This is a genomic window from Bradyrhizobium sp. dw_411, assembly GCF_018449695.1.
Taxonomy (GTDB): Bacteria; Pseudomonadota; Alphaproteobacteria; order Rhizobiales; family Xanthobacteraceae; genus Bradyrhizobium.
In genome coordinates, this window is sequence record NZ_JAAVUY010000022.1 from 1 (window position 1) to 113,178 (window position 113,178).

113 protein-coding genes, 2 tRNA genes and 1 pseudogene (1 of these 116 only partly in view) are annotated in these 113,178 nt (G+C 61.4%); 29 read left to right on the forward strand and 87 right to left on the reverse strand.

All coding sequences use genetic code 11. From position 1 onward, the window contains the following. Positions 1–145: 145 nt before the first annotated feature. Positions 146–520, reverse strand: coding sequence for a hypothetical protein (locus tag HB676_RS28975; protein WP_213741915.1), 375 nt, complete (start codon positions 518–520; stop codon positions 146–148). Positions 521–1,136: 616 nt separating this feature from the next. Next, entirely contained in the window at positions 1,137–2,894 is a 1,758-nt protein-coding gene (locus HB676_RS28980) for an alkaline phosphatase family protein (RefSeq protein WP_213741916.1), read from the reverse strand. A 463-nt stretch (positions 2,895–3,357) separates the two neighbouring features. Between HB676_RS28980 and HB676_RS28985 the strand changes: the two genes are divergently transcribed. Continuing rightward, a complete protein-coding gene (locus HB676_RS28985) occupies positions 3,358–4,077 on the forward strand; it encodes an LOG family protein (protein ID WP_213741917.1) in 720 nt (239 codons plus the stop codon). Positions 4,078–4,105: 28 nt separating this feature from the next. Here the strand turns inward: HB676_RS28985 and HB676_RS28990 are convergent, their stop codons facing one another. After that, entirely contained in the window at positions 4,106–4,990 is an 885-nt protein-coding gene (locus HB676_RS28990) for an SDR family NAD(P)-dependent oxidoreductase (protein ID WP_213741918.1), read from the reverse strand. A 128-nt stretch (positions 4,991–5,118) separates the two neighbouring features. Here HB676_RS28990 and HB676_RS28995 point away from each other — a divergent pair, with 128 nt between their 5' ends. From HB676_RS28995 to HB676_RS29010, 4 genes are all read left to right on the forward strand, one after another. Then, positions 5,119–5,679, forward strand: a complete 561-nt coding sequence (locus HB676_RS28995; RefSeq protein WP_213741919.1) for a nitroreductase — start codon at positions 5,119–5,121, stop codon at positions 5,677–5,679. 26 nt (positions 5,680–5,705) lie between these two features. After that, the gene (locus HB676_RS29000) at positions 5,706–6,302 is read left to right on the forward strand and encodes an NAD(P)H-dependent oxidoreductase (RefSeq protein ID WP_213741920.1); all 597 of its coding nucleotides are present in this window, start codon (positions 5,706–5,708) and stop codon (positions 6,300–6,302) included. A 65-nt stretch (positions 6,303–6,367) separates the two neighbouring features. Then, on the forward strand, positions 6,368–7,222 hold the full coding sequence (locus tag HB676_RS29005; protein ID WP_213741921.1) for an oxidoreductase: 855 nt from the start codon (positions 6,368–6,370) through the stop codon (positions 7,220–7,222). A gap of 375 nt (positions 7,223–7,597) precedes the next feature. Continuing rightward, positions 7,598–7,957, forward strand: a complete 360-nt coding sequence (locus tag HB676_RS29010) for a hypothetical protein (protein ID WP_213741922.1) — start codon at positions 7,598–7,600, stop codon at positions 7,955–7,957. Positions 7,958–7,983: 26 nt separating this feature from the next. On the opposite strand, the gene HB676_RS29015 is transcribed toward HB676_RS29010, so the two are convergent. Then, positions 7,984–8,068, reverse strand: a tRNA-Leu gene (locus HB676_RS29015). 131 nt (positions 8,069–8,199) lie between these two features. Then, on the reverse strand, positions 8,200–8,442 hold the full coding sequence (locus tag HB676_RS29020; protein ID WP_213741923.1) for a FliM/FliN family flagellar motor switch protein: 243 nt from the start codon (positions 8,440–8,442) through the stop codon (positions 8,200–8,202). 67 nt (positions 8,443–8,509) lie between these two features. On the opposite strand from HB676_RS29020, the gene lipB reads away from it, so the two are divergent. Next, entirely contained in the window at positions 8,510–9,235 is a 726-nt protein-coding gene (gene lipB, locus HB676_RS29025; protein ID WP_213741924.1) for a lipoyl(octanoyl) transferase LipB, read from the forward strand. Between the two features lie 91 nt (positions 9,236–9,326). Here the strand turns inward: lipB and HB676_RS29030 are convergent, their stop codons facing one another. The 6 genes from HB676_RS29030 to HB676_RS29055 form a co-directional block, all read right to left on the reverse strand. Continuing rightward, positions 9,327–9,638, reverse strand: a complete 312-nt coding sequence (locus HB676_RS29030) for a hypothetical protein (RefSeq protein WP_213741925.1) — start codon at positions 9,636–9,638, stop codon at positions 9,327–9,329. 142 nt (positions 9,639–9,780) lie between these two features. Further along, entirely contained in the window at positions 9,781–10,596 is an 816-nt protein-coding gene (locus HB676_RS29035) for a class II aldolase/adducin family protein (protein ID WP_218625886.1), read from the reverse strand. A 29-nt stretch (positions 10,597–10,625) separates the two neighbouring features. Then, positions 10,626–10,925, reverse strand: a complete 300-nt coding sequence (locus HB676_RS29040) for an acylphosphatase (protein ID WP_213741926.1) — start codon at positions 10,923–10,925, stop codon at positions 10,626–10,628. Between the two features lie 6 nt (positions 10,926–10,931). After that, a complete protein-coding gene (locus HB676_RS29045; RefSeq protein WP_213741927.1) occupies positions 10,932–11,792 on the reverse strand; it encodes an isocitrate lyase/PEP mutase family protein in 861 nt (286 codons plus the stop codon). 134 nt (positions 11,793–11,926) lie between these two features. Continuing rightward, positions 11,927–13,942, reverse strand: coding sequence for an acetyl/propionyl/methylcrotonyl-CoA carboxylase subunit alpha (locus HB676_RS29050; protein ID WP_213741928.1), 2,016 nt, complete (start codon positions 13,940–13,942; stop codon positions 11,927–11,929). Positions 13,943–14,153: 211 nt separating this feature from the next. Then, positions 14,154–14,789, reverse strand: coding sequence for an HAD family hydrolase (locus HB676_RS29055; protein WP_213741929.1), 636 nt, complete (start codon positions 14,787–14,789; stop codon positions 14,154–14,156). A gap of 163 nt (positions 14,790–14,952) precedes the next feature. On the opposite strand from HB676_RS29055, the gene HB676_RS29060 reads away from it, so the two are divergent. The 3 genes from HB676_RS29060 to HB676_RS29070 all read left to right on the forward strand — a co-directional run bounded on the left by HB676_RS29060 (position 14,953) and on the right by HB676_RS29070 (position 18,475). Next, positions 14,953–15,657 (forward strand): MgtC/SapB family protein, encoded by a 705-nt coding sequence (locus HB676_RS29060; protein WP_213741930.1) that lies wholly within the window; start codon positions 14,953–14,955, stop codon positions 15,655–15,657. A gap of 168 nt (positions 15,658–15,825) precedes the next feature. Continuing rightward, a complete protein-coding gene (locus tag HB676_RS29065; RefSeq protein ID WP_249780526.1) occupies positions 15,826–16,551 on the forward strand; it encodes a thermonuclease family protein in 726 nt (241 codons plus the stop codon). Between the two features lie 76 nt (positions 16,552–16,627). Next, positions 16,628–18,475 (forward strand): alkaline phosphatase family protein, encoded by a 1,848-nt coding sequence (locus HB676_RS29070; RefSeq protein WP_213741932.1) that lies wholly within the window; start codon positions 16,628–16,630, stop codon positions 18,473–18,475. Between the two features lie 9 nt (positions 18,476–18,484). Here the strand turns inward: HB676_RS29070 and HB676_RS29075 are convergent, their stop codons facing one another. From HB676_RS29075 to HB676_RS29085, 3 genes are read right to left on the reverse strand one after another with little or no spacing between them, the layout of a single operon-like run. Continuing rightward, positions 18,485–18,856: a helix-turn-helix domain-containing protein gene (locus HB676_RS29075; RefSeq protein ID WP_213741933.1), complete on the reverse strand. Its 372-nt coding sequence runs from the start codon at positions 18,854–18,856 to the stop codon at positions 18,485–18,487. A gap of 10 nt (positions 18,857–18,866) precedes the next feature. Continuing rightward, positions 18,867–19,253, reverse strand: a complete 387-nt coding sequence (locus HB676_RS29080; RefSeq protein WP_346347446.1) for a type II toxin-antitoxin system HigB family toxin — start codon at positions 19,251–19,253, stop codon at positions 18,867–18,869. Positions 19,254–19,270: 17 nt separating this feature from the next. After that, positions 19,271–19,852, reverse strand: coding sequence for a hypothetical protein (locus tag HB676_RS29085; RefSeq protein ID WP_213741934.1), 582 nt, complete (start codon positions 19,850–19,852; stop codon positions 19,271–19,273). Between the two features lie 394 nt (positions 19,853–20,246). Here HB676_RS29085 and HB676_RS29090 point away from each other — a divergent pair, with 394 nt between their 5' ends. Continuing rightward, positions 20,247–20,906 (forward strand): peroxiredoxin, encoded by a 660-nt coding sequence (locus tag HB676_RS29090; protein WP_213741935.1) that lies wholly within the window; start codon positions 20,247–20,249, stop codon positions 20,904–20,906. Positions 20,907–21,025: 119 nt separating this feature from the next. On the opposite strand, the gene HB676_RS29095 is transcribed toward HB676_RS29090, so the two are convergent. Beyond that, complete coding sequence (locus HB676_RS29095; protein WP_213741936.1) at positions 21,026–21,427, reverse strand: DUF2177 family protein; 402 nt, start codon at positions 21,425–21,427, stop codon at positions 21,026–21,028. 114 nt (positions 21,428–21,541) lie between these two features. Between HB676_RS29095 and HB676_RS29100 the strand changes: the two genes are divergently transcribed. After that, the gene (locus HB676_RS29100; protein WP_213741937.1) at positions 21,542–23,017 is read left to right on the forward strand and encodes a deoxyribodipyrimidine photo-lyase; all 1,476 of its coding nucleotides are present in this window, start codon (positions 21,542–21,544) and stop codon (positions 23,015–23,017) included. A 73-nt stretch (positions 23,018–23,090) separates the two neighbouring features. Continuing rightward, positions 23,091–23,393 (forward strand): hypothetical protein, encoded by a 303-nt coding sequence (locus HB676_RS29105; RefSeq protein WP_213741938.1) that lies wholly within the window; start codon positions 23,091–23,093, stop codon positions 23,391–23,393. A gap of 87 nt (positions 23,394–23,480) precedes the next feature. Here HB676_RS29105 and HB676_RS29110 read toward each other — a convergent pair whose 3' ends face one another. The 3 genes from HB676_RS29110 to HB676_RS29120 all read right to left on the reverse strand — a co-directional run bounded on the left by HB676_RS29110 (position 23,481) and on the right by HB676_RS29120 (position 25,549). Then, positions 23,481–24,353, reverse strand: coding sequence for a DMT family transporter (locus HB676_RS29110; protein ID WP_213741939.1), 873 nt, complete (start codon positions 24,351–24,353; stop codon positions 23,481–23,483). A 208-nt stretch (positions 24,354–24,561) separates the two neighbouring features. Beyond that, positions 24,562–24,981 (reverse strand): hypothetical protein, encoded by a 420-nt coding sequence (locus HB676_RS29115; RefSeq protein WP_213741940.1) that lies wholly within the window; start codon positions 24,979–24,981, stop codon positions 24,562–24,564. Positions 24,982–25,102: 121 nt separating this feature from the next. Further along, positions 25,103–25,549, reverse strand: coding sequence for a hypothetical protein (locus HB676_RS29120; protein WP_213741941.1), 447 nt, complete (start codon positions 25,547–25,549; stop codon positions 25,103–25,105). 256 nt (positions 25,550–25,805) lie between these two features. On the opposite strand from HB676_RS29120, the gene HB676_RS29125 reads away from it, so the two are divergent. The 4 genes from HB676_RS29125 to HB676_RS29140 all read left to right on the forward strand — a co-directional run bounded on the left by HB676_RS29125 (position 25,806) and on the right by HB676_RS29140 (position 28,319). Beyond that, a complete protein-coding gene (locus tag HB676_RS29125; protein WP_213741942.1) occupies positions 25,806–26,063 on the forward strand; it encodes a hypothetical protein in 258 nt (85 codons plus the stop codon). 89 nt (positions 26,064–26,152) lie between these two features. After that, positions 26,153–26,229 (forward strand) — tRNA-Arg (locus HB676_RS29130). 692 nt (positions 26,230–26,921) lie between these two features. Next, positions 26,922–27,128, forward strand: coding sequence for a hypothetical protein (locus tag HB676_RS29135; RefSeq protein WP_213741943.1), 207 nt, complete (start codon positions 26,922–26,924; stop codon positions 27,126–27,128). A gap of 12 nt (positions 27,129–27,140) precedes the next feature. Continuing rightward, positions 27,141–28,319 (forward strand): cobalamin-independent methionine synthase II family protein, encoded by a 1,179-nt coding sequence (locus HB676_RS29140; protein ID WP_213741944.1) that lies wholly within the window; start codon positions 27,141–27,143, stop codon positions 28,317–28,319. A gap of 141 nt (positions 28,320–28,460) precedes the next feature. Here HB676_RS29140 and HB676_RS29145 read toward each other — a convergent pair whose 3' ends face one another. Continuing rightward, the gene (locus HB676_RS29145) at positions 28,461–28,907 is read right to left on the reverse strand and encodes a DMT family transporter (RefSeq protein ID WP_213741945.1); all 447 of its coding nucleotides are present in this window, start codon (positions 28,905–28,907) and stop codon (positions 28,461–28,463) included. Positions 28,908–29,172: 265 nt separating this feature from the next. Further along, positions 29,173–30,162 (reverse strand): alpha/beta hydrolase, encoded by a 990-nt coding sequence (locus tag HB676_RS29150; RefSeq protein ID WP_249780525.1) that lies wholly within the window; start codon positions 30,160–30,162, stop codon positions 29,173–29,175. Positions 30,163–31,013: 851 nt separating this feature from the next. Here HB676_RS29150 and HB676_RS34300 point away from each other — a divergent pair. Both HB676_RS34300 and HB676_RS29160 read left to right on the forward strand, forming a co-directional pair. After that, positions 31,014–33,272 carry a transcriptional regulator gene (locus HB676_RS34300; protein ID WP_346347447.1) on the forward strand — a complete coding sequence of 753 codons (2,259 nt, stop codon included), beginning with the start codon at positions 31,014–31,016 and terminating at the stop codon, positions 33,270–33,272. Positions 33,273–33,503: 231 nt separating this feature from the next. After that, positions 33,504–34,433: a transporter gene (locus HB676_RS29160; protein WP_213741948.1), complete on the forward strand. Its 930-nt coding sequence runs from the start codon at positions 33,504–33,506 to the stop codon at positions 34,431–34,433. 654 nt (positions 34,434–35,087) lie between these two features. Here HB676_RS29160 and HB676_RS34155 read toward each other — a convergent pair. The 3 genes from HB676_RS34155 to HB676_RS29170 form a co-directional block, all read right to left on the reverse strand. After that, positions 35,088–35,216 (reverse strand): hypothetical protein, encoded by a 129-nt coding sequence (locus HB676_RS34155; RefSeq protein WP_275944980.1) that lies wholly within the window; start codon positions 35,214–35,216, stop codon positions 35,088–35,090. Positions 35,217–35,258: 42 nt separating this feature from the next. Continuing rightward, a complete protein-coding gene (locus tag HB676_RS29165; protein ID WP_213741949.1) occupies positions 35,259–35,738 on the reverse strand; it encodes a hypothetical protein in 480 nt (159 codons plus the stop codon). Between the two features lie 148 nt (positions 35,739–35,886). Then, on the reverse strand, positions 35,887–36,483 hold the full coding sequence (locus HB676_RS29170) for a hypothetical protein (protein ID WP_213742023.1): 597 nt from the start codon (positions 36,481–36,483) through the stop codon (positions 35,887–35,889). Between the two features lie 346 nt (positions 36,484–36,829). Here HB676_RS29170 and HB676_RS29175 point away from each other — a divergent pair, with 346 nt between their 5' ends. Together HB676_RS29175 and HB676_RS29180 are read left to right on the forward strand one after the other, a co-directional pair. After that, on the forward strand, positions 36,830–37,213 hold the full coding sequence (locus HB676_RS29175; RefSeq protein WP_213741950.1) for a VOC family protein: 384 nt from the start codon (positions 36,830–36,832) through the stop codon (positions 37,211–37,213). A 232-nt stretch (positions 37,214–37,445) separates the two neighbouring features. Continuing rightward, positions 37,446–37,793 (forward strand): GrlR family regulatory protein, encoded by a 348-nt coding sequence (locus HB676_RS29180; protein WP_213741951.1) that lies wholly within the window; start codon positions 37,446–37,448, stop codon positions 37,791–37,793. A 33-nt stretch (positions 37,794–37,826) separates the two neighbouring features. On the opposite strand, the gene HB676_RS29185 is transcribed toward HB676_RS29180, so the two are convergent. The 10 genes from HB676_RS29185 to HB676_RS29230 form a co-directional block, all read right to left on the reverse strand. Further along, positions 37,827–40,502 (reverse strand): PAS domain S-box protein, encoded by a 2,676-nt coding sequence (locus HB676_RS29185; protein ID WP_213741952.1) that lies wholly within the window; start codon positions 40,500–40,502, stop codon positions 37,827–37,829. Between the two features lie 184 nt (positions 40,503–40,686). Further along, entirely contained in the window at positions 40,687–41,679 is a 993-nt protein-coding gene (locus tag HB676_RS29190) for a tripartite tricarboxylate transporter substrate-binding protein (protein ID WP_213741953.1), read from the reverse strand. Between the two features lie 103 nt (positions 41,680–41,782). Continuing rightward, on the reverse strand, positions 41,783–42,580 hold the full coding sequence (locus HB676_RS29195; protein ID WP_213741954.1) for an NUDIX hydrolase: 798 nt from the start codon (positions 42,578–42,580) through the stop codon (positions 41,783–41,785). A gap of 119 nt (positions 42,581–42,699) precedes the next feature. Next, positions 42,700–43,656 (reverse strand): dihydrodipicolinate synthase family protein, encoded by a 957-nt coding sequence (locus tag HB676_RS29200; RefSeq protein WP_213741955.1) that lies wholly within the window; start codon positions 43,654–43,656, stop codon positions 42,700–42,702. Between the two features lie 108 nt (positions 43,657–43,764). Further along, a complete protein-coding gene (locus HB676_RS29205) occupies positions 43,765–44,643 on the reverse strand; it encodes an SDR family oxidoreductase (protein ID WP_213741956.1) in 879 nt (292 codons plus the stop codon). Between the two features lie 146 nt (positions 44,644–44,789). Further along, complete coding sequence (locus HB676_RS29210) at positions 44,790–45,650, reverse strand: MaoC/PaaZ C-terminal domain-containing protein (RefSeq protein WP_213741957.1); 861 nt, start codon at positions 45,648–45,650, stop codon at positions 44,790–44,792. 205 nt (positions 45,651–45,855) lie between these two features. Next, complete coding sequence (locus tag HB676_RS29215; protein ID WP_213741958.1) at positions 45,856–46,245, reverse strand: OB-fold domain-containing protein; 390 nt, start codon at positions 46,243–46,245, stop codon at positions 45,856–45,858. Then, entirely contained in the window at positions 46,245–47,393 is a 1,149-nt protein-coding gene (locus tag HB676_RS29220) for a thiolase domain-containing protein (protein ID WP_213741959.1), read from the reverse strand. Before HB676_RS29220 ends, HB676_RS29215 begins: the two co-directional genes overlap by 1 nt. 125 nt (positions 47,394–47,518) lie before the next feature. Continuing rightward, complete coding sequence (locus tag HB676_RS29225; protein WP_249780529.1) at positions 47,519–49,828, reverse strand: mechanosensitive ion channel domain-containing protein; 2,310 nt, start codon at positions 49,826–49,828, stop codon at positions 47,519–47,521. 672 nt (positions 49,829–50,500) lie between these two features. Next, complete coding sequence (locus tag HB676_RS29230; protein ID WP_213741960.1) at positions 50,501–53,992, reverse strand: indolepyruvate ferredoxin oxidoreductase family protein; 3,492 nt, start codon at positions 53,990–53,992, stop codon at positions 50,501–50,503. A gap of 266 nt (positions 53,993–54,258) precedes the next feature. Between HB676_RS29230 and HB676_RS29235 the strand changes: the two genes are divergently transcribed. Beyond that, positions 54,259–55,461, forward strand: coding sequence for a cytochrome c (locus HB676_RS29235; protein WP_213741961.1), 1,203 nt, complete (start codon positions 54,259–54,261; stop codon positions 55,459–55,461). Positions 55,462–55,581: 120 nt separating this feature from the next. Here the strand turns inward: HB676_RS29235 and HB676_RS29240 are convergent, their stop codons facing one another. Beyond that, entirely contained in the window at positions 55,582–56,223 is a 642-nt protein-coding gene (locus tag HB676_RS29240) for a trimeric intracellular cation channel family protein (protein ID WP_213741962.1), read from the reverse strand. A gap of 181 nt (positions 56,224–56,404) precedes the next feature. Here HB676_RS29240 and HB676_RS29245 point away from each other — a divergent pair, with 181 nt between their 5' ends. Beyond that, positions 56,405–56,854 (forward strand): hypothetical protein, encoded by a 450-nt coding sequence (locus HB676_RS29245; protein ID WP_213741963.1) that lies wholly within the window; start codon positions 56,405–56,407, stop codon positions 56,852–56,854. 79 nt (positions 56,855–56,933) lie between these two features. Here the strand turns inward: HB676_RS29245 and HB676_RS29250 are convergent, their stop codons facing one another. Both HB676_RS29250 and HB676_RS29255 read right to left on the reverse strand, forming a co-directional pair. Then, entirely contained in the window at positions 56,934–57,749 is an 816-nt protein-coding gene (locus HB676_RS29250) for an isocitrate lyase/phosphoenolpyruvate mutase family protein (protein WP_213741964.1), read from the reverse strand. Between the two features lie 109 nt (positions 57,750–57,858). Next, complete coding sequence (locus HB676_RS29255; RefSeq protein WP_213741965.1) at positions 57,859–58,167, reverse strand: NIPSNAP family protein; 309 nt, start codon at positions 58,165–58,167, stop codon at positions 57,859–57,861. A 177-nt stretch (positions 58,168–58,344) separates the two neighbouring features. Here HB676_RS29255 and HB676_RS29260 point away from each other — a divergent pair, with 177 nt between their 5' ends. Continuing rightward, on the forward strand, positions 58,345–59,040 hold the full coding sequence (locus tag HB676_RS29260; RefSeq protein WP_213741966.1) for a winged helix-turn-helix domain-containing protein: 696 nt from the start codon (positions 58,345–58,347) through the stop codon (positions 59,038–59,040). A gap of 21 nt (positions 59,041–59,061) precedes the next feature. On the opposite strand, the gene HB676_RS34160 is transcribed toward HB676_RS29260, so the two are convergent. Continuing rightward, positions 59,062–59,184 (reverse strand): hypothetical protein, encoded by a 123-nt coding sequence (locus HB676_RS34160; RefSeq protein WP_275944981.1) that lies wholly within the window; start codon positions 59,182–59,184, stop codon positions 59,062–59,064. A gap of 25 nt (positions 59,185–59,209) precedes the next feature. On the opposite strand from HB676_RS34160, the gene HB676_RS29265 reads away from it, so the two are divergent. Beyond that, positions 59,210–60,211: an alpha/beta hydrolase gene (locus tag HB676_RS29265; protein ID WP_213741967.1), complete on the forward strand. Its 1,002-nt coding sequence runs from the start codon at positions 59,210–59,212 to the stop codon at positions 60,209–60,211. A gap of 194 nt (positions 60,212–60,405) precedes the next feature. On the opposite strand, the gene HB676_RS29270 is transcribed toward HB676_RS29265, so the two are convergent. From HB676_RS29270 to HB676_RS29280, 3 genes are all read right to left on the reverse strand, one after another. Beyond that, entirely contained in the window at positions 60,406–60,690 is a 285-nt protein-coding gene (locus HB676_RS29270; RefSeq protein ID WP_213741968.1) for a twin-arginine translocation signal domain-containing protein, read from the reverse strand. Between the two features lie 259 nt (positions 60,691–60,949). Next, positions 60,950–61,396: a DUF2214 family protein gene (locus HB676_RS29275; protein WP_213741969.1), complete on the reverse strand. Its 447-nt coding sequence runs from the start codon at positions 61,394–61,396 to the stop codon at positions 60,950–60,952. Positions 61,397–61,556: 160 nt separating this feature from the next. Further along, on the reverse strand, positions 61,557–63,089 hold the full coding sequence (locus HB676_RS29280; protein WP_213741970.1) for an acyl-CoA carboxylase subunit beta: 1,533 nt from the start codon (positions 63,087–63,089) through the stop codon (positions 61,557–61,559). 129 nt (positions 63,090–63,218) lie between these two features. Here HB676_RS29280 and HB676_RS29285 point away from each other — a divergent pair, with 129 nt between their 5' ends. Together HB676_RS29285 and HB676_RS29290 are read left to right on the forward strand one after the other, a co-directional pair. Further along, complete coding sequence (locus HB676_RS29285; protein ID WP_213741971.1) at positions 63,219–63,632, forward strand: DUF4260 domain-containing protein; 414 nt, start codon at positions 63,219–63,221, stop codon at positions 63,630–63,632. Between the two features lie 213 nt (positions 63,633–63,845). Continuing rightward, positions 63,846–64,823, forward strand: coding sequence for a dienelactone hydrolase family protein (locus HB676_RS29290; RefSeq protein WP_213742025.1), 978 nt, complete (start codon positions 63,846–63,848; stop codon positions 64,821–64,823). A gap of 149 nt (positions 64,824–64,972) precedes the next feature. On the opposite strand, the gene HB676_RS29295 is transcribed toward HB676_RS29290, so the two are convergent. The 5 genes from HB676_RS29295 to HB676_RS29315 all read right to left on the reverse strand — a co-directional run bounded on the left by HB676_RS29295 (position 64,973) and on the right by HB676_RS29315 (position 69,733). Further along, the gene (locus HB676_RS29295; RefSeq protein ID WP_213741972.1) at positions 64,973–65,626 is read right to left on the reverse strand and encodes a carboxymuconolactone decarboxylase family protein; all 654 of its coding nucleotides are present in this window, start codon (positions 65,624–65,626) and stop codon (positions 64,973–64,975) included. An 80-nt stretch (positions 65,627–65,706) separates the two neighbouring features. Beyond that, positions 65,707–66,525: a class D beta-lactamase gene (gene blaOXA / locus HB676_RS29300; protein ID WP_213742026.1), complete on the reverse strand. Its 819-nt coding sequence runs from the start codon at positions 66,523–66,525 to the stop codon at positions 65,707–65,709. A gap of 210 nt (positions 66,526–66,735) precedes the next feature. Further along, positions 66,736–67,002, reverse strand: a complete 267-nt coding sequence (locus HB676_RS29305) for an EscU/YscU/HrcU family type III secretion system export apparatus switch protein (RefSeq protein ID WP_213741973.1) — start codon at positions 67,000–67,002, stop codon at positions 66,736–66,738. Then, complete coding sequence (locus HB676_RS29310; protein ID WP_213741974.1) at positions 66,999–68,879, reverse strand: flagellar hook-length control protein FliK; 1,881 nt, start codon at positions 68,877–68,879, stop codon at positions 66,999–67,001. Before HB676_RS29310 ends, HB676_RS29305 begins: the two co-directional genes overlap by 4 nt. A gap of 68 nt (positions 68,880–68,947) precedes the next feature. Further along, entirely contained in the window at positions 68,948–69,733 is a 786-nt protein-coding gene (locus HB676_RS29315; RefSeq protein WP_213741975.1) for an ATP12 family protein, read from the reverse strand. A 90-nt stretch (positions 69,734–69,823) separates the two neighbouring features. Between HB676_RS29315 and HB676_RS29320 the strand changes: the two are divergent. Then, a pseudogene (locus HB676_RS29320) lies at positions 69,824–70,264 on the forward strand (hypothetical protein). Positions 70,265–70,271: 7 nt separating this feature from the next. On the opposite strand, the gene HB676_RS29325 reads toward HB676_RS29320, so the two are convergent. The 4 genes from HB676_RS29325 to HB676_RS29340 form a co-directional block, all read right to left on the reverse strand. Continuing rightward, a complete protein-coding gene (locus tag HB676_RS29325) occupies positions 70,272–71,477 on the reverse strand; it encodes an amidohydrolase family protein (RefSeq protein WP_213741976.1) in 1,206 nt (401 codons plus the stop codon). 145 nt (positions 71,478–71,622) lie between these two features. Further along, entirely contained in the window at positions 71,623–72,825 is a 1,203-nt protein-coding gene (locus HB676_RS29330) for an RluA family pseudouridine synthase (protein ID WP_213741977.1), read from the reverse strand. Positions 72,826–72,910: 85 nt separating this feature from the next. Further along, positions 72,911–74,245: a replication-associated recombination protein A gene (locus tag HB676_RS29335; RefSeq protein WP_213741978.1), complete on the reverse strand. Its 1,335-nt coding sequence runs from the start codon at positions 74,243–74,245 to the stop codon at positions 72,911–72,913. Beyond that, entirely contained in the window at positions 74,242–75,639 is a 1,398-nt protein-coding gene (locus tag HB676_RS29340; RefSeq protein WP_213741979.1) for a DegQ family serine endoprotease, read from the reverse strand. The genes HB676_RS29335 and HB676_RS29340 overlap by 4 nt, the downstream gene beginning before the upstream one ends. Before the next feature lie 181 nt (positions 75,640–75,820). Between HB676_RS29340 and HB676_RS29345 the strand changes: the two genes are divergently transcribed. Next, a complete protein-coding gene (locus tag HB676_RS29345) occupies positions 75,821–76,834 on the forward strand; it encodes a zinc-binding alcohol dehydrogenase family protein (protein ID WP_213741980.1) in 1,014 nt (337 codons plus the stop codon). A 109-nt stretch (positions 76,835–76,943) separates the two neighbouring features. Here the strand turns inward: HB676_RS29345 and HB676_RS29350 are convergent, their stop codons facing one another. From HB676_RS29350 to rpsL, 32 genes are all read right to left on the reverse strand, one after another. After that, positions 76,944–77,738 carry an SDR family oxidoreductase gene (locus tag HB676_RS29350; RefSeq protein ID WP_213741981.1) on the reverse strand — a complete coding sequence of 265 codons (795 nt, stop codon included), beginning with the start codon at positions 77,736–77,738 and terminating at the stop codon, positions 76,944–76,946. Between the two features lie 262 nt (positions 77,739–78,000). After that, positions 78,001–78,417 carry a 50S ribosomal protein L17 gene (gene rplQ, locus HB676_RS29355; protein WP_213741982.1) on the reverse strand — a complete coding sequence of 139 codons (417 nt, stop codon included), beginning with the start codon at positions 78,415–78,417 and terminating at the stop codon, positions 78,001–78,003. A 160-nt stretch (positions 78,418–78,577) separates the two neighbouring features. Continuing rightward, positions 78,578–79,606, reverse strand: a complete 1,029-nt coding sequence (locus tag HB676_RS29360; RefSeq protein WP_213741983.1) for a DNA-directed RNA polymerase subunit alpha — start codon at positions 79,604–79,606, stop codon at positions 78,578–78,580. 114 nt (positions 79,607–79,720) lie between these two features. Beyond that, entirely contained in the window at positions 79,721–80,110 is a 390-nt protein-coding gene (rpsK, locus tag HB676_RS29365) for a 30S ribosomal protein S11 (protein WP_006021048.1), read from the reverse strand. Positions 80,111–80,232: 122 nt separating this feature from the next. Further along, positions 80,233–80,601 (reverse strand): 30S ribosomal protein S13, encoded by a 369-nt coding sequence (rpsM, locus tag HB676_RS29370; RefSeq protein WP_213741984.1) that lies wholly within the window; start codon positions 80,599–80,601, stop codon positions 80,233–80,235. A gap of 184 nt (positions 80,602–80,785) precedes the next feature. Continuing rightward, on the reverse strand, positions 80,786–81,661 hold the full coding sequence (locus tag HB676_RS29375) for an adenylate kinase (protein ID WP_213741985.1): 876 nt from the start codon (positions 81,659–81,661) through the stop codon (positions 80,786–80,788). 121 nt (positions 81,662–81,782) lie between these two features. Beyond that, on the reverse strand, positions 81,783–83,114 hold the full coding sequence (secY, locus tag HB676_RS29380; protein ID WP_213741986.1) for a preprotein translocase subunit SecY: 1,332 nt from the start codon (positions 83,112–83,114) through the stop codon (positions 81,783–81,785). Positions 83,115–83,264: 150 nt separating this feature from the next. Beyond that, positions 83,265–83,750 carry a 50S ribosomal protein L15 gene (rplO, locus tag HB676_RS29385; protein WP_213741987.1) on the reverse strand — a complete coding sequence of 162 codons (486 nt, stop codon included), beginning with the start codon at positions 83,748–83,750 and terminating at the stop codon, positions 83,265–83,267. A gap of 74 nt (positions 83,751–83,824) precedes the next feature. After that, on the reverse strand, positions 83,825–84,019 hold the full coding sequence (gene rpmD / locus HB676_RS29390) for a 50S ribosomal protein L30 (protein ID WP_213741988.1): 195 nt from the start codon (positions 84,017–84,019) through the stop codon (positions 83,825–83,827). A 35-nt stretch (positions 84,020–84,054) separates the two neighbouring features. Beyond that, entirely contained in the window at positions 84,055–84,630 is a 576-nt protein-coding gene (gene rpsE, locus HB676_RS29395) for a 30S ribosomal protein S5 (protein ID WP_213741989.1), read from the reverse strand. A gap of 61 nt (positions 84,631–84,691) precedes the next feature. After that, positions 84,692–85,054: a 50S ribosomal protein L18 gene (gene rplR, locus HB676_RS29400; protein WP_213741990.1), complete on the reverse strand. Its 363-nt coding sequence runs from the start codon at positions 85,052–85,054 to the stop codon at positions 84,692–84,694. Positions 85,055–85,065: 11 nt separating this feature from the next. Then, the gene (rplF, locus tag HB676_RS29405; RefSeq protein ID WP_213741991.1) at positions 85,066–85,599 is read right to left on the reverse strand and encodes a 50S ribosomal protein L6; all 534 of its coding nucleotides are present in this window, start codon (positions 85,597–85,599) and stop codon (positions 85,066–85,068) included. Between the two features lie 13 nt (positions 85,600–85,612). Continuing rightward, the gene (gene rpsH / locus HB676_RS29410; RefSeq protein WP_213741992.1) at positions 85,613–86,011 is read right to left on the reverse strand and encodes a 30S ribosomal protein S8; all 399 of its coding nucleotides are present in this window, start codon (positions 86,009–86,011) and stop codon (positions 85,613–85,615) included. 12 nt (positions 86,012–86,023) lie between these two features. Further along, on the reverse strand, positions 86,024–86,329 hold the full coding sequence (gene rpsN, locus HB676_RS29415) for a 30S ribosomal protein S14 (RefSeq protein WP_213741993.1): 306 nt from the start codon (positions 86,327–86,329) through the stop codon (positions 86,024–86,026). Positions 86,330–86,375: 46 nt separating this feature from the next. Next, a complete protein-coding gene (gene rplE, locus HB676_RS29420; protein ID WP_213741994.1) occupies positions 86,376–86,933 on the reverse strand; it encodes a 50S ribosomal protein L5 in 558 nt (185 codons plus the stop codon). Continuing rightward, a complete protein-coding gene (gene rplX / locus HB676_RS29425) occupies positions 86,926–87,240 on the reverse strand; it encodes a 50S ribosomal protein L24 (RefSeq protein ID WP_213741995.1) in 315 nt (104 codons plus the stop codon). Before rplX ends, rplE begins: the two co-directional genes overlap by 8 nt. Further along, positions 87,240–87,608, reverse strand: coding sequence for a 50S ribosomal protein L14 (gene rplN, locus HB676_RS29430; protein WP_011473865.1), 369 nt, complete (start codon positions 87,606–87,608; stop codon positions 87,240–87,242). The genes rplX and rplN overlap by 1 nt, the downstream gene beginning before the upstream one ends. Before the next feature lie 80 nt (positions 87,609–87,688). Next, complete coding sequence (gene rpsQ, locus HB676_RS29435) at positions 87,689–87,937, reverse strand: 30S ribosomal protein S17 (protein ID WP_079571012.1); 249 nt, start codon at positions 87,935–87,937, stop codon at positions 87,689–87,691. A 9-nt stretch (positions 87,938–87,946) separates the two neighbouring features. Further along, on the reverse strand, positions 87,947–88,153 hold the full coding sequence (gene rpmC / locus HB676_RS29440) for a 50S ribosomal protein L29 (RefSeq protein ID WP_079571014.1): 207 nt from the start codon (positions 88,151–88,153) through the stop codon (positions 87,947–87,949). 9 nt (positions 88,154–88,162) lie between these two features. Then, complete coding sequence (gene rplP, locus HB676_RS29445; RefSeq protein ID WP_213741996.1) at positions 88,163–88,576, reverse strand: 50S ribosomal protein L16; 414 nt, start codon at positions 88,574–88,576, stop codon at positions 88,163–88,165. Positions 88,577–88,607: 31 nt separating this feature from the next. Then, the gene (gene rpsC / locus HB676_RS29450; RefSeq protein ID WP_213741997.1) at positions 88,608–89,306 is read right to left on the reverse strand and encodes a 30S ribosomal protein S3; all 699 of its coding nucleotides are present in this window, start codon (positions 89,304–89,306) and stop codon (positions 88,608–88,610) included. Between the two features lie 18 nt (positions 89,307–89,324). After that, the gene (rplV, locus tag HB676_RS29455) at positions 89,325–89,711 is read right to left on the reverse strand and encodes a 50S ribosomal protein L22 (protein WP_213741998.1); all 387 of its coding nucleotides are present in this window, start codon (positions 89,709–89,711) and stop codon (positions 89,325–89,327) included. Between the two features lie 10 nt (positions 89,712–89,721). After that, positions 89,722–90,000 (reverse strand): 30S ribosomal protein S19, encoded by a 279-nt coding sequence (gene rpsS, locus HB676_RS29460; RefSeq protein WP_213741999.1) that lies wholly within the window; start codon positions 89,998–90,000, stop codon positions 89,722–89,724. A gap of 13 nt (positions 90,001–90,013) precedes the next feature. Then, positions 90,014–90,847, reverse strand: a complete 834-nt coding sequence (gene rplB, locus HB676_RS29465) for a 50S ribosomal protein L2 (RefSeq protein ID WP_213742000.1) — start codon at positions 90,845–90,847, stop codon at positions 90,014–90,016. Positions 90,848–90,859: 12 nt separating this feature from the next. Next, on the reverse strand, positions 90,860–91,159 hold the full coding sequence (locus HB676_RS29470) for a 50S ribosomal protein L23 (RefSeq protein WP_213742001.1): 300 nt from the start codon (positions 91,157–91,159) through the stop codon (positions 90,860–90,862). Further along, positions 91,156–91,776 (reverse strand): 50S ribosomal protein L4, encoded by a 621-nt coding sequence (gene rplD / locus HB676_RS29475; RefSeq protein ID WP_213742002.1) that lies wholly within the window; start codon positions 91,774–91,776, stop codon positions 91,156–91,158. Before rplD ends, HB676_RS29470 begins: the two co-directional genes overlap by 4 nt. A 1-nt stretch (position 91,777) precedes the next feature. Continuing rightward, on the reverse strand, positions 91,778–92,503 hold the full coding sequence (rplC, locus tag HB676_RS29480; RefSeq protein ID WP_213742003.1) for a 50S ribosomal protein L3: 726 nt from the start codon (positions 92,501–92,503) through the stop codon (positions 91,778–91,780). Between the two features lie 52 nt (positions 92,504–92,555). After that, positions 92,556–92,864, reverse strand: coding sequence for a 30S ribosomal protein S10 (gene rpsJ, locus HB676_RS29485; protein WP_013166261.1), 309 nt, complete (start codon positions 92,862–92,864; stop codon positions 92,556–92,558). A 91-nt stretch (positions 92,865–92,955) separates the two neighbouring features. Then, positions 92,956–94,146, reverse strand: coding sequence for an elongation factor Tu (tuf, locus tag HB676_RS29490; protein ID WP_213742004.1), 1,191 nt, complete (start codon positions 94,144–94,146; stop codon positions 92,956–92,958). A gap of 39 nt (positions 94,147–94,185) precedes the next feature. Next, the gene (gene fusA / locus HB676_RS29495) at positions 94,186–96,258 is read right to left on the reverse strand and encodes an elongation factor G (protein ID WP_213742005.1); all 2,073 of its coding nucleotides are present in this window, start codon (positions 96,256–96,258) and stop codon (positions 94,186–94,188) included. Between the two features lie 31 nt (positions 96,259–96,289). After that, the gene (gene rpsG / locus HB676_RS29500) at positions 96,290–96,760 is read right to left on the reverse strand and encodes a 30S ribosomal protein S7 (RefSeq protein ID WP_213742006.1); all 471 of its coding nucleotides are present in this window, start codon (positions 96,758–96,760) and stop codon (positions 96,290–96,292) included. A gap of 14 nt (positions 96,761–96,774) precedes the next feature. Beyond that, positions 96,775–97,146, reverse strand: coding sequence for a 30S ribosomal protein S12 (gene rpsL / locus HB676_RS29505; protein WP_213742007.1), 372 nt, complete (start codon positions 97,144–97,146; stop codon positions 96,775–96,777). 744 nt (positions 97,147–97,890) lie between these two features. On the opposite strand from rpsL, the gene HB676_RS29510 reads away from it, so the two are divergent. Further along, a complete protein-coding gene (locus tag HB676_RS29510; RefSeq protein ID WP_213742008.1) occupies positions 97,891–99,099 on the forward strand; it encodes an NAD(P)/FAD-dependent oxidoreductase in 1,209 nt (402 codons plus the stop codon). On the opposite strand, the gene HB676_RS29515 is transcribed toward HB676_RS29510, so the two are convergent. The 6 genes from HB676_RS29515 to rplJ all read right to left on the reverse strand — a co-directional run. Further along, a complete protein-coding gene (locus HB676_RS29515) occupies positions 99,051–101,081 on the reverse strand; it encodes an ABC transporter ATP-binding protein (RefSeq protein ID WP_213742009.1) in 2,031 nt (676 codons plus the stop codon). The genes HB676_RS29510 and HB676_RS29515 overlap by 49 nt on opposite strands. 130 nt (positions 101,082–101,211) lie before the next feature. Beyond that, positions 101,212–103,275, reverse strand: a complete 2,064-nt coding sequence (locus HB676_RS29520; protein ID WP_213742010.1) for an FAD-dependent oxidoreductase — start codon at positions 103,273–103,275, stop codon at positions 101,212–101,214. Between the two features lie 197 nt (positions 103,276–103,472). Next, positions 103,473–107,672 carry a DNA-directed RNA polymerase subunit beta' gene (rpoC, locus tag HB676_RS29525; RefSeq protein WP_213742011.1) on the reverse strand — a complete coding sequence of 1,400 codons (4,200 nt, stop codon included), beginning with the start codon at positions 107,670–107,672 and terminating at the stop codon, positions 103,473–103,475. 152 nt (positions 107,673–107,824) lie between these two features. Next, positions 107,825–111,946, reverse strand: a complete 4,122-nt coding sequence (gene rpoB, locus HB676_RS29530; protein WP_213742012.1) for a DNA-directed RNA polymerase subunit beta — start codon at positions 111,944–111,946, stop codon at positions 107,825–107,827. 473 nt (positions 111,947–112,419) lie between these two features. Then, on the reverse strand, positions 112,420–112,797 hold the full coding sequence (gene rplL / locus HB676_RS29535; protein ID WP_213742013.1) for a 50S ribosomal protein L7/L12: 378 nt from the start codon (positions 112,795–112,797) through the stop codon (positions 112,420–112,422). Positions 112,798–112,851: 54 nt separating this feature from the next. Beyond that, positions 112,852–113,178, reverse strand: partial view of a 50S ribosomal protein L10 gene (gene rplJ, locus HB676_RS29540; protein ID WP_213742014.1) — the 3' portion only. Its footprint extends 192 nt past the window's final position; only the last 327 of its 519 coding nucleotides appear in the window; its start codon lies beyond the right edge, outside the window; the stop codon is at positions 112,852–112,854.

A 113,178-nucleotide genomic window follows, 5' to 3' on the forward strand; every position in this document is an offset into this window, starting at 1 on the left:
ATCGGCCGCACGGAGGCATAAAATCCCAAACACCAATCAGCAGACTCGGCCAGTCCGAGGACAACCTGTTGAGGCTCCACAATTAGAGCCTTATTTTGACGCGTTTTCTTCACGCGAACCGGTATCCACTTCGCTCGAAAACGCTTCAGTTCGTCACGATCTTGGTGATGCACAACAGCACGACCATCGCGAGGAACAGCAGGTCGATATAGGACTTCATTTCACCGGCCGAACGCAGTCCCGAGACCTCGGTCACGATGGCCCTGCGCTGGGATGCCGCGGCGGGCCCCTCCCCCGCAAGGCCCGACAAACGCCGAGCCTCCACTTCAAGCCGCTCGATGCGCTGGAAGAAATAAAACGAACGCAGCGCCGACGCGGCACGCATCCCGGCATAGACCAGCACGAGAATCGCAACGACCGCGCGTTGCTGATATCTCTCCATGACGTTGAGGGCATAATAGACCAGCGCCAGGAACACGAAGTTGGAGAAGAAACGATAGAGGTAGCTCAGAAACTTCATGCGTGTGTCCCCACATCCACTGTAAGCTTGAAAATCTTGGTCGAACGCAACCCCGGAAACCCAATGGGATCGCTGCCATCAAACCGGGCTGGCCGGCCTCATTCCCAGATCGGTCGATACACCTGCGCTGTTACAGCGCGGCAACGATTGCCCGTTTCGCATCGAATGCCGATTGCCGCCAACGGAAATTGCACCACGCCGGCCACGGCGTTGCTATTGCACGCACGCCGCCCCCTGGCGAGGCCTCTTCTAGCTTTAAGCGATTTGGGAATTCAACCTGCAACATCGAATCTTTGCCAGGACGACGGGGCATCCACTGCACCACAACCCGGCATTCGTCAGAGCAGGGATAGAATCCGCCAGAGAATTGTGAAGGATTTGGCAGCCAACCGTAACTTGGGGGCTTCGGGCTGCAGGCGGTTATTTCCAAGGCAGCGCAGCACTCCGAAGAATTTCAACAGGTTACGCTGTCGCAAAGGTGCTTTTCAAGCAATTTCTGAAGGCCACTGAACTCACAGCCGACAGGCAAACCTTCGGTCCGGCAGCAAGACGGCGCCGGCCAAAAGGCCGGCGCCGATGAAGCACACGAATGTGCGGCGGTTCACGTCACTCGCTTTTAGGACTTCGATTTCGACTTGGTATCGACAGTACCGAAGGTCGGATCGAGGATGAGCGTCTTCGTGTTCGCCTTGTTGAAGTTGAACATGTCGATGATCGAGCCGGTGGTAGCATCGAAGGAGCCACCGCCGAGACGCTTGCCGTTCAGCCAGTTGTCCTCAATGAACTGCGGGATCGAGGACTGGGAGATCTGGACGTGGCCGACGTAGTTCGATTTGGCGTAGGGCGAGATCACCAGGAAGGGTATACGTGTGCCCGGACCGCAGCGACCAGCGACAGGCAGACCATTGACGCCGGTGGGTTCAGTAGTGCCGATGACGCCGCACGTATTCGGGCCGTTCAATGCATCGGACGTCGAGAACGAGGGATGCGTCGTCGGGGCGAAGGCGTGGTCGTACCAGCCGTCCGAGTCGTCATAGCTGATGATCACCGCAGTCGAATCCCAGTCCGGCTGCTGCTGAAGGAAGTTGATCAGATTGACAACTCCCGTCTGTTCATCGAGCGGGTCGGAGTTGCCAGGGTGAGCGTCCTGGAAGGTCGCCATCTTGATGAGGGAAACCGCCGGGAAGTTACCCTGTCCAACCGCCGCCTCGAACTGGTTCAGATCGTAGGCATGGTTGGCCGGGTCGACCTTGTTCTTGCCTGGGATATTGGTCAGGCCGATCGAAGCGACGGAATCCGGAGGGAGATGGTTCGGGTTGGAGGTCGACTGGTAGTACTGGAACCAGATGTGATGCGGGACGTAGTCGGGGATGGCGACGCCAAGCCCGCCAATCACCTGGCTGGCCGAGGTGCGGCCTAAAGTGCCGGGCGCCGGCTGGAGTTGGCTATTCACGCCGACACACCCGGTCGAGCCGTTATTGTTCACGGTTTGCAGGTTGAAACCGCCGACGAACGAACCCCACGGAATGTTCGCCTCGTTCAGCAGGTCGCCGATGTTCAGGGAGGTCATCTGGACCCGCGACGTCGTGCTGGAGCACACGTCAAAGGCGGGATCGGTATCGCCGTTCTGCGTTCGGCCGCCCTGGCCGTCCGCGAGGCCGCTCGCGCCGAAGCCCGGAGGAGCCACCGCGCCATTGGTCTGGCCCGAGAACATGTGGAGCGCTCCCGGCGTCGACGGACCGAAAGTATCGGTCCAGGCGTTGTCGCTCATTGCGTAATTCTGGGCGTAATTCCAGAACGCGGTGACGGTGTTGCCGTCGAAATAGCCCATCACCTGAGCCTTGGTGCCGAAGGCGCTGGCGCCGCCGGCGCTGCCCGAGCCTACATCGAGCGGGAAGAGATCGTTCTTGCCGCCGTCATATGCCTTTTGCTCGGACCCATAGCTGTGGCTCTGGTCGGCGGTGTTGGCCTGGGTGCGGTCAAGACGGAACGGGTTCGAAGCGACTGAAGCGAGGGAGCTTGAGGTGGCCGCTACGTTGTTGAGCGGGTTCAGGTTGGGATTGTTGGTTAGCAGCGTCGTATTCGACAGAAAATTGTTGATGTCCCGCTGCGTATTCTTGGCCGGCTCGAAAACCGGCTCGCCTTCGGGATTCAAGGCGTTCGGATAGGTTCCGAAATAATGGTCAAAGGACCGGTTCTCGTTGAAGATGACGACGAGGTGCTTGATCGGCGTCTTCGTCGGCAACGCGTTGACGGCGTCGGTGACGGTGTTGTTCTTGTCTTTAGCGACGGCGACCGGACCGGTCACAGCGATCGTAGCTCCGACAACGAGGATCGCCGCCGTGGACAGCAAAACAGTTTTAAATTTTGTCATCTTTTCCCCAGAGAGAGAGAGTGTGTGTGGTCGTGCGCAGGGACAGATAGGTAGTGTCAATGACGGGCATGTGTCGGTTTGAATTCAACTCGGCCTAAGTCGCCACCATTCGCGAGAGGGCGCGACGAACTCTCATGAAGGTGATGCGCCGCGTGACGCGGGAGATGTGGGAGCTCGATGCCATGGCGCTCGGACGAACCGAAATATCCCACCAGGCAAACAATCGGCGCGCATGGGAGCGGATTCGCACGGCACGGGGATGATCGATGTCGCCGATATTGAAGCGAAGGCTCGCAGAATGCGTAACAGCATCGTTCGCCAGTAAGGCTTCGGACAATAAAGCTTCGAATCAGCGAGGGTGCAGACCAAGACTCGTAATGATCAGGTTTTCGATAATGCCACGGCCCTGCCCCGCCAATATGAGGAAGAAATCCGACAGCCTCGACCTCAATGATCGGGAGCCATGATCCGCCGCCGTCGAAGAATTTTCTGGCCGGCAATCAACACGCATTTCGTCGCGCGCGATGGCGGCGCGCGCGTGCCCGCTCCGGAGCAAGCTGCCGCCGCCATCGAAGCCGCGAATAGCGAATCCGAAAAGGCCTTGGCTGGGAAACTGCGGCAGCGGTCCGAGTTTTACCGGATTGCGCGCGAGTTCGGCCGCATTGCTTCACAGCATGGCGGCGCCTTCGCTCCCAAGAACCGATGGCGCGACAATGTGATTGCCACAGGCGGCGGCCCCGGCATCATGGAGGCAGCCAACCGCGGCGCTTTCGATGTTGGTGCGCCGAGTATCGGCTTCAACATCACCCTACCGCATGAACAAGTGCCAAACCCCTACATCACACCAGAACTCAGCTTTCGCTTCCACTACTTCGCGATGCGAAAGATGCACCTCGCCATGCGCGCGAATGCTTTGGCTATTTTCCCTGGCGGTTTCGGCACCCTGGACGAGATGTTTGAACTGCTGACGCTGCAGCAGACACATAAGGCGCCGCCAGCACCCATTGTGTTGTTCGGCGAGAGCTACTGGCGCAGGATCATCAACTTCGGGGCTCTCGTCGAGGAAGGCATGATTACGGCAGACGACCTTCATCTCTTCGAGTTCGCCGAGACCGCGGAGGACGGATGGGCCTCGCTAGTCCGTCGCGGTTTGCAGGCTCACGGCACGAATCCCGTCGGCTGACTTATGCCCGCCACCGACAAGCCTGCGATTATGGAACGAGAACTGGCGGCGCGCGATAGACGTCCTTGCCATGGAGCCCGTCATGCGAATGCTTCAGGTTGAGCACGCCCTTCGGCTCGCGCCGCAACGCATCGGGCACCCGGGTGCCAATATCGTTCTTGGCTGGGGTGATGCCACCATCGGCCAGCCATAACGCGCCGGTCACATAACTTGCTTCGTCGGAGGCAAGAAACGCGAAGATATTGGCAATCTCCTCCGGCGTGCCGCGACGACCGAGCGGAATCATGGCGCCAATCGTCGCCTGCGCCGCCGGATCGATCGGACTGTCGGTGCCTCTGGTCCAGGCTGTGTCGATGGCGCCGGGGCAGACGCAATTGGCGCGCACGCCATAGGGCGCCTGTTCCAAGGCGACGCCTTTCATGAAGGCATGAAGGAACGCCTTGCTCCCGCCATAAGGCGTAAACATCGGTGAACCATTCATCCCGGCCTCTGAGCCGGTGTAGACGATGTTCCCCCGGCTCTTGCGAAGGTGCGGCAGGGCGAACTTGGTCATCAGGAACGCCGTGCGAATGTTGTTCCTGATGGTGCGGTCGAAATCCTCGATACGATAGGCGTCTGTCTCCGCACTGGCGATGAAGATGCCGGCGTTGCTCACAAGCACATCGAGCGAGCCGAAATTGTCCAAAGCGAGTTCGACGCAGGCACGCGCATGCTGCTCCTCGGCAAGATCGCCGAGATAAGGCACCGCCTGTCCTCCTGCGCCTTTGATGGCTTCGGTCACATCGCGGACAGGATCGGCGGGAAGTCCGCTCAGGACCAGCCGCGCACCTTCACGCGCGAACTTGTGCGCAATGGCTTCGCCGATGCCGGTGCCCGCTCCGGTAATGATGGCAACCTTACCCTGCAAGCGCATGTCCCTCTCCCGCATTTCATTTGAGAGAGCAGATCATGATCGACAATCTTCGGCTTGATCGGGATCAACGCGCGCTATTGATCGGAAGTCTATTTTTCCAGAGATAGCAACCTCTGGAAAGCACGGCCATGGAGATCGACGAAGCAATCAGCGGCCGTCGTGCGGTGCGTGACTATACGTCCAAGGCTGTTGACGAACAATTGATCCGTAACGTGATCGACGCCGCGATTCTTGCGCCAAGCGCCTTCAATCAGCAGCCATGGACATTCACGGTCGTCCGTAACCGGGACAAGCTGGACCGGATCGCACGCGAAGCCAAGTCGCACATGCTTGCGACAATGGCATCAGATTCTCACGCCGAACATGCCAGATCCATGCTTGGCGATCCGGACTTCCATATCTTCTATCACGCCCCCACACTGATCCTGATCTCAGCCAAAGAACCGGGGCCCTGGATCGCCGAAGACTGTGCGCTGGCTGCCGAAAATCTGATGCTCACAGCCTACGCCGCCGGACTCGGTACCTGCTGGGTCGGTTTTGCGCAGAGCTTTTTGAATACACCGGAAGGAAAGGCCCTGCTCGGCCTGCCGGTCACCTCGGTTGCAATTGCGCCGATCATCGTCGGCTATGCGAAGGCCCAGCCGCCTCCTGTTCCGCGCCGCGAACCTGAAATCCGCTGGATTGGCTGAAACCCGTCAATAGGAGAGTTTGTCCCATGAAGCATCTCATTGTCGTTGCCCATCCCGCCAAAGACAGCTTCACGATGGGACTGGCGCGCAGCTACGCTGCGGAACTGGAGCGGCTCGGGCACAGCCAGCAGACATACGATCTGTACCGCATGGGATTTGATCCGGTCCTGCCAGCCCGCGAACTGTGGCCCGTCGATGCGGATCATCCTGTCAGCACGGATGTGGCACAGGCGCAGGACGCCATTCGCGCGGCAGATGTTTTGACCCTCATCTATCCGCTGTGGTGGCTATCGATGCCTGCAATGATGAAAGGCTATATCGACCGCGTCTTCGCGCGCGGCTTCGCCTACGAATCTCACGACGGCAACGTGCGTGGGCTTCTCGGCGGAAAGAAAGCTGTTCTTATCACGATCTCGGGAGCCCCGTTGCCACTTCTGGTCAAAAGCGGCAACTGGAACGCCGTTCAGGTCTTGCAGGATACGCACATTCTTCGTGCGGCAGGGTTCGAACTGATGGAGCATCTGCATTTCGATCAGGTGGCGCCCCAACTTGCGAAGGAAATCGTCGAGCAACACATGGCGCGCGTGCGATCCTGTGCGCGCCAGCATTTTCCCGGAAATTAAACCAGTCGTGACGGCTTCGAGCGCGTTCCGTTCGATAGCCGTCCCACATCGAAGGAGATCGATCCATGGCAACGACCACCAATGACTCGCCGGTCTGGTTTGTGACCGGCTGCTCGACCGGCTTCGGCCGTGAATTCGCCCGTGCCGCGCTGGCACACGGGTTTCGGGTCGTCGCAACAGCTCGCGATCCAAACAAGCTGAGCGATATAATCGCCGGACATGAAGACAGAGCGATCGCGATCGCATTGGATGTGACGAACGCGGACCAGATCAAGCAGGCCGTCAGCGAGGCCAAACGCGCGTTCGGCCGTATCGACGTGCTCGTCAACAATGCCGGCTATGGCTATCTCGCCGCCGTCGAGGAAGGTGAGGATAAGGACATCCGCGCCATGTTCGAAACCAACTTCTTTGGCCTTGCCGCGATGGTGCGCGCAGTTCTGCCGGGAATGCGGGCGCGACGCCATGGACAGATCATCAACATCGCATCCGTCGGCGGAATCGTCGGCTTTGCAGGCTCCGGCTATTATGCCGCGACGAAATTCGCGGTCGAAGGTCTGTCGCAGTCGCTTGCCAGGGAAGTAGAGCCACTCGGAATCCGCGTGCTGGTTGTCGAGCCCGGCCCGTTCCGAACCGATTGGGCCGGCCGATCTCTCAAACAGTCGGCCAACTTCATCGGCGATTACGAGCAGACAGCCGGCTCACGGCGCAGAGAAACCGCGGGATACAGCGGCCAGCAGGCGGGCGATCCGGTGCGCGCCGCCGAGGCTGTCATCGAAGCGGTGCAATCACCCGCGCCTCCATCGCATCTGGTGCTCGGCCGCGCGGGTTTGGAAAATGTTGAAGCCCAACTGCGCTCGATGATTCAGGAGGTCGAACTCTGGAGGGCAACCAGCCTGAACGCAGACTTTCCTGCCACGTAACAAAACAGATGACCGAACGCCGAAGTCAACCAACGTCTCATAGCAGGCCAGCAGCCGCTATTCTTGAGGTTCAGTGAGAAGTGCAGGTTGAGCGGTTGCAGCATCTCCAGCGGTGGCACTTCGCCGACGTTGCAGCGCGTGAGGATGGTATGCAAATCGGCGGCCGCCTGCGGATCCTTCCACGGCGTACGCTGCACGGAGCATCAGGCGCAGCATTTCTCGGGGCAGCGATACTGCGTTGATCCATGATTGGCTGGATTCTGCAATCACGGCTTCAGAAAAATGTATGTGTCGAATGAACCGCCCGTTTCGCGCCTTGTCCGCACGCGCTAGCTGCGGTGCACCTAATGACTGAGTTTTTGTTTCTCTTCCTCGGTGAGCAAGAAGTCCTGGGCGGCGAAATTCAAGAAGTACGCTGTTCTGGCCGGTGTCAACGAGACCAAGAAAAGCTGCCATGGGGTCCGCAAGGCGCGCGCCGAGGTCGCCGCTTACGCTGACTGCACCGAGAGTCAGATGAGGGCGATGTTCGGCTGGACCGACCCGAAGATGCCGGCGCATTACATCGCGCAGGCGAACCGGGAAAAGCTTGGCGCCAGCGGCATGGACAAGATCGTGACGTTCGATCAGAGCCAGAATATGAGTGATGTTCTGCCCCTGCCCGATGCGAACAAAGTCGCAACGAATGGTGAGAACAGAGTAGTAACTTTGCGTAGTAATTTTGGGAAAAAATCTTAGCGATTTCAGTGCCAAAGCTGGGTTTATGGTGCGCTCGGAGGGACTCGAACCCCCACGATTTTACTCACTGCCACCTCAAGGCAGCGCGTCTACCAATTCCGCCACGAGCGCTAGAGAGATCGGCACCGGGATTGCCGCCGGACCGGATCAACGGCGCCGATGTAACAAATCAGGGATGGGGGGACAAGGCCCGCGAGCACAGTGTTTCGGGGATAGAACAAGGCCGCATCCGGGGCATGGATCTAGCGGCTGCCCGGCGATTTTGGCAGCATTTGCTTGACTTCGACCGCGATCCGGTTGCGATCGACCAGCACCACGCCGCTGGCGATCGGCAGGTTGTTGGCGAGGATCTTGACCTCGTCCGCCTCGGTGGCATCCAGTTCGATGATGGCGCCCCGGCTCAGACGCATTACCTGATGAATCGGCATCGTCGTGGTCCCGAGGACCACCATGAGGTTCACGCTGACTTTATCGAGGGTTGGCACTGGGGACCCGAACTGACAGACAACCGCAAAATTGCGTGGTCAGACATCACCACGTTATGGTTAGCCAATGGTTAATGACCGAGAAAGCCTTGATTTGACGACCTTTGCGGCCCCTCCGGGCGGCGCTCCTGTCGAGTGGCTGATCGCCGACGCCCCCTTGCCCTATCTGGAGGCCGTCGCGGCCATGGAGGCACGCGTTGCCGATATCGCGGCCGGCCGGGCGCCTGAACTGGTCTGGCTGCTGGAGCACCCCCCGCTCTATACCTCCGGCACCAGCGGCAAAGCCCAGGACCTGCTCGACCCCCGCTTCCCGATCTTCGACACTGGCCGCGGCGGCCAGCTCACCTATCACGGGCCGGGCCAGCGCGTGGCCTATGTCATGCTCGACCTCAAACGAAGACGGCCCGATGTGCGGGCCTATGTCGCCGGCCTTGAGCAATGGATCATTCAGACATTGGCGGCGTTCAATGTACGGGGCGAACGCCGCGAGGATCGCGTCGGGGTCTGGGTCGCGAGGCCGGACAAGGGGCAAGGTTTCGAGGACAAGATCGCTGCAATCGGGGTGCGGCTGCGGCGCTGGGTCTCCTTCCACGGCATCGCGATCAATGTGGAACCGGATCTCAGCCATTTCGACGCGATCGTGCCCTGCGGCGTCGCAGACCCCCGCTACGGCGTCACCAGCCTTGTCGATCTCGGCCATCCCGTCACCACAGCAGATGTGGACGTGGCGCTCCGCCGGGCTTTCGAGGATGTGTTTGGCGCGGTGAAGCAGCCCGTGCCGGAAACGATCTGAAGCTTACGCGCCGCACCACCAAGTCTCTCCAGACCGCCATACAAAAAGCCCCGCGCGAAGGCGGGGCTTTTCGTTATTGCTGACGCGTCGCTTATTTGCTGAGGCCGGAACCTGGGCCGGTCGGGGTCAACGTCGATCCGCTGGGAGAGCCGCTCGGCTGCAGCGTATTACCGGACGGATTAACATTTGTGTTGGAACCCGTGGTACGGCCGACCGTCGAGCCGGGTGCGTTGCCCATCGAACTTCCAGTCGTGGATGAACCGGTGCTCGGCGCCACTGAACTGCCTGCGCCGGATGTCCCGCCGGACACACCGCCGCCCGCCGCCCCGCCGCTGCTCTGGGCCAGTGCGAAGGTGCTCGAGAGTGCCAGCGCTCCCGCCAATGCAATCGTTGAAAGTTTCATGGTCGTTTCCTTTGTTGATGACGAGAAGGAAACCCACACGGTCCATCGATGTTCCCCGAGAACACGCAGACGTCAGCATTGCGCCATCAGCAGAGCTGACTGCGAATCGTCCCCTTCGCAACCACAACGAAATCCGCTGGAGCTATTTCGAAAGCGTCGGCAGAACGCGCATCTTCCACACGCCCCAGATGCGGTCGATCACGATGAAATTGGTCTTGTCGGCCTTCACGCCTTCGCCTGGCGTCAGATAATTGACCTCGCCGCCGAGCGCCATCGCCTGGGCCTGCAGCTTGGCGTTGACGTCGGTATAATAGGCGCGGAACACGGCCATCTTGACCGACGGCCCGACGGTCACGTCGCCATGGCCGCGCATCAAAACCACCGGCTTGTCACCGAGCGTCTCAGCGAGCGATTTGCCGAGCGCGGCATCGCTGACCAGCATGCTGGTTTCGCCGAAATCCTTGCGAATATCCCACACCGGCACGCCAACTGCGAGGAAGGACGGATTATGAAACATTGCCTTCAACGGGACTTTGGTTACCGAGAAAGGAATGACGCCGGCGGAATGGGTGTGAACCACAGACATCACGTCCGGCCGCGCCTTGTAGATTTCGCTGTGAATGAAACGTTCCAGAAAGACAGAGCGCCCCCGCGCGTCCACGGCATTGCCGTCGAGATCGAATTCCATGATGTCGTCGGCGGTGACCAGTGCGGGCGCCAGCGACCGCGCCATCAGAAAATGATTGGGATTGGTCGGATGGCGCGCGCTGACATGGCCGAAACCGTCGAGCACGCCGAAGTCTGCCAGCACGCGGCTACCGATCACGATATCTTCGAGCAACGCAGGATCGACGCCGGGAAGCGAAGCAGATGGCATTTGCGCCGATATCGGCGAAGCGCCCGATAACAGCGCGAACGCGACCGCCGCGCCCGTCAATATCCCTCTGAACGTCGCCATGACAGTCGCCTCCCGTTGTACTTTTGAATTTATATCGTCGACAGCACCGAAAATCGTTCGCCCGGGTACCGCAAGCCCAGCGTATCGGCGCCCGCAGTCTCTTCGATCACGTCATCCACCCGCGCCGATGACGGCCCATGCCGGCATGACGTGACCAAGTCAGCGACAACATCCTCCGGTCCACAAAACAGCGCTTCGACACTGCCGTCCCGCCGGTTACGCACCCATCCCTCAACGCCGTGCTTCCTCGCCTGATGCTCGACCCAGGCGCGGTAACCGACGCCTTGCACCCTGCCCCGGATCTCGACCCGACGGATCGTGCCGCTCATCTCAAGTCAAAGCCCGAGAAGCTGCGCAAGCCGCGCTTTCACTTCAGCCTCGCGTGTGACCTTGTTGGTCAGTTCCGATGACGCCAGACCTTTAAGCTCCTTTGGCGGCAATCCCTCACGCAGCGCTTTGAGCGTCTCGTAGACCGCCTGCGTCGCCGCAGCGATCGGCGCATGCCCCTGCAACGCGATCCGCACGCGCAAACCCCTGAGATAATCCGGGTCGTTCATCGCTTCAGGTGCGCCACCAAGTACGATCGGCAGCGTCGTGGCGGCAGCAATCGCCTCCAATTCGCTTTTCGCTTTAATGCCAGTGAAGAACAATGCATCGACGCCCGTGGCCTCATAGGCTTTCGCCCGCACGATGGTGTCCTCGAGCGAAGTGATCGACGCAGCCCCGGTGCGCGCCACGATCACCAGCGACGGATCGCCGCGTCCGTCGAGCGCGCCCTTCATCTTGCCGACACCTTCTTCCAGCGAGATCAGTTGCGGTTTCGCCTGTCCGTAAGCCTGCGGCAGCAGCGTGTCCTCGATGGTGAGGCCGGCGGCGCCCGCGGTCTCCAGCTCCTGCACGGTGCGGCGGACATTCATTGCATTGCCATAGCCATGGTCGGCATCGACCAGTACCGGCAAGGCGGCCGCGCGCGACATCCGGCGCATTTGCTCGGCCAGTTCCGTCAGCGTGATCAGCGCAATATCGGGATCGCCGAGCACCGCCAGCGACGCCACCGATCCCCCGAACATGCCTACTTCGAAGCCGATATCCTCGGCGATGCGGATCGAAATCGCGTCATAGACCGAGCCTGGACGTATGCAGACTGCCCCGGAGAGGGTCGAACGCAGGGCTTCGCGGCGTTTTTGGAATGTCATGGGGTAAATCTCTTCAAGGGTTCTTCAGTCATTCCGGGGCGATGCGTCAGCATCGAGCTACGATGTGCAATTGCACATCGGAGAATCTCGAGATTCCGGGTCTGGTCCTTCGGACCATCCCGGAATGACGGAGCTTAAGCAAATTCAAGTATCAGCGCGTCCACCGCCAGCGTCGCGCCGGCGGTCGCGTGAATTTTCTTGACCGTGCCGTCGCGTTCGGCGCGCAGCACGTTCTGCATCTTCATCGCCTCGATCACCGCGAGCGTTTCGCCGGCCTTGACCTCCTGGCCTTCGCTGACCGCGATCGACACCACGAGCCCCGGCATCGGGCACAGCAATTTCTTACCGGTGTCGGCCGCCGTCGTGACCGGCATCAGGCGCGCGGCCGCGGCCTCGACGTCGGTAAAGACGTGAACGGCGACCTCATATCCCTGATGCGCGAGCCGAAAACCGTTGGCGATCGGGCGCACCTGCATGGCCACCGGATGACCATCGAGGGTGCCCTGCCAGACCGCGTCGCCGGGCGCCCATGGTGAGACCAGGGTGTGCGGATGACCCTGCTTTCCGTCAGCGTCGATGAAATGCACCACGATGCCATCGGCCTCGCGCGCGATATCGAGCGCGATCTCGTTGCGCTCCAGCCACACCGCGCGGCGCTGCTCGCGCTTTACCGGACGGCCGATCATCTGGCCGGAAATCTGCCGCTTGCGCTCGCCCAGCACATGGTCGATCGCCGCGGCCACCGCCGCCAGCCGCCGCGCGATCTCGCCTTCCGGCACGCGAACGGCAAATCCACCTGGAAATTCCTCGGCGATAAAGCCGGTGGACAAATTGCCCTCGCGCCAGCGCGGATGATCCATCAGCGCCGAGAGAAACGGAATGTTGTGGCGGATGCCGTCGATGTAGAAGGAATCGAGCGCGGTCGATTGCGCCTCGATCGCCGCGGCGCGCGACGGCGCATGGGTCACGAGCTTGGCGATCATCGGATCGTAATAGATCGAGATCTCGCCGCCCTCCTGCACGCCGGTGTCGTTGCGCACGGTGATGCCGTCGACGCGGCTCTCGACCGGCGGACGGTATTTCACCAACCGCCCGATCGAAGGCAGGAAGTTGCGGAACGGGTCTTCGGCATAGACCCGCGATTCCACCGCCCATCCGGTCAGCGTGACGTCCTTCTGCGCCAGCTTGAGCTTCTCGCCGGCCGCGACCCGGATCATCTGTTCGACCAGATCGATACCGGTGATCAATTCGGTCACGGGATGCTCGACCTGCAGCCGCGTATTCATCTCCAGGAAGTAGAAGCTCTTGTCCTGGCCGGCGACGAATTCGACGGTGCCGGCGGAATCGTAGTTCACGGCTTTCGCGAGCGCGACCGCCTGCTCACCCATCTTGCGCCGCGTGGTCTCGTCAAGCAGCGGCGACGGTGCTTCCTCGATCACCTTCTGATTGCGGCGCTGGATCGAACATTCGCGTTCGCCGAGATAGATGACATTGCCGTGCTTGTCGCCGAGCACCTGAATTTCGATGTGGCGGGGATCGACAATGAATTTCTCGATGAAGACCCGATCGTCGCCGAATGACGATTTGGCTTCGGCCTTGGCCAGCGAAAATCCTTCGGCGACTTCGGAGGTCGAATGCGCGATCCGCATGCCCTTGCCACCGCCACCGGCGGAAGCCTTGATCATCACGGGATAGCCGATTTCGTCGGCGATCTTGACAGCGTGCTTGTCGTCTTCGATGACGCCGAGATGCCCCGGCACGGTCGAGACCTTGGCGTTGGCGGCGGCCTTCTTGGATTCGATCTTGTCGCCCATCGCGGCGATCGCGCCGGGATTGGGCCCGATGAAGACGATATCAGCCTCGGCCAGCGCGCGCGGAAAGGCTTCACGCTCGCTGAGAAACCCGTAGCCGGGATGCACCGCTTCGGCGCCGGTCTTGCGGCAGGCCTCGATGATCTTGTCGATCAACAAATAGCTCTCGGCCGCGGCCGGCGGTCCGATCAGAACCGCATGGTCGGCCATTTCGACATGGAGCGCATCGCGGTCGGCTTCGGAATAGACCGCGACCGTCTCGATCCCCATGCGGCGGGCAGTCTTGATGATCCGGCAGGCGATCTCGCCGCGATTTGCGATCAGAATTCGTTTGAACATGGGCTGGCTTGCTTACCGACTTTACAGCGACCTAAAGGGGCGGGATCCGCCCCCGCAATCTGGCATGCGGGGCCGGAGGTAACAATTGCGTCGTACAGCAAAAACAGCTGATGGCAACGGCCTGTTTTGAGCAAAATCCGCGTTTCCAAGTCGTTTCCAGGTTATTGCATCCCTGACCGGCTTTGGCATCGGGTGTGCCAGCGCGCCAACTCTAAGATGCGTGGTCAAGCAATCCCCGCGGTGCAGCACAAACATGCTGAGCGCCTCCGGCCAGCAATTCATCTTTTGTGCCGTAACCGTAGAGCACGCCAACCGCGGTCATGCCGTTGTTTCTGGCTCCGATCATGTCGAATTTTCTGTCACCGATCATCATGGCTTGCGTGGGATCGACGCCCGTGGTCTTGAGCGCATAGCCCAGCAAATCGGTCTTGTCGGCCCGCGTGCCGTCGAGTTCAGAACCAAAGACGCGCTCGAAATACCCGCGCAATTTGAAATGATCGATAATGCGCTCGGCATAGACAACGGCCTTGCTGGTCGCCACGAACATGCGCCGGCCCGATTTGGCGAGCACCGACAACGTCTCTTCGATGCCGGGATAGACTTCATTTTCGTACAGGCCGATGTCGCCGAACCGTTCCCGGTACAGCAACAGCGCCGCGTCCGCCAATTCGTCGGTCCCGACCAGCTCTTTCAGGCTGGCGCGCAGCGGCGGCCCGATGCACCAGGTCAATTCATCCTCGGTTGGAACGGCGCGACCGAGCTTGCCGAGCGCATACTGGATCGAGCGGGTAATTCCGGGTTTCGGATCCGTCAGCGTTCCATCGAGGTCGAAATAGATTGTGTTCATCCTGATCCTGCCCGTTGCGTGGCCCCTCATACAGGATTTTGCGTCGCAAAAGGACGGTGCGGATCGGGATTATCCCATGCGATCTTGCAGCAGGCCGTGCGGCAGTGGAACATATCTTGACGCCACGATTGAGTATGGGGTCATGTTTGGGGTGCCGGAGGCAATGATGTCCAATACGGAGATGCTCATTCGACTGGTCGTCGCGGCCGCGCTTGGCAGCCTGATCGGGTTCGAGCGCGAGCGCCTGCTATGGGCCGCCGGGATCAGGACGCATATGCTGGTATGCGTCGGATCGTGCCTGATCATGATCGTCTCGCAATACGGATTCTCCAACATCCTGACCCAGCAGAATGTCGTTCTCGATCCCTCGCGAATTGCAGCCCAGGTGGTCTCCGGCATTGGATTCCTCGGCGCCGGCGCGATCCTCGCCCGCGGCGAGATCGTCAAGGGTCTGACCACGGCCGCCAGCATCTGGACGGTTGCCGCGGTCGGGTTGGCGGTCGGAGGCGGGCTCTATCTCGCCGCCAGCTCGTCCACCGTGATCATCCTGATCATTCTCGCCGGCATCAAGCCGCTGGAAGAAGCCTATCGCGCCCGCAATCAAAGCTGCATGCTCAAAATCGAAGTCGACAATGGGAGCCTGACGCCAGAATTGCTGCGAAGCGCGCTCGATCTTCGAATCGGCCAGGTCAAACGCTTCCTGGTCGAAAGCCGAAATCCTGAAGGGACCGACGATCTGGTGATCCTGCTGAGCAAGGTCTCGTCGCAGGATATCGCAAGCTATCCGGCGAAATTGAAGGAGCTCGATGGCGTCCGCGAGGTTACCATCATGAAGCGCCCCAACGATAATGGCGCGAACTCAACGTGATTTTTCTGCGGCGGGCGGCCTGCAAAGGACAATAATGCTGGAAGCATTTGCCCGATATCTGATAGGCAATAAAGACGGTCACGCTTCTCTTTTCTCACAAGAACAGCACCATCGATGATGCGTCGGTCTATCCTGATCCGGGCAGTTCTCTCCGCCGTTTTACTGGCGATGTTCCCGGTCAGCCCGGGCTCGGCTGCGAGCCCGACCGTGCGGGACGGCGGCTCGCTTGATCTGGCGGGCGTAACCTACCGGCTCGATGGCGTCGACGCGCCGGCCTTCGATCAGCTCTGCATCGATGACCATGCCGACAGTTGGACCTGCGGCGTCGAAGCGCGCGATCAACTGGCCAAGCTGATCGGCGGGCGCGAGGTCCATTGTGAGGATCTCGGTGTGGACGCCACCTACAAGAAGCGGCATGTCGGCCTTTGCACCGTCGAGGGTGAAACCGTCAGCCTGAACCAGTCGATTGTCCGCCAGGGCTTCGCGCTGGACCTGGAGCCCTCCGCAAAGGGCCGCTTCAAGGACGACGAAACTGGCGCCAAAGATAATCGCCGGGGCCTCTGGAAGGGCTGCTTTGTCGCGCCGCACGAATTCCGAGGTGGACGAAAGGACGGTGCGCTGCTGGGCGGATCGTGCCGTGCCGACAAGGACCGTGAAATCCGCGGGGTGCTATTCCCCGAGGAGACCGCAATGCCCTCAGGCTGCAACATCAAGGGCAAATTTGCCGTGCGTGCCCGCTTCACCGGCAATGTCGGCATCTATCACCTGCAGGCTTGCCGCTCCTATCCGGCAATCACGAAGCCGGATCGCTGGTTTTGCTCGGAAGACGACGCCCATGCCGCCGGCTTCCGCAAGGCCTATAACTGTCGCGCACCCGTGCATCCGCGGATGTAACAATTCTGTCATGCGGCAAAACTAAAGAGACGGCACGGCTGTCACGCCGACCATCCGATTCCTGGGGGAGATTCATATGCGCCGTTCGGTTGTGATGCTGTCCGCTGGCCTCGTCCTGCTGTCCGCCGGCGCAGCATTCGCGCAAAATACGCCGCATAATCTGATTCTGTTCGTGCCGGACGGACTGCGCGGGAAGATCGTGACCAATGAGACCGCACCTGCAATGGCCGAGGTCCGCGACAAGGGCGTCAATTTCCGCAATTCACACTCGCTGTTTCCGACCTTCACCACCGCCAATGCGTCGGCGCTAGCCACCGGTCATTATCTCGGCGACACCGGCGATTTCTCCAACACCATCTATACGGGATATCCGGTGGGACCCGCCGACGGCTCTGTCACGCCGTTCCTTGAGGTCGATCCGGTCATTTTGGATGCCGATGAACATTTCGGCGGCGACTATCTGAACGAGGAAACCGTACTGAAAATGGCGCGCGCCAAGGGTTACAGCACCGCGGCACTTGGCAAGCTTGGGCCCACCCTGATTTTCGACCATACCGATAAGATCGGCGCCGAAGGCCTGCACTCGATCGTGATCGACGATGCCACCGGCACCAAGAATGGCATGCCGTTGTCAGAAGAAATAAAAGCCGCCCTGACCAAGGCCGGTTTGCCGCTCGCCACACCGCCGCGCGGCGACAACAGCAAGGCCGGCGACGCCAAGACGCCGGGCACCCTGACGCCCAATACAGCCCAGCAAGCATGGTTCACCGACGTGACCACCAAGGTGGTGCTGCCGATGTTCAAGGCGCGCAACAAGCCGTTCGTGCTGGTGTTCTGGTCGCGCGATCCCGACGGCAGCCAGCACAATACCGGCGATAGCCTCAACACGATCACGCCTGGAATCAATGGCCCGACTTCGCTGGCCGGCATCAAGAACGCCGACAACAATCTGGCACAACTGCGCAAGGCGCTCGACGATCTCGGCCTCACCGCCTCGACCAACATCATCATCTCCTCGGATCACGGCTTCTCGACCATCTCGAAAGAGAGCAAGACCAGCCCTTCGGCGAAGGCCGCCTATGACGACACCCCGAAGGATTTCCTCCCGATGGGTTTCCTGGCGCTGGATCTGGCGAAGGCGCTCGACCTGCCGCTGTTCGACCCCAATGACAAGAACGCGCCGGTGCCGGCGAACGCCCACCCCAAGGCCGGCAACGGCCTCTTGGGCAAAGACCCCGCAAAGCCTGATCTCGTGGTCGCCACCAACGGCGGATCGGACCTGATCTATCTGCCCAACCGCGACAAGAAATTGGCGGATCGCACCATCAAGGCGCTCCTGGAACAGGATTACGTCAGCGGCTTGTTTGTCGATGACAGGTTCGGGCGCTTTCCGGGCACACTGCCGATGTCGCAGATCGGCCTCAAGGGCAAAGCCGTGACGCCGAACCCGACCATCGTGGTCAATTTCCGCTCCTATGTGTCCGGCTGCGACGAACCGACCAACTGTTCGGTCGAGATCGCCGATACGGTGCTGCGTCAGGGCCAGGGCATGCATGGCAGTTTCGGGCGTGGCGACACCCTGAATTTCACGGCGGCCATCGGCCCGGACTTCAAGGCCGGATACGCCGATCCCCTGCCCGTCAACAATGCCGATGTCGGCATGACCATCGCTGAACTGATGGGCCTGCATCCCGCTAACGCTGGCGGACTGACCGGGCGCGTGATGTCGGAAGCCCTGCCCAACGGCATCATCCCAAAATCCGCCGACGCCACCATCGTCTCCAAGCCCGCGGCCAACGGTCTGCGCACCGTCGTGAAGTACCAGCGCGTGCTGTCGCAACGCTATTTCGACGTCGCGGGTTTTCCGGGCCGGACCGTCGGACTCGATGCCGAGACCGGCAAACAAAAAACGGCGGGGCAATAGCTCCGCCGCTCAGGCCGCAACCCGGCTAGGCTTCACCAGAAGATCAGCCGGAATCTTCCAGGCTTCGCTGATCTTGTGAATCATCTCGACCGTCAGAGGACGCCGCCGGTTCAGCAGTTCCGACGCGCGCGACCGCGAGCCGAGCAGTTCGGCGAGTTCGGCTTGCGAGTGTCCGAGTTCTTCGATCGCATAATTCAGCAAGTCGATCGGATCTGAGATGTCGATATTCGGCCAGCGGCGGTCTTCGTATTTTTCGACAAGCGTTGCGAGGATGTCGAGCTTGTCGCCGTCTTCTGTACCTGCGATAGCCCCCCAAAGCGTTTCGATTTCCCGAATGGCTGCGGCGTGATCATCGTCGTTTCTAATCGGGTGAATTTCCATGGTGCGTTCCCTAAAATAACGCGACGGTCAAAGCGTCGATCCTGTCGTATTCGGCGTGCGTTCCGATGAATTTGACAAAGGCGATTTCCCTGCCGAAATCGAACGCAACGATCATCCGAAAATTACCGCCCGCGACTTCAAACCTCGCGCGCTCCCCATTCAGAATTTTCGCATTCGGAGCAGAGAGGCGCACGTCCTCCATTGAATTCCATTTGGCGTTTTTGACCAATGTTCGCCACCGCTGGAGCGGGACCTTCGTCTCCGGATGCCTTTCGGCATACGAAGAGAGCACACTCCATGCGATAATTCTCATGCTTGATATTATGTTCCCAAAACGGGAACATTGCAAGCGAACAAACAAAAACGGCGGGGCAATAACCCCGCCGTCCTGATACACGCCCGCTCGGGCTGAATTTACATTCCGATGTCGAATACGTTCGGCAGCGTGGTCAGCGGCAGCGCGGCGACGCCGACGATGGTAGCGACCAGCGACATAAGGGTACGGTTGCTGCGGCGCTTGCCGCGCATCTGGCTCGCGATCCAGTTCAACACTTCGGTATCGACCCCGGCCGACTTCGCAGGCGCCCAGCTTTCGATCGCGGTTTCCGGCGACAGCGCAACGGTGCGGGACGGCACCGGCAGGCCGGACACGGACGCGGCGTGATGCACCACGGCCTTGGCCAGGAGGTCATCGAACCGTCCATTATCGCTGCGCTCGGCGGCAGCATCGTTGATCTCAAACAGCGCCTCGGCTTCCGCCCGGCTGACCGGCTGATGCTCGACGGCGGTCGCGGTCAGGATACGCGCGCACCAGGCGGCGTCATCGGCATCCAGTTCGCGGGAGAAATGAACGCGGCCCTTGGTGGTGGGGCCCTCGCCGGTGATCACGCCGTCGCGGACGACGGTCAGCGCAAGCGCTGCGGTATCACGGCAGGAGATTTTCGAAGGTTCCAACGCGGCAATCGGTTCGGCAACGGTAGCAAGCGGGGCGGACATTAGTCGGTACTCTTTTCAGTTTTTTGTTCTGGGCCAGCATTTGCCTGCAGGCGTAAACGAGTGGTTAACGATTCGAAACTTGGATCGCGAGATTTTTAGATGGTGGCTGATTTGTCGCTGTGACCTACGTCACGGTTCAAGGTGGCGTCAACCCGGACCGGAGGCTATGGGCGGGACAAGTGGCAACATCGGGGCACTTCCGTTCACGAAATAGCGCGGCTTTTTTGCCGCACCCTCCCCAATCAATGCCAAGAACATGCCAAGAATTGATGGCATCGGGGAAAGATCATCCTTATGGAGGTTTCTTTTGAGCCCCCTGTTCACTTAAACGGGTTCTCCCCCTATAGTTCGGACGACGAATTTACCTGTAACTAGAATGACATGAGGACGACACATGGCTCTCCAGATTGGCGCAGTGGCCCCGGACTTCGAGGCCGAAACTACCGAAGGCAAAATCAAGTTCCACGACTGGATCGGCAATAGCTGGGCGCTCCTGTTCTCGCATCCGAAGGACTTCACCCCGGTCTGCACCACCGAGCTCGGCGCGCTGGCCAGGCTGAAACCGGAGTTCGACAAGCGCGGGGTCAAACTGATGGGGCTGAGCGTCGATCCCGTCGACAAGCACGCCAAATGGTCCGAGGACATCCGGGAGACCCAGGGCACGGCTCCGAATTATCCGATGATCGGCGACACCGATTTCAACGTGTCGAAGCTGTACGACATGCTGCCGGCCGCAACCTCCGGCGACGCCGGCGCCCGCACCGCCGCCGACAACCAGACCGTCCGCAACGTCTTCATCATCGGGCCGGACAAGAAGATCAAGCTGGTGCTGGTCTATCCGATGACGACGGGCCGCAATTTCCAGGAAATCCTGCGCGTGATCGATTCCCTGCAGATGACCGCCAAGCACCGCGTCGCCACCCCCGCCGACTGGAAGCAGGGCGACGACGTGATCATCGCGGGCTCCGTCAGCGACGATGAAGCCAAGACCATCTATCCCGCCGGCTGGAAAGCGCCGAAGCCGTATCTGCGGATCGTGCCGCAGCCGAAGTAAACTACCGAGACTGTCATTCCGGGGCGATGCGCAGCATCGAACCCGGAATCTCGAGATTCCCCGATGCGCAATTGCGCATCTGGGGTCTGGTGCTAGCGCACCATCCCGTAATGACTCCCTCAAATCTTGCGCACGATCGCATTGGCGACCAACAGCCCGATCGTAGACGACACCGCCGTCACGAACGTGCCCCAGCTCACATCGACCATGACCACCGGCCAGGTCCAGTGTTTCAGCAGCGACAGCGATGTGAGCTCAAACGTCGCGTAGCAGAAAAATCCGAACAGTCCGCCGTAGAGCAATGTCGACTGCCAGGTCGCGCCGGCCTGCCCGTTGACGAAAATCAGGATGCCACCGACGTAAAGCAGATAGAACAGGATCGCCGGCGCGAGCCTGATCTCGCCCAGCATGTCGCCTACCTGTGAGGTGAAGAAGCCCTTGGCGACCAGGCCCAGAAACAGGAAATCGATCGGGATCAGCACGATCAGGGTCGCCAGATAGAGAACGACATAGCGGTTCACAAAAGCCTCCAGCGCTGTTGGCGCATGCCCTCGATGTAGTACGTATGAGGGCGGGCAGAGTTGCAATATCCCGTCCGCATGGACCTAAAGCGCCCCTTGCGAGTTGAGCGCCTGATGCCCAGTCCATCCGCCCCGCCCTGCCAATCCTCCCTGCCTTGTATCGTCTGGTTTCGCGACGACCTGCGGCTCTCCGATCATCCCGCTCTGCACGCCGCGTCGAAGACGGGCCGGCCGGTCATCTGTCTTTACGTCCTCGATGAGCCATCTCGCGTACCAAATATGCGCCCGCTTGGTGGCGCGGTTTGCTGGTGGCTGGCGCAATCGCTGCGCGCCCTGCAGGAACGCCTCGCCACCGCCGGCGCGTCGCTGCTGTTGCGCCGGGGGCCTGCGGCCAAGATTATCGCCGAACTGGCGCGCACCACCGGCGCGGATGCCGTGTTCTGGAACGAGATCGCGCAGGCGCCGGAACTAAAAATCGCCGGTCAGGTTGAAGCAGCGCTCAAGGAGATCGGCGTCGCGGCGCAAAGTTTCCCGGGCGATCTCCTGGCTGCCCCCGCCAGCATCCGTAACAAGGAGAACCGCGGGCTTCGCGTGTTCACCCCGTTCTGGCGGCGGGTGCAGGCCCTGGGCGATCCACCGAAGCCGCTGCCGGCGCCCAAGCGCCTGTCCCCGGGGCCGGATGTTGCGGGCGATGCGCTCGAAAGCTGGCGCCTCGAACCCACGAAGCCGGACTGGGCCGGTGGGCTGCGCGAGAACTGGACACCGGGCGAACTGAACGCCCAGCGGCGGCTCAAGGAGTTTCTTGCAGGCGACGTGGCGGGCTATGCGAGCCGGCGCGACCGGCTCGACGATACCGGCACGTCAAGGCTTTCGTCACATCTGCGCTTTGGCGAAATCAGCCCGCGTCAGGTCTGGTATTCAGCGCATTTTGCAGCCGCCGAGCGCCCTGCACACTCCGCCGACATCGACAAATTCCTGAGCGAGTTGGGCTGGCGCGACTTCTGCCGCCATCTGCTGTTTGACGTGCCGGACCTCGCGACGCGTAACCTGCAGCCGTCGTTCGATGCGTTTCCCTGGCGGCACGACGACCAAGCGCTGCAGGCATGGCAACGCGGCCAGACCGGCTATCCCGTCGTCGACGCCGGGATGCGCGAATTGTGGCACACCGGCGTGATGCACAACCGGGTGCGGATGGTGGCGGCCTCGTTCCTGGTCAAACATCTCCTGATCGACTGGCGTGCGGGCGAACAGTGGTTTTGGGACACGCTGGTCGACGCCGATGCCGGGAGCAATCCGGCCAACTGGCAATGGGTCGCGGGCTGCGGCGCCGATGCCGCACCTTATTTCCGCGTGTTCAACCCGATCCTGCAGGGTGAGAAATTCGATCCCGACGGCGCCTATGTCAGGCGCTGGGTGCCGGAACTGGCAGCCTTGCCGGCCAACCTGATCCACCAGCCCTGGACCGCCGCCCCGCTCGAGTTGAAAGGCGCCGGCATCGATCTCGGCAAAACCTATCCGGAGCCGATCGTCGATCACAAGATCGGTCGCGAGCGCGCGCTCAAGGCCTACGCAAAGGTCCGCGCGGCGTGACGAAAGAGGCATCTCTTTAACACGCGCACGAATCCAGCTATCGTTATCGCTTCGATAAACCCTGGGGGATGATATGGACGACGAGAAAACCGTTTCTGAGCCGATAACAGATACGACACCCGCCGCCGAGCCAGCGCCGGTCGCGGCCGCCAAACCGGCCGTCAAAAAGAAGAAGGCCAAGAAGGCTGCGAAGAAAGTAGCGTCGAAGAAGGCAGCGAAGAAAGCCAAGAAAGCTACAAAGAAGGCTTCCAAGAAGTCCTCTGCAAAGAAATCTTCAGCAAAGAAATCGGCCAAGAAGGCCGTCAAGAAATCAGCCAAGAAGGCTTCAAAGAAAACTTCGAAGAAGAAAAAGAAGGCCAAGAAGTCGAAGCGCTGAGGCGATCGATTTGGCATTTTGCGAAGGCCTCCGGATCGACACCGGAGGCTTTTGTTTTTGAGACTGGTTATTTTAAAACAGCCCTGCTCACGCGCGCCGGTTAACCAGAAACACCGCAGCCGCACAGGCCGTCATGCCGACGATCGCGATGACGTCGAGCCGCTCGCCGAACAGCACGTAAGCCATCGCGGCCGTCACCGCCGGCACCAGATAGAACAGGCTTGCGACCGAGGTGGCAGCCGAGCGGCGGATCAGCCAGTACAGCAGGCCGATCGACCCGATCGAGAGCACCACCGCGAGCCAGATCACCGCCAGCACGAATTCGCTGGTCCAGTGCACCACGCGGGTTTCGAAGATCGCGGACGCCACACCAAAAAAGATCAACACCGCGATGTACTGGACGAGATTGCCGGTGCGCCAGTCAATCCCGCCGCAAAAGCGCCGCTGGTAGAGTGTGCCGAGCGTGATGCTGATCAGCGATACGCCCGAGGCCAGCCAGCCCCAGCCGGCGTCTCCGCTCATCGGCCGGCCGTGCAGGATCAACACCACGCCGGCGAGCCCGAGCAGCAAGCCGGTCCACTGCAGCGGCGTGACGCGCTCGCCAAGCCAGCGGTTTGCCAACGTCGATGTCAGGATCGGCTGCAGGCCCGGGATCAGCGCCGAGAGCCCGGCAGGAATCGAATGCGCGATCGCGACCGCCGTTCCACCGAGATAAAATCCGTGCACCAGAAGCCCCGCGACGACGCTGTGCCCAATGCCCGACCGGTCCGGCCATGGCGGCCGTGCGATCGCGACCACGACCACCAGCAGCGCCACCACAATGGCCATGCGAATGGCGAGATAGGTCAGCGGCTCCGAATTGTGCAGCACATATTTGGTGGCAACAAAGCCGGTGCTCCAGAGCACGACAAAAATCGCCGGCGCCGCGCGCGCGGCCAATTTCTCAAAGTCTGTGCTCATTTGCGGCTTTGCTTGCCTGACAATATGCTGCGCGGCAATCGCAAATCCGGTCACGCCGGGCGAGGCGAGCGACGTCAGCGCCGACCAGACATGCTTTGTCGCGAGACTGCGTCAAAGCAGCAGTGATAGCCCCATCGATCGGAAACCGGCAGCTATCGACGGACACCCCACCGCACCGGCGCGGTGCAGCACATCTCGATCGCTTCGCTTAGCCCTTTAAAGCGTCAGCGGCGACCTCCGCAAGCACGCCGAGATCGACATCCCGTGTGGATTTGAATTTGATGCAGTATCCAGTGATTTTGGCCTTCCCGAGCCGCGATCCATAGGTCTCGGACAGGTAGTTCTTGTTCTTGAGACCCATGACGTAGACCGAGATTCCGGACGTATTGGCGCTCAGGCCGATCTTGTAGAACGCTTTCGAATTCCCGTTGGCATAGCGAAGCGTCTCTGACCCATATCCAATACATGGATTAGAAACGATCTTGCCGTCGTCGTTCCTGCCATCCAGGAACCAGAGTTTGGTGCCGGTCGAAATCGCCAGGATACGCCGATGCAGATCTCGCAATTCCTCGCACTTGGCCGGTGACTGATCGCCGATGTACCTGTCGATCTGCTCACGCACGCTCATGCAAAGGATCTTCCTTTCCTTGATCGATAATCGTCAAGTATGAAAATGCGGCTGCACAAAGCGCCGAGCTGGCAGCTTATCAAGCCGTTGGGTTCGACCTTCCCCCGGGCACAACCCGAAATCAAAATTCTTCCGGACAGGGATCGACGATCTTCCACAGCTCTGCGCCGTTGGTGATCTTCTTCATCTCCGGGGTCAGGCCGCCATTGCGGCGGATCCAGTCTTTCACGGTGTTCGGATAATAGGACATCAGGTCCGACGTCCCCTCCGAGCTCGTGACCTTGATGCCGAAGGTGAAAGCCTTGTCGTAATAGGCTTGGTGAAAGCCGAGGCTGGCGCGCGGCGTCACGCAAATCTTGTTCATCGGCACGATGCCGAACACCAGCGTGCAGGCGGAGTTGCAGATCCCGTCGATGATCACGCGCTCATGGCGATCGCGGATGCGCGCATACTTGGCCTTGTATTCCTCGACATAGCCGCCGTGATCCCGGGTGATATGCAGATCGGCGCGCGCCGGCGCCGCGGCCAGCACGAACAGCAACAGCAGGGGAATGAACGTGATGCGCATGGATCGATCGGGAACCAATGAAGCCTGCCGGGACAATTAAGCCAGTCGGGGATTCGGGAAAACGGCCCTTAAGGCGGACCAGACGGCACAACTCTGGCCTTACTGTGTTGGAAATTCGTTAAGCATGCCTCCGGGGCCAAAAAACGGCGTTCTGTGACAAATTTTCCTCAGTTTTCCGGGTCTGCCGCTTTGGAAAGACATGCAATTGGCCTAAAATGCCTTATCTTCACAGACTTGGCTTTCACAGGGGAACCGGATGACCCGTTTGAAGTTTTTCGCCGCCGCGGCCGTTCTGGCCACGCTGGCCGCGTTGCCGAACCAGGCGCAGGCGCGTCGTTACCATCACCATCATTACGCATACGGCCTCCCTTATTCGATCAGCTACATCCACAATTACGGCCCTGGCATCGAGCCCGGTACCTTCGCCTATTATGATGGTCCCTCGAGCAACGCCTGCCGCTGGAGCGCCTCCAGCTATCGCGGCGAGGACGGCCGCAGATACCCCTGCTCCTGAGCGGTTCTGATCCCGGCTCGATTGCCTGAGCCAACGGGCCTGACGGGCCGCTGGCCCTGTCAGACCAAGTCTGGTAATCGAGCCCGCACGCACTCGTAGCTCAGCTGGATAGAGCATCGGATTTCGATTCCGAGGGTCGGGAGTTCGAATCTCTCCGAGTGCGCCATTTGCTGTCGCCGACGAAGCGTGGCGTCTACGCATCTTTCTTTCGTCGCGCACGCGGGGACCGATACGCCGCGGCCTATCGTTCAAGAATGCTGTTGGACGACTTCGAACCACACAACGTCCTGTGGTTATGGGTCCCGGCGTTCGCCGGGACGACACTGAATGTGACGCGCCATCGCCGATTCAAATTTCAAACAGCCAAGACATCAAGCGCAAACACAACTTACATCAAACGCAAACACACCTTCGCATCCCCGCGACGCATTACGCCCGAGTCATGCCAGAAATTTCCGCCCATAAACCAGAGGGCGTGGGGAATGCCGGGTGCTCGATGCACCCGCAGCCGCGCGTGTAGTGGGTGGTAGCACGCGCGTTAGTCACCACGAGCACACCGGAGAACCCGGCATTCCCGCACGCGATGGTGTTAACGGTTTCCTTCGCGCTCTCCCCGGTGATCGGGCTCTTTTGTCACCGTCGCCTCGCAGATATTTCCGCAAGACTTGAACGCCAGCGTCGAGGCGTCAGGACCACACGACTTCGCCGTCCGCTTCACGCGCCATTCGTCAAAGGCGCATCAGCGTCCACCGCATCCCGTCCCGCGTCCGTGACGATCGCGATACGCCCCTCCAGTGGGACGAGACAGCGCGGATTCTGCTTTGATTTGGGTTGCTTTGCGAAGGAGTTTATTTTTGCGTGTCCAACTGGACAGATGGAATCATGTTGATCCGCTTCAAGAAATCAGGTTTTAAAAACTTTGAAACGTGCCTTGAAAAGACGACCGTCTGCGCCGCGACGATTGCCCCTCTCCCACGAACGCCGCTGGTGCGCGTGAGCTGGTTACGATACGGTCGCCGCAAATCCAGCCTTTGGGCCGGCGCAATTAAGCCAAACCTTCAATGAGAGCTTGAACCCATGCGACGCAGCGAAGACCGTATTCTCACCACCCATACCGGCAGCCTGCCGCGACCGCCGGAATTGACGAAGCTGTATGCCCGGCATGTGCGCGGCGAAGCCGTCGATGCCAGCGAAATCGCGCGGGCCGGCCATGCCGCCTTGCAGGGGATCATCCCAAAGCAGATCGCCGCCGGCATCGATATCGGCAACAATGGCGAGCAGCAGCGCGAGGGTTTCTTTCTCCATGTCCGGCACCGGATGACCGGGTTTGGCGGCACATGGAAGCGCTGGCCGCGCGCCGATGTCGAGCAATACCCTATTTTCAAGCAGGCACTGGAACAGCAAAACACCGGCAAGGAAATGGTCAGCAATTTCGCGCCGCCAAAAGTCATCGGCGAGATCAAGTATATCGGCGTCGCGGAGGCCGAGCGTGAATGCACCGATTTCCGCGAGGTGCTCAACGAACGCGCGACATCGGGCCAAAAGGGATTCATGGAAGCGTTTCTCACCGCGCCCTCGCCCGGTATTGTCGTGGCCGCGATCCGCAACGAGCATTACGACACCGAGGACGCGTACCTCGCTGCCGTCGGCCGGGCGTTGCAGGTCGAATATGAAGCCATCGTCGCGCAGGGCTTTCTGCTGCAACTGGATTGCCCGGATCTCGCACTGGAGCATCACATCTCGTTTCAGAATCGCCCGCAGTCCGATTTTCTCGATTTCGTCGAGCGCGTGGTGGCGACGATCAACGTCGCGCTGCGCAATATTCCGCGCGAAAAAGTTCGCATGCATGTGTGCTGGGGCAATTACGAGGGACCGCACGATCGCGACGTGCCGCTGGCGACGATCCTGCCGCTGATCGCCAAAATGAATGTCGGCGCGCTGGTGCTGCCGTTCGCCAATCCGCGCCATGCCCATGAAGTGCGCTGTCTCGAGGGATCAGCGATCTCCGACGACCAGATCGTCGTCGCCGGCGTTATCGATTCCCTGACCAACTTCGTCGAGCATCCCGAGGTGATCGCCGAGCGGATCGAACGCGTCGTCAAGACGCTGGGCGACAAGGGCCGCGTCATTGCCGGAACCGATTGCGGATTTGACACCTCCGCCGGTGCCGGCCGCGTCGCGGAGGATGTGGTATGGGCCAAGCTGGCGGCCTTGCGTGAGGGCGCGGATATCGCCTCACGCCGGCTGTTCTCGTAGGCCTGAACAAAATCTGATAAGCGGCGGTTTGGGTGAATCGGCTCGCCGCCGGTTCAATTGCTACTCACCTTGCGGGAGGATACAGGCCGCCTCGGCGGCCGCTCTTTCCAGATACGGCTACGCCAGCGATGCCGACCCATGTCAGCGTCGGATCAGCACGACGCCACCGATCAGCAGGGCAACGCCCAACAAGCGCGGAACGTCAATCTGCCGCTCAGGCATGCCGAGCCAACCGAATTGATCGAGAGCCAGTCCGGCAATCATCTGCCCGGTGACCAACAACGCGATGTACCCTGCCCCGCCCAATTTTGGGATCGTGACGATAGAGATCGCGACAAAGATCGCGCCGAGTATGCCGCCGCCCCAAGCCCAGAAAGGCACCCTGGCAATGCTAGCGGAAGAAGGTATGGGGTCGCGAAGCGCCGTCGCGAGACACACCATGAAGATGATACCGAGGAAGTAGCTAACAAAGCCGGACCAGGCCGCGGAGTTCAGCTCTGCCCGTAGATTTGCATTCAGAGCCTGCTGAACGACCAAGCTTACACCGGCGCTGATCGTGAGAAGGGCGGGCCAAATAAGGTTCTGCATTGAGGTCTTTCCAGCTTTCGGAAAGGCACCTTTAACCCGAGTCGCGACCTCGCCTGAAATCAAGCCCCCTGCTGCTTTCGATCAGATTGCGGGTTTGAGACCTTCGCCGGCGCGAGTCACGTCACGGAGGACGTGGTGTGGCCAAGCTGACAGCCCTGCGTAAGGGCGCTGATATCGCCTCACGCAGATTGTTCTCGTAGGATTTGTCACCGCGTAAAAAAAGGAGCGGACGACCGTCTCGCCGTCCGCTCCTTTCAAATCTGGATCAGGGCGCCAGACGAGCCTTGATCTCCGCCGAGATCTGACGGATCGCGGCCTGCGGCTCGGGGTCGGTCAGGATACCGTTCAGCAGGACGAAGTCATGGATCATCCCGTTGTAACGGGTGGCGATCACGGAAACCCCGGCTTCCTTGAGCTTGCGGGCGTAGGCCTCGCCTTCGTCGCGCAACGGGTCGTTCTCCGAGGTGATGACCAGGGCCGGCGGAAGACCGCTTAGCTCCTGCAGGCTGGCGCGCAGCGGCGAGACATAACGGTTGTCGCGGGTCTTGGCATCCGGCGCGTACAGATCCCAGCCGTACTTCATGAAGGCGCGGGCCAGGAAACGCCCGGTGCCGAATTCATGATAGGATCCGGTATCGACGCTGGCGTCGGTCGCCGGGATCATCAGCACCTGATAGCTGATCTTGGGTCCGCCACGGTCCTTGGCCATCAGCGTCAGCGCAGCGCTCATGTTGCCGCCGACCGAATTGCCGGCCACCGCGATCCGGCTGCCGTCCGCGCCAAACTCTCCGGCATGGGCCGCCACCCACTTCAGCACGGCATAGGATTGATTGAGCTGAACGGGGAAACGCGCCTCAGGCAAGGACGTGTACTCAACGAACACGCCGATCTGACCGGAGCCGACCACCAGGTCGCGCAGCAGACGCTGATGGTTCTGGAAGTTGCCGACGATCCAGACGCCGCCGTGAATGAACAGCAGCACGCCGGGCTTGCCGGCGATCTGCTCCGGTTTCATGATATAGATCTTTACGCTTTGACCATCCTGGGTGATGGTCTGCTCGGTTGTGCTCACCCCCGACATGTCGACTGGAGTCTTGTTCTGCAGGCCGGTCAGGATGTCCTGCGGCTTCGGCTGGGGAAGCTCCCAGAACGGGCTTGGATCCTTGTTGATCTCGCGCAGGAAAGCGCGAACCTGCGGGTCAATGCGAGGATCGGTTGCAGGATCCGGCGTTGCGGCTTGCGTAGTTTGCGTCATAACCGTGGCTCCAAGAAGGATTGTTGAAAGAAAAAGAAGAAGGGTGCGTCGCATGTGTTACCTCTGTCGCTTGCCGGTGGTCGCATCCACGAACACGTCGCGTGTGGCGGGGGTTCAATGCTGCGTTAACGGATTGCCCGACCGTCCGATGTTCACCGTCACGACCAACGTCTAAGCTCGTTTCACGGGTGAATTCCCTGAGCCTGTGCTGAGAAGTTCTGAGGATTGCCTGATCTACAGGGGACGCCGACTTGACAGAGCAAAGCCCACAAGCCGGTGACCCGCCCAATGGATGGGAGATCGATCTCAGCCGGCGCGAATTGCGGTCCCGTGGAGCCTCTGTTCCGATCGGGAGCCGGGCATTCGAGATCCTCGAGGTTCTGGCTCGATCAAGCGGCGAGCTCGTCAGCAAGTACCACCTGATGGAGCGGGTATGGCCGGGCGCGGTCGTCGAGGAAAACACGCTGCAATTTCATATATCGGCGATCCGGAAGACGCTCGGCAGCGACCGCGGTCTGCTGAAGACGGTACCCGGCCGAGGCTATCGCCTGCTGGAGCGCTGGAGCATCCTGGAGGCGGCCGAACCGGGGCATCGGTTCGATAACGCAGCGCGCAATCCGAAACAGCCCTTTCGAACCAATGTGCCGCTTGCAGGATCGGCCCTGATCGGCCGAGGCGAGCCACGGCGGCATCTGCTGGAAGTCCTGTCGGCCTATCGTGTCGTCACGCTGACCGGACCGGGCGGGATCGGAAAGAGCGTCCTGGCCCTTGAGGTTGCGCGCAGCATCTTTCCGACGCTTGAGGGCGACTGCTGGATCGTTGAGCTGGCCTCGCTGTCGGACCCGGCGCTGGTGCCCGCGGCGGTTTCTGTCGCACTCGGACTGAGGATCGCGGGCAGCGTGATTTCGGCCGAATCCGTAGCCCGGGCGCTCGACAGAGAGAAGCTGCTGCTCGTGCTCGACAACTGCGAACACCTGGTCGATGCCGTAGCCAAGCTCGCGGAAACGATCGTTCGTCTATGCCCGAATGCGTCAGTGCTTGCGACCAGCCAGGAGATCCTGAGGATCGAGGGCGAATACGTCTATCGCGTTCCGCCGCTCGACGTGCCGCCTTCGCGCCGCGATGACAAGGATATCATTCGTGAGTACAGCGCCGTTCAACTGTTCAATGCCCGGCTGATCGCCCTCGACGCCGGCTCGTCGGCCTACCCGGAAAATCCGCCGCTCATTGCCGCGATCTGCCGGCACCTCGACGGCATCCCGCTTGCCATCGAATTTGCGGCGGCGCGCGTCGCGACGCTGGGACTTCAGCAGACGGCTGACCTTCTCGGTGATCGCTTCAGTCTCCTGACAGCCGGCCGTCGAACGGCCCTGCCCCGACATCAAACCCTGCGCGCGGCGCTGGACTGGAGCTACGAGCTGTTGCCGGAGGCGGAACGAATCCTGCTGCGTCGATTGGCGATTTGCGCGGGCGAGTTCACGCTCGAGGCGGCGACGGCGGTCATGGGTGATGCCGGCGTGACGACCGCCACGGTTGCCGAGGGGATCGCGAGCCTGGCCGCGAAGTCGCTGGTATCGCTGGATGCATTGGCGCCCTCAGGCCGCTGGCGATTGCTCGAGACTATCAGGGCCTATGCGCTCGACAAGCTGACCGGGAGCGGTGAAGCGGAAGTCATTGCTCACCGCCACGCGGTGTTCTTTCGCGATCTGTTTGCAATGGCCGCCGATGGCCCATTCGTGGACTTTCATAATCTGCCCCGTTACGCCCGGGATCTCGACAATATGCGAGCGGCGCTTGGCTGGGCCTTCTCTCGCGGCGCCGAGAAAGTCGACATTGGAATCGGACTTGCCGTCGCCGCCGGGCCCGTCCTGCTGGCAACGTCCATGCTGCCTGAATGTCATCGCTGGTCTGAGCAGGCGCTACTGGCCCTCGACGATTCCAGGCGCGGAACGACCGATGAAATGCGGCTACAGGCCAACCTGGGCTATTCACTGATGTTTACGGGCGGCGGGGCCGACAAGACGCAAGCGGCGCTGGATAGAAGCCTCTCCATCGCCGAGGATTGCGGCGAAGTCTCCTATCAAATGTGGCTGCTCAGCGCGCTGAACATCTTCCACTTTCGCGCGGGCAATTCCAGGCTGACACTGCAATGCGCAAGACGCAGTCTGGCAGTAGCCGAAGCCATCGACGACCCGGCGGCCTTCGCATTGGCGCATTTCGTGCTCGGGAACTCACTCTATTTGCTCGGCGATCTCAAAGGCGCCCGCGCGGAGTTCGAGACGGCAATACAGAACAGGTCACGCGCACAGCGCGCCAGCAAGCTCTTTTTCGGCTTTGACGTCGCCGCCCCGGCCGCCATGGGGTTGGCGAGCACGCTATGCCTGCAGGGCTATCCGCGTCAGGCCACCGAACAGGCGCACCGGATCCTCGAGGATGCCGTTCAGATCAAGCACTCGGTAACATTGAGCCTGACTTTGATACACGCCGTCTTGCTGTTCCTTTGGACCGGCGATCTGCAAGCCGCCGAGAATGTCATCGACTGGTATATCGCCAATGGCCGATCCCATTCCTTGAGGATGCAGGTCGTGGTCGGACGTGGTTTCAAGGCGCTACTGGCGATCAGCCGCGGCGATCCGCAAACCGGAACAGATATCTTGCAGAGTTGCGTGCAGGAGCTTCGCGCGGCGAGCTATGGGATGATGGCTTCGCCATTCAACATTTCGCTCGCGGAAGGGTTGGCCGCAACCGGCCGATTTGACGAAAGCATCAGCGTGATCGATGACGGCATCCAACTGGTCGAGGCGAACGGCGACCTCATCTATATGACCGAGTTGTTGCGGGTGAAAGGCACCCTTCTGCTCGCAATGCCTGAGCCTCGCGTCGCGGAGGCGGAAATGCTCCTCATCCGCTCGATTGAACTCAGTCGTCAACAAGGCGCGCGTGCCAGCGAACTGCGCGCTGCGACCAATCTGGCAGAGCTGATGAGCGCTCAGGGACGACGCGAGGATGCCCGATCGCTTCTGGAGCCATTATTCGAACGGTTCGAAGGCCGCGACACGGCAGATCTGAAGGCCGCAGAACGTTTGCTGGCGACCTTGCATCAGGTCTAGTCTGGTGGCAGTGGAATTTCAGCTTGAACCGCGCCACGGGGTCGCCCAGGCAAAGCTCCATGCGAGCCGAGCCGAATATTCAAGCTGATGCCGCTTTATTCGGCGGCCGCGATGACGGAAGATGACATCCGATCAAACGATCGAGTGATCCTCTCCGGCGCGCTATTTTGACATCAAATTCAACGATAAGATTTTCCGGCAATAGCGCAAAAATGAGTTGGACCCGTTTCAGTGGCGCCCGTCGTAATCTCTGGACATCTCGCGTCGTGGCGACCAGCAGCCAAATGGGCCGGCCTGGCGGCAGCTTTGGCGATTGGCGTTGCCGCGCTGCCCGGTTTGGCGCGTGCGGATGATGCCGCGCCGGCCAATCCGAACGCGCCCGACAAGAGCGGCTACACCTTGCTCAATCCGACGCCGGACGACCAGATGCGGAAATTTGCGCCGGATCGGCCCACCAAAGGATTTTCGGTGCGCACGGTCGACGCCGGTCATGTCGAAGTGGAAATGGACACTTTCAACGAGACCTATACCCGATATCTCGGTGTCATCACGCGCAGCATTCAAACCTTCGACCCCAATGTGAGGATAGGCCTCACCAATTCCACGGAGTTTGAAATCCAGTTCAATGGATGGCAGTCATCGCACTCGGAAAGCCAATCCGGCGCCCTCATCGCGCAGGGCGCGGGCTTTGGCGATGTCGTGCTGCGAACGAAAATGAATCTGTTCGGCAATGATGACGGCCCGGTCGGCCTCGCGATCATTCCCTTTATCAAGGTGCCTTCGTCGGCGCCCGTGATCAGCAACGGCGCGGTCGAGGGTGGCCTGATCGTGCCGCTCGCGCTGCGCCTGCCGCAGGATTATCTCGTCACCCTGATGACCGAAGTGGATGCACTCAAGGACGACCTCAATCACCGGGAAGCGAACTTCGTCAATCTCGTCGGCGTCAGCCATCCGCTTCCCGGGATCGAAGGCGCCAACGCGATGGTGGAATTGTTTTCGTCCGTCGGCGCCGACCGGGCAACGTCACCGATCTACACGCTCGATCTCGGCATGAACTTCCGGCTGGACAAGCACACGATCTTCGATGTCGGCCTCAACCTCGGGCTCAACAACGCTGCGCCGAAGGTGCAGGTTTATACCGGCATATCGGCCCGCTTTTGAACCGCCGGCGACATCCTTCGAGACGGCGCTTTCACGTGTCCTCCAAGTGAAGGTCAAAACTGTGGCCCGGATGAGCGCAGCGACATCCGGGAGCAAACGCAAAATCAGCCCCGGATGTCGCTGCGCTCATCCGGGCTACCGGTGGAGTAATTCGAACGAACCGGAAAGTACCTTAACAGCCGCGGCAGATGCTGCCGATCTTCCGGTCAAGTTCCACATCGTCGGGATGACGCGACTCCGAAACGGTGGACGAACTACCGCGCCTGGGTTGCGCCGGTAGCGGCGCATCTCCGGTCAGGCGTGCGTCTGATGTCAAAGACGGCGGGACGGATGGATTGGCCGGCCTCACTCCGACGTGCCGCATGTGACCGTGCCCCGACCGTCCGTGCGGGTGGCCATGACCACCCCGGGCGGAAGCATAGGTGCTCCCTGCCAACGTCAAAATTATCCCCGCCAGGATCAGCTTACGCATACGCATTACAATTTACCCCTGCCCCAGATTTCCTGGTTTGAGTGCCCGATTTCACCGCTTGGAGGGCCCGGGCACCGTGCCAGATTGTCAGCCCGCCACACTATCCAGTGCGAACCGCCCCGGTCAATCAATCCCGCCGGGCCGCACCGGCGCGCCGGCAACGACCGCCGCCTGCCTCTCCATCAGGATATGGCGTTATGTCCGATCCGCTCGAACGTCCGCCAGCCCATCCGCATATGCAATTTTTCGTTGTGCGGCGTGAACGGATATAGCCGCGCGAAGCCCAGCCTTGCGGCCTCGGCGAGCGCCATCAGACGGTTGCTTGATCCCCAATGGGAGAGGTGCTGGCTGGCCTACCAGATCGCGTTCGGGAATAAACCGAAGCGCGGCTGTTGCGCGACCAAGAAGACCGGCTGGCCGGATCGGCTCTTCGGAGCCGTCTTGCTCGCAACGGTCCTGCGTTTGGGCAACAGCTTCGGCTCGGGCTTTTTGGCTTCCGGCGTTTGCAGTTCGGGTGTTTGTGTTTGCACCTGATTTGTCTGCAACTGCGCGAAGGCGTCCCGCATGCGCACCGGCGCAGTCGTGTCTGCCGGGACATTATTCGCCGCCACCACTACCGCCGCAGGCGCGACCGCCGGCAGGCTGGTATCGAACTCTACCCGTTCCGGCCACTTTTGAATGGAGTGAATCCGGATCACCGCGATATCCGATGCCATATTTGCTGCGGTGCTTACATTACCGGCGGCCGGCAATTTCGGGAGGTACGCATCGACAGCGAACAGCAACAGGAGCAACGCTGTGCCGACAAAGAGAAAATATCGCAACACGGGCATCTCGGCGTCGCTCCATCCGCGCCAGCACGCGGTTCATCCGATTAACTGGGGATGATGCCGTTCGTTCCAAGCCCTGCTCGGTCCAACGTAACAACGAAGTTACCGCTTCACTACCGCGTGACTTCAAAGGCACCGGATTCGGAAAGTTCTAAATTCGCGTGGCCGTGACCAGCGAGCATTTCGCGCCGCTGGCATTGACGTTGACGAAACCGACATGCAGGCGGGCGAAGGTTTTTCGGCTCTTCATATTCACGATGTCTGGAATTAACCGCGAGCGGTCGGTCAAATGGCTGCCGTCGCGGCGGGCGAAGGCACAGGAAATCTCGATATCCCTGACCGCGTAATTATTGCTGTTACGCAGCGTGAAGGTGATCAGGGCCTTCGATCCGAACCCGCCCCTGCGCCAGGATTGCGATGAAATCTTCAGCCCGTCGAGCGGCGTCGCCTGCTCCGGCGTAATCGCTTCCGAGGTCGCGGGGTTGAAGGCGACAGGTTTTATGGCAGGGTCCCCGGCCGGCGGCGCGGGGTCCGTCACCGCAGCGATCACCGGTTCGCCCTCGGCGGGCTTGCTGGCGTAGCCCGACACCAGCATCCACGTTCCCAGCCCCGCGATCAGGACAGCCGGTAGCCAGACCAAACCGAACTTGAAATATCCGGTGAGCGCTTTTCCGTGCAGCCTTCCGTGCCAGCCGCTGGTGGGCCTCGCCAATCCGATCCATTCGAAACGATCAAGCCCGCTGTTCATGGCCATGCCACCGTTTGCCGCGAAACCGGCCTGCCCGTCGCTGCAACGCAAAAAGCCGCGCGGGCATGACACCGCACGGCTTCTGACACGACTGCCGATTGCGCGGTTCCGCCGTCATTTAGTCAATCCATCACGCCCAAAATGGTTGCACCCCGCTGTAACAATATTGGACGGAATGCAATTGGCGGGACGCTCATGGCTCAGGCAGCAGTCATTCAAGACGGCTCAGCCCAAGGGGATGGCATTGCCGGAAAGCCGCCGCTAAATTGACCGCCGCGATCCCAATATCGCAGTCCAGCAACAAGCCGCGACAGGCGGCGCCCGAACAGCAAAGCGGAGACCAACGATGCCGACAGTGACCTGGGACCATATTCATCTGCGCAGTCCCGATCCGGAGGCGATGGCCGCCTGGCTTGAAGACATTCTCGGTGGCGAGATCGTCCGCGGACCCGGGCGCATCGACGTCAAGCTCGGTGGCGCCAACATCTTCATTGCGCCGGTCACGGCGGGCGACGGCGTCCACACCCCGCCGGTCACGCCCTATCAGGGCCTCGATCATTTCGGCCTGTCTGTAAAGGACATCGACGCGGTGGCTGCCGAGATCAAGGCCAAGGGTGTCGAGTTCACCATGGAGCCCAACAATATCAGGCCGGGCATCCGCATCTGCTTCATTCGCGGACCGCAGGGCATCTCGGTCGAACTCCTGGAGCGCGACAAGAAATATACCTGAGAAAGCGGCGCGAATCCGCGGCCGAACGGCCCGTTCGGCTGTCTGACCGGTTCCATATGACAGAAAACGAGCCGGACTTGCCGACTGTCATTTTCTTGTCATGTCCTTCGGCTGGATTCCGGGCATAGCGCAGCGTGCGATGTCAGCGGTTAACCTTATCACGTTGACGCTGCGACCCGCTTTGGCATAACAGAATGGCGACTCCGTCCAAACGGAGCGCTACCGGGGCGTCATGAAGAACGGTCTATATTCGATTCACGTCAGCTTGCAGGACGGTCGTTCCGGCAAGGGCAGCGGTGTTGTCATGTTTCGGGATGGCAAGATCCTCGGCGGCGACGCCTATCTGTATTATATCGGCAGCTACACGACCAAGGGCGATACCTTCAAGGGCGAGGTCTTGATCCAGCGCCATACCAGCAGCCCCGACGTCAATCCGCTGTTCGGCGGCCCCGCCCCGGTGGGCGTCGGTGTCTCCGGCACCTTCACCGGCACCTCGGGCGTGATGGACGGAACGGCGCTGGTCGGCAAGGCCAGCCAGATTTTCAAGGCCACGCTGCGCCGGCTGGCCGAGACCGATTAGAGCGTTTTCGAGCCAGACCCCTTACAGGATCGGCTATTCCGCCGCCTGCTCCAGCGGCGCGACGCGGGGCAGGACGATCTGGATTCGTGTGCCGTTGCCGGGCTGGGAATCGAGGTCGAGCCGGCCGCCCAGACGGTTGGTCACGATGCTGTAGACGATATGCAGGCCCAATCCGGTGCCGCCCTGATCGCGGCGCGTCGTGAAGAACGGATCGAAGGCGCGGCGCCGCACGTCGAGGCTCATGCCGCAGCCGTCGTCGGAAAAAATGACCTCGACATTGTCCTTGCCGGATTCCCGCACCTTGATATCGACCGAGCCGGGCCTGCCGTCCGGGAACGCATGCGCCACCGCGTTGAGGAACAGATTGGTGAGCACCTGTCCGTAAGGCCCGGGATAGGAGTTCATGGTCAGATTGGGCTGGCAGTCGACATTGAGCGTCAAATGATGCTTTCGCAGGCCCGGCCGCAAACTCATCACGACCTGCTCGGTCAGATCGCCGAGATCGAAAGTCCGCTGGTCCGAATAGTTGCGGTCCGCCGCGACCTGCTTGAACGAGGTGATCAGTTCGGCGGCGCGATTGAGATTGGCCACCAGTTGCGACGCGGCATCGCGGCTGGTTTCCAGAAAATCATTGAGGCTCGAGCGCCTGAGATTGCCGCGCGCCACTTCGCCGGCGAACATCGCGGTCTTGCGCTCCAGCGATGAGGCGACCGTCAGGCTGATGCCGACGGGATTGTTGACCTCGTGAGCGACGCCCGCCACTAGCCGCCCGAGGGCCGCGAGTTTTTCGGCTTCGATCAGGGAGTTCTGGGTTTCCCGCAAATTGCGCAAGGCAGCCTCGGCGGCATCCTTGGCCTTGCGCATTTCCTGTTCGCCGCGCTTGCGCTCGCCGATGTCGAGCGCGACCGTGACGATGCTCTCGATCTCGTCATTGATGTCCAGCAGCGGAAGCTTGTTTACCAGCCAATGCCGCAGATTGCCGGTGGAATCGAGATATTCTTCCTCGTAGAATCCGAGTTCCCTGCCCCCCGCCAGCACCCGCCTGTCGGCATCATCGGTTTTTCTGGAGCCATAGCGCGACATCAGATCGGAGGTGGTGCGGCCGATCGCATCCGCCGGCTCGATGCCGAAAATACCGGCCATATAACGGTTCATCAGGATGTAGTGCAGTTGCTTGTCCTTGACGTTGATCACCGCCGGCACGGTATCGATCACCTGCTGCAGCAACCGCCGTCCCTCGGCGATCGCGTCTTCGGCGCGCTTCTGGTCGGTGATGTCACGCAATGTCCCCTCATAGCGAATGACCTCGCCGGCATCGTCGCGCACCACCGTGGCGCTGTCGGACAGCCAGAGAATATCGCCGGAACGTCGACGCACCTGATATTCGAATTCGCGCACCATGCCGTCGCGCTGCATCAGGTATTGATATTGCTCGCGCGCCGCTGCATGAACATAGATCGTGTGCGAAATATCCGTGATGCTGCGGATCAGATCCTGCGGTGTGTCATAGCCCATCATCCGCGCCAGCGCCGGATTGGCATTGAGAAGCGCGCCGGCCGGCGTTGTCACGTAAATTCCGTCGACCGAGCCTTCGAACAGCTTGCGATAGCTTTCCTCGGCCAGCCGCTGTTCGGCCAACGCATGGATCGCGGCTTCACGTGCGGTGTCGGCATCGGCCAGCGAGCGGCGAAATACCTCCGCGGCACGCGCGATGTCACCGATTTCGTTTTTCACGTCGGTTGCCGGGATCGACGCGTTCTTCTCACCGCCGGCGAGTGCGCGGATCGCTTTCGCGATCGCTTTGAGCGGACGCACGGTCCAGCGCACCACAAACAGCGCCGCGGCAAGCCCGATCAACACGCCGGCGGTGCCGAGAATGATGCTTTGCCATTTATCGTGGGTCAGCGTTCGGGCGAAATCCATCGACAGCAGACGGCCACGGTTGGCGCTGAGATCGCGCAACAAATCGGTGACGCGGCCGATCATCTGGCCTTCCGTACCCAGCACCTCCTTGTCGAGCCGGGCGATCTGGCTCTCCGCGCCAGAGATCGACATGATGGCATCGGCATAGGCATTGGTCGCGGAACGCAGCGCGGGATCGTCGATCGCCACCGACCGCATGCTTTGTGCGGACTGCTCGGCGGACACGGGATCATGGGCCAGCAAGGCTGCCGCGATCTGGTTTTGCGCCCGGAACAGGTTTCTCGCGGTAGCCCGGTCGGACACCTCCGCGATGGCCTTCTCGAACCGCTCGCGAATGGCCGGCAAAGCCGAGATCAGTTCCGCACGGCGCTCGATCAGAGCTGTGACGCGCTCCATGCCGCTGCGATAATTAGCCAGCCGCTGCGTTACGCCATCGATCATTTCCTGCTGCTCGGGGGCCAACTGCAGGCGCGTTTTCTTCAACAGCGCACTCAATGAGGAGGCCGCCTCCCAGGCCTGACTGGACGGCCCCGCCGGATCGGTGACGAAATCGCGCGCCGCCAGCCGCAGTTCGTTGGTGCGGCGGTCGATTTCCTCCGCCACGTCCCCAATGCTCTGGAGGTGCTGCAACTCGGCAAAGGTTGCGTTGATATGACGGATCGAGACCACGCTGGCGACGCTGGTGATCACGATCATCGCCAGCAGCAGCGCAAAACTGGCAAAAGTCAGTTGCCCGATCGACAGCGAGAGCGATCGTATTCGTCGGACAATTGCGGCAAAGGCCATGGGGTGTTGGAACCGGCTCGGGAAAATTCGCTTTACGGGCAGGAATATACGCCGGAAAGCCCCCCAAGGGGAACATGCCGGACACGTCCACCCATGATCCCGGCGGCCTGATGCCGCCAAGCACGACTAACCAGGCACCGCTAATGAGGGTTTTGGGGCCTTCAATCGGAACATCCATTTACCCTCAATCCGGCGGGATACCGCCGTCCTTGACCACTTTGGCCCAGAGCGCGACGTCGGCCTTGATGATGTCGGCGAACTGCGCCAGCGGCGCGCTCCTGGCCGCGCAGCCGGCAAGGTCGAGCTTCTGCTGCACCTCCGGCGACGCCAATGCGGCTTCCAGCGCCTTGCTGATGCGCGCCACGATCGGCTCGGGCGTGCCCGCCGGCACCACGATCCCGAACCACGGCGTCACCTGCGCCTCGGCAAAGCCCTGTTCCGCCATGGTCGGCACCTCAGGGAAATATTTCGAGCGGCCGTCGCCGATCGCAGCGATGATCCGGATCGAGCCGGTCTGGACCTGCGCCAAGGCCTGGTTGGCGGATAGGAAGGTCGAGGTGATCAATCCGCTCGATATATCCGCCACCATCTGCGGATAGCCGCGATAGCCGACCGCCGTCACTTCAATGCCGGCCAGCCGCTTGAACAGTTCGAACCCGAGATGCCCGGTCGATCCCTTGCCGGGATGGCTGTAATTCAACCGGCCCGGCTTCTCCCGGGCCAGTGCGACATATTCGGCTACATTCTTTACCGGCAGCGAGGTCGGGACGATGAAGAAATTCGGCGCCCGGCAGATCTGCCCGACCGGAGTGAAATCGTGCAGCGGATCCCAGCGCAGCGAGATGTTGAGCGAGGGGCTGGCGGTGAAGTACGTCGTCACCATCAGCCAGGTGTATCCATCCGGCGCTGAGCGCGCGGCCTCTTCGGCGGCAATCGAGCCGTTGGCGCCGGATTTGGATTCCAGAATGATCGATCCGTTCCATTGCGTCGCCATGTTCTGAGCGACGATGCGCCCGAACACGTCGACCACGCTTCCGGCTGAGTAAGGAATGAGAACGCGCACCGGCCGGCTGGGGAAATTCTCCTGCGCCGCGGCCAAGCCGGTCAGCGTCAGCGATGTCAGCCACGCCGCCATGAGCGCGCCGAAGCGCCACATCCCCATGGTGCGTGTCTGCATGGAACGCGCCCTGCCCTGATCACTTTACGGCGCTTTTAAAACGCCATTTTTGGTCAGGATGCCGACAATCGCCGCGGGCGGCAAGAACAAAGGCCGACGGATGCTACACCGCGCCGACTTCAAACACCTCGCCATCATAGCCGGCTTCAGGCGGGATACGGAGCTGACGGCCGCCGTTGAGTTTGGTCATCACGGGCATCACGGTCACGACCGGTTTCCCACGACTATCATCCAGCGCGGATTTCACGCTGGACTGCTTGCCGAGCTTGATCAGGTTGCGCGTGGTCGGAAACGGCAATTTGAACCGTCCGCTCTCGCCGCCCGCCAGCGCCTCGCGCGGCGACAGCCAGATCGAGTCGGTGGATTCCCGCCCGTCATGGGCGCCGATCTGCTCCGGCGGTGCGGCGGCAAGAAAGAACCAGGTGTCGAACCGCTTCGGCATGCCAACCGGCGTGATCCAGTGCGCATAGGGCACGAGTTCATCGAGCGCCAGCCGCAGGCCATTATCCGCCAGCACTTTTAAAAACGTCGTCTTTCCGTCGCACAAAGCCGCACGGTGCGACGCTGCGATCTTGGCGGCGCGCTTGGCGTCGACAAGGTCGTCCGATCCATCGGCGTGCGCCAGCAGGATGCCGCTTTCTTCAAACGTTTCTCGGATCGCGCCGATCCGGAAACTCAAACTGGCTTCGTCGAGCCCCTCGCCGCCGGAATACAGCGCGGGATTGGCGATGATCTCCTGATCGCCCTTGTCGACACTGCCGCCGGGAAACACCAGCGCGCCCGAGCTGAAATCGATCTCGTAATGGCGCACCATCATGAAGACTTCGATTTCATGAGCGGCGTTGTCGCGCAGCAACAGGATCGTGGATGCAGGACGCGGCGCGACGGCTTCAGTGGACATCAACGTTAAATCCCTCTCCTCGTCCTGAGAAGCCGCGAAGCGGCGTCTCGAAGGATGAGGACGTAATGGCCTCATGGTTCGAGACGGCGCAAGAGCGCCTCCTCACCATGAGGAGGCTTTTATTCCGCCGCGCTGGCTTGCGGCTGCAGGTTGGCACGTTTGTCGACCCGCGCCACACGCGACAGCAGATATTCCACTTCGGCCTTGGCGGTGGGCGTAATGGTAGCCCCCGGCTTGCGCTGCGCGCTCGAGGCGATGACGCCGCGTTTCTGCAATACATATTTGCGCACCGCGAGGCCCGCGCCGGGCTGCTGTTCATAGCGGATCAGCGGCAGATGCGCGTCGAACAGGTCGTGCGCAGCATCGCGGCGGCCTTCCTTCGACAATCGCACCACGTCGATCAGCAATTCCGGGAAAGCATAGCCGGTCATCGCGCCATCGGCGCCACGTTCCATCTCGAAATCGAGAAACAGCCCGCCATTGCCGGTCAGGATCGACAGCGGCCGCAGCGATCCGTCCTTCTGGAATGCGCGTAGCGCGGAGATCTTCTCCAGGCCCGGCCAGTCCTCATGCTTGAGCATCACGCAGGACGGGCTGTCCATCACGATCTTCCGAATTACCGCAGGCGTAAATACCACCGACAGCGTCAGCGGATAATCCTGCAGCACCCAGGGAATGTCGTCGCCGATTGCCTCAGACGCCTGCTTGAAATAGCCGATGATCTGATCGTCGGTGCGCAGATGCGGCGGCGGGGCGATCATGACCCCTGCGGCGCCGGCGTCCATCGAGGCCCGCGCCAGAGAGCGCATGGTCGCAAATCCCGGCGCCGAGATGCCGACGATGACCTGCATGGTCTTGGCGCGCTTCACGAAGCGGACCGCGACCTGCTCGGCCTCGGCGGCATCGAGCTTCGGCGCCTCGCCGAGGATGCCCAGCACCGTGACGCCGTCGCAGCCGACTTCCGTATAGAAGTCGGTCAGCCGGTCGATGGATTTCTCGTCGATGCGGCCGTCATCATGGAAGGGTGTCGGCGCAATCGCGAAAGTGCCGGCGGCTTTGTGGGTGAGTTTTGTCATTTGTGCCTCTGCTTTTGCTTCGTCATTCCGGGATGGTCCGAAGGACCAGACCCGGAATCTCGAGATTCCGGGCTCGATGCTTCGCATCGCCCCGGAATGACGTTGAGATTAAAACCTTCGTGCGCCCATCTTGATCTCTTCTTCCGAGAAGAAAATCTCATGGGCATGTTCGACTACATCCTGCGCCTTCCATCCCGTATGCGGCGGCTTCCAGCCGGGCTTTTCCATCATCTTCATCTCGCGCACGCCACGCGGGCCAGAGACGCCGAGCGCCTTCCCGGTCTGGTCGCCCGAGAGGTCGCTGACCATGTATAGCACGGCTGGCGCGATGCCATCAGGCCCCAGCGCCGCACCGGGATTCTCGATATAGCGCGGTAAATCGGCGGTCATGCGGGTCAGCGCACCCGGCACGATGGTCCAGATCCGGATGTTATATTTGCGGCCCTCGATCGCCAGCACATTCGACAGGCCCCAGATACCGCCCTTCGCCGCGCCGTAATTGGACTGGCCGAAATTGCCGATCAGGCCCGAGGTCGAGGCGGTATTGACGATGACACCGCCGCCATTCTCGCGCATCCAGCGAAATACCGGCTGGGTGCAGCAGAACGTGCCTTTCAAATGTACCTTCATCACCTTGTCCCAGGCGGCTTCGGTGGCCTTGGCGAAGGTCTGGTCGAGCAGGATTCCGGCATTATTGACCAGAATATCCGCACGGCCGAAATGCTTGATGGCATCGTCGAATACCGACTGACCGCCGTCCATGGTCGAAATGTCAGCGCCGTTGGCCACCGCGCGACCGCCTTCGGCCTTGATCGCATTGACCACGCTTTGCGCCATCGAGACATCCGAACCGCTGCCGTCGCGCGGGCCACCGAGGTCGTTGACCACCACGGCCGCGCCCTCGCGCGCGAACAGCCTGGCATAGGCCTCGCCCAGCCCGCCGCCCGCCCCGGTGATCATCGCCACCTTGCCGTCCAGAAGTCCCATGATGTTTGCCTCCGTCAGTTATCGTCATTCCGGGACAGCCCGCAGGGCTGAACCCGGAATCTCGCGCGGGCCATATCGAGATTCCCCAATGCGCAATTGCGCATCTGAGGTTCGCGCTGGCGCGCGCCCCGGAATGACGGAGAAGATCATCCCAGCACCGTCTTCCCGCTCCTGATCACCGCGACGTTGCGCGCCTTCACCTTGGCTTCAAACGAAATCACATTGCCGTCTTTCCACAGATCCATCGTCACGGTCTCGCCGGGATAGACCGGCGAGGAAAACCGAGCGACGTGCTGGCGAAACGCGCCGGGATCGTAGTCCGCATAGGTCTGCAGGATACCGCGACACGAAATGCCGTAGGTGCACATGCCGTGCAGGATTGGTTTTGGAAAACCGGCGCGTTTGGCGAATTCCGGATCGCTGTGCAGTGGATTGCGGTCGCCGCAGAGGCGATAGACCAGCGCCTGATCCGGCCGCGTCGAAATATCGATCGACTTGTCCGGCGCACGGGTCGGGACCGTATGCGGCTCAGGCTGGCCTTCGGAAGGTCCGCCAAAGCCGCCGTCACCGCGTGCAAAGCGCGAAGCCACCAGCGTCGCCAGTTCCTCGCCCTTCTCGTTACGCAGCACCGTCTTGTGCCGGATCACCGCGCCCTTGTCCTTGCCCTTGTCGAAGACGTCGAGAACGCTGGAATCCGCGGTGATGTGGGCCGCTGTCGACAATGGCCGGTGAAACGTGATGTCGCGCTCGCCGTCCACCACCATCACCCGGTTGAGATTCATTTCGCCAGGCCCCGCACCCCACGCCGCGACAGACGCAAATGTCGGAACCACTTTCAGCGCCCGCGGTGTGGCGGTGGCTTCGTTGACGAAGGCCAGTTCTTTTTCATCCATCGGGTCGGCGCCCATCCCGATGCCATAGGCGTAGAGCATCACCTCGCGATCGGTGTAGGCATATTTCTGGCCGAAATTCTTCAGCGCCAACAGCTCATCGTATTTGATCGGCATGCGAGGTGTTCCTCTCGAACTTCTTCCTTCAACGGTGCCAGTCGCATCGCCTTCTCCCCTTGTGAGAGAGGGCTACACTGACGTCCGAAACAAACTCGATCGGGTGAGGGGGTGGTTCAACCGATAGGTATCTCACCGTTGACAGAGACCCCTCATCCGCCTTCGCTTCGCGAAGGCACCTTCTCCCACAAGGGGAGAAGGGAAACTAAGCCACCGTAAAGAACGGCAGCGGTGCGCCCTCGGTTGGCCTGAACACGACTTTCACCTTCTGGCCGATCTTCAGGCTCGCCATGTCGCAGTCGACGAAATTGGTCTGCAACGACGGACCTTCTTTCAGCGTGACATAACCGATCGCATAAGGCCCGGTGGCGGATTTGCGCATCAGGCTGAAGGTGTAGATCTCGCCCTCGCCCGAGCTTTCCTCCCACACCGTCTTGTCGGAAAAACAGAACGGGCAGATCGAGCGCGGGAAGTAATGCGCCTCGCCGCAGGCGGTGCAGCGCTTGATCAGGAGCTTGCCTTGTTTGGCGGCTTCCCAGAATGGCGTGGTTTCGGGATTGCCCTGCGGCGCCGGGTATTTCTTTGCTTCAGCCATCACACGCGCTCCAGAATGCAGGTCGAGGCGGCGTGGCGAACACCGAGCAATCCACCGGTGCCATGCGCGATCGCCAGATCGCAGTTCGGCACCTGCACTTTCGGATGCGCCTGCCCGCGCAACTGCCGCACCGCTTCGATGATCTTGGTCATGCCGCCGCGATTGACCGGATGATTGCTGCAGAGACCGCCGCCATCGGTGTTGAACGGCAGCTTGCCGACGCCGGAAATCAGATTGCCATCGGCGACGAACTTGCCGCCCTCGCCTTTTTTGCAGAAGCCAAGGTCTTCGAGCTGCATCAACACCGTGATGGTGAAGCTGTCATAGATCGAGGCGTATTTGATATCTTTCGGCGTGACGCCGGCCTCCTCGAACGCGCGCGGTCCCGACCACACCCCGGCCGAGTAAGTCAGGTTGAGATCCTTGCCGCCGCGCGGACCTTTCAACGCTTCGCCATGGCCGATCATGCGCACCAGCGGCTTCTTCAGGCTTTTGGCGATTGCTTCCGTGGTGACGATCAGTCCGCCCCCGCCATCGGTGACGACGCAGCAGTCCATCCGGTGCAGCGGGTCCGAGATCATCGGCGAGTTCAGCACGTCCTCGACGGTGACGACATCGCGCAGCATCGCGTGCTCATTGTATTGCGCGTGATGCGATGCTGCGACCTTGATCCACGCCAGTTGCTCGCTGGTGGTTCCGAACTCATGCATATGACGCATGGCGCACATGCCGTAAACGTTGTGCGTGGTGGCGCCGTAAGCGGCCTCGAAATCCGCCTCGGCGCCGCTGGCGCGCGGCGGCATCGGGCCGGTGCGCGGCTTGCCCGCCAGCGTGATCAGCGCGATCGAACATTTGCCCGCCGCGATCGCCTCGGCGGCATGGCCGAGATGGACCAGATAAGAGCAGCCGCCGGTGTCGGTGGAATCGAAATGGCGCACTTTGAGGCCGAGATAATCGACCATCGCCATCACCCCGCCCGGGGCGTCACCGGCGCAGAAATAGCCGTCGATGTCGGCCTTGGTCAGGCCCGCATCTTCCAGCGCGCCCTTGGCGATTTCGGCATGAAGCTGCGAGGTGGACTTATCCGGCGCGTGCCGGGTCGGATGTTCGTAAATCCCGGCAATATAGGCCTTGCCCTTGATGCTCAAGTCGCTCTCCGCTGACGTTTCTTATACCCAACGGTTTTTGTGGCCTGTCGGCGGGACCTTGGCAAGCACCGAAATATTCCGTCGGACGAGAGGGAAATGGCTCACATCCGCATCGCGCGTTACCGCTAGCCGGCCGCCCGCCGCGGCACCGCATCCGAGGCGGCATCGGCTGGCGCGGGAAGCTGCATCAGAATGGTTTGACCTGTGGATGCGATTTCGATTCCGCGCTCCTGAAACCGCCGTTTCATGCGCCGGTTGAATTCGCGCTGCACCGGCCAGCGACCGCCGTCGGTGCAGCGGATCTGGCCGACGATCGACGCCATCGCGCCGTCCACCTTGTCGACGCCCCACAATTCGAGATCGCCGCGGATGGCCTGGCGATATTCCGGCTCGCGGCGCATTTCAGCGACGATGTCCTTGAGGATCTGGCCTGCGCGGTCGGTGTCCTCCTTGTAGGCAACGTTGACGCTGACGGCGGCATTACCGGCGCCACGGCTGGAATTGGTGATCGTGGTCACGGCGCTGAAGGGAATGATATGCACCGAACCGTCAGCGGCCCGCAGACGCATGGTGCGGATCGACACATTCTCGACGGCGCCTGACAGCCCTGACACCGAGACATTGTCGCCGACCTGAACGGTGTTTTCGAGCAGCAGAAACAGCCCGGTGATCAGGTCCTGCACCAGTTTCTGCGAACCGAAGCCGATGGCGATACCGACGATCCCGGCGCCGGCCAGCAGCGGCGCCACGTTGACGCCGATTTCGCTCAGCGCCGTCAAGCCCACCACCGCAACGATCAGGCACAGCAGCGCGGTACGCAGCATCGGTTGAAAGGTGCGCAGCCGCGCTGCCCGCGCGAAATGACCGTCGCGCGACAATGAATTGAGCTGGCGATCCATCAAGGCGTTGCTCGCCTCCCAGATCACCGCCGCCGCGAGCGCGGCAATGGCGATGGTCACGACCGCCGACAGCAATCGGCTGCCGATCTGGCCGCCGTAAAACCAGACGATGGCGTCCACTCCCCAGACCTCGAGCAACGCAACAAAGCCGATGACGGCAATGATGGCGGTGACAATTCTGCGCAGCAGCGGCAGATAGCGATTGGCGCGGGTCTCCAACCCGGGAAAGCGCTGCTGGATCTCCGGACTGATGGTGAAACCGCGATCGATCAGGCTCAGCACCACAATGATGGCGAGACGCGTGATCAGCGCGACCACGATGGTGCCGACAAAATACTGCAGCAGCAGCGAGTAACCATTGTGGATATTTAGCGCCCACACCGCCCACAGCGCGAGAACCAGGGCAATCGCCAGATAGTGCCACAGGCCGGCGAAGCGATTACGCAGCCTGGCCGCCGCGCCTTCCCGGCCAACGGGCGCACGAATGGCCTCGGCGACCTGACGGCGGCACTGCAGGATGATGACGACGACAAAGAGATGCACGATCAGCATCACGAGATGAAGGATCGTCCAATAGCCGGTGTGATGCAGGCCCAGCAGCAGCGCGACATTCGCAAAGGCGATGCCTGACACACCGACGGTGACGATCCGTCGCGCCCAGATCTCGATATAGGCCGCCGTCTCGGCGCGAACGCGAAACAGACCGACCGGCGCCGCCAGCGCCCGCGCGACACAGATCAGCCCGCGCGACAGCGCATAAGCATTCACGACCGCGAGAATCACCAGCCTGATCGTGGCGATGTCGCCGATGTCGGTACCCAACAACGCCGTCGCGACACCGAGGAAGACGACTACCGGCAGCAGTTCCAGCGCGAGACGACCCAGCACCAATGGCAGCCGGACCAGCAATTGCCAGGTGCGCGCCAGACTGAGACGCCGCTGGCGCAATTCGGGTGCCGCGCTCACGTCGGCCGCGGAGGATGGCGGATCGGCGATGGCCAGCGCCTGTGCCGGGCCAGCCATTGCGTGCGGAAGACGCGCCTCCAGTAGCGCCACCGGCCGCTGGATGGCGCGGAAAATCAGCCATTCGGCGGCAAAGGCGCAACCGAACACCAATGCCAGTTTCCAGGCGATATCGAACAACTGATCATAGGCCGTGGGGTCGTTGGCGGTTCGCACGATCCAGTAATAGAACGCCTTAAAATGCGTCAGCGTTCGCGCCATATCGGCGATCTCGTGCGAGATCTCGCCGACCTGCCCGGACGCCGTGAGCAGGAGTTGTGCGCCAAGGCTGTCCGCCGTGAGCGGGATCGCGGATGGCGGTGCGGGCGTTGGGACGGGCGGAGCGGTTTGCGGCTGTGGCGCGGCATTGGCGATTGCGCGCAGCGTATCGATCATCTGCGCACGCTTGGTGTCGTCCACAAGCGTATCGAGCGCCCGCTTCGCCTGATCCGGCGTCAGCACATCGGCGCTGTTCGCGGCCGGAACCGCATTGGACACAGCGCCGGTCTGGGCAACAGCCGGAAAAGTAAACAGCGCGCAGGCGAGCAGGATCGTTGGGATGAATTTTTGCAACACCGGGCCCCTCTTCGAATTTCCACGATCGTCAAACTGGAACCGGTCCGCCTTCGCGCATGAATCACGCCGGATCGGCCCTTTTCGCCGTGATCGTGTGTCGAAAGTTTGCTGGTGCAACGGCGTTCTCTTGGCATTTGCCGCAATCAAAAATGCCGCGGCAATTTGACGATCCCAGCCGCTCGCGGACGATCCATTCGGGAAACGGGTGGAGAGAGCCATCTCGTGGCTGTCTAGTGCGAGCATCAAACGCGGCCGGCTTCGCTTCGCGAAAGCCGCTGCGCACTAACGGAGAGAGCCCGATGTCAGAAGATAACAAGACTATCGTCAGCCGCTGGTTCCGGGAATTTTGGGGCAATCCCTGGAATCCGAGAATCGTCAATGAACTTTGCACCGCGGACGTTGGGTCTTATTCGATTGCCCGAACTGGAAGCGGCGCAGCCCGGCGGGAAGTTGCCGCCCGGGTGGAATAACATGCCGAAACCGGCTTCGCAGCCTTCGTAGGGTGGGCAAAGCCAACGGGTCGCGCGTACGCGCGCCCGATGACAGGCGCCGCGTGCCCACCATGGTGGAGCAGATAAAAATGGTGGGCACGGCGCAAACGCGCCTTTGCCCACCCTACGAGACCGATGATTACTCCGCCGCGATCTGCCGTGGCGCGGGTGGCGGGTTGGCGAGGTCGGCGGCCAATTGCGCGTAGCGCGCCTTGGCGTCGTGGACCGACTTCTCCTTCACCGGACCGTAGCCGCGAATGCGATCCGGCAGCGACAATAGTTCGATCGCTGTATCCAATGTCAGCGGCGAGAGCACGCCGAGCACGGCGGCAACGTCCTTTTCGTAGCCCGCGATCAGATCGCGCTCCAGCCGGCGGTCCAGGCTGTAGCCGAAAATATCAAACCCGGTGCCGCGCAGGCCTCGCATGCCGGCGAGCAGCTTGAACAGCGGCATCATCCACGCGCCGAAGGCGCGCTTGCGCGGACGGCCCAGCGCGTCGGTGCTGCCGCCCAGCAGCGGCGGCGCGAGATTGAAGCTGATCTTGAAGTCGCCGTCGAACTGGTCGCGCAACTGCTTTTCGAAGCGGCCATCGGTATAGAGCCGCGCCACTTCGTACTCGTCCTTGTAAGCCAAAAGCTTGGCGTAATTGATCGCGACCGCGCGCGGCAATTCGTCGCCAAAGCCGCCATTGAGCGCGGCGTTGCGCACCTGCGTCACCGCATTGCGATAACGCGCGGCGAGTGCCGCGTTCTGGTAATCGGTCAGCAGCGCGCTGCGATGCTCGATAATCTCATCCAGCGACATCGCATCTTGCGTCTTCGGCGCGACGCTCGCATCCTGGCCCTTCATCATCGCGGCGATCCGCGCCGGATCGGCGGCGGCCAGACGACCCAGCTGAAACGCCTGGGTGTTCATCTTGATGCCGACGCCGTTGATCTCGATCGCCTGCTCGATCGAAGCTGCTGTGAGCGGCAGCAATCCCTTCTGATAGGCATAGCCCATCATCATCATGTTGGTGGCGATGGAATCACCCAGCAGCATTTCCGCGGGCTTGGTGAAGTCGAAAAACGAAGAATCCTTGCGCAGCGCGGTTTCCAGCACGGCGTTTACCTTGCCACTCTGGAAATTGAAATCGCGGTTCATGATGAAATCCGCGATCGGAATGAGATGCGTGTTGATGACGCCATGGGTGCGGCCGGATTCGCACAGCGTGATGGTCTCCTTGGCCACTGCGACCACTTCGTCGGCGGCGATCACGAGATCGGCGGTACCCGTCACGATCCGCGAACAGGTGACGTCGGCGGTGTGTTCGGAGAGCCGGACATGGCTCAGCACCGCGCCGCCTTTTTGCGCCAGCCCCGACATATCCAGGATCATGCTGGCCTTGCCTTCGATATGCGCGGCCATGCCGAGCAATGCGCCGATCGTCAGCACGCCGGTGCCGCCGACGCCGCCGACCGCGACATTGTAGGGCCGATCGAGCGTGGGCTTTGAGGCCGGTTCAGGCAGATCGCCGATATTGCCGAGATCGGGCGGCGCGCGGCGGCGCAATTTGCCGCCATCGACTGTGACAAAGGACGGGCAAAAACCCTTCAGGCAGGAATAGTCCTTGTTGCATGAGGACTGATTGATGGTGCGCTTGCGCCCGAGTTCAGTCTCAAGCGGCTCGACCGAGATGCAATTGGATTGCACCGAACAATCGCCGCAGCCTTCGCATACCGCGGGATTGATCAGCACGCGGCGCTGCGGATCCTCCATGGTGCCCCGCTTGCGGCGGCGGCGCTTTTCGGCGGCGCAGGTCTGCACGAACACGATGGCGGAAGCGCCCTTGACCAGGCGCAGCGTCTTCATGACCGCATCGAGTTCGTCGCGATGCGCGGTCTTGGTGCCCGGTGCAATCTCGGAGGCCGGATAGGCGTCGGGATTTTCCGAGACGAGGTAGATATCGCGGATGCCCTCCGCGTGAAGCTGGAAGGTGATCTGCTGCGGCGAGAGATCGCCATCGACATGCTGGCCGCCGGTCATCGCGGTCGCGTCATTGTACAGGATCTTGTAGGTGATGTTGGCCTTGGAGGCGATTGCCTGCCGGATCGCGAGACTGCCGGAGTGGAAGTACGTGCCGTCGCCGAGATTGGCGAACACGTGCTGCTCGTTGGTAAAGGGCGCGACACCGACCCAGGGCACGCCCTCGCCGCCCATATGGGTGAAGGTTTCGGTGCTGCGGTCCATCCACAGCGCCATGAAATGGCAACCAATGCCGGCGAAGGCGCGGCTGCCCTCGGGCACCTTGGTGGATGTGTTGTGCGGACAGCCCGAGCAGAAATACGGCGTGCGGGTGATCGGCGCCACCGCCTGCATCTGACTGGCCTGACGGCCGTTGAACCAGTCGGCCTTGGCGCGCAGCATCGCGGCGATTTCGGGATTGAGATTGAGCCGCAGCAGCCGCTCGGTCAACGAACTCGCCAGCGAAGCGACGCTGAGTTCTTCGGCGAACGGAAGAAAGCGCTTGTCGTGCTCGTCCATCTTGCCGACGATGCGCGGGCGGACATCGTCACGCCAGTTGAACAATTCCTGCTTGACCTGATTTTCGACGATCTCGCGGCGCTCTTCGATGATGAAAATCTCTTCGAGGCCGACGGCGAATTCGCGCACCCCCTGCGGCTCCAGCGGCCAGGGCATGCCGATCTTGTACAGTCTAAGCCCGATCTTGGCGGCGACCTCGGGCGTCACGCCCAGTTCACGCAGCGCCTGCCGGATATCCTCGTAGCTCTTGCCCGACGCCATGATGCCGAACCGCGCGTTCGGCGAATCCATGGTGATGCGGTTGACCTTGTTGGCGCGCGCAAAAGCGATCGCGGCAAAGCCCTTGTAGTCCTGCAGCCGGCGATCCTGATCGTAACGGTCATCGGGCCAGCGCAGATTGAGTCCACCGGGCGGCAGTTCGAAATCGGAGGGGATGATGAAAGGCTTCATTTCATCGGAGAGATCGATCTCCGCCGTGGTCTCCACGGTCTCGGTGATCACCTTCATGCCGACCCAGCATCCGGAATAGCGCGACATCGCTATTCCCAACAGACCCATCTCGATCATTTCATGGATGCTGGAAGGGTAGAGATAAGGCATCAGCGCGGAGATAAAGGCGTGGTCCGATTGATGCGGCACGGTAGAGGATTTCGCGCCGTGATCGTCGCCGGCGAGGCACAGCACGCCGCCATTCTTGGCCGAGCCCGCGGCATTGCCGTGGCGAAATACGTCGCCGCAGCGATCAACGCCAGGGCCCTTGCCGTACCAGATGCCAACCACGCCATCGTGCTTGGCGCCGGGCGACAGGTTAAGCTGCTGCGAGCCCCAGATCGCGGTCGCCGCGAGGTCTTCATTCACGCCGGGCTGGAATTTGATGTTGTATTGTTCGAGGTGCTTTCGCGCTGCAACCAGTTGCTGGTCATAGCCGCCGAGCGGCGATCCCCGGTATCCCGTCACGAAGCCCGCGGTATTGAGACCGGCGGCGCGGTCGCGGCGGATTTGCGCCATCGGCAGGCGAACCAGCGCCTGAATACCCGTTAGAAAGACGTGGCCGGAGCCTTGGGTGTATTTCTGGTCGAGACTGATCGGACCCTGGTTGATTCCCATTCCACCCTCTTAAACCTTTGGCGCCCTGTGGGCTGCCCCGGCCTTTTTAGCTAGTTATCCAAGCCCGTTAGAGCCAGTCTATGTCGGTTTTCGCGGCCAGCGCACCACAATTCTGGCCAACCGGGCCTGCCTGCCGAAAATCGCAATTTCGTGCCGGGAATAACCCGCTCCCAATCTGGTTTGTGTCGCAGCGAAGCGGTATCGCGCAACGACATAACAACCCTATAATGCCGCAGATGCTGAATTGGCTCCGGAAGAGATCACCGATGCCTGCGATTCTCAGATCCCTGATTTTGTGCAGTGCGCTCACCTGTGGCGCCGCGTGGGCCGAGCCATCGGCCGAGACCATCGCCCACGGCAAAGCGCTCGTCGAAGCCGGCGACTGCGCGAGTTGCCACACGGCTGACCCGCAAAAGCCGTTCGCCGGGGGGAAGCGAATCGATACGCCGTTCGGCGCGATCTATTCGCCGAACCTGACGCCCGACAAAAACACCGGGATCGGATTTTGGAGCGATCAGGATTTTCTGCGTGCTTTACGTTTGGGCGTGGCGCCCGACGGCTCGAATTACTATCCGGCCTTCCCCTATCCGAATTTCACCAAGCTGACGCGCGACGATATTTTCGCGATCCGCGCTTACCTCAACACGCTGACGCCGTTCGCCAACAAGGCGCCGCCGCCGGCGCTGCGCTTTCCCTTGAATTTTCGCATCGTGATGCGCGGCTGGAATTACCTGTTCTTCCGGCCGGGCATTTTCGAGCCGGATCAAGAGAAGAGCGCGGAATGGAATCGCGGCGGCTACCTTGTCGAAGGCGCCGCGCATTGCGGTGCCTGCCACACGCCGAAGAACATTTTTGGCGCCGACAAGCGCGGCCAGAAATTCGGTGGCGGCCTGGTCGGCGGCTGGTTCGCGCCGCGGCTCGACAGCGCCGAACGAAGTGGCCTGAAATCGTGGAGCGCTGGCGATATCGTCGAATATCTGCAGAGCGGCCGCAACGGCCGCAGCCATGCCGATGGGCTGATGGCCGAAGTGGTCGTCAACTCGACGTCGAAGATGAGCGACAAGGATATCAGGGCAATCGCGACTTATCTGAAGGACCTTCCGCCCGGCGCGCCCGAGCCCGCGGTAACCGCGCCACCGGCGGCGCAAATGACGGACGGCGAAAAACTGTACAAAGGCGCCTGCATTGCCTGCCATGAGGTCGATGGGACCGGCGCGCCTCGCATCTATCCGCCGCTGCCGGGCAATGCGAATTTGCAATCGGCCGATCCCACCAGCACGCTGCGCATCATTCTCGACGGTGCGGAAACCGTGACGACGCCGCGCGCCCCCAACACCGGATCGATGCCGCCGTATGCCGCGAAATGGTCGGATCAGGAGATCGCCGATGTCACGACCTATATCCGAAATAGCTGGGGCAACGTCGCGCCGGCTGTGACCGCGGCGCAGGTAAAGGGAGCGAGGCGATAAACTCTGTCATTCCGGGGCGATGCGCAGCATCGAACCCGGAATCTCGAGATTGAGGGTCACATCCTCGAGATTCCGGGTTCGCGCTCCGCGCGCCCCGGAATGACGGCTTGATGCAATTCTCTACCTTCTCTCATCATTGAACACGAACTTCGGCATCTCCCACTTGTAGCGGATCGCCAGCAGGCGAAACGACAAGCCGAAGACAAACGTCAGCGCGGTCCAGATTTCGTCGTTCACCTTCAGGCCGAACGCGGTCGCGTAAAACAATCCCGTGACCGCGGAGACGCTGGCATAGAGTTCGGAGCGAAACAGCAGCGGCACGTCGTTGCAGAGAATGTCGCGCAGCACACCGCCCGCGCAGCCCGTGATCATCCCCGACACGATCACGATCGGCAGCGATTCATTCATCTGCCAGGCAATGTCGCAGCCCGCCATCGTGAACACCACGAGACCAATCGCATCGAGCACGAGGAATGCGAGATTCAACCGGTGCACCACGCGCGCGATCAGAATGGTCACGAATGCCGCAACCGCTGTCAGCGCGAGGTAGGACGGGTTCGCCACCCACAGCAGCGGATAATGTCCGAGCAGGACATCGCGGATGGTGCCGCCGCCGAGCGCGGTGATGCAGCCCAACAGACAGACGCCGACCCAGTCCATGCTGCGCCGTCCTGCCGCCAGCGCCGCCGTCATCGCCTGGGCAGCGAACGCCACCATCGACAGCAGGTGCAACACGGTATCGCTCGGAGGCAGGCTCCACATCGCAACCTCGCGGGATCGATTCTTGAACAGATTGGATTCTTGAATGGAACTTACGTCGCGGGTTCCACTCTGAACAGGTTGAAAACCCGCGCGCAGCGGTTGTCCAGTTCAGAAAGAGGGGCGGTTCCCGGAACCGTCGCTGTCATCAGCGGTTGTGTTTGACGCAACGGAGGAACCCGTCATGGCCAACGAACGCATTCCAAACGATCCCTATCGCGCTTCAAACCCTGCCGACGACCCCTATCGTACCAATCGCCGCGACGATGAGATGAGCGATCCGGCGCGGCTCGACAACGAATTGCAGATGGATCCCGAACTTGCCGAGGGTCCCGCCGGCAGCGGCAGGATTGCCCTGTTCGCGGTCGGTATCGCCTTGGTACTGGGCGCGGCGTTTTATGGCCTGAACAGTTCCTCGATCAATCAGGCCAGTACGGCTCCGCCCGCGACAACAGCCCAGAACGCGCCGGCGACCTCGCCGCCCGCGGCACCTCCGGGCATGCGTGACGTCACGCCGCGCGCGAATAATGAGCCGGGCATGACGACGGGTTCGGCGTCGAACGCCAGACCCTTGACCCCCGCCGACCCCAAGGCGCCGCCTCCGGCACAGGCTCCGTCTGGCAGAACTCAGTAACGGTTGAGACGCCTCATCCAAGGCCATCAATTCGATGAACGGCGCTGCGGGCATCGCTTTCCGCAGCGCCGTACGCATGTCAGCCGAACATTTTGTTCAAATCGCCACCGGGATAGCCACTGGCGAGTTCCGTGAACGTCCCCTGCTCGGCAATCTCGCGCGCCGCGCGCATGAAACCGGCCCAGGCGGTGCGTGCCAGCGAACCGCCGACGCTGATCCGGCGCACGCCGAGATCCGCCGCTTGCGCCACGGAAAGACCGGACGCGCCGATCAAAAGATTGACGGGCTTGGGATGCACGGCCTTCACGACCGCCGAGATTTGCTCCTTGGTCTTGATGCCCGGCGCATAGAGACAATCCGCCCCCGCCTCCGAATAGGCGCGCAACCGATCGATCACCATGTCGAGGTCGGGTCGCCCGACCAGAAAACCCTCGCAACGCCCGGTCAGCAAGACGCCGCTGTGGTCGGCATCGATGGCGGCACGCGCGGCCTTGATGCGCTCGATGGCGAAATCACGTTCGTAGAGCGGATTGGCCGCGTCCCCCGTGGAATCCTCGATCGACAGACCGGCCACGCCGGTCCCGACGGCGCGCGCGACGTTGGCGGCGACTTTCTCGGGCTTGTGCGCAAAGCCGCCTTCGAAATCGGCGTTGACGGGCAGATCGACCGCGCCGCACAGCGCCGTCAGATGGTCGCAGACATCGTCGAGCGTGACGCGATTGTCGGATTTGCCGATCGACCATGCAAAACCGGCGCTGGTCGACGCGAGCGCCTTGAAGCCTATCTGCTGCAGCGCCTTGGCGCTGCCGATATCCCAGGGATTGGGCAGCGCGAAGCATCCGGCCTCGTGCATCTTGCGAAAGGTCGCGCGCTTGTCGGCGGTTGTGGTCGGCATGATCTGTTCTCCTTGTGACGGCTTCTTGTTTTTAAACCTGATGAATCCTGAGAATAGCGATGCGCGCCATCCCACGCCAGCGCCGGGATCGACACGATGCTGTCACACACTATGCCGCCACCTGGCGCAGGAACGTCCGCTCTTCCGCCAGGATGAACCTGTTTTCTTCCGCGAAATTGAAATTGGCCATGCTCTCGCTGTCGGTGCGAAGCCGCGCGCGATAGTTTTCATAGGCCGCGAGGCTGTCGAAAGATATCAGCGCGGACGCGATATTGTTGGTGCCCTCATGCGGCATCCAGTAGCCGATGAGATCGCCGCCGCAGCGGGGAATGATGGTCAGCCAGCGCCTGGCATATTCCTCGAACATCGCGCGCTTGAACGGATCGAGCTGGTAACGGATGAAAACGGTGATGGTCATGAAAACCTCCTGTTTGTGCCGTGCCAAAGCTCTGCCGTCATTGCGAGCGAAGCGAAGCAATCCATCTTGCCACCTAAAGAAAGAATGGATTGCTTCGTCGCTGCGCTCTCGCAATGACGAGCCCTTATCCAAGACTAGTCTCTTGCCCGACTTTAATGCTTCGTCTATGATCGAACTATGAAAGCAGGTCCCGATATCGCCATGGTCGCTTCATTGGTCGGCGACCCCGCCCGCGCCAACATGCTGACGGCGCTGATGACCGGGCGCGCGCTGACCGCGAGCGAGCTCGCGCACCAGGCCGGCATCACGCCGCAGACCGCGAGTTCGCATCTGGCGAAGCTCGAGACCGGCGGCCTGATCGAGCAGGAAAAACAAGGCCGCCATCGTTACTACCGCCTCACCGATCCCGATGTCGCCGGCGTGCTCGAAGGTCTTGCGGGCCTCGCCGCCCGCGCCGGTCACATGCGCGTGCGCACCGGGCCAAAGGATCCGGCGCTGCGCCGAGCGCGGGTTTGCTACGATCATCTGGCCGGCGATCTCGGCGTGCAGATGCTCGACAGCATGAAGCGGCAAAAACTGATCCGCCAGAACAAGCAGAACATCGAACTGACCGCCGAGGGCCAGCGTTTCATGGCGAGTTCCCTGCAGATAACGGCCGAGACGCTCAACCATCCGCGCCGCCCGGTGTGCAAGGCCTGCCTCGACTGGAGCGAACGGCGCCATCATCTGGCCGGCACGCTCGGCGCGGCCCTGATGACGCGCTTCACCGAACTGAAATGGGCCGCCCGCGACGCAACTCCCGGCAGCCGAGTCGTCAATTTCAGCCGCACCGGCGAGAAACGATTTGCAGCGCTGTTTGGGGATGACGAATAGCAGCGCCTGAGCGAATATTGCTTATTCGCTGTCGTGCAACCCTGTCGTCATCACTAAATTGTCGTCATGCCCGGGCTTGACCCGGCCATCCACGCCTTTATGCCCGTCGGGAAGGACGTGGATGCCCGGGACAAACCCGGGCATGACGGAATTTTTCTCGGGAGCCCACATGAACCGCGCTTTCCTTCACTTGGCCGCCGCTGCCCTCCTCACACTGCCATTGCTCCCCGCCCACGCCGCGGAGCGCGAACCCTACGGCATCGGCCTTGAGGGTTTCGCCTATCCCTACCCCGTCAGCCTGCTGCCGCTGGTCAATGACGGCGAGCAGGTCCGGATGGCCTATATGGATGTGGCGCCGGCACAGCCGAACGGCCGCACAGTGGTGCTGCTGCACGGCCGTAATTTCCCGGCCAGCTATTGGGCGCCGGTCATCAAGACCTTGAATGATTCCGGCTACCGCGTGGTGGTGCCGGACCAGATCGGCTTCGGCAAATCCTCAAAACCCGCAGGCGAACTGCATTTCGACACGCTGGCACGCAATACGATTGCGCTGCTCGATCATCTGCAGATCGCCAAATTCGATATCGTCGCGCATTCGATGGGCGGCATGCTCGGTGTGCGCATCACGCGGGCTTACCCTGAGCGTGTTCCGCGCCTGCTGCTGATCGCGCCGATCGGCCTCGAAGACTACCGGCTCTACGTGCCGCCGACCCCGACCGAGAAAATCATCGAAAACGAAGACAAGCTGACCGCGGACGGTTACCGCAAGCAGCTCGAGGTCAACTACTCGCTCAAACTGCCGCCGGACCAGGTGACGCCGTTCATCGAATCCCGCTTCAACATCAAGGGCGCCGCCGACTATCCACGCTGGCTGCGCGCCTTTGTCAGCTCAGGACAGATGATCTACCGCGAGCCTGTCGTGCACGAAATTCCGCTGATCGCGCAGCCGACATTGTTCATCATGGGCGCCGACGATCACAACGCCCCAGGCCGCCCGAACGCGCCGGAGGCGCTGCGGCCGAAGATGGGCCAGAACGCCGACCTCGCGGTGGCGCTGGCGGCCAAGATGCCGAATGCGCATGCCGAGGTGATCCCGAATACCGGACATCTGGTGTTCCTCGAAGCGCGGCAGAAATTCGATGAACTGATGCTGAGCTTTTTGGCGAAGTGATTTCACGCCTAACGCATCTTGAGAATAGCCGAGGTGCGGCGGCAACGGAGGTAGGCTCCCTCTCCCCTTGTGGGAGAGGGTTGGGGTGAGGGGTTCAGGTCCATCGACGAGCATAACCCCTCACCCGAATTGCATCTAACGATGCAATTCGACCTCTCCCACAAGGGGAGAGGTGAAGTGAGATCACCGGCGGCTTACCAATAATGGCGGCGGTGCCAACGCCGGTGCCAGTGGCGATGCCAGCCCCAGTGACGGCGGTGCCAATGATGCCAGCGATGGTGCCAACGCACCTGCTCCGGCTTCAGATGGTCGACATCATCCTGCGAAACCACGGCGGGTTCGGCGCCCTCGCGATGCGGCGGCACCAGGCCCGTTTCCGCCGAAATCGGCGGCAGCGGCGCTGCCTGCGCGGTGGCGGCAAGCGCGCCTGCACCTGCAACAAATCCAAAGGTGAGTTTCAGAAAGTCGCGGCGCTCCATAACGTCTCCCTCGTTTGCGGTGAGTCATGGAGGAAGTTTCGTCGCGGCAAGATGAATGGGTGCTGAACCCGGCCGTTCATCAACCTCGCTGTCGTCCCTGCGAACGCAGGGACCCCAGCGTGAGCGCCGTTTGCGCTCATCGCGACTCCGTGCAGAATTAATTAGAAAAGAAAGACGTCACACGCCGTACATAACCTTGCGGCCGCGGAGTATGGGTCCCGGCCCAAGGCCGGGACGAGCCACTATTAACGTGCCAAACCTAAACCCACCCACCGCGCGCCATGATCGCCGCACATAACAGAATGATGACGATCGCGAGAAGCTCGCTATGGATCACCATCGTCACCTGCTTCAACTTTTGCGCGCTGATCACAGGCACCTGCCCCGCCTTCAGCGCCCCACGCCACGACAGGAATTCCATCGTCGGAATAATCGACAGCAAGCCGATGACGATAAAGAGCGTGAGCTTTAAGTGAAACGCGTGGCTGTGCAGATAATAATCCGCGCCCTTCTCAAAGAAGAACACCCGCAACAGCCCGACCACCAGCAGCGCCCCCGCCGCGATGCCGAGCACGAGGTCCGTCACCTGCAGCCGCCGTGCCGATGCCAGCGTCAATTCCTGCTTGATCAGCATGAACTCGATCGCCACCGCCGACACCAGCGTGAAGGCGCAGAGGTGATGGAGAAAGGCGAACAGCGTGGACATGGGCGCTCCGTCTCACTGGAAAATCGTAGGGTGGGTTAGGCGACTTGTCCGCCGTAGCTCAAAGAGCGAAGGCGGAAGCCGTAACCCACCGCGATGAACTCCGAAAGCAATGGTGGGTTACGCTGCGCTAACCCACCCTACGCATACGCGATAGCTCTCCTCACAACGGCAAATTGTCGTGCTTCTTCATCGGCATTTCGACATGCTTATCCCTTAGCATCGCGAGCGCTCTTGCAATCCGCCGCCGTGTCGAATGCGGCATGATGACGTCGTCGATGTAGCCGCGTTCGGCGGCGATGAAAGGCGACAGGAACCGGTCTTCATATTCCTTGGTGCGTGCGGCGATTGCATCGGTGTCGCCGATGTCGCTGCGGAAGATGATTTCGACCGCGCCCTTGGCGCCCATCACCGCAATCTGCGCGGTCGGCCAGGCGTAGTTCATGTCGGCGCCGATTTCTTTGGACGCCATCACGTCGAACGCGCCGCCATAGGCCTTGCGCGTGATGACTGTCACCAGCGGCACCGTGCATTGCGAATAGGCGAATAATAATTTGGCGCCGTGCTTGATCAGGCCGCCATATTCCTGTGCGGTGCCCGGCAGAAAACCCGGCACGTCGACAAACGTCACGATCGGAATATTGAAGGCATCGCAGAAACGCACAAAGCGCGCGGCCTTGCGCGAGGCATCGCTGTCGAGCACGCCAGCCAGCACCATCGGCTGGTTGGCGACAAACCCCACCGTGCGTCCGGCGATGCGGCCGAAACCCGTGACGATGTTCTTGGCAAAGGTTTCGGATATCTCGAAGAAGTCGCCCTCGTCCACGATTTTGAGGATCAGCTCCTTCATGTCGTAGGGCTTGTTCGGATTGTCGGGGATCAGCGTATCCAGCGACATGTCCACGCGCTCGATGTCATCGAAGCTCGGCCATTCCGGCACGCCGTCGGTGTTGTTGGAGGGCAGGAAATCGATCAGCCGGCGCATCTGCAGCAGCGTCTCGACGTCGTTCTCGAATGCGCCGTCCGCAATCGAGGAGCGCGTCGCATGCACCGAGGCGCCGCCGAGCTCTTCGGCGGTGACCACTTCATTGGTAACGGTCTTCACCACGTCCGGGCCGGTGACGAACATGTAGCTCGTGTTCTTCACCATGAAGATGAAGTCGGTCATGGCAGGCGAATAGACGTCGCCGCCGGCGCAGGGACCCATGATGACGGAAATCTGCGGGATCACGCCCGATGCAATGACGTTGCGGCGAAACACATAGGAATAGCCTGCGAGTGCGGCGACACCTTCCTGGATGCGCGCGCCGCCGGCATCGTAAAGCCCGATGATCGGCGCCCGCGCCTTCATCGCCATGTCCTGGATCTTGACGATTTTCTGCGCATGGGTTTCCGACAGCGAGCCGCCGAACACCGTAAAATCCTTGGCGAACACAAAGGTCTTGCGGCCATTGACGGTGCCCCAGCCGGTGACGACGCCGTCGCCGGGCACCTTGGACTTTTCCATGCCGAATTCGACCGAACGATGCTCGACGAACATATCGAACTCTTCAAAACTGCCCTTGTCGAGCAGCAGCTCGATGCGCTCACGCGCGGTCAGCTTGCCCCGGGCGTGCTGCGCCTCAATGCGCTTCTCGCCGCCGCCGAGCTTGGCACCCGCGCGCCGGTCCTCAAGGGTATCCAGGATATCTTTCATGCGTGCATTCCCACTGGTTTGCAGCGGTTCTAACACGGCATTTTGCCGGCGGGAAACGCCTTCCCGGCCTCTGGTATACGTGTCCCATGCAGGATATATCCGGGTCCGCAACCCCGAGGGTTCTTGGTCATGGCCGATACCGCGAGCACAGATACGGGCACCGTGACCGGAGGATTGCGAACGCTGCTCCGCCTCGAAGGGCTGACGCTGTTTGCGGGCATGACGCTGCTGTACGCGGTCTGGGGCGGATCGTGGTGGGTCTATGCGCTGGTGTTTTTCGTGCCGGATGTGAGCTTTGCGGCCTATCTGGCCGGGCCTCGATTTGGCGCCATCGTCTATAATGCGGCGCACAGCTACATGGCGCCGATGGCCCTGATGACGACGGGATTCGCGACGAATTCACCGCTGACCTTGTCGATCGCGATGATCTGGCTGGCGCATATTGGTTTCGACCGCGCGCTCGGCTATGGCCTGAAATACAGCGCCGGATTTGGCTTCACCCATCTCGGCCGCATCGGCAAGGACGCGGCCAAAACGGTTTAGCAAACCGTTCGTCCAGCCCGATTTGACAGCTCAACGCCTGCTTGTTCTATAGCGTTTTCGAGCGAAGTGGGTACCGGTTCGCGTAAAGAAAACGCGTCAAAACAAAAGACTGGAGCCCGGTTCTGATTGAATCAGACCGACAAGGCTCTAGTCGCGCACAACGCCGCGATAAAACAAGGGGGATGATGCATGCCGACGGGAATGCGTGCCGTGATGGCGGCCTGGATCGTAGGCGCCGGGCTCCTTTTGACCGGCATCGAGACCAACGCGCAATCGCTGCCGAAGGAAGCCGCCGCCCGCGTCGAGATCCATGCGATCCCGACACTGACGCTGTCGGACCAACAATTCCTGACCGGCGATGCCAACGGCAAGCCCGCGACGGTCGCCGGCGAATTTCGCATCGCGCAAGGCAATGGGCGGCTTCCGGTCGTGGTGCTGATGCATGGATCGAGCGGCGTCGGCGCCGCGATGGAACCGTGGGTGCATCATTTCAACGCGATGGGAATTTCGACCTTCGTGATCGATGGCTTTACCGGCCGCGGGCTGACCGTGGTCGGCCCCAACCAGGCCCTGCTCGGCCGGCTCAATCTGATCGTCGATACCTATCGCGCGCTCGATATTCTCAGCCACCATCCGCGTGTCGATCCAGAGCGCATCGTGCTGATGGGATTTTCGCGCGGCGGACAGGCCACACTCTATGCCAGCCTCGATCGTTTCAACAAGCTCTGGAATAAATCCGGCGCGCAATTCGCCGGTTATATTCCGTTCTACCCGGATTGCTCGACCACCTACGCAACCGACACCGAGGTCGCCGCTCGCCCGATCCGGATCTTTCACGGCACGCCCGATGATTACAACCCGGTGGCAAGCTGCAAGGCCTATGTCGCGCGGCTGCAGGAGGCCAAGCGCGACGTGGTGCTGACGGAATATCCGGATTCACAGCACGCCTTCGATGCCGGCCTGCTCGGCGTCTCCACCACCACCGTTTCCGCCAACGCCCAGACCGCACGCAATTGCCACATCAAAGAAGGCGAAGGCGGCGTGTTGATGAATGCGGATACGCAAAAACCGTTCGGCTACAGCGACGCCTGCATCGAACTCAACCCGCATGTCGGCGGCAATCCGGCGACCGCGGAGCAGGCGCAGAAGGCGGTGAGCGAGTTTTTGAAGGTGGTGTTCAGGTTGGGGTGAGCGGTAGCGCGCGGCGCGGCGATCGAAGTATGCCGTCATTCCGGGATGGTCCGAAGGACCAGACCTCAGATGTGCAATTGCACATCGGGGAATCTCGAGATTCCGGGTTCGATGCTTCGCATCGCCCCGGAATGACGGCATTAGCCCCCCTACTCCTCCCCCACCTTGAACGGCGGCTCCTTGCCGGGAGGCGTGGTTTCCTCGGCCATCGCCAGCATCATCGCGACCATCACGTAATTGCCCGCGACACCCGTGAGATCCACGATCTGCTGATCGTTGAAAACCTTCTTGGCCCGCGCATAGGTCTCGTCCGAAACCTTTTGCGTGGTGGTGAGCTCGGTGACGAAATCGTAGACCACGGCTTCATCCTCGGCCATGCCCGAAGGCCGCTTGCCGGTTTTGAGTTCCGCGATGATTTCAGCGGACAGACCCGCCTTCGCGGCCAGCGGCGCGTGCGCGAACCACTCGACCTGCGAGCGCCATTGCCGCCCGATGATCAGGATCGCGAATTCATTCAGCTTGGTCGGGACTGACGTTTCCCAGCGCAGATAATGAAACAGGTCGAACAGCCGCAGCCCCAGCACCGGGCTGCGCATGATCGGATTATAGGGTCCGCCAAGACCGACGCTCGAGACCTTCATCACCTGTTCGCCAAGCGGCTTTTGCGCGTCGCTGAGCTGGTCCATGGTGAGTTGCGGAAAGCGCGGCTCCTTGCTGGTCGCGGCCTGCGGGAACAGGGTAGCGGCAAGCCAGCCACCAGCCGCGGCGACCATCAGCGAAGACATCCAGATGGCAGATTTCATGATTTCCTCCGTACGTTTCTTGGTTGTACGGAGATGCTAAACCAGCCGTGCTGGCCGCGCCAGCGGGTTCAACAGTCCGCTCATATCGCCCCGATATCGGTCAGGCACTGCTGGGAAATCTTCATGCGATCGGCGATGTGATGCGACTCGCGGACATCGAGATTAAGCGCGAACACGGTATTGGCGCTGCCCTTCTCGGCCCAGCCCACCATCCAGCCCAGCGACGGCTTGCCGATCTCCGCACCCAGAAGTCCGGATTTGGCGCGGATGATGCTGTCGCCCACCGTGGTGACGGGAAGGATATCGCGCACCAGATCCTGGCTGCGCTTGGAGACCGGCAAGGTGCCGCGCCGCAAACGATCCACAAAATCGACCTGCTGCACCGGATCGATGCGTAAGTTACCGGTCAGCCAGAAATGGTCGATGCCGCCGCCGATATCGCGGTTGCCGTACTCAAAGAGATCGACATATTTTTGCATCCGCTCCTGACCGATGCGCCGCGCGATCTCCTGATAGACCGGCACGGCCGAGGCCGCGATCGCCGAGCGCAAGGTATGGTCCTTGTTCCAGGCCTCGATGTCCCTGACCACGCCGTCCCACTTGAAGATGTCCTTGTCGGGATCGCCGACAACGCCGGTTTCCAGCGCGATGAGCGAATTCGGAATCTTGTAGGTCGAGGCCGGCAGCTTCGCCTCGCCGGAGCGATCCCTGTCGCTCGCGATGACGAGATAGTCGTCGATCTTGTAGCCGACGAAGGTGCCGGCAGTGCCGGCATCGGCAAAATGTTTGGCCAGATCTTCGTGGATTTCGCTGCGCTGGTACACGACATCGGCGAAAGCGTGCGACGGCAACAAGCTCGCGCCAGCGAGAGCCCCGAGCACGTGGCGGCGATTGGGTATCATGGCGACGTCCGATCCGAACAAGCAACGACGATGCAGACGGCATCGTGGTGAAACAATGACGGAAACACCACCGCCGTCGCCCGGCGAACGCCGGGACCCATACCGCGTGATCTATCGCAAAGGCACCGTGGTCGACGTTCTTCGCAAAACAACGGCCGGTGGCTATGGGTCCCGGCGTTCGCCGGGACGACGACCGGTGAGAAACCTCTACCTGATCCGCCCCGACAGCCGCAGCACGAAGATCAGTACTTCCGCGACGGCCTTGTAGAGTTCGGCCGGAATCTCGTCGCCGAGTTCGACATTGGAGAGCGCGCCGGCCAGCACTTCGTTCTCTTCGATCGGGATGTCATGGGCCTTGGCGACCTCGATGATCTTGGCGCCGATTGAGCCCTTGCCCTTGGCGATGACGCGAGGCGCGCCGGACTTGTCGTAATGCAGCGCGACCGCGAGCTGGCTTTGGGTTTTGACGCTCATAGCGCGCGATCCAGAAAATGCCCTGTGGGCGCCGAGACCGGTTGCACCGGCGCGCCGTCGCGCACGACAATATCGCCCGGCTGCAACTCGGCGCGGCTTAAAGCCTGACTGAGCTGCGAAACGCCCGCGCGCAATTGCATCGCGGTCGCGGGCCGTTCCGCCCACATCCGCACGGAAGTCTTATCACCACTCAGCGAGATCATCGCGTGAACCGGACCGGCGGGTTCGACGTCGAGCGAGAAACGCGCGCGCCAGACCGGTTTGGCCGCGCCGGGCTCGCGGCCGCCACCATCGCGCGAGATATCGAATTGCGCCATCGCGGTGCCCTGCGGCGTCGCGAACGGGATTTCGAAATTCCACCGGGGCGTGGTGGGATCGACCCGGCCGGTGGCCGCATCGGGCTGGCCCGGCAAGGACGCTACCTGCAGCAGCGTCTGCCGCGCGATCGCGCCGTCGGTATCGGAAAGCAAATGTTGCAGCGTCGCGTCGACAGGCGCTTTCGATATCAGCGTCGCGGGCAGCACCGGCTGCGCGGCGGGCAATGCGCCGTTGAGCGGCGGTGGCGGCAGATTGGAGCGTGCGAATTCGGCGTCATCGACCCCCAGCGTGCGCGCGCCCATCACCGCCGGGAGCAGCGCAAGCGTCTGGCTGTTGTCGAAAGCGAACTTGCTGAGATTTCCTGCCGCCAGCGGACTGCCCTGCACGGCTTCCTGCAGCAGATTGAGCGCCGCACCGCTGACCGCGGCCCGCGCCGCTGCGTCGGCCGGCGTTGCTGCGGAGGAGATGACTTGGCTCGCCGCGCTAAGGTCGAGGATATCGGAGGCGACTTCCAGCGCCGCAGTTTGCGACGATGCTGTAGAGGCGGCGGCTCCGGATGTCAGCGATGGTGCGATCGAGGGCGATGCAGTCATCGGCGTTTCCGGCCCGGCGATGATCGTAACGGGCTGCGATACCGCGACGGACGGCTCAGCGCCCTGCTCGATCGCGATGGCGCCCGCTATCGTTCCCGCCTGTGCTGTCGCCGTTGCCTCTGCAATTGTTGGCGTGACGCCCTCCGGCATGACGATCTCGGCTGCCGTTGCGCTTTGCGAAGCCGCCGATGCCGTCGTGCTCAGAAGCCCGGTCGTTGTTGCCACCGACGTCCCCGCCGTAACCGGCGCGCTGCCAATTGAAGTCGTCAGCACCTGACGTAACACAATCAGCGCGGCCTTGAGATCCGGCACCGCGCCGGATGACGCCACCGATCCCGACGCCAGCGATGCCTCCAGAAACAACCCGGAGCTCTGGAACGCCTGCTTGATGTCGTCGCCGGTCAGGCTGGGATCAAGACTGGTTTGTTGCGCCAGCACCTGCGCCATCGCTTGCTGGACCTGCGGCGGCAGGCCGGTCAAGCCGGCGGCGACACCGAGATTGGCGAACAATGTGGCGAGTGACGTCTGCTGGGTCGCCGCGGTCTGGGCCGCGGCCGAGACCGCGGAGGTCTCGAGCGCGGTGAGCTGGTTGACCAGGGTGGTCCCCGATGTGACCGGGGCCGCAATATTGGTCACGGCGCCAGGCGCCAGCGTGACGGTGTCGCCTATTGCGGATGAATTGCCGGCGCTCTGGCTGGCCGCGGCGCCGCCCTGCTGGCTGACCACCGCGAGCGCGATACCGCCATCCTGGGTCTGCGACACCTGAAGCTGCAGCGTCTGGCCGGCCTGCAGCGGCACCTGCGACTGCACGTCCAGCGCCTGGCCAGCAATCGAGATTTTCACCTGATCGCCGCCGAGGATCTGCAGCACCTTGGCGCTGATCACGCTGCCCGGCTGCAGCACGACATCCGCCGTCGCGCCCTGCGCGGCAACCAGCGGAATGTTCGGCGTTATGACGATCGACATGGGGTCGCTTCAGGTTGCTCACCGGGCTCAGGCCCCGCTGAAGCTACCCCGGCGTCGTAAACCTGCCGTTAACCGGTCCCCGGATTGAGAGCTTTCAGAATGCCCGCGGCCGCCTTGAAATCGACCAAACGGGCCGCCCGGCGCGCCGCGACTTCCTCGTCAACGCCCCATTTCTCGCTGTTCCAGTCCTCATCGACATGGGCGGCGGCCCAGACCTGATCCTGATCGATCACGCCATGCAGCAGCGCCAGCGCCAGCAGCGCCGAGCCGGTCAGCGTCGTGATCACATGCAGCGCCGCGATCGACCAGGGATCGGACGGCAGCGCCGCGCGCGCCGCCGCGATCGCGGTGTCGGGCTGGCTGACATGCATGATGCCTTCGGCCAGAATGAAATGCGCGCCCAGCGTATCCGCGGCCCAGAACAGGATGGGGTCCCACTGCGCCGCCTCGCGCGCGACAAGCGCTTCAGGATGGCCCGCGCGATAGAACAGCAAATCCGATCCCAGATATTTCGCGACGTCTTCAGTGACGGCGTCGACCCGATCGAGCACACCATCGAGCACGCTGTTGGCAAAGCGCGTATAAGGCATCGTCAGGGGATCGATGAACTCGATCTGCGCGCCCCACTCGCCCGACATCGCCTCCGCAATGGCGCGGTTCGGTGCCGCCAGCGCGCGGCCGGATGGCGTGCGAATGGTCTTGTCATCGAGCGTGATGGCAAATCCATCGGGCCCATCCGCGACATCCACTTTGGCATAAAACCGCTTGCGGCGCGGCGCGCGCGTGGTGCGGCGTACCGCTTCCTCCGGATCGAGCGGTGAATGGCCGGCGACTTCGTCGAATAATTCACGCATTTTAGTCTTTGGCTTCCATGCAGCGATGATATCTGTTGGCAGGGTACGACAAGGATGGCTGCAAATAAAGCGAACTGGCCGGGGATCACGATGCGGATTTGGCTGCCAAGCCTTGTTCTGCTCGCTGGCGTTTGGCCTGTCGCAGCCGGGTTCCGTTCCCCGGAATCGCTGGTCCGGAATGTCTACGCTTATTACGGCGACAGATCGTCGGATCTATCGAGCGGACTGCCGCACGATCCCGACACCGTGCGCCAGTTCTTCGATCCCAGCCTGCGCGAAGCCTGGGGCGCCTCCCTCAAGCCGCCCTATGACTTCATGGTCCAGAGCCCGACCTAGAAACTAAGTGCGATCTCGATATCGATCCTGCGCAAGCAATTCGACAAGACCTATGTCGTCGCGGCCTTCGACAATCAGGGTCGCGCCGTGATGCTGAATTTTATTCTCGTGAACGGTCCTGAGGGCTGGGTGATCTCGGATGTCGAGAGCCCGCACGATTCGCTGCGCCTGTTTCTGGCGCAGTACCGGAACTGACTCGCCTTCACGGCTTCTGATAGATGATCCCGCCCGCGCGAAGGGTATAGGCGACCTTGGCAAGGTTATGCACGTCGGCAAGTGGGTCGCCGTCCAGAACCACCAGATCGGCGTCAAACCCCTTCTCGACCCTGCCCTTCTTCGCGACCTTGAAATACTGCGCCGGATTGGTCGTCAGCGATGCCAGCACCTGCCGTTCCGACAGCGCGCGGTGCATCAGTTCGAATTCGAGCGTTGTGTCATAGAGCTTGGTGAAGCCGACATCGGTGCCAAAAAGCACCACACCGCCATTGTCCGAAAACGCCTTGAGCTGGCTGACGCCGGATTCAACCAGCCGGGCACCCATGCCGGGATCGAGGACGACGGTCGTGAATAGCGCCAGCGTCGGGATCAACGCGGTCCCCTGCGATTTGAACTGGACGAGTTGCTCGGCCGTGGTCGGTTGTCCCGGGGCGGTGTGAGCGAGGATATCGACTCCCGCCGCAATCACCGTATCCACGCCAATCTTGTTTTGCGGATGGGCAAACACCGGCCTGCCCTGCGCATGCGCCACATCGACCGCGGCCTTGGCGGTGGCTACGTCCATATTCACCACGGGCTTGTCGCCCATATAGGCGCCGGTAAACAATTTAACGCCGTCGAGGCCCATGCCCATATAACCGCGCGCCATCCGCGTGGCTTCGTCCGGCGTCGCGGCCTCGGGCAGTTGCAGTTCAGCCGGTAAATAAACGGGGTGGCCGCCTTTCGGGAAAATGCTGCCAGCCAAAAAGATATTGGGGCCCGCGACTTCATTCGCTGAGATGCGACGGCGTAGTGCCAGGGTATCTCTCGGGTCGGACCCGAGATCCCACACCGTCGTAAAACCCCATTTAGTCAGCATGGTGCGCATATGCTCTTCAAGCGAAGCCACCGGCGCATTGGCGGCGTTTCGCCAGGGCTCTTGCGTGAAATGAACGTGGCTGTTCCAGAAGCCGGCAACGATAGTCTTGCCGGTGCAATCGATGACGCGCGCATCCGCGGGAATCTGGACCTCGCTGTGGCGGCCGATCGCGGTGATAGTACCGCCGGAGGTCACAACGACCGCATCGGGGATCGCAGTGGCCTCAGGCGACGCGTAGACGCTGCCTCCGACGAGCGCGAGAGTCTGCGCGTTGGCGGTCGCACCGCAGAAAAGGAAGAAGAACAGCGCAACGCGCGGCCAATTCACAATCATGCGTAGGGTCCCTCGATTTACACGATGGTTGTCAGGTGCCGGAACGAACCGAAGCGCTACCTCAATGGCGCGTCCCTGATTTGATCGTTCTTGCTCTCCCCGGACAAATATCGATGGCGGCACATGGGACGCCGTCACATCCGCGTCACTCTTCGGGGGCGTTTTCGATCGGATCGAACCGGTCGGCCTCGAGGCCGAGCAGGTTCCAGGACTGCAGCATATGCGGCGGCAGCGGCGCGGTCGCGTCGATCACGCCACCGCGCGGATGCGGGATCACGATCCGCCGCGCCAGCAGATGCAGCCGCTTCTGCAGGCCACCCGGCAATTGCCAGTTTTCCTTGTTGAAATATTTGGGGTCACCGATGATGGCGTGATCGATATGCGCCATATGCGCGCGCAACTGATGGGTTCGCCCGGTCACGGGCTTCAGCGAAACCCAGGCGAGTTTTTGCGCCGATGTTTCCACCACCGCGTAATAGGTCACGGCGTGACTTGCGCCCTCGTCGCCATGCGCCGCGATGCGCATGATGGTATCTTCCTCGTTCTCTTCCTTGGCCAGATAGGTCGAGATCCGGCCCTGCTTCGGCTTCGGAACGCCCGCCACCAGCGCCCAGTAGATCTTGCGCGCGGAGCGATGACGAAACGATCCGGTCAGCGCGGTCGCCGCGAAGCGCGTTTTTGCAATCAGAAGACAGCCCGCGGTTTCCTTGTCGAGCCGGTGCACCAGACGCGGCTTCTGCCCTTTCGCATCTCGCATCACTTCAAGCATGTCGTCGACGTTGCGCGTGATGCCGGAGCCGCCCTGCACTGCCAGGCCCGCGGGCTTGTTCAGCACCATCACGTCGGCATCCTCGAACAGGATCATGTCCTTGAGGGTCTGCAGCGTCTTGGCTGCCGCTTCCGAAAGCTCGCCGACGACCTTGGGCGTATCGAGCTTGAGCGGCGGAATGCGGATGCTTTGGCCTTCCTCGACGCGATCCTTGCTGTCGGCGCGCTTGCCGTTGACGCGCAGTTCCCCTTTACGGACGATGCGCTGGATGTGCGAGAACGACAGGCCGGGAAAACGCGCCTCCAGAAAACGATCGACGCGCATGTTGTTCTCGTCCGCGGTCACGACAACGGTCTGGACTTTGGTCGGCAACGGCGGCGGCTCAACGACCACCTTCTCGGGCTCGGGGACAAACGGCTTGGCCGGCCGCGGCGCCGGGGCTGAGAACCGCGCCGGCGGCTTGCCGCCCGGGCGATGACCCTGCGGCCGTTCGGTTTGCGATCCGCGAAAAGGGCGCGCGCCCTTGGGACGATCGCCCGATGTGCGTTTCGCCAGAGGTCTTTTGATACGTCGGCTCATGCTCGCGTCGGCTCCAGATCTGAACCGTTGGGTAGCCTAAAAGCAGCGAATCGTCACGGAAATAGCAGCAAACCTGCGAAGGATGTCAGCCATTTCCTCGCTGAGCCCGTAACTTGGCCCAGTAATCCAGCCGCTTGCGGATTTCGCGCTCGAAGCCGCGGTCAGGCGGATCGTAGAAGGTCTGGCGTCCGAGCGCCTCGGGGAAGTAATCCTGCCCGGAAAACGCCTCCGGCGTGTCGTGATCGTATTCGTAGCCGCCGCCATAGCCTTCCGACTTCATCAGCTTGGTCGGCGAATTCAGGATGTGCTTGGGCGGTAGCAGCGAACCATTCTCTTTCGCAGTCCGCATCGCGGCGCCGAACGCCTTGTAGGCCGCGTTGGATTTCGGCGCGGTGGCGAGATAGATCACCGCCTGCGCGATCGCCAGTTCACCCTCGGGATGGCCGAGAAAATCATAGGCGTCCTTGGCCGCATTGCAGATCACCAGCGCCTGCGGATCGGCGAGCCCAATATCCTCGACTGCCATCCGCACGACGCGCCGCGCCAGAAACAGCGGATCCTCGCCGGCGTCCATCATGCGGGCGAGATAATACAGCGCCGCATCGGGATCGGAGCCGCGCACCGATTTATGCAGCGCCGAGATCAGGTTGTAATGCCCGTCGGCCGACTTGTCGTAGATCGGCGCGCGCCGCTGCAGGATGTCCTGCAATTTTTCGGCGTTGAATATTTCGCCCTCGCGCGCTGAGCGCCAGACCTCTTCGGCGAGCGTAAGCGCCGCGCGCCCGTCGCCATCGGCCATCCGCACCAGCACGGCGCGAGCCTCATCATCGAGCGGCAGCTTTTTGCCCTCGATGCTCTCGGCATGCGCGAACAGTTTTTCGATCGCGGCGGGATCGAGCGAATGAAACACCAGCACACGCGCCCGCGACAGCAAAGCGGCGTTGAGTTCGAACGAGGGATTTTCGGTGGTGGCGCCGACCAGCACCACGGTGCCGTCCTCCATCACGGGCAGAAACGAATCCTGCTGGGCGCGATTGAAGCGATGTACCTCGTCGACGAACAGCAGCGTTCCCTTGCCCATCTCGCGCCGCGCGCGGGCGGCATCGAACGCCTTCTTCAGATCGGCGACGCCGGAAAACACCGCCGAGAGCTGCTCGAAATGCAACTCGGTGGCGTCCGCCAACAGCCGCGCGACCGTGGTCTTGCCGGTGCCCGGCGGTCCCCAGAATACCAGCGACCCCAGCGTGCGCGTCGCCAGCATCCGCGTCAGTGCGCCGTCCGGTCCCAGAATGTGATCCTGGCCGACGACATCCGACAGCGTGCGCGGGCGCAATCTATCGGGAAGCGGATGCGGCGCGTCCTGCTCCATCCCCGCGGCGGCGAACAGGTTGGTACCTTCGCGTGGGCGCTTCGGGCTCATCCGCCGAGCGTAACATTGATCTGCTGGCCGCCGCGCACCAAAGTGATACGCCACAGCCGCGAGGTATCGCGCGTCGCCTTTTCGAGATCGCTGGTTTTGGCGATCTTCTGATTGTTGACCGCGAGAATAATGTCGCCTTTCTGGAAACCGACATTGGCGGCGGTGCCGCCGTCGGCGATATCCGTCACCACGACGCCTTCGGTATCCGAATCCAGATGCAATTCGTCGGCGACCGCCGGTGAAATGTTAGCGATCTTGGCGCCCTGGAACGGCGAGCGCGTCGTCAGGACGATTTCGTTGCGGCCGGTGTCGGGGGCGGTCTCCAGCGGGATCGACAGCTTTACAGCTTTGCCGCCGCGCTGCACTTCGATCTCGGATTTTCCGCCGAGCGGACGCGTGGCGAAGCGATAATCGAAGGCGTTGGGATCCTCGACCGTCTGGCCATCGATCGTGACAATCAGATCGGACAATTTCAGCCCGCCCCGCGCCGCCGGGCTGCCGGCAACGACATTGGCGACCAGCGCGCCGGAGGGCAGCCGAAGCCCCATGGTTTCGGCGATCTCCGGCGTCACCGCCTGCAGCCGCGCACCGAGCCACGGCCTCTTGACCGCCTTGCCGCCACTTTTCGCCGAAGTCACGACCACCCGCACCATATTGGCCGGGATCGCAAAGCCGATGCCTTGAGAGCCGCCGGAGCGCGAGAAGATCGCGGTGTTGATGCCGGCAAGCTTGCCGGTCATGTCGACCAGCGCACCGCCCGAATTGCCCGGATTGATCGCGGCATCGGTCTGGATGAAGAACTGATAGTCGGTGATGCCGACTTGCGTGCGCGCCAGCGCCGAGATGATGCCGTGGGTAACGGTCTGTCCGACGCCAAAGGGATTGCCGATCGCCAGCACGACGTCGCCGACCATCAGCTCGTCGGAATTGGCAAAATCCAGCGTCGGGAATTTTTCGTTGACGTCTTTCAGCCGAAGAATGGCCAGATCCGTACGGCTGTCCTTGAGCACGATCTCGGCCTCGAATTCGCGCTTGTCGGACAGCGACACCTTGAACTGGTCGGCGCCTTCGACGACGTGATTATTGGTCACGACCAAGCCGGAAGCATCCACCATCACGCCCGATCCGAGCGAGCGCTGCACCCGCTCCTGCTGCTGCCCGCCGGGGACGCCGAAGAAGCGGCGAAAGATCGGATCGTCGAGCAAGGGATTGCGGTCTTGCACCACCTTGGCAGCGTAGACGGTGACCACCGCCGGCTGCACGCGCTGTACGATCGGGGCATAGGAGAGCTTGAGTTCCGCGCCCGAAGCCGGCACGCGGCGGTCCTGGGACATCGCCGGGGCCGTCGCGGCCCAAACAACCAGCAATGCCGTGAGAATGCGAACAACGATCATGAGGGGATTCCCGAGAATAGATGGGGCGAATATAGGCCCCCGGGCCCGCGAATAGAAGTGATTGGAGCCTTTCGGGGGCCACGCGCCGGATGGACTTACACGGCCATCTTGCAATTCCAGCGGCAAAATCGCACCTAGTCGGGGGGCCGGTGTTTACGGCCGGCAACAAGGAGAACCGCCTATGAAGGCCGTCGGGTATAAAAAATCGCTGCCTACCGATGCGGCAGATGCGCTGATCGATTTCGAGACCACGAAACCACAACCGGCCGGCCGCGACATCCGGGTCGCCGTCAAGGCGATCTCGGTCAATCCGGTCGATTACAAGGTCCGCAAGCGCGCGGCCCCGCCCGAAGGCGAAACCAAGATTTTGGGCTATGACGCCGCCGGTGTGGTCGATGCGGTCGGCCCCGATGTGACGCTGTTCAAGGCCGGCGACGAGGTCTATTACGCCGGCTCGATCCAGCGTCAGGGCACCAATTCGGAATTTCATCTGGTGGATGAGCGGATCGTCGGCCGCAAGCCGTCAACGCTGTCATTCGCCGAGGCGGCCGCGCTGCCCCTGACCTCGATCACCGCCTGGGAACTGCTGTTCGATCGGCTTGGTGCCGTGCCCGGCCGAAGCGTCGATCCGCGCACGCTCCTGATCATCGGCGGCGCCGGCGGCGTCGGCTCGATCCTGACCCAGCTCGCCCGGCGCCTTACTGGCCTCACGGTGGTGGCAACGGCGTCGCGGCCGGAAACCCAGAAATGGTGCCTCGATCTCGGCGCCCATGCCGTGATCGATCACAGTAAGCCGATGAAAGAGCAGATCGACAAATTGAAATTGCCGCCGGTGGCGCTGATCGCGAGCCTCACCAATACCGGCGATCACTACAAGGCGCTGGCGGACATTATCGCGCCGCAGGGCAAATATGGATTGATCGACGATCCCGCGGAATTCAACGTCGCCGCCTTCAAAGGCAAGTCGGTTTCGGTGCACTGGGAATCGATGTTTACCCGCAGCTCGTTCCGGACACCTGACATGATCGGCCAGCATGCTTTGCTCAATGACGTGGCTGATCTGATCGACAAGGGCGTACTGCGCACCACGCTCGATCAGGCGTTCGGCACCATCAACGCCGCCAACCTGAAGCGCGCGCATGCATTGCTGGAGTCGGGCAAATCGCGCGGCAAGATCGTGCTCGAGGGGTGGTAGAACTCTGACTTTGTAGGGTGGGCAAAGGCGCATCTGCGCCGTGCCCACCATCTTCTCGTTGACCAAGATGGGGGGCACGCTTCGCTTTGCCCACCCTACGATCCCCATCTCACGCAATCGTCTGCACGATCCCGCCTTCGGCACGCAACGCCGCGCCGTTGGTCGCGGAGGCTTCCTTTGAACTGATATAGACCACCATGTTGGCGATCTCCTCGACGCTGGCAAAACGTTGCAGCAGCGAGGTCGGACGGAACTGCTTGACGAATTGCGACGCGGCTTCGTCGACCGACTGACCGTTTTGCTTCGCCAGATCCTTCACAAAGGTTTCGACGCCCTCTGACATCGTCGGTCCCGGCAGCACTGAATTGACGGTCACTGCGGTGCCGCGGGTCATCTCAGCCAGGCCCCGCGAGATCGCGAGTTGCGCGGTCTTGGTCATGCCGTAATGGATCATCTCCTTCGGGATGTTCAGCGCGGATTCCGAGGAGATGAAGACGATGCGGCCCCAGTTGCGCTTGAGCATGCCAGGCAAATAGGCGCGCGACAGCCGCACGCCCGACATCACATTGACCTCGAAGAAGCGGCTCCAGTCCTCATCGGGAATATCCAGAAAACCCTTGGGCTCAAAAATCCCGGCATTGTTGATCAGGATGTCCACATCCGGCAGCGCCGCGACCAGCGTTTGGCAACCCGCTGCGGTCGAGACGTCGGCGGCGACGCCGCGCACTTTGCTGCCGGGTACCGCCTTGGCAAGGGCGGCCACCGCCGCATCGACCTTGGCCTGTGTGCGGCCGTTGATCACCACGTCCGCGCCCGAGCCAGCGAGGCCCTTGGCGATGGCGTGGCCGATGCCCGCGGTCGAACCCGTCACCAGCGCGGTCTTGCCTTTGAGATCGATATTCATGCGACATCTCCATGGTTGCTGCAGAGGCATATCGGGAGTGGTGCATGCGACCGCAAGCGGGGCGCACATTCGCGAGGTGACTTTGCCCACCCTACCATTTAATTCGTCATTGCGAGCGAAGCGAAGCAATCCAGCTTACTTTGCCGCCTCATGGATTGCTTCGCTTCGCTCGCAATGACGGGCTTATTTGAGTATTCGCTTTCCAAAACAAAAAACGGCGCCTGAAGGCGCCGTTTTCGTAAAGCAATTCACTGGATCAGGCTTACGCCGCGTCCGCGGTCTTTTCCTGCACCGGACCGGAATCGAGGCCCTTGGCGTCGACGTCGCGGTCGACGAATTCGATCACGGCCATCGGCGCATTGTCGCCGTAACGGAAGCCGGCCTTGATGATGCGGGTGTAGCCGCCCTGGCGGTCCTTGTAGCGGGTGGCGAGAACGTCGAACAGTTTCTTGGTCTGGTCGAGATCGCGCATCTCGGAGATCGCCTGCCGGCGCATCGCCAGACCGCCCTTCTTGCCGAGCGTAACCAGCTTCTCCACGATCGGGCGAAGTTCCTTGGCCTTGGGCAGCGTGGTGACGATCTGCTCGTGCTTGATCAGCGACGCACACATATTGGCGAACATCGCGCGGCGATGTTCCGCCGTGCGGTTGAGCTTCCGATGAACCTTGCCGTGACGCATGTGATATTCCTCTGTACTTATTCCGTCGCGACAGTTCGTCGGACAATGCTCAGGTGGGCCGCCTGCGTTCGCCCTGCCATTCCGGGATGGTGCGCTAGCACCAGACCCGGAAGTTCGAGATTCCGGGTTCGATGCTGCGCATCGCCCCGGAATGACAAAATCAGTAGTGGTCTTCGAAGCGCTTGGCCAGTTCGTCGATATTCTCCGGCGGCCAACCCGGCACTTCCATGCCGAGATGCAGACCCATCTGGGCCAGCACTTCCTTGATCTCGTTCAGCGACTTGCGGCCGAAGTTCGGGGTACGGAGCATTTCCGCTTCCGACTTCTGCACGAGATCGCCGATGTAAACGATGTTGTCGTTCTTCAGGCAGTTGGCCGAACGAACCGACAGCTCGAGCTCGTCGACCTTCTTGAGGAAGGCGGGGTTGAAGGCGAGATCGGGGATGATCTCCTGCGCGACTTCCTTGCGCGGCTCTTCGAAGTTGACGAACACATTGAGCTGATCCTGCAGGATGCGCGCGGCATAGGCCACCGCATCGTCAGGCGAGATCGCGCCGTTGGTCTCGATGGTCATGGTCAGCTTGTCGTAGTCGAGAATCTGGCCTTCGCGGGTGTTCTCGACCTTGTAGGAAACCTTGCGCACCGGGGAGAACAGGCTGTCGACCGGGATCAGGCCGATCGGCGCGTCTTCCGGACGATTGCGCTCGGCGGCGACGTAGCCCTTGCCGGACGCGACGGTGAATTCCATGCGGATTTCCGCACCCTCGTCGAGGGTGCAGATCTGCAGGTCCGGATTGAGCACGGTGACATCGCCGACGGTCTGGATGTCGCCGGCGGTAACGGTGCCGGGGCCCTGCTTCTTCACGACCATGCGCTTGGGGCCTTCGCCCTGCATCTTGATCGCGATGTCCTTGATGTTCAGCACGATGTCGGTGACGTCCTCACGAACGCCCGCGATCGAGGAGAACTCGTGCAGCACGCCGTCGATGTGCACCGACTGCACCGCTGCACCCTGCAGCGACGACAACAGGATGCGGCGCAGCGCGTTGCCGAGCGTCTGGCCGAAGCCGCGCTCAAGCGGCTCGGCAACCAGGGTCGCAAAACGCGTGGCGTCGTGACCGGGAGTTACCTGCAGCTTGTTCGGGCGGATAAGTTCTTGCCAATTTTTCTGGATCGTCACTGTTTTCACCCATTGGCCAGTCGATCCGCGAAGAGATCACTGGCGTTGGAGACCCGCGGATCAGTCCACGGCTTGCAATTTCTCAAAACCATCGCGGGCGGCAGAGCCGCCCACGCACCAAAATCAAACCCGCCGGCGTTTGCGCGGACGGCAGCCATTGTGCGGGATCGTCGTCACGTCGCGGATCGATGTAACGGTGAAGCCCGCAGCCTGCAGCGCACGAAGCGCCGATTCACGGCCCGAACCGGGGCCGGCCACTTCCACTTCCAAAGTGCGCATGCCGTGTTCCTGCGCCTTCTTGGAAACGTCTTCCGCCGCGACCTGCGCAGCATAAGGAGTCGATTTGCGCGATCCCTTGAAACCCATCGTGCCGGCCGACGACCAGGCAATGGTGTTGCCCTGCGCGTCAGTAATGGTGATGGTCGTGTTGTTGAATGACGAATTCACGTGCGCGATGCCGGAGGCGATGTTCTTGCGCTCGCGACGACGTACGCGGGTGGCTTCCTTGCCCATTCCAAAACCTTTCCTAAGATCTCAACGCCGCCGTAATGCCAGCGGCTACACCTGAAAAACGAGAAGCGAATAGCAAGCGGCGAATAAAATCATTCGCCCTTCCCTATCCGCGTATCGCAAATTTACTTCTTCTTGCCGGCGATCGACTTGGCCGGACCCTTGCGCGTGCGCGCATTGGTATGGGTACGCTGACCGCGCACCGGCAATCCGCGGCGATGACGCAAGCCGCGGTAGCAGCCGAGATCCATCAAACGCTTGATGTTCATCCCGGTCTCGCGACGCAGGTCGCCTTCGACCAGATAGTCGCGATCGATCACTTCACGAATCTGCAGGACTTCCTGATCGCTGAGCTGATTGACGCGGCGATCTTCTGGAATCTTGACCTTCTCCATGATGTCGGCCGCGTTCTTCTGGCCGATGCCATGGATGTACTGGAGCGCGATCAGGACGCGCTTGTTAGTCGGGATATTCACGCCGGCAATACGGGCCACGGACTTCTCTCCTGTCGCCGATCCCTCGCGGACCGGCCATTTTTTCTAGCTATCTCGGGCAGGTGTTCACAAACGCGAACACGACGCCCTTCCCCTTTGATATCTTGGGGCCCGGCATCGTCTGAAACTAACCGACTGGATACCGGGCTTATTAAAGGATTCAACTTGGTTTCGTCAACCGTCCCTATGCTTTAGCTCGCTTTTTCGTGACCTTTTTTGCGGTTTTTCCAGCCTTCTTGGCTGGGCGGGTCGTGGAACCTGCGGCCACCTTCCGGGAGGGCTTTTTGGCTGCCTTTTTGACTACCCTGGACGCCGGCTTCCCGGCCTTTCCAGAGGCTTTTGCTGCCTTTTTAGGGGCGCTGACGCTGCGGCGGGCCGGTTTGGCGGTCTTTTCGGCGGCTTTGGCCGATATGGCCTTCGACTTCGCGGCCGACTTGGCCTTGGCGGCCTTCTCGGACGCCTTGGCTTCCACAGCACCAATGGCGGACAGAATGCGGTTAATCTCGCGGGTGACGTGTTCGATGGTCATCATGCCATCGACCGTCAGCAGTTTGCGTCGCTCGGAATAATAGTGAATTAGCGGCTCCGTCATCGAACGATAGCTCGCGAGCCGCTTGGTCAGCACTTCCGGCGTGTCATCGATTCGCACTTCCTCGCCGCGCGCCCGCATCTCCGCGACCCGGGTCTCGACTCGCTGCAACAGCGCGCTTTCGTTGACGCGAAGCTCGATCACCGCATCGAGCTTGATGTGCTTTTTCTTGAGCAACTCATCCAGCGCCGCGGCCTGCGGCACCGTGCGCGGAAAACCGTCGAGGATAAAACCCTTCACGGCGTCTGGCTGATCCAGCCGGTCGGAGATGATTCCGATCACGATCTCGTCCGGCACCAGGCCGCCCGCGGCCATGATGTCCTTGGCCTTGAGGCCGACCGGCGTCTGCGCCGACACGGCCGCACGCAGCATTTCGCCGGTCGAGAGTTGAACAATGCCGTATCGGTTAATCAGCCGCTGTGCCTGCGTGCCCTTGCCCGCCCCCGGCGGCCCGAGAAGGATCAATCTCATGAATGTTCGCCCCCCGGCTTGGTGCCCGATTCGTCGCGCACCCAAGATTCAAATCACGACAGCGCTAACTACAATCAGCGCCGAGCGCGGATGGCGAAAGCGAAATGCACATAGTCCGGCGTCAGCGGCGACGCCCTCTCAACTTCGACTTCCTGATCAGCCCCTCATATTGATGGGCGAGCAGATAACCCTGAACCTGCGCCACCGTATCCATGGTCACGCTGACCACGATCAAAAGCGAGGTGCCGCCAAAGTAAAACGGCACCGAGGCGTAGGAAATCAGAATTTCGGGAATCAGGCAGACGATCGCCAGATAAATCGCGCCGAGCACCGTGATGCGGGACAGCACGTAATCGATATATTCGGCGGTACGCTCGCCCGGCCGGATGCCCGGAATGAAGCCGCCATGCTTCTTGAGGTTGTCGGCGGTTTCGGTCGGGTTGAACACGATCGCGGTATAGAAGAACGCGAAGAACACGATCAGCGCCAGATAGAGAATCAAGAACAGCGGACGGCCATGGCCGAGCTGGGTGGTGATCCACTGAAACCATTCCGGCCCCTTGCCCGCGTTGAAATTGGCGACCGTGGTCGGCAACAGCAGCAGCGAGGACGCGAAGATCGGCGGAATCACGCCCGAGGTATTGAGCTTGAGCGGCAGATGCGAGGACTGGCCCTCGAACATCTTGTTGCCGACCTGGCGCTTTGGATACTGGATCAACAGCCGCCGCTGCGCGCGCTCCATGAACACGATGAAGGCGATCACGGCGACCGCCATCACGATCACCACCAGGATGAGCCCGGTGGACAGTGCGCCCTGACGGCCGAGCTCCAGCATGTTGGCGAGCGCCGAGGGCAGCTCGGCGACGATGCCGGAAAGAATGATCAGCGAAATGCCGTTGCCGATGCCGCGCGAGGTGATCTGCTCGCCGAGCCACATCAGGAACATGGTGCCGCCGGTCAGCGTGATTGCAGTCGACAACCGGAAGAACATGCCGGGATCGCTGACGACGTTGCCAGCACCTTCAAGGCCGACCGCAATGCCGTAGGACTGGAACGCGGCGAGAATCACAGTGAGATAGCGGGTGTACTGGTTCAGCGTCTTGCGGCCCGCCTCGCCTTCCTTCTTGAGCGCTTCGAGCTGCGGCGACACCGTGGTCAGAAGCTGAATGATGATCGAGGCCGAGATATACGGCATGATGTTGAGCGCAAAGATCGCCATGCGGTGGATGCCGCCGCCGGCGAACATGTTGAACATGCCGAGAATTCCACCGGCCTGGGACTTGAACACCTGCTCCCAGATGTTGGGATCGATGCCGGGAAGCGGAATATAGGTGCCGAGCCGATAAACAAGCAGCGCACCCAGTGTGAACCAGATGCGCTTCTTCAGTTCGTCGGCCTTGGCCAGCGCACCGAAATTGAGGTTGGCTGCAAGTTGTTCCGCTGCTGAGACCATGTTTGGCTTTCTCCCGGGCGCCCCTTGCGCTGTCAGATCCGGGAAAGCGGACCCCTCAGCGGACGCCGGACATTATTTGGTGCTCGGCTTCGATAAGTCCATCGTCCCGTCGTGCCGATTGCCCGCCCCAAGCGGGCAATGACGCAGATGTTACGCCGCCTCGCCTTCGTCCTTGGCCGGAGCCAGGATCTTCACCGTGCCGCCGGCCTTCTCGACCGCCGCGATGGCGGTTTTCGAAGCGCCGTGAACCTCGATCGTCAGCTTGGCCTTGAGTTCACCCCGGCCGAGCAGCCGCACGCCAGCCTTGGCGCGGCGGATCACGCCGGCTTTCACCAGCGACTCGGCATTGAGGGTGTCCTTGGCGTCGATCAGCTTGGAATTGATCGCGTCCTGAATACGGTCGAGATTGATCTCGGCATATTCGACCCGGAAAATGTTGTTGAAGCCGCGCTTCGGCAGGCGCCGATGCAGCGGCATCTGACCACCCTCGAAGCCCTTGATGCGCACGCCCGAACGCGCGGTCTGGCCCTTGCCGCCACGACCGGCGGTCTTGCCCTTGCCTGAGCCAATGCCACGGCCGACGCGCATGCGCTTTTTGCGCGAGCCGGCGTTGTCGGCGATATCGCTGAGCTTCATAGTTAGCTTCCTTTATCCTTGGAGCATGATCTTGACCGAAAACCGCTAAACACTTTTCGGGATCATGCTCCGACTTATTTCTCGTCGACGACGCGAACGAGATGTTGAACCTTCGCGATCATGCCGCGAACCGCAGGCGTGTCCTGCAGCTCGGTAACGCGGCCGATCTTGTTGAGCTTGAGGCCGATCAGCGTCTCGCGCTGCGAGTGATGGCGGCGGATCGCGCTGCCGGTCTGCTCGACCTTGATCATCTTTGCGGCCTTGGCCATCGTCGTAACTCCGAAAAGCGCGTCAGCGCGTTTTATTATTCAGCGACCACTTCGGCGTCGCCACCGACACGGCGCGACTGCAGCGTGGACACCTTGATGTTGCGGCGTGCCGCGACCGAACGCGGCGAATCCTGATGCTTCAGCGCGTCGAAGGTGGCGCGAACCATGTTGTAGGGGTTCGACGAGCCGATCGACTTCGCCACCACGTCCTGGATGCCAAGCGTTTCGAACACCGCACGCATCGGGCCACCCGCGATGATGCCGGTACCCGCCGGCGCCGCGCGCAGATAGACCCGGCCCGCACCGTGACGGCCGGCGATGTCGTGATGCAGCGTACGGCCTTCACGAAGAGCCACGCGCGTCAGATTGCGCTTGGCCGATTCAGTTGCCTTGCGGATCGCTTCCGGAACTTCGCGCGCCTTGCCGTGGCCGAATCCGACCCGGCCCTTTTGATCGCCGATCACGACCAGCGCTGCAAAGCCGAAGCGCTTGCCGCCCTTGACGACCTTCGCCACACGATTGATGTGGACGAGCTTGTCGACGAATTCGCTGTCGCGCTCTTCCCGGCCGCCCCTGTGGCCGCCACCGCCGCGTTCGCGTTCACCTGCCATGGTGTTTTCCAATCCTTAAGAGGCTTGCGCCCCAGTCCTGTTCAATTCCAAATCTTAAAACTTAGAAGCTCAGCCCGCTTTCGCGCGCGGCATCCGCGAGCGCCTTGACTCGCCCGTGATAGAGATAGCCGCCGCGATCGAACACCACTTCCGTGACGCCGTTCTTGACCGCACGCTCCGCCAGCAGCTTGCCGACCGCCTTCGCCGCATCGATGTTGGCGCCGGTGTTGCCGGTATCGCGCATCGCCTTCTCCAGCGACGAGGCCGAAGCCAGCGTCTCGCCCTTCAGGTCGTCGATGACCTGGGCATAGATGTGCTTCGACGAGCGGAACACCGACAGACGCGGGCGGCCGTTGGCCGTGCGGCGCAAGGACAACCTTACGCGTTGCTTGCGCCGGGCATTCGTAATCTTGAGTCTCGACATGACCGGCTCCGTTACTTCTTCTTGCCTTCCTTGCGGAAGATAAATTCATCGGAATACTTCACGCCCTTGCCCTTGTAGGGCTCCGGCGGACGGTAGCTGCGGATCTCGGCGGCGACCTGGCCGACGCGCTGGATATCGTTGCCGGCGATGACGATCTCGGTCGGCTTCGGAACCGTGATCGCAATGCCTTCCGGGATCGCGTAGACGACGTCGTGGCTGTAGCCGAGCGCGAGCTGCAGGTTCTTGCCCTGCAACGCGGCACGATAGCCGACGCCCGTGATCTCGAGCTTCTTCTCGAAACCCTTGGTGACGCCGGCGACCAGGTTCGCGACCTGCGCGCGCGCGGTGCCGTAGAGGGCCTGCGCGCGGTTGGTTTCGAACCGCGGGTTCACCTTGACGGCGCCGTTCTCGAACTTCACCTCAACGTCGTCATGAACGACGAACTGAAGCTGGCCCTTCGGCCCCTTCATCTTGACGGTCTGTCCCTCGACGGTCGCGGTGACGCCCGAAGGCACCGTCACTGGCCGTTTGCCGATACGTGACATGACTAATCCTTCCTCAGAACACCGTGAAGAGAACTTCGCCGCCCACGTTCGCTTCACGCGCTTCGTGGTCAGCCATAATTCCCTTCGGCGTCGACAATACCGAAATGCCGAGACCGTTATTCACGCGCGGCAGGTTCTTCACCGAGGCGTAAACTCGCCTTCCCGGCTTCGAAACCCGCTCGATCTCGCGAATGACCGGCTCGCCGTCGAAATACTTCAGCTCAATCTCAAGCTCGCTGCGGCCCGAGGAATGCTCGACGCTGGCATAGCCGCGAATGTAGCCCTCGGTCTTGAGCACCTCGAGCACATTGGCGCGCATCTTCGAGCCCGGGGTCGAAACCTTGGGCTTGGCGCGCATCTGTGCGTTGCGGATGCGGGTGATGAGATCGCTGATCGGATCGTGCGTTGACATGTCCGATCCCCCTTACCAGCTCGACTTCACGAGCCCGGGAACCAGGCCCTTGGACCCGAGTTCACGCAGCGCGATACGGCTGAGCTTGTTCTTGCGATAGACCGAGCGCGGACGGCCGGTGATTTCGCAACGGTTGCGAATCCGGGTCGCCGACGAATTGCGCGGCATCTCGGCGAGCTTCAAGGTCGCCGCAAACCGCTCTTCCATCGGCTTGTTCTTGTCGGCGATGATGGCCTTCAGCTTCGCGCGCTTGGGCGCGGCGTTCTTGGTCATCCGCTTGCGCCGGTTGTTCTTCTCGATCGAACTCTTCTTTGCCATGCTTGGCTCCTGGGTTTCCGCGTTTGAGAGGCTTGTTTTCAGCTTCTCACTGCCGGAACGGGAAATTGAATGCGGTCAACAATGCTCTTGCTTCGTCGTCGGTGGTCGCCGAGGTGCACACCGTGACGTCCATGCCCCATGTCTCGCCCATCTTGTCGAAGTCGATTTCGGGGAAAATGATGTGTTCCTTGATGCCGAGCGAATAGTTGCCGCGGCCGTCGAAGCTCTTCGGATTGAGGCCGCGGAAATCTCGCACGCGCGGCAGCGCCACGTTGATCAGGCGGTCGATGAATTCATACATCTTGGCCTTGCGCAGCGTGACCTTGCAACCGATCGGCTGATTTTCACGCAGCTTGAAGGTCGCGATCGCGACGCGCGAATAGGTCACGATCGGCTTCTGACCCGCGATCAGCGCGAGATCGGCCGCCGCCAGTTCCGCCTTTTTGCGGTCGTTGACAGCCTCGCCGACGCCCATGTTGAGCACGACCTTCTCCAGGCGCGGCACCTGCATGACGTTGGCATAGCCGAACTGTTCCGTCAGCTTGCTGCGGATGCTCTTGTCGTATTCCGCGCGCAGGCGCGGCGTGTATGCGGTCTCAGCCATCGATCTCTGCTCCCGAGCGTTTGGCGATACGTACCTTGGTGCCATCCGCCTGAATCTTGAAACCAACGCGCGTCGGCTTGCCGTCCTTGCCGACGATCGCGATGTTGGACAGGTGGATCGGCGCCTCTTTCGAGATGATGCCGCCTTCCTGCGCCTGGGTCTGCTTCTGGTGACGCTTGACGAGGTTGATGCCCCGCACCAGCGCCTTGCTGTCGGTCGGACGGACCTCGAACACCTCGCCGGTGCGACCCTTGTCGCGGCCGTTCAGCACGATAACCTTGTCACCCTTCCGGATCTTGGCAGCCATCACAGCACCTCCGGCGCGAGCGAAATAATCTTCATGTGGTTCTTGGCGCGCAGCTCGCGCGGCACCGGCCCGAAGATACGGGTGCCGACCGGCTCCGACTGATTGTTGATCAGCACGGCGGCGTTGCGGTCGAAGCGGATGACAGAACCGTCGGCGCGGCGAATGTCCTTGCGGACCCGCACCACCACAGCCTTCATCACGTCGCCCTTCTTCACCTTGCCGCGCGGAATTGCTTCCTTGATCGACACGACGATAACGTCGCCAACGGTGGCATACCGGCGCTTGGAACCCCCAAGCACCTTGATGCACATGACACGGCGTGCGCCTGAATTATCGGCCACGTCGAGGTTGGTCTGCATCTGAATCATTGATGCACCTCGTCCTCTTTCTGATGCGCTTATTCGCGCTTAAAATTTCCCGAGATGGTTCGGCAGAGCCGGACCTGACCTCAGGCCGTTTTCTTCTGCTCGCCCCGGACCACCGTCCAGCGCTTCAACTTCGAGATCGGCTTGCTTTCCTCGATCCACACCTGGTCGCCCGGCTTGAACTCGTTGTTCTCGTCGTGCGCGTGGTAATTTTTCGAGCGGCGAATCGTCTTCTTGTAGATCGGATGGGTAAAGCGGCGATCGACGCGCACCACAACCGTCTTGGCTTGCTTGTCGCTGACGACCACACCCTGAAGCGTACGTTTCGGCATGTCGGCCCCTTACTTCTTCGCGTCGCGCTTCTGCGCGGCGATGGTCTTGATACGGGCGATATCGCGGCGAGCTTCACGCAGCCGCGAGGTGTTTTCCAGCTGCCCGGTGGCGCGCTGGAAACGCAGATTGAAACGCTCCTTCTTCAGATTGAGGACGGCATCGTCCATCTGATCGGGGCTCATCGCACGGATATCGGCGGTTTTCATCTCGGCCATGATCACATCCTATTCCGCAATGCGCGCGACGAAGCGCGTCTTGATCGGCAGTTTGGCGGCGGCCAGCGTCAGCGCTTCCTTGGCGGTCTGAATGGTTACGCCATCGATCTCGAAAATCACGCGGCCGGGCTTGACCCGCGCCACCCACAATTCCGGCGTACCCTTGCCGGAGCCCATTCGGACTTCAGCGGGCTTCTTCGACACCGGCACGTCCGGAAAGATCCGGATCCAGACGCGGCCGGCACGCTTCATGTGACGGGTCAGCGCGCGGCGGGCGGCTTCGATCTGACGCGCGGTGAGACGCTCGGGCGCCATCGCCTTCAGGCCGAACTGACCGAATGACAACGTCGCGCCCGAAGTCGCAACGCCGTGGATACGGCCCTTATGCGCCTTCCGGAACTTCGTCTTCTTTGGTTGCATCATGGCTTACGCCCTCAAACCTTCTCTATTGCGCTCAAGCAGCGTCGCGACGCGGCCGCGAATTGTCGCCTTCAGCCATCTTCTTGTCCTGGGCCATCGGGTCGTGCTCAAGGATTTCGCCCTTGAAGATCCAGACCTTGACGCCGCAGGTGCCGAACGTGGTGAATGCAGTCGCCACGCCGTAATCGATATCTGCGCGCAGCGTGTGCAACGGCACCCGCCCTTCACGATACCATTCCATGCGCGCGATTTCGGCGCCGCCGAGACGGCCCGAGCAATTGATACGAATGCCCTCGGCGCCCAAACGCATCGCCGACTGCACAGCCCGCTTCATGGCGCGGCGGAACGCGACGCGGCGCTCGAGCTGCTGCGCGATCGATTCGGCGACCAGCGTGGCGTCGAGTTCCGGCTTGCGGATTTCGACGATGTTGATGACGACGTCGGAAGCCGTGATATCGGCAACGCGCTTGCGCAGCTTGTCGATGTCGGCGCCCTTCTTGCCGATCACGACGCCGGGACGCGCCGAGTGGATCGTCACGCGGCACTTCTTGTGCGGACGCTCGATCACGATCCTGGCGACAGCCGCCTGCTTGAGCTCCTTGTGCAGGATCTCGCGGATTTCGACATCCTCGTGCAGCAGCTTGCCGTATTCGTTCTTGCCGGCGAACCAACGGGAATCCCACGTCCGGTTGATGCCAAGACGCAGCCCGATTGGATTGATCTTCTGACCCATCGTATTCTCCCGCGCTCTTTAAGCGCTCGCCTCGGCCTCGACCTGACGAACAACGATCGTCAGCTGCGAGAATGGTTTAAAAACACGGCCCGAACGGCCACGGCCGCGCGGTGCGAAACGCTTCATCACGATGCCGTTGCCGACATGAGCCTCGGAGACGATCAGGTCGTCGACATCGAGGTCGTGGTTGTTTTCGGCATTGGCAATTGCCGACTCCAGACACTTCTTGACGTCCACAGCGATCCGCTTGCGCGAAAACTGCAGATCGGCGAGCGCAGCCGAAGCCTTCCGGCCGCGGATCAATTGCGCGACCAGGTTAAGCTTCTGCGGGCTCACCCGCAGCATCCGGGCGATCGCCTTGGCCTCGTTATCCGGGAGGCTCCGTTCGCGCTTAGGTTTGCTCATCGCTTAGTCCTCAAGCCTTCTTGGCTTTCTTGTCGCCAGAATGGCCATGGAAGGTACGGGTCGGCGAGAACTCGCCGAACTTGTGGCCCACCATTTCCTCGTTGACCGATACCGGCACATGCTTCTGGCCGTTGTAGACACCGAACACCAAACCGACGAACTGCGGCAGGATGGTCGAGCGGCGGCTCCAGATCTTGATCACGTCATGACGGCCGGACGCACGGGCCACATCTGCCTTCTTGAGCAGAGAGCCTTCAACGAACGGGCCTTTCCAGACTGAACGAACCATGTCCGGCGTTTCCTTACTTCTTCCGCTTGTGGCGGCTGATGAGAATGAATCTGTTGGTCGACTTGTTCGAACGCGTCTTCTTGCCCTTGGTCGGCTTGCCCCACGGGGTAACCGGGTGACGGCCGCCCGAGGTGCGGCCTTCGCCGCCGCCGTGCGGATGGTCAACCGGGTTCATGGAGACGCCGCGGTTATGCGGCTTGCGTCCGAGCCAGCGGTTACGACCGGCCTTGCCGATCGAAATGTTCATGTGATCCGGGTTCGACACCGCACCGATGGTGCCGGTGCAGCGGCCGTGAACCAGGCGCTGTTCGCCCGAGTTCAGGCGAACGATCACGTAGTCATGGTCGCGACCGACGAGCTGCGCATAGGTTCCGGCGGAACGCGCGAGCTGGCCACCCTTGCCGATCTTCAATTCCACATTGTGGATGATGGTACCGATCGGCATGTTGCCGAGCGGCATCACATTGCCCGGCTTCACGTCGACATAGTTGCCGGCGATCACGGTGTCGCCGACCGCCAGACGCTGCGGCGCCAGGATGTAGGACTGGGTGCCGTCGGTGTATTTCAGCAGCGCGATAAAGGCAGTACGGTTCGGATCGTATTCCAGACGCTCGACGGTCGCGGGCATATCGACCTTGGTGCGCTTGAAGTCGACGATGCGATAGGACTGCTTGTGGCCGCCGCCGCGAAAGCGCACGACCATGCGGCCGGTGTTGTTGCGGCCACCGCTGGAGTGCTTGCCTTCGGTCAAAGCCTTGACCGGCTTGCCCTTGTAGAGCGCCGAACGATCGACCATCACCAGCTGGCGCTGGCCCGGTGTCGTGGGGTTGAATTTTTTCAATGCCATCGTCGTATCGCCCTATAGCCCGGTGGTGACGTCGATGCGGTGGCCCTCTTCGAGGGTCACGACAGCGCGCTTCACATCCGACTGCGAACCGAACTGGCCGCGGAAGACCTTGGTCTTGCCCTTGCGCACCAGCGTGTTCACGCTCTTCACCTTGACGTCGAACAGCTTCTCGACGGCTTCCTTGATTTGCGGCTTGGTCGCCTTGCTGGCGACCTTGAACACAACCTTGTTGTGCTCGGACGCCATGGTCGCCTTTTCGGTCACGACCGGAGCGACGATGACGTCGTAATGGCGCGGATCGATATTCTTCATTTGAAGCGCGCCTCCAACGCATCGAGCGCCGCCTTGGTCAGAACCAGCTTCTGACGACGCAGAATGTCATAGACGTTGATGCCCTGGATCGGCAGCACGTCGATGTTCGGGATGTTGCGGGCCGCGGTTGCGAAACCGGTGTTAACTTCGGCGCCGTCGATGATCAGCGCATTGGTCAGGCCGAGACCCGAGAAATGTCCGACCAGAGCCTTGGTCTTGGCCGCCTCGAGCGTCGCCGTTTCGATCACGATCAGGCTGCCGTCCTTGACCTTGGCCGACAGCGCATGGCGCAGCGCCAGCGCGCGAACCTTCTTCGGCAGCGCGAATGCATGCGAACGCACGACGGGACCGAATGCACGGCCACCACCGCGGAACTGCGGCACGCGGGCCGAACCGTGACGGGCGCCACCGGTGCCCTTCTGCTTGTACATCTTCTTGCCAGTGCGCCAGACATCCGCACGGCCCTGGGTCTTGTGAGTGCCGGCCTGACGCTTGGCGAGCTGCCAGTTGACGCAGCGCTGGATGATATCCTTGCGCGGCTCGAGACCGAAAATCTCGTCCGAGAGCTGAACCGAACCAGCGGCCTTGCCTTCAAGCGTTGTGACTTTCAATTCCATCTCACACGCCCTCCTGCTCGGCCGGCGCAGCTGCAGCCTGCTCGCCGCCTTCGACCAAGCGGAACTTGCCCGGCTTCGGCGCGTCTTTCGGCAACACCTTCTTCACGGCGTCGCGCACCGCGATCCATCCGCCCTTGGAGCCGGGAACGGCGCCTTCGACGAGGATCAGGCCGCGCTCAACATCGGTCTGCACAACGCGCAGATTGAGCGTGGTGATGCGATCGACACCCATGTGACCGGGCATCTTCTTGTTCTTGAAGGTCTTGCCGGGATCCTGACGTCCGCCGGTCGAACCGATCGAACGATGCGATACCGACACACCGTGGGTGGCGCGAAGGCCGCCGAAGTTCCAGCGCTTCATGCCGCCGGCAAAGCCCTTGCCGACCGAAGTACCGGTCACGTCGACGAACTGGCCGACCACGAAATGATCAGCCTGGATCTCAGCGCCGACCGGGATCAGCGCGTCTTGCGACACTCGGAATTCGGTGACTTTGCGCTTGGGCTCGACCTTGGCGACCGCGAACTGGCCGCGTTCAGCCTTCGGCAGATAGACGGTCTTGCGCGAGCCTGAACCGAGCTGCAGCGCGACATAACCGTTCTTCTCGGTCGTGCGGTGACCCAACACCTGGCAGTTGCCCAGCTTCAGCACGGTCACAGGGATATGTTCGCCGGTCTCCGTAAAGACCCGCGTCATCCCGACCTTTTGTGCGATCACTCCGGAGCGCATCGGCGTGCTTCCTGTTCTTTCTGTCCGCTAACTTCGGACGGGATCTGAAAACTTAGAGCTTGATTTCGACGTCGACGCCGGCAGCCAGGTCGAGCTTCATCAAAGCATCGACGGTCTGCGGTGTCGGATCGACAATGTCGAGAAGACGCTTGTGAGTGCGCATCTCGAATTGCTCGCGGCTCTTCTTGTCGACGTGGGGTGAACGGTTGACGGTGAACTTCTCGATGCGGGTGGGCAGCGGGATAGGTCCGCGAACCTGTGCACCGGTACGTTTCGCCGTGCTGACGATCTCGCGGGTCGAGGCATCGAGGATCCGATGGTCGAACGCCTTGAGACGTATGCGGATATTCTGGCCGTTCATTGCCGTTGTCTTTCTTTAAGAGCGAGTAGTGAGTAGCGAATAGCGAGTAGCAAATTTCTCATTCGCTACTCGCCACTTCCTATTCGCGTCCTTATTCGATGATGCTTGCGACGACGCCTGCACCGACGGTGCGGCCGCCTTCACGGATAGCGAAGCGCAGCTTCTCTTCCATCGCGATCGGCACGATCAGGTGCACTTCCATCGCGATGTTGTCGCCCGGCATCACCATTTCGGTGCCTTCGGGCAAATGCACAACACCGGTCACGTCGGTGGTGCGGAAGTAGAACTGCGGACGATAGTTGGTGAAGAACGGAGTGTGACGACCGCCCTCTTCCTTGGTCAGGATGTAAGCCTCGGCCTTGAACTTGGTGTGCGGCTTGACCGAACCCGGCTTGCACAGCACTTGGCCACGCTCGACTTCCTCGCGCTTGGTACCACGCAGCAGCGCGCCGATGTTGTCGCCGGCCTGGCCCTGATCGAGCAGCTTGCGGAACATTTCAACGCCGGTAACGATGGTCTTCTGGGTGGCGCGAAGACCGACGATTTCGATTTCCTCGCCGACCTTGACGATGCCGCGCTCAACGCGCCCGGTGACCACGGTGCCGCGGCCCGAGATCGAGAATACGTCTTCCACCGGCATCAGGAACGGCTGGTCGATCGGACGCTCCGGCTGCGGAATGTACGCATCGACGTGCTTCATCAGCTCGAGGATCGCGTCGTGGCCGAGCTTCTTGTCCTTGTCCTCGAGGGCGGCGAGAGCCGACCCCTTGACGATCGGGATCTTGTCGCCCGGGAAGTCGTACTTGGACAGCAATTCGCGAACTTCGAGCTCGACGAGTTCGAGCAGTTCCGGATCGTCGACCATGTCGCACTTGTTGAGGAACACGACCATCGCGGGAACGCCGACCTGCTTGGCGAGCAGGATGTGTTCGCGGGTCTGCGGCATCGGACCGTCGGCGGCCGACACAACCAGGATCGCGCCGTCCATCTGCGCCGCACCGGTGATCATGTTCTTCACATAGTCGGCGTGGCCGGGGCAATCGACGTGGGCGTAGTGGCGATTGGCGGTTTCGTATTCGACGTGGGCGGTCGAAATCGTGATGCCGCGCGCCTTCTCTTCCGGCGCCTTGTCGATCTGGTCGTACGCGGTGAACGTCGCACCGCCGGTTTCCGCCAGCACCTTGGTGATCGCCGCCGTCAGCGACGTCTTGCCGTGGTCGACGTGACCGATCGTTCCGATGTTGCAATGCGGTTTATTACGTTCAAACTTTGCTTTGGCCATGACTCTCTCCGTTCAGTCGTTAACTGTCGCTAACGACAATCAGGCAAACTTCTTCTGGACTTCCGCCGACACGTTCGCCGGCGCTTCCGCGTAGTGATCGAACTGCATCGTAAAGGTTGCGCGGCCCTGGCTCATCGAGCGCAGGTTATTCACGTAACCGAACATATTCATGAGCGGCACCATCGCATTGATGACGTTGGCATTACCGCGCATGTCTTGACCCTGGATCTGGCCGCGTCGTGAATTCAGATCGCCGATGACCGACCCGGTGTAGTCTTCCGGCGTCACCACTTCGACCTTCATGATCGGCTCGAGCAGGACCGACTTGCCCTTTTGCAGCGCTTCGCGGAACGCCGCGCGCGATGCAATTTCGAAGGCCAGCGCCGACGAGTCGACGTCGTGATACTTGCCGTCGACGAGTTGAACCTTGACGTCCACCACCGGGAAGCCGGCAACGACGCCCGAGCCCATCACGCTGTTGAGGCCCTTTTCGACGCCGGGGATGTATTCCTTCGGAACCGCACCGCCGACGACCTTGGACTCGAACACGTAACCGGCGCCGGGCTCATTCGGCTCGACGATGATCGAGACTTCGGCGAACTGACCGGTACCGCCGGTCTGCTTCTTGTGGGTGTACTTGACTTCCGCGCGCTTGGTGACGCGTTCACGGAACGCCACCTGCGGCGCGCCGATATTCGCATCGACCTTGTAGGTACGGCGCAGAATGTCGACCTTGATGTCGAGATGGAGTTCGCCCATGCCCTTGAGGATGGTCTGGCCGGACTCCTGATCGGTCGACACCCGGAACGACGGATCTTCCGCAGCGAGTTTCGCCAGCGCGACGCCGAGCTTTTCCTGGTCGGCCTTCGACTTCGGCTCGATCGCGATTTCGATGACCGGCTCGGGGAATTCCATCTTTTCCAGGATCACCGGCTTGTCGGGATCGCACAGCGTGTCACCGGTGCGGGCTTCCTTGAGGCCAGCCAAAGCGACGATGTCGCCGGCATAGGCTTCCTTGATGTCTTCGCGGTTGTTCGCATGCATCAGCAACATGCGGCCGATGCGCTCTTTGCGGTCGCGCGTCGAATTGATCACGCCGGTGCCCGAAAGCAGCGTGCCGGAATAGATGCGGCAGAAGGTGATGGTGCCGACGAACGGATCGTCCATGATCTTGAACGCGAGCAGAGCCAGCGGCTCCTTGTCGCTCGGCAGCCGAACGACCTCGTTGCCGTCTTCATCGACGCCTTTGATGGCGGGCACGTCGACCGGCGACGGCAGATAATCCACGACGGCGTCGAGCAGCGGCTGCACGCCCTTGTTCTTGAACGCCGAGCCGCACAGCACCGGGAAGAACGCGCCAGTCAGCACGGCCTTGCGGATCATCCGCTTGAGCGTCGCCTCATCGGGCTCCTTGCCGTCGAGATAGGCGGCGAGCACGTCGTCATCGAGTTCGACGGCGGCTTCCAGCAGCTTCTCGCGATATTCCTTGGCCTTCTCGACCATATCTTCGGGAATATCGATATCGACGAACTTGGCGTCGAGCTTCTCTTCTTCCCAGACCACACCCTTCATGCGGACGAGATCGACCAGACCCTTGAAGTTGTTTTCGGAGCCGATCGGAAGCTGGATCGCAATCGGCTTGGCGCCGAGACGATCAACGATATCCTGCATGCACTTGTAGAAATCGGCGCCGGTCTTATCCATCTTGTTGGCGAACACGATGCGCGGAACGCGGTACTTGTCGCCCTGACGCCAGACGGTCTCGGTCTGCGGCTCTACGCCCTGGTTCGAATCGAGCACGCATACCGCGCCGTCGAGCACGCGCAGCGAGCGCTCGACTTCGATGGTGAAGTCGACGTGGCCGGGCGTGTCGATGATGTTGAGGCGCTTGCCTTCCCAGAACGCGGTGGTCGCGGCCGAGGTAATGGTGATGCCGCGCTCCTGCTCCTGCTCCATCCAGTCCATCGTCGCGGCACCTTCGTGCACTTCGCCGATTTTGTGGCTCTTGCCGGTGTAATACAGGATGCGCTCGGTGGTCGTGGTCTTGCCGGCATCGATATGCGCCATGATACCGAAGTTGCGGTAGTTCTCTATGGCATGAACGCGGGGCATGGGTTGTTCCTCAGAATCCGTTGTTTCGCCGTTACCAGCGATAGTGCGAGAAGGCGCGGTTGGCTTCCGCCATCCGGTGCACGTCTTCACGCTTCTTGACGGCATTCCCCCTGCCATTCGACGCGTCGAGCAGTTCGGCCGAAAGCCGCTCCGTCATCGTCTTCTCATTGCGCTCGCGCGCTGCCGTGATAATCCACCGAATGCCGAGCGCCTGGCGGCGAACCGAGCGAACTTCGACCGGCACTTGGTAGGTGGCGCCGCCGACGCGGCGCGAACGCACTTCGATGGTCGGCATCACGTTTTCCAGGGCCTGCTCGAAAATCGGCAGCGGGCCCTGCTTGGTCTTGGTCTCGATCAGTTCGAGCGCGCCATAAACGATGGTCTCGGCGGCAGACTTCTTGCCGTCATACATGACCGAGTTCATGAACTTCGTAATGATGATGTTCCCGAACTTCGGATCCGGGTTCACTTCACGCTTTTCAGCAGAATGGCGACGAGACATTGATCTGTTCCCGCTTACTTCGGACGCTTCGCGCCGTACTTCGAACGGCGCTGCTTACGGTTCTTGACGCCCTGGGTATCGAGGACGCCGCGGAGGATGTGGTAGCGCACGCCGGGCAAATCCTTGACGCGGCCGCCGCGGATCATGACCACGGAGTGTTCCTGAAGGTTGTGGCCTTCACCGGGAATGTAACCGATGACTTCGAAGCCATTGGTCAGACGCACCTTGGCGACCTTACGAAGCGCCGAGTTCGGCTTCTTCGGGGTTGTGGTGTAGACGCGCGTGCAAACACCGCGCTTCTGCGGCGACTGCTGCAGCGCCGGCACCTTCTTGCGCGACTTCTGAACGGCGCGTGGACTTGCGATCAGCTGGTTGATCGTCGGCATGTCAGCCTTCACCCTTTAGTTCACGCGAAACCGGGAAACGGCTTCGCAAATTCGTTCGGAGCTACGGGCCCCACCCGGCCGCCTCTTGCGGAAAACTCCGCGCAAAGCGAAATCGCGCCAACCGCTCATTGCTGAGCGGAAAGCGCTTCGACGCCACAGAGGACCGCAGTTACGACCGCTCAGCGTTCGCTGATTGATCTGCTACCGAGGTCATGCATCCGATCAATCTCGAGGGAAACCGCCCCCGAAAACCAAGACCGTCCTGGCATTGCCTAGCTATAATCGACAGCGTTTGAGCGTCATTCGTCGAGGTTGGTGCCCGTCCCGATTCCGATAAACAGAAGCGAAAGGGTGATCCGTTCCGACGTAAGCGAAGCTCACCGCCTGTCGTTGAGTGCGCGGGTTCTATCGGCGCAAGAACGCCAAGTCAAGACGAAACGACAATGCGCGAAACAGCTCTGCCATCTGTAGAATCAGGGCTTCGCGCCTTATCGATCGGTCCGACAAACACAACCCTCAGCCATCCAGAAATAAGCCTTGGCTGGTCAGAAAATAAGCCCTCGTCGATCGGAAATATGCCTCCGCAGGTCCAAAAACACCGCGAAAATCCGCTAAATCTTAATTTTACCCGGGTAATATAGGTCAATTACCACTCTTCCAACTCCCTTCAAGACTGGCAATGAAGCTAAAGGTTTATTTCCCTTTCCCGGCGCAAAGATGGGGCCTCGCGGATGGGATCGCCCCATGAAGTACACGGATATTGCCATTGTCGGGGGTGGCCTCGCCGGCTCGACAGCCGCCGCGATGCTTGGGCGCGCAGGTGTGCAGGCGATTCTCATCGATCCCCACCCGGTCTATCCGCCGGACTTTCGCGTCGAAAAGCTCAGCGGTGACGGGCAAATCGAGCGTTTTCGCAAGACCGGCCTGGCCGAAGCCGTGCTGCGATCGGCTACGCACGACGGTGAAAACTGGATCGCGCGCGCCGGCTATCTGCTCGACAAGCGGCCGAGCCAGCAATACGGCATCCTCTACGACAGACTGATCAACGCGATTCGCGCCGAGATTCCCGCCGGGGTCGAATCGATCTGGGCCAAGGTCACTTCGATTTCGACCCGCGATGACCGGCAAAAACTGATTTTGTCGAATGGCGAGGAGATTTCCGCGCGTCTCGTGGTGCTGGCCAGCGGATTGAACGTCGGAGTGCGCCGCTGGCTCGGCATCGAGCGCCGAATCGTCAGCGCGTGCCATTCGATCTCACTTGGATTCGATATCGCCCCGGTCGGCCGCACGGCGTTCGATTTTCCCGCCCTCACCTATTTCTCGGAATGCACCAGCGAACGGATTCCCTATCTGACGCTGTTTCCAATCGGCAATACGATGCGGGCCAATTTGTTTGTCTATCGCCAGCTCGACGATCCCTGGCTGCCGCAATTCAAGCGCGCGCCGGCAGCGACGCTGAACGCGGCGATGCCGAGGCTGCGGCGCATCACCGGCGATTTCGAAGTCACCGGAGACATCAAGATACGGCCCGCCGATCTCTATGTCAGCTCGGGCCATCGCCAGTCCGGAGTGGTTCTGGTCGGCGACGCCTTTGAAACCACCTGCCCGGTCACCGGGACCGGCACCGACAAGGTTTTTACCGACGTCGAGCGGCTCTGCAACGTCCATATTCCGGCCTGGCTTGCGACCAGCGGCATGGCCGAGACCAAGATCGCGGCGTTTTACGACGATCCGATCAAGAGCGAATGCGACGCCTGGTCGATCGAGAAGGCCTACAATTTCCGCTCGGTGTCGATCGACGACGGCATCTACTGGCGCATCCAGCGCTGGGCGCGGTTCATGGCATGGTTCGGCGAAGGCAGGCTGCGGCGGCTCGGCCACCGCATCGGCGCGCAATTTGGAGCTCAATCCTCGTCGTCGTCATCCTCATCGTCGCTGTCGTCGTCGGCCTGATCGTCCGCATCGTGCGGGATGTGGCTCTGATCGTCCCAGAGCCTTCGATACATGCCGTTCATGGCGAGTAGCTGGGCATGCGAGCCGCGCTCGATCGCCTGACCGCCTGAGATCACGATGATCTCGTCCATCTCGACCACCGAAGTCAGCCGGTGGGTCGAGAAGATCATGGTGCGCCCCTTGGCCAGCTTCAGCAACGTCTCGTTGATCGCGGCTTCCGTGGTCTGATCGAGCGCCGAGGTCGCCTCATCGAGCAGCAGCACCGACGGATTGCGGACGATGGCGCGCGCGATCGCGATGCGCTGGCGCTGGCCACCCGACAGCGTATCGCCGCGCTCGCCGACCGGCGTGTCGTATTTCTGCGGCAGGCTCATGATGTAGCGATGGATCTCGGCCTTGCGCGCGGCCTGCTCGACTTCCTGGTCAGTGGCGCCCTCCTTGCCGAGGCGGATGTTTTCCCGGATCGACATGTTGAACAGCATGTTTTCCTGGAACACCACGGCCATGCTGCTGCGCAGGGACTCCCGGGTCACCTTTCGGATATCGACGCCGTCGATGGTGACGCGTCCTTCATCCGGAACGTAAAGGCGCAGGATCAGATTGAGCAGCGTACTCTTGCCCGAACCGCTGGGGCCGACGATCGCGATGGTCTTGCCGACATTGAGCTTGAGGCTGAGATTGTCGAGCACCGGTGTCTGGCTGCCTTCGTACTGGAAGGTCACGCGATCGAAGGTGATGTCGTTGGTGATGCGCGGCAGATCCGGCGCGCCAGGACGATCGGCGCCGCGGGTCGGCTCGTCCAGCATCTCCTGGATATGGCGCACCGCGGCCGCCGACTGGATCGATACCGGGATGAAATGCATGATATGCGCGATGTTGTAGGAGACCTCCCAGAATGCGCTTTCGAACGTCACGAAGGTCCCGATGGTGATATGGCCTTTGGTGGCGAGGTAGGCGCCGAGCGCCAGCACCACGAGGTGCAGCAACAACACTGAAATAGTAACGGTGCGCTCGACCATGGTCGACAGGAAGGTCGCGGCGGCGATTTTGCGGCGCGCGTCGTCGTTGCGCAGCGTGAACCAGCCCAATGTGCGGCGCTGCAGGCTGAAAGCCTTGACGACCGCCTGTGCCGCGATGTTCTCCTGCACCATCCCGAGCAGCGACGATTCATTGAGCTTCTGTTCGTAGTTCGCCTGCACCGCCTTCGGCGTCAGGATCCGCGGGCCGATCAGCGTGATCGGAAACACCAGCAGCGCCACGGCCGCGAGTTGCCAATTCAGGAACAGCATCAGGATGATGCCCGCGATCAATTCGAAGAACGGCAGCGCTGCGCTGTTGGAAAAACTCTTGATCGAACCTTCGAATGCCGACATGTCAATGGAGAAGCGCGAAAGAATTTCGCCGCGCTTGGTGCGGGCGAAATAGGCCGCCGGTAAATTCTGGACATGTTCGAACAGGCGCGAGCGCAGGTCCGAAATCAGCGACGCAGAGAGCTTGGCGTCCCATCGCTCGTACATGACAGCGACGATCGAGGTGACAATTCCCGCGACCGCCAGCACCGACAGAATCTTGACCAGCGCCTCGAAATCCTCCTCGCCGAGCGCGTCGTCGATCAGGAATTTCAGGCTGAGCGGCATGATGACGTTGAACAGCGTCTCGACCAGGACGCCGAGGCCGACGAGCGTAATGATCTTCTTGTAGTTTTTCAGAAACGGTTTGACGAACGCATAGATCGTGGCCAGCGCGCCAGCCGCTTCCTTGGCCGTAAAGACGACGAGTTCTTCGTCATCTTCATCATCCTCATCGAGTTCGTCTTCATCCTCGTCGTCGTCATCATCGTCATCGACGGATGACGCCGCCGCCGGCTTGCCGCCGGCGCGAACAGCCGCAGCCGCGGCAAGTTTGGCCTCAAGCTCGGACGCGTCAGGACCATCCGCGGAAGCGACGGTCGGATCATCCGGTGATGGAGGCTTGGACGCCATGAAACCAACCGATGCTGCACGGCCGGCATGACCGCAAAATCGACCCGGTGGTTCTACGCGTTCGGCAAAGCAACTGCCAACGAATTTCCACCTGTAGTCCCCGCCTTTGCGGGCGCGATAATCAGGTTAATCAATCGTCGGCTTCGACCTTGTCGAAGAACGAGTAGCGCAGGCTTTCGGAGTCCGCGTACCACTGACCGGGCCCCTTGTGCGCGGCCAGCGTCGCCGCCCACAGCGCATCGGTGCAGTCACGGCGGTGCATCGACAGATCGAAGCCGTTGCTGAAAAACAGTTCCGACCACTCCCACCAGGTACCGAGCTTTTTGATGCCGCGCAGCAAATCATATTGATCGATCAGCGCCGGCGCCATGTCCGACGTCACCGATCCAAAAATCAGCCCGGACTTCATGACTCGGTTGAGTTCGCGAATGGCGCGCGGCACCTGCTTTTCCGCGACATGGCACAGGCTGGTCTCGAACACGAAATCGAATTCGTCATTCTTGAACGGCATGTCGACGATCGATCCGAGCTTGCAATATTTCTTCAGCGCCTTCGGCGTCCTGGCGTGGATGGCGCGGTTGTTCTCGATGCCCCAGGCATCGATGCCGCGGGCGCGCAGCGCGCCGACCAGTTCGCCACTGGCAGCCCCGGCCACCAGCAGTCTGTAGCCCCTCGCCCGGTTCCAGACGATCTTGATGAGATCGGTGAGATAGGCCGGATCGGTAAACCGGCTCCAGACCTCACTGTAAGGGCCGAGCCCGCGATAATTCTCGAAATAATCGCGATCGATCTTGTCCGAGACCGGCTTGCCAGACTGGGTGCCCTCCCCGCGTGCACGGCGCAGCCGCATCATCTCGGTCAGGATGATGTCGGTGGCGGCATCGGAGGAATCCAACAGTCCGTTCAGCGTCGAGTCGAACAGATAGTCGCCGACCACGACCAGGCCGGGATGCTGTTTCGGATCGGGCCGGTGGTTCGTCATCACGTCACGCGCCGGCATGCCGCCGGGCAGCGCGTTGACAGAGGACAGCCAGCGGTGGATCTTGCCTTCGACGAAATGCGCGCGTGCATCCCCGAACGAGACCGGAAGCGATTTCAGCGCGGCATCGGTCAGTTCCTGATCGCTGAGATTGGCAAACGCCAGCGCGTCGGAGCCCGCGATCAGCCAGTTCAGCACGCCATGCTTGCCGACGTCATGGCGCGCGCCTTCGTTATAAACGCAGCAGCCGCCGAACGCTTCCGACATGAACCAGGCGCCGGGAATCTTGTCGCCCCAGAACGGGGTATCGAACAGGATCGACACCCGCAGATAATGCGCGGGCCGGTCGAAATAGGCGATGTGCTTGACCATCGACTTGCGCAGTTGCTCGCCGTCCCAGCGCATGGTGGCGAGCCATGAATGCGGCAGGCACATCACCACGAGATCGAAATCCCGGGTTTCCGGTCCCTTGCCGTTCATCATGTTGAGCTGATAGCGGCCGGACTCGGTCTTGCCGATCCTGAGCACGCGGTGATTGAGATGGATATCGGCATCGACTTCGGACTGCAGGCAGTCGATCAATTGCTCGTTGCCGTTCTGGATCGAGTACAGGCCGATATAGCCCTCGACATCCATCACGAAATTCTTCAGAGCGTTGAGCCCGTTGGTGTTGTGGCTCTCGGTGGCGATATCAGACCGCGCCATGGTCTTGAAGAAACGCTTGGCGACGGGATCGGTAACTTCGCGGTCGAGCAATTCCTCGCAGGTGATGTAGGCCCAGGGATGCTCGTTGTCGTGCGCGCCGACGCCTTCGTAATATTCGATCGGCGACACCATGTTGGCGCAGCGCTTGCGGAACGCCTCGATAGCATCGGCGGTCTTGGCGCCGTATTTGCGGCGCATGCCCGGCACGTCATTGAGCAATTCGCCGTCGAGTTGCACCTGCTCGGCGTCCATCGGGATGGTCTGCAGGCCGAAATGCTGGATCAACTCGCGCAGCGGATCGGGACCGGTCATCGAGTAATCGTAGATCTCGGCAACACCGGCCTCGTACATCGCGGGCGCGGAATCGAATTTGCGCGTGACGATCTTGCCGCCGACACGGTTCGAGGCCTCAAAAATGCTGACGCGGCAAAGCTCGCCGAGCTTCTTCTTGAGATACCAGGCGCTCATCAGCCCGCCGGGGCCACCGCCAACGATTGCAAGATCCAACATATATTTCCAGGTGTTTCCAGAGACCTGCCCGGTACCCTGCCCCATCTGCAAAGGTCCGATCTAAGCCATTTCAAATGAAGCGCTTTTTTCCCTGAAGGAAAGATGAACGGACGACAATAACAGAAGCAGAATAGCTAAAATATAGCAAAAAGGCCGGCTTTCGCCGGCCTTTTCACTAACATCTTGAATATGCTGATTTATTCTGCGGGCGGCAGCGCCAGCGGTTCGACTTCGGGAGCCGCTGGCACGATGGTCGCCTGCTTCTCGCGCTCGTCGAGGATCAGCTTGTCGCGCTTGACCGCGACTTCGCGGATCTTGGCCATCGAGGCACCAGTGCCCGCCGGGATCAGGCGGCCAACGATGACATTTTCCTTGAGGCCTTCCAGCGGGTCCACCTTGCCGTTGACGGCGGCTTCGGTGAGCACGCGGGTGGTCTCCTGGAACGACGCCGCCGAGAAGAACGAGCGGGTCTGCAAGCTCGCCTTGGTGATGCCGAGCAGTACCGGCGTTCCCGTGGCGATCTTCTTGCCCTCTTCCTTGGCCCTGGCATTGAGCTGGTCGAACTCGATCTTGTCGACCTGCTCGCCCGAAATCATGTCGGTCTCGCCCTGGTCGGTGATCTCCACCTTCTGCAGCATCTGACGGACAATCACTTCGATGTGCTTGTCGTTGATCAGCACGCCCTGCAGCCGGTAGACCTCCTGGATTTCGTTGACCAGATAGGCAGCGAGTTCCTCGATGCCCTTGATCGCCAGAATGTCGTGCGGCGCAGGATTGCCTTCGACGATGAAATCGCCCTTTTCGACGATATCGCCGTCCTGCAGATGGATGTGCTTGCCCTTCGGGATCAGGTACTCGCGAGTCTCCTCATTCTTGTCCATCGGCTCGATCGAGATGCGGCGCTTGTTCTTGTAGTCGCGGCCAAAGCGGATGGTGCCCGCGATTTCCGCGATGATCGCCGCGTCCTTTGGCTTGCGAGCCTCGAACAGTTCCGCCACCCGCGGCAGACCGCCGGTGATGTCACGGGTCTTGGCGCTTTCGGTGGAGATACGCGCGAGAATGTCGCCGTTCTTCACCTTGGCGCCGACGTCGACCGAGAGGATCGCGTCGACCGAGAGCATGTAGCGAGCTTCACCGCCACGCGCGAGCTTGAGGATCTTGCCATCCTTGCCCTTGATGACGATGGCCGGACGCAGATCGCCGCCGCCTCGCGTGGTGCGCCAGTCGATGACGACGCGCTTGGCGATACCGGTCGATTCGTCGAGCGTCTCCGAGATCGACTGCCCTTCCACCAGGTCCTCGAACCCGATGGTGCCTTCGACTTCGGTGAGGATGGGCCGTGAGTACGGGTCCCATTCCGCGATGCGCTGGCCGCGCTTGACCATATCGCCTTCATCGACGTGCATGCGCGCGCCGTACTGAATGCGGTGGGTCGCACGCTCGGTGCCGTCGGCATCGCTGATCGCAACAACCATGTTGCGGACCATCGCGACCAGAATGCCTTCGCTGTTCTTCGAGATCGCCTTGTTCCGGATCGTGACCTTGCCGTCGAAGTTCGATTCGATGAACGACTGCTCGTTGATCTGCGCCGCGCCGCCGATGTGGAACGTACGCATCGTCAGCTGGGTGCCGGGCTCACCGATCGACTGGGCGGCGATAACGCCGACCGCTTCACCGTGGTTGACCGGGGTGCCGCGGGCCAGATCGCGGCCGTAGCACTTGCCGCAGATGCCGTTGACCAGTTCGCAGGTCAGCGCCGAGCGTATCTTCACTTCCTGGATGCCGGCCTGCTGGATGGCGTCGACGTGAGTCTCCTCCATCAGCGTGCCGCGCTTGACCACGACCTTGTTGGTCGCCGGATCGCGCAGATCCTCGCCCGCGGTGCGGCCGAGAATACGCGACGCCAGCGAAGCGACCACGGTGCCGGCATCGATGATGGCGCGCATCTTGATGCCAAGCTTGGTGCCGCAATCGTCCTGCGTGATGATGCAGTCCTGCGCCACGTCGACCAGACGGCGCGTCAGGTAACCCGAGTTGGCGGTCTTCAACGCGGTGTCCGCCAGACCCTTGCGGGCGCCGTGGGTCGAGTTGAAGTATTCGAGAACCGACAGACCTTCCTTGAAGTTGGAAATGATCGGCGTCTCGATGATCTCACCCGACGGCTTGGCCATCAGGCCGCGCATACCGGCGAGCTGACGCATCTGCGCCGGCGAACCGCGCGCGCCCGAATGCGCCATCATGTAGATCGAGTTGATCTCGGACTCGACACCCTTTGAGTTCTTCTTAGTCGAGGAGATTTCCTTCATCATCTCCTTGGCGATTTCTTCCGTCGCCTTCGACCAGGCGTCGACCACCTTGTTGTACTTCTCGCCGTGGGTGATCAGACCGTCATTGTACTGCTGCTCGAAATCCTTCGCCAGCGTACGCGTGGTGTCGACGATCTTCCACTTGCCGTGCGGGACGACCATGTCGTCCTTGCCGAACGAGATGCCGGCCTTGAACGCGTTGTAGAAGCCGAGCGCCATGATGCGATCGCAGAAGATCACCGTCTCCTTCTGACCGCAGTGACGATAGACCTGATCGATCACGCCGGAGATTTCGCGCTTGGTCATCAGCTTGTTGATGACGTCGTACGAAATCTTGGGCGACTTCGGCAGCACGTTGCCGAGCATGACTCGGCCAGCGGTGGTTTCGATCCAGCGCTTGGAGATCTTGCCGGTTTCGTCGATGCCTTCCCAGCGATATTTGATCTTGGTGTGAAGGTGGATGACCTTCGAGTGCAAGGCGTGCTCGAGCTCGGCCATGTCGCCGAAGATCTTGCCTTCGCCGTGCAGGCCCTCGCGCATGATCGAGAGGTAATACAGCCCAAGCACGATGTCCTGCGACGGCACGATGATCGGCTGACCGTTGGCCGGATGCAGGATGTTGTTGGTCGACATCATCAGCACGCGCGCTTCAAGCTGCGCTTCGAGCGACAGCGGAACGTGCACGGCCATCTGGTCGCCGTCGAAGTCGGCATTGAAGGCCGCGCAGACCAGCGGATGAAGCTGGATCGCCTTGCCTTCGATCAACACCGGCTCGAACGCCTGAATGCCGAGGCGATGCAGCGTCGGCGCGCGGTTCAACAGCACGGGATGCTCGCGGATCACCTCGTCCAGGATGTCCCAGACCTCGGGACGCTCTTTTTCGACCAGCTTCTTGGCCTGCTTCACCGTGGTGGACAGACCTTTGGCGTCGAGCCGCGAATAGATGAACGGCTTGAACAGTTCGAGCGCCATCTTCTTCGGCAGGCCGCACTGATGCAGCCGCAGTTCGGGACCGACCACGATCACCGAACGGCCCGAATAGTCGACGCGCTTGCCGAGCAGGTTCTGCCGGAAGCGGCCCTGCTTGCCCTTGAGCATGTCGGCCAGCGACTTCAGCGGACGCTTGTTGGCGCCGGTGATGACGCGGCCGCGGCGGCCGTTGTCGAACAGAGCGTCGACGGCCTCCTGCAGCATGCGCTTTTCGTTGCGGATGATGATGTCAGGCGCGCGCAGCTCCATCAGCCGCTTCAAACGGTTGTTGCGGTTGATGACGCGGCGGTAGAGATCGTTGAGATCCGAGGTCGCAAAGCGGCCGCCGTCGAGCGGCACCAGCGGACGCAGGTCCGGCGGAATCACCGGCACCACGGTCAGGATCATCCACTCCGGCTTATTGCCGGAATAGCGGAACGCTTCGACGATCTTCAGGCGCTTGGCGAGCTTCTTGTGCTTGATGTCGGATTCAGTTTCCTGCATCTCGACGCGCAGCTGGGCATCGAGCTTTTCGAGCTCAAGACCTTTCAGCAGTTCGCGGATCGCTTCGGCGCCGATCATGGCGGTGAAGCTGTCCTGGCCGTATTCGTCCTGCGCCTTCAGGTACTCGTCTTCCGACAGCAACTGACGGTCCTTGAGCGCGGTCAGACCCGGCTCCAGAACGACGTAATATTCGAAATACAGAATCCGCTCGAGATCCTTCAGCGTCATATCGAGCAACTGGCCGATGCGCGAAGGCAGCGACTTCAGGAACCAGATATGCGCAACGGGGGCCGCGAGTTCGATATGGCCCATGCGCTCGCGACGGACGCGGGACAGGGTCACTTCGACCGAGCATTTTTCGCAGATGATGCCCTTGTACTTCATGCGCTTGTACTTGCCGCACAGGCACTCGTAGTCCTTGATCGGCCCGAAGATGCGCGCGCAGAACAGGCCGTCACGCTCCGGCTTGAAAGTGCGGTAGTTGATGGTTTCCGGCTTCTTGATCTCGCCGTAGGACCACGACAGAATCTTCTCCGGGGACGCGATTGAAATGCGGATCTGGTCGAAGACCTGAGCCGGCGTCGTCGGATTGAAGAGATTCATAATTTCTTGGTTCATCGTCTTCTCCTCGCGTGCCGATCGTCACCGGCAGCAAATTCGAAATTCTTTTTCAGCCTCGCACCCTGCTCAACGTCCGAGCGGAGCGCGGATGCCCGGCCATCTGTGCGAAGACGTGCTTCGCGCTTTTGGCCGGGCCTGACGCTTTTGAGTTACTCTGCCGCCTCGGATGTCGTGCCGCTGATCTTGGAATTATGCAGATCGACGTTGAGGCCGAGCGAGCGCATTTCCTTGACCAGCACGTTGAACGATTCCGGGATACCCGCTTCGAACGTGTCGTCGCCGCGCACGATCGCCTCGTACACCTTGGTACGGCCGGCGACGTCGTCCGACTTCACGGTCAGCATTTCCTGGAGCGTGTACGCCGCGCCGTAAGCCTCGAGCGCCCACACTTCCATTTCGCCGAAACGCTGGCCACCGAACTGCGCCTTGCCGCCCAGTGGCTGCTGGGTAACGAGCGAGTACGGTCCGATCGAACGCGCGTGGATCTTGTCGTCCACCAGATGGTGCAGCTTGAGCATGTAGATGTACCCAACTGTCACCTTGCGATCGAAGGTATCGCCGGTACGGCCGTCGAAGACGGTCGACTGGCCGGACGCATCGAGACCTGCAAGCTTCAGCATCTCCTCGATGTCGGCTTCCTTGGCGCCGTCGAACACCGGCGTCGCGATCGGCACACCGTGACTGAGATTACGGCCAAGCTCCATCAGCTCGCTGTCGTTGAGCGATTTGATGGTCTCGTCGTCGCCGTAGATCTTCTTCAAGGTCTCCTTCAGCGGCTTGGTGTCCTGCTTGGCGGTCGCGAGGTACGCGTCGACAGCCTGACCGATGCGCTTGCCGAGGCCCGCGCACGCCCAACCCAGATGGGTCTCGAGGATCTGACCGACGTTCATCCGGCTCGGCACGCCGAGCGGATTGAGCACGATGTCGGCATGGGTGCCGTCTTCAAGGAACGGCATATCCTCGATCGGAACGATCTTGGAGACCACGCCCTTGTTGCCGTGACGTCCCGCCATCTTGTCGCCGGGCTGAATCTTGCGCTTCACCGCGACGAAGACCTTGACCATCTTCATCACGCCGGGCGGCAATTCGTCGCCACGCTGCAGCTTTTCGACCTTGTCGAGGAAGCGCTGTTCAAGGCCCTTCTTCGATTCGTCGTACTGCTTCCGCATCGCCTCGATTTCGGCCATCAGCTTGTCGTTGGGCGACGCGAACATCCACCATTGCGAACGCGGATGCTCGTCGAGCACGGCACGCGTGATCTTGGTGTCCTTCTTGAAGCCCTTCGGACCGGCGATGCCCTGGCGGTTTTCCAGAAGCTCCGCCAGACGGCCGTAGACGTTACGGTCGAGAATCGCCTGCTCGTCGTCGCGGTCCTTGGCAAGCCGTTCGATCTCTTCCCGTTCGATCGCCAGAGCGCGCTCGTCCTTATCGACGCCGTGCCGGTTAAACACGCGCACTTCGACGATCGTGCCCTGCACGCCCGGAGGCACGCGGAGCGAGGTGTCGCGAACGTCGGAAGCCTTTTCGCCGAAGATGGCGCGCAGCAGCTTTTCTTCCGGCGTCATCGGGCTTTCGCCCTTTGGCGTGATCTTGCCGACCAGGATGTCGCCGGCGCGGACTTCGGCGCCGATATAGACGATACCGGCTTCGTCGAGGTTCTTCAGCGCTTCTTCCGAAACGTTCGGAATGTCGCGGGTGATTTCCTCTGGACCCAACTTGGTATCGCGGGCCATCACTTCGAATTCCTCGATGTGGATCGAGGTAAAGACGTCGTCCTTCACGATCCGCTCCGAGAGCAGGATCGAATCTTCGAAGTTGTAGCCATTCCACGGCATGAACGCGACCAGCACGTTGCGGCCGAGCGCGAGTTCGCCGAGATCGGTCGAGGGACCGTCGGCAATGATGTCGCCCTTGCTCACGAGGTCGCCCACCTTCACCAGCGGACGCTGGTTGATGCAGGTCGACTGGTTCGAGCGCTGGTACTTCATCAGCCGGTAGATATCGACGCCCGACTTGGTGGGGTCGAGATCGTCGGTGGCGCGGATAACGATACGGGTGGCGTCGATCTGGTCGATCACGCCGGTCCGGCGTGCGGCAATCGCAGCACCGGAGTCACGCGCAACCACGCCTTCCATGCCGGTACCGACGAACGGCGCTTCGGCGCGCACCAAGGGCACGGCCTGACGCTGCATGTTCGAGCCCATCAGCGCGCGGTTGGCGTCGTCGTTCTCGAGGAACGGGATCAGCGCCGCGGCGACCGAAACAAGCTGCTTCGGCGACACGTCCATATAGTCGACCTTGTCCGGCGTGATCGGCAGCACTTCGCCAGCGTGACGGCAGACGATCAGGTCTTCGGTAAAGCGGCCTCGATTGTCGAGCGGCACGTTGGCCTGCGCGACCCGGTAGCGGCCCTCTTCCATCGCCGAGAGATAGACCACCTCGTCGGTGACGCGGCCGTCCTTGACCTTGCGGTAGGGCGTCTCGACGAAGCCGTATTTGTTGACGCGCGCGAAGGTCGCGAGCGAATTGATCAGACCGATGTTAGGGCCTTCCGGCGTCTCGATCGGGCAGATACGGCCGTAATGCGTCGGATGCACGTCGCGCACTTCGAAGCCGGCGCGTTCGCGGGTCAAACCGCCCGGGCCAAGCGCCGAGAGACGGCGCTTGTGGGTGATCTCCGACAGCGGGTTGGTCTGGTCCATGAACTGCGACAATTGCGACGAGCCGAAGAACTCGCGCACCGCGGCGGCCGCCGGCTTGGCGTTGATCAGGTCCTGCGGCATCACGGTGTCGATATCGACACTGGACATACGCTCCTTGATCGCCCGCTCCATGCGGAGCAGACCGATGCGGTACTGGTTCTCCATCAACTCGCCGACCGAGCGCACGCGCCGGTTGCCGAGGTGATCGATGTCGTCGATTTCGCCCTTGCCGTCGCGCAGGTCGACCAGCGTCTTGATGACGGCGAGAATGTCTTCCTTGCGCAGGGTGCGATGGGTGTCGGGCGCATCGAGTTCGAGGCGCATGTTCATCTTGACGCGGCCGACCGCGGACAGGTCGTAGCGCTCGCTGTCGAAGAACAGCGACTGGAACATGGTCTGGGCCGAATCGATGGTCGGCGGCTCACCGGGACGCATCACGCGATAGATGTCGAACAGCGCGTCTTCACGCGTCATGTTCTTGTCGGCATGCAGCGTGTTGCGGATGTAGGCGCCGACATTGACGTGGTCGATGTCGAGCAGCGGCAACTCCTTGTAGCCCTGTTCGTTGAGCGCCTTGAGCGACTTCTCGGTGATTTCCTCGCCGGCTTCGGCGTAGATTTCACCGGTCTTCGGATTGACGATATCCTCGGCCAGATAGTTGCCGACCAACTCTTCGTCCGACAGCCGCAGTGCCTTGAGGCCCTTTTCCTGGAGCTGGCGCGCCGCGCGCACGGTCAGCTTCTTGCCGGCTTCGAGCACGACCTTGCCGGTGTCGGCATCGATCAGGTCGTTGATGGTGCTGTAGCCACGGAAACGGGTGGCGTCGAACGGCACGCGCCAGCCTTCCTTGGTGCGCTTGTACTGAATCTTCTTGTAGAACGTGCTCAGGATGGTTTCGCCATCGAGCCCGAGCGCGAACATCAGCGAGGTCACCGGAATCTTGCGGCGGCGATCGATGCGCGCGAACACGATGTCCTTGGCGTCGAACTCGATGTCGAGCCAGGAACCGCGATAGGGAATGACGCGCGCGGCGAACAGGAGTTTGCCCGAGGAATGGGTCTTGCCCTTGTCATGGTCGAAGAACACGCCGGGCGAACGGTGCATCTGCGAGACGATGACGCGCTCGGTGCCGTTGACGACGAAGGTGCCGTTCATGGTCATGAGCGGGATATCGCCCATGTAGACGTCCTGCTCCTTGATGTCCTTGACCGACTTCGCGCCGGTTTCTTCGTCGATATCGAATACGATCAGGCGCAGCGTCACCTTCAGCGGCGCCGCATAGGTCATGCCGCGCTGACGGCACTCGTCAACGTCATATTTCGGGGGCTCGAACTCGTAGCGGACGAATTCCAGCATCGATGTTCCCGAGAAATCCGAGATCGGGAATACCGACCGGAACACCGCCTGCAAGCCTTCGTCCAGCCGCCCGCCCGTGGGTTCATCCACCATCAGGAATTGATCGTAGGACGCCTTCTGAACCTCGATGAGGTTCGGCATCTCGGCGACTTCCTTGATGTGTCCAAAGAACTTGCGAACGCGTTTGCGACCGGTGAACGTCTGTTGCGCCATCGTGGCCTCTCATTTCGTCGCCCGTCACGGGCGAACCTTCCGAAGCGCGATTGGCATCGCCCCCGGGTTGAATTTCGATTCGTTCCTAAACCTGGACACTTCAATTACAGGATTTAAATCCTGAATCGAGGCGTCAGACCTTCAGAACGCAAAACGACGCGCGGGGCGCTTGACCGCACCCGCCCGTCTAACTCTGCCTCTTACGGACTGAAAAAGCCCGAAATTGCCTATCTCCCAACGGCTTGCGCAGAAACGCTGCCGTTCCCACCGCTTAACCGTGCTTTCGTGCTGCCGTCCCGATATGGGATGGCAATCGTGGAAATTCGAGGGGTAATCCCGCCAATCCCCACACATTCTTGTGTACAACATGCCTCCGGGGTCGCCCCGGAGGCATGTTGTGACCTTTTTGACCGATCCCGGACCGCGCAGCTCTCGCCTCGCCCGCCCGGGATGCCGCCCAAACAACCCGAAAGTTACTTGAGCTCGACCTTGGCGCCAGCCTTCTCAAGCTGAGCCTTGACCTTCTCGGCCTCTTCCTTGTTGACGCCTTCCTTGACGGGCTTCGGCGCGCCTTCGACGAGGTCCTTGGCTTCCTTGAGGCCGAGACCCGTGATGGCACGGACTTCCTTGATGACTTCGATCTTCTTTTCGCCCGCGGCGGCGAGAACAACCGTGAACTCGGTCTTCTCTTCCGCGGGAGCAGCAGCAGCGCCGCCACCGGCCGGACCGGCTACCGCAACGGCGGCAGCGGCGGACACGCCCCACTTTTCTTCAAGGAGCTTCGCGAGTTCGGCAGCTTCGAGCACGGTGAGGCTCGAGAGGTCGTCAACAATCTTCTGTAAGTCAGCCATTGATCTATTTCCTTAAGCGTATTGGTTCGAACCAGGTTTGATTTGCGAAGGGGGTCAGGCCGCTTCGCTCTTCGAGGCATAGGCCTGGACGACGCGCGCGAGCTTGGCCGCGGGCGCAGTGGTGAGCTGAGCGATCTTGGTCGCCGGCGCCACAAGGAGGCCGAGGATCTTCGCGCGCAGTTCATCAAGCGACGGCAATGCGGCAAGCGCCTTGACGCCGTTAACATCCAGGACGGTTTTACCCATCGACCCGCCGAGAATGACGAACTGCTCGTTCGTCTTGGCGAATTCGATGGCAACCTTCGGCGCCGCTACCGGATCGTTTGAAGTCGCGATCACGGTCGGCCCCTTCAGCAGGGAACCGATGGCAACGACATCCGT

Excerpts from the sequence above, each read along its gene's own strand:
- HB676_RS29185 (WP_213741952.1), bottom strand. The coding sequence starts at position 40,502 with ATGGCCTTTGCCGCAATTGTCCGACGAATACGATCGCTCTCGCTGTCG.
- HB676_RS29255 (WP_213741965.1), bottom strand. The coding sequence starts at position 58,167 with ATGACCATCACCGTTTTCATCCGTTACCAGCTCGATCCGTTCAAGCGC.
- HB676_RS29285 (WP_213741971.1), top strand. The coding sequence starts at position 63,219 with ATGGCCGATACCGCGAGCACAGATACGGGCACCGTGACCGGAGGATTG.
- HB676_RS29235 (WP_213741961.1), top strand. The coding sequence starts at position 54,259 with ATGCCTGCGATTCTCAGATCCCTGATTTTGTGCAGTGCGCTCACCTGT.
- rplC (WP_213742003.1), bottom strand. The coding sequence starts at position 92,503 with ATGCGCTCCGGAGTGATCGCACAAAAGGTCGGGATGACGCGGGTCTTT.
- rplE (WP_213741994.1), bottom strand. The coding sequence starts at position 86,933 with ATGGCTGAGACCGCATACACGCCGCGCCTGCGCGCGGAATACGACAAG.
- rpmD (WP_213741988.1), bottom strand. The coding sequence starts at position 84,019 with ATGGCCAAGGCCGCAAAGATGATCAAGGTCGAGCAGACCGGCAGCGCG.
- HB676_RS29005 (WP_213741921.1), top strand. The coding sequence starts at position 6,368 with ATGGCAACGACCACCAATGACTCGCCGGTCTGGTTTGTGACCGGCTGC.
- HB676_RS29260 (WP_213741966.1), top strand. The coding sequence starts at position 58,345 with ATGAAAGCAGGTCCCGATATCGCCATGGTCGCTTCATTGGTCGGCGAC.
- rpsQ (WP_079571012.1), bottom strand. The coding sequence starts at position 87,937 with ATGCCGAAACGTACGCTTCAGGGTGTGGTCGTCAGCGACAAGCAAGCC.
- HB676_RS34160 (WP_275944981.1), bottom strand. The coding sequence starts at position 59,184 with ATGCCCGGGTTTGTCCCGGGCATCCACGTCCTTCCCGACGGGCATAAA.
- HB676_RS28980 (WP_213741916.1), bottom strand. The coding sequence starts at position 2,894 with ATGACAAAATTTAAAACTGTTTTGCTGTCCACGGCGGCGATCCTCGTT.
- rplO (WP_213741987.1), bottom strand. The coding sequence starts at position 83,750 with ATGAAGCTCAGCGATATCGCCGACAACGCCGGCTCGCGCAAAAAGCGC.
- secY (WP_213741986.1), bottom strand. The coding sequence starts at position 83,114 with ATGGTCTCAGCAGCGGAACAACTTGCAGCCAACCTCAATTTCGGTGCG.
- HB676_RS29470 (WP_213742001.1), bottom strand. The coding sequence starts at position 91,159 with ATGAAGAATATCGATCCGCGCCATTACGACGTCATCGTCGCTCCGGTC.
- HB676_RS29245 (WP_213741963.1), top strand. The coding sequence starts at position 56,405 with ATGGCCAACGAACGCATTCCAAACGATCCCTATCGCGCTTCAAACCCT.
- HB676_RS29090 (WP_213741935.1), top strand. The coding sequence starts at position 20,247 with ATGGCTCTCCAGATTGGCGCAGTGGCCCCGGACTTCGAGGCCGAAACT.
- HB676_RS29125 (WP_213741942.1), top strand. The coding sequence starts at position 25,806 with ATGACCCGTTTGAAGTTTTTCGCCGCCGCGGCCGTTCTGGCCACGCTG.
- HB676_RS29140 (WP_213741944.1), top strand. The coding sequence starts at position 27,141 with ATGCGACGCAGCGAAGACCGTATTCTCACCACCCATACCGGCAGCCTG.
- HB676_RS29085 (WP_213741934.1), bottom strand. The coding sequence starts at position 19,852 with ATGTCCGCCCCGCTTGCTACCGTTGCCGAACCGATTGCCGCGTTGGAA.
- HB676_RS29150 (WP_249780525.1), bottom strand. The coding sequence starts at position 30,162 with ATGACGCAAACTACGCAAGCCGCAACGCCGGATCCTGCAACCGATCCT.
- HB676_RS29305 (WP_213741973.1), bottom strand. The coding sequence starts at position 67,002 with ATGAGCGTCAAAACCCAAAGCCAGCTCGCGGTCGCGCTGCATTACGAC.
- HB676_RS29230 (WP_213741960.1), bottom strand. The coding sequence starts at position 53,992 with ATGGGAATCAACCAGGGTCCGATCAGTCTCGACCAGAAATACACCCAA.
- fusA (WP_213742005.1), bottom strand. The coding sequence starts at position 96,258 with ATGCCCCGCGTTCATGCCATAGAGAACTACCGCAACTTCGGTATCATG.
- HB676_RS29070 (WP_213741932.1), top strand. The coding sequence starts at position 16,628 with ATGCGCCGTTCGGTTGTGATGCTGTCCGCTGGCCTCGTCCTGCTGTCC.
- HB676_RS29250 (WP_213741964.1), bottom strand. The coding sequence starts at position 57,749 with ATGCCGACCACAACCGCCGACAAGCGCGCGACCTTTCGCAAGATGCAC.
- HB676_RS29045 (WP_213741927.1), bottom strand. The coding sequence starts at position 11,792 with ATGACATTCCAAAAACGCCGCGAAGCCCTGCGTTCGACCCTCTCCGGG.
- HB676_RS29055 (WP_213741929.1), bottom strand. The coding sequence starts at position 14,789 with ATGAACACAATCTATTTCGACCTCGATGGAACGCTGACGGATCCGAAA.
- rpsH (WP_213741992.1), bottom strand. The coding sequence starts at position 86,011 with ATGTCAACGCACGATCCGATCAGCGATCTCATCACCCGCATCCGCAAC.
- rpmC (WP_079571014.1), bottom strand. The coding sequence starts at position 88,153 with ATGGCCGAGATGAAAACCGCCGATATCCGTGCGATGAGCCCCGATCAG.
- HB676_RS29295 (WP_213741972.1), bottom strand. The coding sequence starts at position 65,626 with ATGAAATCTGCCATCTGGATGTCTTCGCTGATGGTCGCCGCGGCTGGT.
- HB676_RS29100 (WP_213741937.1), top strand. The coding sequence starts at position 21,542 with ATGCCCAGTCCATCCGCCCCGCCCTGCCAATCCTCCCTGCCTTGTATC.
- rplF (WP_213741991.1), bottom strand. The coding sequence starts at position 85,599 with ATGTCACGTATCGGCAAACGGCCAGTGACGGTGCCTTCGGGCGTCACC.
- rpsC (WP_213741997.1), bottom strand. The coding sequence starts at position 89,306 with ATGGGTCAGAAGATCAATCCAATCGGGCTGCGTCTTGGCATCAACCGG.
- HB676_RS29510 (WP_213742008.1), top strand. The coding sequence starts at position 97,891 with ATGAAGTACACGGATATTGCCATTGTCGGGGGTGGCCTCGCCGGCTCG.
- rpsS (WP_213741999.1), bottom strand. The coding sequence starts at position 90,000 with ATGGTTCGTTCAGTCTGGAAAGGCCCGTTCGTTGAAGGCTCTCTGCTC.
- rplN (WP_011473865.1), bottom strand. The coding sequence starts at position 87,608 with ATGATTCAGATGCAGACCAACCTCGACGTGGCCGATAATTCAGGCGCA.
- rplL (WP_213742013.1), bottom strand. The coding sequence starts at position 112,797 with ATGGCTGACTTACAGAAGATTGTTGACGACCTCTCGAGCCTCACCGTG.
- rplP (WP_213741996.1), bottom strand. The coding sequence starts at position 88,576 with ATGATGCAACCAAAGAAGACGAAGTTCCGGAAGGCGCATAAGGGCCGT.
- HB676_RS29030 (WP_213741925.1), bottom strand. The coding sequence starts at position 9,638 with ATGAAACTTTCAACGATTGCATTGGCGGGAGCGCTGGCACTCTCGAGC.
- rpsK (WP_006021048.1), bottom strand. The coding sequence starts at position 80,110 with ATGGGCAAGGAAGCCACCCGCGTACGTCGTCGCGAGCGCAAGAACATC.
- HB676_RS29200 (WP_213741955.1), bottom strand. The coding sequence starts at position 43,656 with ATGACAAAACTCACCCACAAAGCCGCCGGCACTTTCGCGATTGCGCCG.
- HB676_RS29205 (WP_213741956.1), bottom strand. The coding sequence starts at position 44,643 with ATGGGACTTCTGGACGGCAAGGTGGCGATGATCACCGGGGCGGGCGGC.
- HB676_RS29180 (WP_213741951.1), top strand. The coding sequence starts at position 37,446 with ATGAAGAACGGTCTATATTCGATTCACGTCAGCTTGCAGGACGGTCGT.
- HB676_RS29215 (WP_213741958.1), bottom strand. The coding sequence starts at position 46,245 with ATGGCTGAAGCAAAGAAATACCCGGCGCCGCAGGGCAATCCCGAAACC.
- HB676_RS29345 (WP_213741980.1), top strand. The coding sequence starts at position 75,821 with ATGAAGGCCGTCGGGTATAAAAAATCGCTGCCTACCGATGCGGCAGAT.
- HB676_RS29290 (WP_213742025.1), top strand. The coding sequence starts at position 63,846 with ATGGCGGCCTGGATCGTAGGCGCCGGGCTCCTTTTGACCGGCATCGAG.
- HB676_RS29240 (WP_213741962.1), bottom strand. The coding sequence starts at position 56,223 with ATGTGGAGCCTGCCTCCGAGCGATACCGTGTTGCACCTGCTGTCGATG.
- HB676_RS29515 (WP_213742009.1), bottom strand. The coding sequence starts at position 101,081 with ATGGCGTCCAAGCCTCCATCACCGGATGATCCGACCGTCGCTTCCGCG.
- rpsL (WP_213742007.1), bottom strand. The coding sequence starts at position 97,146 with ATGCCGACGATCAACCAGCTGATCGCAAGTCCACGCGCCGTTCAGAAG.
- HB676_RS29520 (WP_213742010.1), bottom strand. The coding sequence starts at position 103,275 with ATGTTGGATCTTGCAATCGTTGGCGGTGGCCCCGGCGGGCTGATGAGC.
- HB676_RS29060 (WP_213741930.1), top strand. The coding sequence starts at position 14,953 with ATGATGTCCAATACGGAGATGCTCATTCGACTGGTCGTCGCGGCCGCG.
- rplB (WP_213742000.1), bottom strand. The coding sequence starts at position 90,847 with ATGGCATTGAAAAAATTCAACCCCACGACACCGGGCCAGCGCCAGCTG.
- HB676_RS29110 (WP_213741939.1), bottom strand. The coding sequence starts at position 24,353 with ATGAGCACAGACTTTGAGAAATTGGCCGCGCGCGCGGCGCCGGCGATT.
- HB676_RS29175 (WP_213741950.1), top strand. The coding sequence starts at position 36,830 with ATGCCGACAGTGACCTGGGACCATATTCATCTGCGCAGTCCCGATCCG.
- HB676_RS29280 (WP_213741970.1), bottom strand. The coding sequence starts at position 63,089 with ATGAAAGATATCCTGGATACCCTTGAGGACCGGCGCGCGGGTGCCAAG.
- HB676_RS29000 (WP_213741920.1), top strand. The coding sequence starts at position 5,706 with ATGAAGCATCTCATTGTCGTTGCCCATCCCGCCAAAGACAGCTTCACG.
- rpsG (WP_213742006.1), bottom strand. The coding sequence starts at position 96,760 with ATGTCTCGTCGCCATTCTGCTGAAAAGCGTGAAGTGAACCCGGATCCG.
- HB676_RS29340 (WP_213741979.1), bottom strand. The coding sequence starts at position 75,639 with ATGATCGTTGTTCGCATTCTCACGGCATTGCTGGTTGTTTGGGCCGCG.
- lipB (WP_213741924.1), top strand. The coding sequence starts at position 8,510 with ATGGTTAATGACCGAGAAAGCCTTGATTTGACGACCTTTGCGGCCCCT.
- tuf (WP_213742004.1), bottom strand. The coding sequence starts at position 94,146 with ATGGCCAAAGCAAAGTTTGAACGTAATAAACCGCATTGCAACATCGGA.
- HB676_RS29145 (WP_213741945.1), bottom strand. The coding sequence starts at position 28,907 with ATGCAGAACCTTATTTGGCCCGCCCTTCTCACGATCAGCGCCGGTGTA.
- HB676_RS29050 (WP_213741928.1), bottom strand. The coding sequence starts at position 13,942 with ATGTTCAAACGAATTCTGATCGCAAATCGCGGCGAGATCGCCTGCCGG.
- HB676_RS34155 (WP_275944980.1), bottom strand. The coding sequence starts at position 35,216 with ATGGCGCTCGCCGAGGCCGCAAGGCTGGGCTTCGCGCGGCTATATCCG.
- rpoC (WP_213742011.1), bottom strand. The coding sequence starts at position 107,672 with ATGAACCAAGAAATTATGAATCTCTTCAATCCGACGACGCCGGCTCAG.
- HB676_RS29165 (WP_213741949.1), bottom strand. The coding sequence starts at position 35,738 with ATGCCCGTGTTGCGATATTTTCTCTTTGTCGGCACAGCGTTGCTCCTG.
- HB676_RS29330 (WP_213741977.1), bottom strand. The coding sequence starts at position 72,825 with ATGAGCCGACGTATCAAAAGACCTCTGGCGAAACGCACATCGGGCGAT.
- HB676_RS29310 (WP_213741974.1), bottom strand. The coding sequence starts at position 68,879 with ATGTCGATCGTCATAACGCCGAACATTCCGCTGGTTGCCGCGCAGGGC.
- rpsJ (WP_013166261.1), bottom strand. The coding sequence starts at position 92,864 with ATGAACGGCCAGAATATCCGCATACGTCTCAAGGCGTTCGACCATCGG.
- HB676_RS28985 (WP_213741917.1), top strand. The coding sequence starts at position 3,358 with ATGATCCGCCGCCGTCGAAGAATTTTCTGGCCGGCAATCAACACGCAT.
- rplQ (WP_213741982.1), bottom strand. The coding sequence starts at position 78,417 with ATGCGTCACGGCAAGGTTCATCGGAAGCTCAACCGCACGGCGGAACAT.
- HB676_RS29375 (WP_213741985.1), bottom strand. The coding sequence starts at position 81,661 with ATGAGATTGATCCTTCTCGGGCCGCCGGGGGCGGGCAAGGGCACGCAG.
- HB676_RS29270 (WP_213741968.1), bottom strand. The coding sequence starts at position 60,690 with ATGGAGCGCCGCGACTTTCTGAAACTCACCTTTGGATTTGTTGCAGGT.
- HB676_RS29315 (WP_213741975.1), bottom strand. The coding sequence starts at position 69,733 with ATGCGTGAATTATTCGACGAAGTCGCCGGCCATTCACCGCTCGATCCG.
- HB676_RS29190 (WP_213741953.1), bottom strand. The coding sequence starts at position 41,679 with ATGCAGACACGCACCATGGGGATGTGGCGCTTCGGCGCGCTCATGGCG.
- HB676_RS29275 (WP_213741969.1), bottom strand. The coding sequence starts at position 61,396 with ATGTCCACGCTGTTCGCCTTTCTCCATCACCTCTGCGCCTTCACGCTG.
- rpsN (WP_213741993.1), bottom strand. The coding sequence starts at position 86,329 with ATGGCAAAGAAGAGTTCGATCGAGAAGAACAACCGGCGCAAGCGGATG.
- HB676_RS29105 (WP_213741938.1), top strand. The coding sequence starts at position 23,091 with ATGGACGACGAGAAAACCGTTTCTGAGCCGATAACAGATACGACACCC.
- HB676_RS29040 (WP_213741926.1), bottom strand. The coding sequence starts at position 10,925 with ATGAGCGGCACGATCCGTCGGGTCGAGATCCGGGGCAGGGTGCAAGGC.
- HB676_RS29325 (WP_213741976.1), bottom strand. The coding sequence starts at position 71,477 with ATGATTGTGAATTGGCCGCGCGTTGCGCTGTTCTTCTTCCTTTTCTGC.
- HB676_RS29335 (WP_213741978.1), bottom strand. The coding sequence starts at position 74,245 with ATGAGCCCGAAGCGCCCACGCGAAGGTACCAACCTGTTCGCCGCCGCG.
- HB676_RS29115 (WP_213741940.1), bottom strand. The coding sequence starts at position 24,981 with ATGAGCGTGCGTGAGCAGATCGACAGGTACATCGGCGATCAGTCACCG.
- HB676_RS29075 (WP_213741933.1), bottom strand. The coding sequence starts at position 18,856 with ATGGAAATTCACCCGATTAGAAACGACGATGATCACGCCGCAGCCATT.
- HB676_RS28990 (WP_213741918.1), bottom strand. The coding sequence starts at position 4,990 with ATGCGCTTGCAGGGTAAGGTTGCCATCATTACCGGAGCGGGCACCGGC.
- HB676_RS29350 (WP_213741981.1), bottom strand. The coding sequence starts at position 77,738 with ATGAATATCGATCTCAAAGGCAAGACCGCGCTGGTGACGGGTTCGACC.
- HB676_RS29265 (WP_213741967.1), top strand. The coding sequence starts at position 59,210 with ATGAACCGCGCTTTCCTTCACTTGGCCGCCGCTGCCCTCCTCACACTG.
- rplR (WP_213741990.1), bottom strand. The coding sequence starts at position 85,054 with ATGTCGAGACTCAAGATTACGAATGCCCGGCGCAAGCAACGCGTAAGG.
- HB676_RS29170 (WP_213742023.1), bottom strand. The coding sequence starts at position 36,483 with ATGAACAGCGGGCTTGATCGTTTCGAATGGATCGGATTGGCGAGGCCC.
- HB676_RS29195 (WP_213741954.1), bottom strand. The coding sequence starts at position 42,580 with ATGTCCACTGAAGCCGTCGCGCCGCGTCCTGCATCCACGATCCTGTTG.
- HB676_RS29210 (WP_213741957.1), bottom strand. The coding sequence starts at position 45,650 with ATGCCGATCAAATACGATGAGCTGTTGGCGCTGAAGAATTTCGGCCAG.
- HB676_RS28975 (WP_213741915.1), bottom strand. The coding sequence starts at position 520 with ATGAAGTTTCTGAGCTACCTCTATCGTTTCTTCTCCAACTTCGTGTTC.
- rplV (WP_213741998.1), bottom strand. The coding sequence starts at position 89,711 with ATGAGCAAACCTAAGCGCGAACGGAGCCTCCCGGATAACGAGGCCAAG.
- HB676_RS29065 (WP_249780526.1), top strand. The coding sequence starts at position 15,826 with ATGTTCCCGGTCAGCCCGGGCTCGGCTGCGAGCCCGACCGTGCGGGAC.
- rplX (WP_213741995.1), bottom strand. The coding sequence starts at position 87,240 with ATGGCTGCCAAGATCCGGAAGGGTGACAAGGTTATCGTGCTGAACGGC.
- rpoB (WP_213742012.1), bottom strand. The coding sequence starts at position 111,946 with ATGGCGCAACAGACGTTCACCGGTCGCAAACGCGTTCGCAAGTTCTTT.
- HB676_RS28995 (WP_213741919.1), top strand. The coding sequence starts at position 5,119 with ATGGAGATCGACGAAGCAATCAGCGGCCGTCGTGCGGTGCGTGACTAT.
- HB676_RS29120 (WP_213741941.1), bottom strand. The coding sequence starts at position 25,549 with ATGCGCATCACGTTCATTCCCCTGCTGTTGCTGTTCGTGCTGGCCGCG.
- rplD (WP_213742002.1), bottom strand. The coding sequence starts at position 91,776 with ATGGAATTGAAAGTCACAACGCTTGAAGGCAAGGCCGCTGGTTCGGTT.
- HB676_RS29035 (WP_218625886.1), bottom strand. The coding sequence starts at position 10,596 with ATGGCGACGTTCAGAGGGATATTGACGGGCGCGGCGGTCGCGTTCGCG.
- rpsE (WP_213741989.1), bottom strand. The coding sequence starts at position 84,630 with ATGGCAGGTGAACGCGAACGCGGCGGTGGCGGCCACAGGGGCGGCCGG.